Origin of the sequence: Photorhabdus akhurstii, assembly GCF_018448925.1 — a bacterium.
GTDB lineage: Bacteria > Pseudomonadota > Gammaproteobacteria > Enterobacterales > Enterobacteriaceae > Photorhabdus > Photorhabdus akhurstii.
This window is the reverse complement of record NZ_RCWE01000002.1, coordinates 346,029-461,371: the sequence shown is the minus strand read 5'-3', so window position 1 is coordinate 461,371 and position 115,343 is coordinate 346,029. Positions and strand designations below refer to the sequence as shown.

At 40.6% G+C, this 115,343-nt stretch carries 94 protein-coding genes, 1 tRNA gene, 3 other RNA genes, 1 pseudogene and 1 other annotated feature (1 of these 100 only partly in view); of the genes and pseudogenes, 60 read left to right on the top strand and 39 right to left on the bottom strand.

What is annotated here, in order from left to right; genetic code table 11:
* The 16 genes from EAE93_RS04615 to EAE93_RS04540 all read left to right on the top strand — a co-directional run.
* On the top strand, window positions 1–38 hold the 3' portion of the coding sequence (locus tag EAE93_RS04615; protein ID WP_214039176.1) for a phage tail sheath family protein. It extends 1,162 nt beyond the left edge of the window; the window shows 38 of its 1,200 coding nt (coding positions 1,163–1,200); its start codon lies off the left edge, out of view; its stop codon occupies window positions 36–38.
* A 13-nt stretch (window positions 39–51) separates the two neighbouring features.
* The gene (locus EAE93_RS04610) at window positions 52–510 is read left to right on the top strand and encodes a phage tail protein (protein ID WP_036781759.1); all 459 of its coding nucleotides are present in this window, start codon (window positions 52–54) and stop codon (window positions 508–510) included.
* On the top strand, window positions 507–686 hold the full coding sequence (locus EAE93_RS04605; RefSeq protein WP_040148756.1) for a DUF5908 family protein: 180 nt from the start codon (window positions 507–509) through the stop codon (window positions 684–686). Before EAE93_RS04610 ends, EAE93_RS04605 begins: the two co-directional genes overlap by 4 nt.
* The gene (locus EAE93_RS04600; RefSeq protein ID WP_036781763.1) at window positions 673–1,356 is read left to right on the top strand and encodes a CIS tube protein; all 684 of its coding nucleotides are present in this window, start codon (window positions 673–675) and stop codon (window positions 1,354–1,356) included. The genes EAE93_RS04605 and EAE93_RS04600 overlap by 14 nt, the downstream gene beginning before the upstream one ends.
* Window positions 1,353–2,954: a phage baseplate assembly protein V gene (locus EAE93_RS04595; RefSeq protein WP_214039175.1), complete on the top strand. Its 1,602-nt coding sequence runs from the start codon at window positions 1,353–1,355 to the stop codon at window positions 2,952–2,954. The genes EAE93_RS04600 and EAE93_RS04595 overlap by 4 nt, the downstream gene beginning before the upstream one ends.
* A 13-nt stretch (window positions 2,955–2,967) precedes the next feature.
* A complete protein-coding gene (locus tag EAE93_RS04590) occupies window positions 2,968–3,384 on the top strand; it encodes a GPW/gp25 family protein (protein ID WP_110086867.1) in 417 nt (138 codons plus the stop codon).
* Window positions 3,381–3,797 carry a hypothetical protein gene (locus tag EAE93_RS04585; RefSeq protein WP_036805599.1) on the top strand — a complete coding sequence of 139 codons (417 nt, stop codon included), beginning with the start codon at window positions 3,381–3,383 and terminating at the stop codon, window positions 3,795–3,797. The genes EAE93_RS04590 and EAE93_RS04585 overlap by 4 nt, the downstream gene beginning before the upstream one ends.
* 82 nt (window positions 3,798–3,879) lie before the next feature.
* Entirely contained in the window at window positions 3,880–6,624 is a 2,745-nt protein-coding gene (locus EAE93_RS04580; protein WP_214039174.1) for a hypothetical protein, read from the top strand.
* On the top strand, window positions 6,617–9,982 hold the full coding sequence (locus tag EAE93_RS04575) for a hypothetical protein (protein ID WP_214039173.1): 3,366 nt from the start codon (window positions 6,617–6,619) through the stop codon (window positions 9,980–9,982). The genes EAE93_RS04580 and EAE93_RS04575 overlap by 8 nt, the downstream gene beginning before the upstream one ends.
* Before the next feature lie 116 nt (window positions 9,983–10,098).
* Complete coding sequence (locus EAE93_RS04570) at window positions 10,099–11,376, top strand: tail fiber protein (RefSeq protein WP_214039172.1); 1,278 nt, start codon at window positions 10,099–10,101, stop codon at window positions 11,374–11,376.
* 32 nt (window positions 11,377–11,408) lie between these two features.
* Window positions 11,409–13,079, top strand: coding sequence for a contractile injection system tape measure protein (locus EAE93_RS04565; protein ID WP_214039171.1), 1,671 nt, complete (start codon window positions 11,409–11,411; stop codon window positions 13,077–13,079).
* A 9-nt stretch (window positions 13,080–13,088) separates the two neighbouring features.
* On the top strand, window positions 13,089–15,173 hold the full coding sequence (locus EAE93_RS04560) for an ATP-binding protein (protein WP_214039170.1): 2,085 nt from the start codon (window positions 13,089–13,091) through the stop codon (window positions 15,171–15,173).
* Between the two features lie 24 nt (window positions 15,174–15,197).
* Window positions 15,198–16,097: a Pvc16 family protein gene (locus tag EAE93_RS04555; protein WP_036805612.1), complete on the top strand. Its 900-nt coding sequence runs from the start codon at window positions 15,198–15,200 to the stop codon at window positions 16,095–16,097.
* A gap of 149 nt (window positions 16,098–16,246) precedes the next feature.
* On the top strand, window positions 16,247–17,146 hold the full coding sequence (locus EAE93_RS04550) for a cycle-inhibiting factor (RefSeq protein ID WP_214039169.1): 900 nt from the start codon (window positions 16,247–16,249) through the stop codon (window positions 17,144–17,146).
* A 171-nt stretch (window positions 17,147–17,317) separates the two neighbouring features.
* On the top strand, window positions 17,318–18,337 hold the full coding sequence (locus EAE93_RS04545; protein ID WP_036805615.1) for a cytotoxic necrotizing factor Rho-activating domain-containing protein: 1,020 nt from the start codon (window positions 17,318–17,320) through the stop codon (window positions 18,335–18,337).
* 175 nt (window positions 18,338–18,512) lie between these two features.
* The gene (locus EAE93_RS04540) at window positions 18,513–19,445 is read left to right on the top strand and encodes a YwqJ-related putative deaminase (RefSeq protein ID WP_214039168.1); all 933 of its coding nucleotides are present in this window, start codon (window positions 18,513–18,515) and stop codon (window positions 19,443–19,445) included.
* A 93-nt stretch (window positions 19,446–19,538) separates the two neighbouring features.
* Here the strand turns inward: EAE93_RS04540 and EAE93_RS04535 are convergent, their stop codons facing one another.
* Window positions 19,539–20,375 carry a S1 family peptidase gene (locus tag EAE93_RS04535; RefSeq protein ID WP_040148745.1) on the bottom strand — a complete coding sequence of 279 codons (837 nt, stop codon included), beginning with the start codon at window positions 20,373–20,375 and terminating at the stop codon, window positions 19,539–19,541.
* Window positions 20,376–21,121: 746 nt separating this feature from the next.
* On the opposite strand from EAE93_RS04535, the gene EAE93_RS04530 reads away from it, so the two are divergent.
* Entirely contained in the window at window positions 21,122–21,469 is a 348-nt protein-coding gene (locus tag EAE93_RS04530) for a type II toxin-antitoxin system HicB family antitoxin (RefSeq protein WP_214039167.1), read from the top strand.
* A 190-nt stretch (window positions 21,470–21,659) separates the two neighbouring features.
* On the opposite strand, the gene EAE93_RS04525 is transcribed toward EAE93_RS04530, so the two are convergent.
* The 11 genes from EAE93_RS04525 to EAE93_RS04475 all read right to left on the bottom strand — a co-directional run bounded on the left by EAE93_RS04525 (window position 21,660) and on the right by EAE93_RS04475 (window position 29,933).
* Complete coding sequence (locus EAE93_RS04525) at window positions 21,660–23,045, bottom strand: GntP family permease (protein ID WP_214039166.1); 1,386 nt, start codon at window positions 23,043–23,045, stop codon at window positions 21,660–21,662.
* 2 nt (window positions 23,046–23,047) lie between these two features.
* The gene (gene denD / locus EAE93_RS04520; protein ID WP_105394768.1) at window positions 23,048–24,013 is read right to left on the bottom strand and encodes a D-erythronate dehydrogenase; all 966 of its coding nucleotides are present in this window, start codon (window positions 24,011–24,013) and stop codon (window positions 23,048–23,050) included.
* A gap of 172 nt (window positions 24,014–24,185) precedes the next feature.
* Entirely contained in the window at window positions 24,186–24,953 is a 768-nt protein-coding gene (locus EAE93_RS04515; RefSeq protein WP_110090739.1) for a DeoR/GlpR family DNA-binding transcription regulator, read from the bottom strand.
* A gap of 12 nt (window positions 24,954–24,965) precedes the next feature.
* Window positions 24,966–25,742, bottom strand: coding sequence for a 2-oxo-tetronate isomerase (gene otnI / locus EAE93_RS04510; RefSeq protein WP_214039165.1), 777 nt, complete (start codon window positions 25,740–25,742; stop codon window positions 24,966–24,968).
* 22 nt (window positions 25,743–25,764) lie between these two features.
* Complete coding sequence (otnC, locus tag EAE93_RS04505) at window positions 25,765–26,403, bottom strand: 3-oxo-tetronate 4-phosphate decarboxylase (RefSeq protein ID WP_036805634.1); 639 nt, start codon at window positions 26,401–26,403, stop codon at window positions 25,765–25,767.
* Complete coding sequence (otnK, locus tag EAE93_RS04500) at window positions 26,396–27,673, bottom strand: 3-oxo-tetronate kinase (protein WP_214039164.1); 1,278 nt, start codon at window positions 27,671–27,673, stop codon at window positions 26,396–26,398. The genes otnC and otnK overlap by 8 nt, the downstream gene beginning before the upstream one ends.
* Window positions 27,673–28,578 (bottom strand): L-threonate dehydrogenase, encoded by a 906-nt coding sequence (gene ltnD / locus EAE93_RS04495; RefSeq protein WP_214039163.1) that lies wholly within the window; start codon window positions 28,576–28,578, stop codon window positions 27,673–27,675. Before ltnD ends, otnK begins: the two co-directional genes overlap by 1 nt.
* Before the next feature lie 370 nt (window positions 28,579–28,948).
* Window positions 28,949–29,033 (bottom strand) — tRNA-Tyr (locus EAE93_RS04490).
* Window positions 29,034–29,183: 150 nt separating this feature from the next.
* Window positions 29,184–29,328: non-coding RNA, RtT sRNA (locus tag EAE93_RS04485), on the bottom strand.
* A gap of 163 nt (window positions 29,329–29,491) precedes the next feature.
* A non-coding RNA gene (locus tag EAE93_RS04480) (RtT sRNA) lies at window positions 29,492–29,636 on the bottom strand.
* Between the two features lie 164 nt (window positions 29,637–29,800).
* Window positions 29,801–29,933, bottom strand: a non-coding RNA gene (locus tag EAE93_RS04475) — RtT sRNA.
* A 58-nt stretch (window positions 29,934–29,991) separates the two neighbouring features.
* Between EAE93_RS04475 and EAE93_RS04470 the strand changes: the two genes are divergently transcribed.
* A complete protein-coding gene (locus EAE93_RS04470; protein ID WP_036805646.1) occupies window positions 29,992–30,171 on the top strand; it encodes a type II toxin-antitoxin system HicA family toxin in 180 nt (59 codons plus the stop codon).
* A gap of 58 nt (window positions 30,172–30,229) precedes the next feature.
* The gene (locus tag EAE93_RS04465) at window positions 30,230–30,643 is read left to right on the top strand and encodes a type II toxin-antitoxin system HicB family antitoxin (protein ID WP_036805649.1); all 414 of its coding nucleotides are present in this window, start codon (window positions 30,230–30,232) and stop codon (window positions 30,641–30,643) included.
* Between the two features lie 177 nt (window positions 30,644–30,820).
* Here the strand turns inward: EAE93_RS04465 and purU are convergent, their stop codons facing one another.
* Complete coding sequence (gene purU / locus EAE93_RS04460) at window positions 30,821–31,669, bottom strand: formyltetrahydrofolate deformylase (RefSeq protein ID WP_046397232.1); 849 nt, start codon at window positions 31,667–31,669, stop codon at window positions 30,821–30,823.
* A gap of 45 nt (window positions 31,670–31,714) precedes the next feature.
* A complete protein-coding gene (locus EAE93_RS04455; protein ID WP_214039162.1) occupies window positions 31,715–32,266 on the bottom strand; it encodes a YchJ family protein in 552 nt (183 codons plus the stop codon).
* A gap of 157 nt (window positions 32,267–32,423) precedes the next feature.
* On the opposite strand from EAE93_RS04455, the gene rssB reads away from it, so the two are divergent.
* From rssB to EAE93_RS04435, 4 genes are all read left to right on the top strand, one after another.
* Window positions 32,424–33,449, top strand: coding sequence for a two-component system response regulator RssB (rssB, locus tag EAE93_RS04450; protein ID WP_036777158.1), 1,026 nt, complete (start codon window positions 32,424–32,426; stop codon window positions 33,447–33,449).
* A 380-nt stretch (window positions 33,450–33,829) separates the two neighbouring features.
* The gene (galU, locus tag EAE93_RS04445) at window positions 33,830–34,777 is read left to right on the top strand and encodes a UTP--glucose-1-phosphate uridylyltransferase GalU (protein WP_110090743.1); all 948 of its coding nucleotides are present in this window, start codon (window positions 33,830–33,832) and stop codon (window positions 34,775–34,777) included.
* Window positions 34,778–34,800: 23 nt separating this feature from the next.
* A complete protein-coding gene (locus tag EAE93_RS04440; RefSeq protein ID WP_036805653.1) occupies window positions 34,801–36,144 on the top strand; it encodes a UDP-glucose dehydrogenase family protein in 1,344 nt (447 codons plus the stop codon).
* A gap of 8 nt (window positions 36,145–36,152) precedes the next feature.
* On the top strand, window positions 36,153–37,166 hold the full coding sequence (locus EAE93_RS04435; protein WP_036805656.1) for an NAD-dependent epimerase: 1,014 nt from the start codon (window positions 36,153–36,155) through the stop codon (window positions 37,164–37,166).
* A 297-nt stretch (window positions 37,167–37,463) separates the two neighbouring features.
* Here the strand turns inward: EAE93_RS04435 and hns are convergent, their stop codons facing one another.
* The gene (gene hns / locus EAE93_RS04430; protein ID WP_036777152.1) at window positions 37,464–37,868 is read right to left on the bottom strand and encodes a histone-like nucleoid-structuring protein H-NS; all 405 of its coding nucleotides are present in this window, start codon (window positions 37,866–37,868) and stop codon (window positions 37,464–37,466) included.
* A 644-nt stretch (window positions 37,869–38,512) separates the two neighbouring features.
* On the opposite strand from hns, the gene EAE93_RS04425 reads away from it, so the two are divergent.
* Window positions 38,513–39,118 carry a thymidine kinase gene (locus EAE93_RS04425; protein WP_036805664.1) on the top strand — a complete coding sequence of 202 codons (606 nt, stop codon included), beginning with the start codon at window positions 38,513–38,515 and terminating at the stop codon, window positions 39,116–39,118.
* Window positions 39,119–39,246: 128 nt separating this feature from the next.
* Here EAE93_RS04425 and adhE read toward each other — a convergent pair whose 3' ends face one another.
* Entirely contained in the window at window positions 39,247–41,880 is a 2,634-nt protein-coding gene (gene adhE, locus EAE93_RS04420) for a bifunctional acetaldehyde-CoA/alcohol dehydrogenase (RefSeq protein ID WP_214039161.1), read from the bottom strand.
* A 410-nt stretch (window positions 41,881–42,290) separates the two neighbouring features.
* On the opposite strand from adhE, the gene EAE93_RS04415 reads away from it, so the two are divergent.
* The 7 genes from EAE93_RS04415 to oppF all read left to right on the top strand — a co-directional run bounded on the left by EAE93_RS04415 (window position 42,291) and on the right by oppF (window position 50,837).
* Window positions 42,291–42,935 (top strand): YchE family NAAT transporter, encoded by a 645-nt coding sequence (locus EAE93_RS04415; RefSeq protein WP_036805668.1) that lies wholly within the window; start codon window positions 42,291–42,293, stop codon window positions 42,933–42,935.
* A gap of 553 nt (window positions 42,936–43,488) precedes the next feature.
* The gene (locus tag EAE93_RS04410) at window positions 43,489–45,132 is read left to right on the top strand and encodes an ABC transporter substrate-binding protein (RefSeq protein WP_110090747.1); all 1,644 of its coding nucleotides are present in this window, start codon (window positions 43,489–43,491) and stop codon (window positions 45,130–45,132) included.
* A gap of 129 nt (window positions 45,133–45,261) precedes the next feature.
* Window positions 45,262–46,902 (top strand): oligopeptide ABC transporter substrate-binding protein OppA, encoded by a 1,641-nt coding sequence (oppA, locus tag EAE93_RS04405; protein WP_036805672.1) that lies wholly within the window; start codon window positions 45,262–45,264, stop codon window positions 46,900–46,902.
* An 85-nt stretch (window positions 46,903–46,987) separates the two neighbouring features.
* Complete coding sequence (oppB, locus tag EAE93_RS04400; RefSeq protein WP_214039160.1) at window positions 46,988–47,908, top strand: oligopeptide ABC transporter permease OppB; 921 nt, start codon at window positions 46,988–46,990, stop codon at window positions 47,906–47,908.
* A gap of 14 nt (window positions 47,909–47,922) precedes the next feature.
* Window positions 47,923–48,831, top strand: a complete 909-nt coding sequence (oppC, locus tag EAE93_RS04395) for an oligopeptide ABC transporter permease OppC (protein ID WP_036805675.1) — start codon at window positions 47,923–47,925, stop codon at window positions 48,829–48,831.
* Between the two features lie 9 nt (window positions 48,832–48,840).
* Entirely contained in the window at window positions 48,841–49,839 is a 999-nt protein-coding gene (gene oppD, locus EAE93_RS04390) for an ABC transporter ATP-binding protein (protein WP_036805677.1), read from the top strand.
* On the top strand, window positions 49,836–50,837 hold the full coding sequence (oppF, locus tag EAE93_RS04385; protein ID WP_036805680.1) for a murein tripeptide/oligopeptide ABC transporter ATP binding protein OppF: 1,002 nt from the start codon (window positions 49,836–49,838) through the stop codon (window positions 50,835–50,837). The genes oppD and oppF overlap by 4 nt, the downstream gene beginning before the upstream one ends.
* Before the next feature lie 215 nt (window positions 50,838–51,052).
* Here oppF and EAE93_RS04380 read toward each other — a convergent pair whose 3' ends face one another.
* Together EAE93_RS04380 and cls are read right to left on the bottom strand one after the other, a co-directional pair.
* Window positions 51,053–51,382 (bottom strand): HI1450 family dsDNA-mimic protein, encoded by a 330-nt coding sequence (locus EAE93_RS04380; RefSeq protein WP_036805684.1) that lies wholly within the window; start codon window positions 51,380–51,382, stop codon window positions 51,053–51,055.
* Between the two features lie 112 nt (window positions 51,383–51,494).
* Complete coding sequence (cls, locus tag EAE93_RS04375) at window positions 51,495–52,955, bottom strand: cardiolipin synthase (RefSeq protein ID WP_214039159.1); 1,461 nt, start codon at window positions 52,953–52,955, stop codon at window positions 51,495–51,497.
* 247 nt (window positions 52,956–53,202) lie between these two features.
* Between cls and EAE93_RS04370 the strand changes: the two genes are divergently transcribed.
* Window positions 53,203–53,385 carry a YciY family protein gene (locus EAE93_RS04370; protein ID WP_036777128.1) on the top strand — a complete coding sequence of 61 codons (183 nt, stop codon included), beginning with the start codon at window positions 53,203–53,205 and terminating at the stop codon, window positions 53,383–53,385.
* Window positions 53,386–53,487: 102 nt separating this feature from the next.
* Window positions 53,488–54,162 (top strand): TonB system transport protein TonB, encoded by a 675-nt coding sequence (tonB, locus tag EAE93_RS04365; protein ID WP_214039158.1) that lies wholly within the window; start codon window positions 53,488–53,490, stop codon window positions 54,160–54,162.
* Window positions 54,163–54,229: 67 nt separating this feature from the next.
* On the opposite strand, the gene yciA is transcribed toward tonB, so the two are convergent.
* Both yciA and EAE93_RS04355 read right to left on the bottom strand, forming a co-directional pair.
* Window positions 54,230–54,661, bottom strand: a complete 432-nt coding sequence (gene yciA / locus EAE93_RS04360; protein ID WP_065389885.1) for an acyl-CoA thioester hydrolase YciA — start codon at window positions 54,659–54,661, stop codon at window positions 54,230–54,232.
* 77 nt (window positions 54,662–54,738) lie between these two features.
* On the bottom strand, window positions 54,739–55,275 hold the full coding sequence (locus EAE93_RS04355; protein ID WP_036777126.1) for a septation protein A: 537 nt from the start codon (window positions 55,273–55,275) through the stop codon (window positions 54,739–54,741).
* A 213-nt stretch (window positions 55,276–55,488) separates the two neighbouring features.
* Between EAE93_RS04355 and EAE93_RS04350 the strand changes: the two genes are divergently transcribed.
* The 4 genes from EAE93_RS04350 to EAE93_RS04335 all read left to right on the top strand — a co-directional run bounded on the left by EAE93_RS04350 (window position 55,489) and on the right by EAE93_RS04335 (window position 59,856).
* Window positions 55,489–57,219 carry a SulP family inorganic anion transporter gene (locus EAE93_RS04350; protein WP_214039157.1) on the top strand — a complete coding sequence of 577 codons (1,731 nt, stop codon included), beginning with the start codon at window positions 55,489–55,491 and terminating at the stop codon, window positions 57,217–57,219.
* Window positions 57,220–57,397: 178 nt separating this feature from the next.
* The gene (locus EAE93_RS04345) at window positions 57,398–57,799 is read left to right on the top strand and encodes an HVO_A0114 family putative DNA-binding protein (protein ID WP_036777240.1); all 402 of its coding nucleotides are present in this window, start codon (window positions 57,398–57,400) and stop codon (window positions 57,797–57,799) included.
* A 400-nt stretch (window positions 57,800–58,199) separates the two neighbouring features.
* Window positions 58,200–58,757: an Ail/Lom family outer membrane beta-barrel protein gene (locus EAE93_RS04340; protein WP_036805701.1), complete on the top strand. Its 558-nt coding sequence runs from the start codon at window positions 58,200–58,202 to the stop codon at window positions 58,755–58,757.
* 571 nt (window positions 58,758–59,328) lie between these two features.
* Window positions 59,329–59,856: an Ail/Lom family outer membrane beta-barrel protein gene (locus EAE93_RS04335; RefSeq protein ID WP_036805704.1), complete on the top strand. Its 528-nt coding sequence runs from the start codon at window positions 59,329–59,331 to the stop codon at window positions 59,854–59,856.
* A 177-nt stretch (window positions 59,857–60,033) separates the two neighbouring features.
* On the opposite strand, the gene EAE93_RS04330 is transcribed toward EAE93_RS04335, so the two are convergent.
* Window positions 60,034–60,804 carry a YciC family protein gene (locus tag EAE93_RS04330; RefSeq protein ID WP_036805707.1) on the bottom strand — a complete coding sequence of 257 codons (771 nt, stop codon included), beginning with the start codon at window positions 60,802–60,804 and terminating at the stop codon, window positions 60,034–60,036.
* A 439-nt stretch (window positions 60,805–61,243) separates the two neighbouring features.
* Here EAE93_RS04330 and ompW point away from each other — a divergent pair, with 439 nt between their 5' ends.
* Window positions 61,244–61,885 carry an outer membrane protein OmpW gene (gene ompW, locus EAE93_RS04325; RefSeq protein WP_036805710.1) on the top strand — a complete coding sequence of 214 codons (642 nt, stop codon included), beginning with the start codon at window positions 61,244–61,246 and terminating at the stop codon, window positions 61,883–61,885.
* Between the two features lie 36 nt (window positions 61,886–61,921).
* On the opposite strand, the gene trpA is transcribed toward ompW, so the two are convergent.
* The 6 genes from trpA to EAE93_RS04295 are packed head-to-tail and all read right to left on the bottom strand — an operon-like array spanning window position 61,922 to window position 68,514.
* Window positions 61,922–62,728 carry a tryptophan synthase subunit alpha gene (gene trpA / locus EAE93_RS04320; protein ID WP_214039156.1) on the bottom strand — a complete coding sequence of 269 codons (807 nt, stop codon included), beginning with the start codon at window positions 62,726–62,728 and terminating at the stop codon, window positions 61,922–61,924.
* Complete coding sequence (gene trpB / locus EAE93_RS04315) at window positions 62,728–63,918, bottom strand: tryptophan synthase subunit beta (RefSeq protein WP_214039155.1); 1,191 nt, start codon at window positions 63,916–63,918, stop codon at window positions 62,728–62,730. Before trpB ends, trpA begins: the two co-directional genes overlap by 1 nt.
* A 58-nt stretch (window positions 63,919–63,976) precedes the next feature.
* A complete protein-coding gene (gene trpCF / locus EAE93_RS04310; protein ID WP_214039154.1) occupies window positions 63,977–65,341 on the bottom strand; it encodes a bifunctional indole-3-glycerol-phosphate synthase TrpC/phosphoribosylanthranilate isomerase TrpF in 1,365 nt (454 codons plus the stop codon).
* A 2-nt stretch (window positions 65,342–65,343) separates the two neighbouring features.
* Window positions 65,344–66,342: an anthranilate phosphoribosyltransferase gene (trpD, locus tag EAE93_RS04305; RefSeq protein ID WP_110087451.1), complete on the bottom strand. Its 999-nt coding sequence runs from the start codon at window positions 66,340–66,342 to the stop codon at window positions 65,344–65,346.
* A gap of 13 nt (window positions 66,343–66,355) precedes the next feature.
* A complete protein-coding gene (locus tag EAE93_RS04300) occupies window positions 66,356–66,934 on the bottom strand; it encodes a glutamine amidotransferase-related protein (protein WP_036805726.1) in 579 nt (192 codons plus the stop codon).
* Entirely contained in the window at window positions 66,934–68,514 is a 1,581-nt protein-coding gene (locus EAE93_RS04295; RefSeq protein ID WP_036805729.1) for an anthranilate synthase component 1, read from the bottom strand. Before EAE93_RS04295 ends, EAE93_RS04300 begins: the two co-directional genes overlap by 1 nt.
* A gap of 28 nt (window positions 68,515–68,542) precedes the next feature.
* Window positions 68,543–68,643, bottom strand: a sequence feature (Trp leader region).
* Between the two features lie 679 nt (window positions 68,644–69,322).
* Between EAE93_RS04295 and EAE93_RS04290 the strand changes: the two genes are divergently transcribed.
* The 8 genes from EAE93_RS04290 (at window position 69,323) to rluB (ending at window position 85,250) form a co-directional block, all read left to right on the top strand.
* On the top strand, window positions 69,323–70,954 hold the full coding sequence (locus EAE93_RS04290; protein WP_036805731.1) for a glycoside hydrolase family 18 protein: 1,632 nt from the start codon (window positions 69,323–69,325) through the stop codon (window positions 70,952–70,954).
* A gap of 97 nt (window positions 70,955–71,051) precedes the next feature.
* Entirely contained in the window at window positions 71,052–74,603 is a 3,552-nt protein-coding gene (locus EAE93_RS04285) for a Tc toxin subunit A (protein WP_214039153.1), read from the top strand.
* Window positions 74,596–78,693, top strand: a complete 4,098-nt coding sequence (locus EAE93_RS04280) for a Tc toxin subunit A-related protein (RefSeq protein WP_214039152.1) — start codon at window positions 74,596–74,598, stop codon at window positions 78,691–78,693. Before EAE93_RS04285 ends, EAE93_RS04280 begins: the two co-directional genes overlap by 8 nt.
* Window positions 78,694–78,817: 124 nt before the next feature.
* Entirely contained in the window at window positions 78,818–80,686 is a 1,869-nt protein-coding gene (locus tag EAE93_RS04275; RefSeq protein ID WP_214039151.1) for a glycoside hydrolase family 18 protein, read from the top strand.
* Between the two features lie 190 nt (window positions 80,687–80,876).
* A complete protein-coding gene (rnm, locus tag EAE93_RS04270) occupies window positions 80,877–81,737 on the top strand; it encodes an RNase RNM (protein ID WP_036805742.1) in 861 nt (286 codons plus the stop codon).
* A 27-nt stretch (window positions 81,738–81,764) separates the two neighbouring features.
* Complete coding sequence (locus EAE93_RS04265) at window positions 81,765–82,385, top strand: L-threonylcarbamoyladenylate synthase (RefSeq protein ID WP_036805745.1); 621 nt, start codon at window positions 81,765–81,767, stop codon at window positions 82,383–82,385.
* A gap of 319 nt (window positions 82,386–82,704) precedes the next feature.
* A complete protein-coding gene (locus EAE93_RS04260) occupies window positions 82,705–83,853 on the top strand; it encodes a C2 family cysteine protease (RefSeq protein ID WP_250150871.1) in 1,149 nt (382 codons plus the stop codon).
* Between the two features lie 464 nt (window positions 83,854–84,317).
* Entirely contained in the window at window positions 84,318–85,250 is a 933-nt protein-coding gene (gene rluB, locus EAE93_RS04255) for a 23S rRNA pseudouridine(2605) synthase RluB (protein ID WP_214039149.1), read from the top strand.
* Window positions 85,251–85,283: 33 nt separating this feature from the next.
* Here the strand turns inward: rluB and cobO are convergent, their stop codons facing one another.
* Together cobO and EAE93_RS04245 are read right to left on the bottom strand one after the other, a co-directional pair.
* Window positions 85,284–85,880: a cob(I)yrinic acid a,c-diamide adenosyltransferase gene (gene cobO, locus EAE93_RS04250; RefSeq protein WP_250150870.1), complete on the bottom strand. Its 597-nt coding sequence runs from the start codon at window positions 85,878–85,880 to the stop codon at window positions 85,284–85,286.
* Window positions 85,880–86,644, bottom strand: a complete 765-nt coding sequence (locus EAE93_RS04245; protein WP_110090757.1) for a YciK family oxidoreductase — start codon at window positions 86,642–86,644, stop codon at window positions 85,880–85,882. The genes cobO and EAE93_RS04245 overlap by 1 nt, the downstream gene beginning before the upstream one ends.
* A gap of 492 nt (window positions 86,645–87,136) precedes the next feature.
* Between EAE93_RS04245 and catA the strand changes: the two genes are divergently transcribed.
* Window positions 87,137–87,775 (top strand): type A chloramphenicol O-acetyltransferase, encoded by a 639-nt coding sequence (gene catA, locus EAE93_RS04240; RefSeq protein ID WP_214039148.1) that lies wholly within the window; start codon window positions 87,137–87,139, stop codon window positions 87,773–87,775.
* Window positions 87,776–87,933: 158 nt separating this feature from the next.
* On the opposite strand, the gene EAE93_RS04235 is transcribed toward catA, so the two are convergent.
* A complete protein-coding gene (locus EAE93_RS04235; protein ID WP_235319350.1) occupies window positions 87,934–88,047 on the bottom strand; it encodes an integrase in 114 nt (37 codons plus the stop codon).
* 203 nt (window positions 88,048–88,250) lie between these two features.
* Here EAE93_RS04235 and sohB point away from each other — a divergent pair, with 203 nt between their 5' ends.
* Window positions 88,251–89,297, top strand: coding sequence for a protease SohB (gene sohB, locus EAE93_RS04230; protein WP_110087114.1), 1,047 nt, complete (start codon window positions 88,251–88,253; stop codon window positions 89,295–89,297).
* A gap of 166 nt (window positions 89,298–89,463) precedes the next feature.
* Here sohB and EAE93_RS04225 read toward each other — a convergent pair whose 3' ends face one another.
* On the bottom strand, window positions 89,464–89,643 hold the full coding sequence (locus EAE93_RS04225) for a hypothetical protein (protein WP_146110568.1): 180 nt from the start codon (window positions 89,641–89,643) through the stop codon (window positions 89,464–89,466).
* A 58-nt stretch (window positions 89,644–89,701) separates the two neighbouring features.
* On the opposite strand from EAE93_RS04225, the gene EAE93_RS04220 reads away from it, so the two are divergent.
* Window positions 89,702–90,532 carry an alpha/beta fold hydrolase gene (locus EAE93_RS04220; protein WP_036805756.1) on the top strand — a complete coding sequence of 277 codons (831 nt, stop codon included), beginning with the start codon at window positions 89,702–89,704 and terminating at the stop codon, window positions 90,530–90,532.
* Between the two features lie 105 nt (window positions 90,533–90,637).
* Here the strand turns inward: EAE93_RS04220 and EAE93_RS04215 are convergent.
* A pseudogene (locus EAE93_RS04215) lies at window positions 90,638–90,837 on the bottom strand (DUF2498 family protein); the annotation flags it as partial.
* Between the two features lie 350 nt (window positions 90,838–91,187).
* Between EAE93_RS04215 and topA the strand changes: the two are divergent.
* On the top strand, window positions 91,188–93,788 hold the full coding sequence (topA, locus tag EAE93_RS04210) for a type I DNA topoisomerase (RefSeq protein ID WP_214039147.1): 2,601 nt from the start codon (window positions 91,188–91,190) through the stop codon (window positions 93,786–93,788).
* A gap of 304 nt (window positions 93,789–94,092) precedes the next feature.
* Window positions 94,093–95,067, top strand: a complete 975-nt coding sequence (gene cysB, locus EAE93_RS04205) for an HTH-type transcriptional regulator CysB (RefSeq protein ID WP_036805759.1) — start codon at window positions 94,093–94,095, stop codon at window positions 95,065–95,067.
* Between the two features lie 49 nt (window positions 95,068–95,116).
* Here the strand turns inward: cysB and EAE93_RS04200 are convergent, their stop codons facing one another.
* On the bottom strand, window positions 95,117–95,944 hold the full coding sequence (locus EAE93_RS04200) for a hypothetical protein (protein WP_110087117.1): 828 nt from the start codon (window positions 95,942–95,944) through the stop codon (window positions 95,117–95,119).
* A 253-nt stretch (window positions 95,945–96,197) separates the two neighbouring features.
* Here EAE93_RS04200 and acnA point away from each other — a divergent pair, with 253 nt between their 5' ends.
* Window positions 96,198–98,873 (top strand): aconitate hydratase AcnA, encoded by a 2,676-nt coding sequence (gene acnA / locus EAE93_RS04195; protein WP_214039146.1) that lies wholly within the window; start codon window positions 96,198–96,200, stop codon window positions 98,871–98,873.
* Between the two features lie 69 nt (window positions 98,874–98,942).
* Here the strand turns inward: acnA and ribA are convergent, their stop codons facing one another.
* The gene (gene ribA / locus EAE93_RS04190; RefSeq protein ID WP_139656611.1) at window positions 98,943–99,551 is read right to left on the bottom strand and encodes a GTP cyclohydrolase II; all 609 of its coding nucleotides are present in this window, start codon (window positions 99,549–99,551) and stop codon (window positions 98,943–98,945) included.
* A gap of 238 nt (window positions 99,552–99,789) precedes the next feature.
* Here ribA and pgpB point away from each other — a divergent pair, with 238 nt between their 5' ends.
* The 7 genes from pgpB (at window position 99,790) to EAE93_RS04155 (ending at window position 104,783) form a co-directional block, all read left to right on the top strand.
* Entirely contained in the window at window positions 99,790–100,524 is a 735-nt protein-coding gene (gene pgpB / locus EAE93_RS04185; protein WP_214039145.1) for a phosphatidylglycerophosphatase B, read from the top strand.
* Window positions 100,525–100,684: 160 nt separating this feature from the next.
* Window positions 100,685–100,996, top strand: coding sequence for a LapA family protein (locus tag EAE93_RS04180; RefSeq protein ID WP_036805770.1), 312 nt, complete (start codon window positions 100,685–100,687; stop codon window positions 100,994–100,996).
* A gap of 6 nt (window positions 100,997–101,002) precedes the next feature.
* Window positions 101,003–102,172 carry a lipopolysaccharide assembly protein LapB gene (lapB, locus tag EAE93_RS04175; RefSeq protein ID WP_036805774.1) on the top strand — a complete coding sequence of 390 codons (1,170 nt, stop codon included), beginning with the start codon at window positions 101,003–101,005 and terminating at the stop codon, window positions 102,170–102,172.
* 46 nt (window positions 102,173–102,218) lie between these two features.
* Window positions 102,219–102,965 carry an orotidine-5'-phosphate decarboxylase gene (pyrF, locus tag EAE93_RS04170; protein ID WP_214039144.1) on the top strand — a complete coding sequence of 249 codons (747 nt, stop codon included), beginning with the start codon at window positions 102,219–102,221 and terminating at the stop codon, window positions 102,963–102,965.
* Window positions 102,955–103,281 (top strand): stress response translation initiation inhibitor YciH, encoded by a 327-nt coding sequence (gene yciH / locus EAE93_RS04165; protein ID WP_214039143.1) that lies wholly within the window; start codon window positions 102,955–102,957, stop codon window positions 103,279–103,281. The genes pyrF and yciH overlap by 11 nt, the downstream gene beginning before the upstream one ends.
* Window positions 103,282–103,665: 384 nt before the next feature.
* Window positions 103,666–104,271, top strand: a complete 606-nt coding sequence (locus EAE93_RS04160) for a TetR/AcrR family transcriptional regulator (protein WP_214039142.1) — start codon at window positions 103,666–103,668, stop codon at window positions 104,269–104,271.
* Window positions 104,272–104,303: 32 nt separating this feature from the next.
* The gene (locus tag EAE93_RS04155) at window positions 104,304–104,783 is read left to right on the top strand and encodes a nuclear transport factor 2 family protein (protein WP_036805783.1); all 480 of its coding nucleotides are present in this window, start codon (window positions 104,304–104,306) and stop codon (window positions 104,781–104,783) included.
* A gap of 87 nt (window positions 104,784–104,870) precedes the next feature.
* On the opposite strand, the gene EAE93_RS04150 is transcribed toward EAE93_RS04155, so the two are convergent.
* Window positions 104,871–106,151, bottom strand: a complete 1,281-nt coding sequence (locus EAE93_RS04150) for a type II toxin-antitoxin system HipA family toxin (protein WP_214039141.1) — start codon at window positions 106,149–106,151, stop codon at window positions 104,871–104,873.
* Window positions 106,148–106,501 (bottom strand): helix-turn-helix domain-containing protein, encoded by a 354-nt coding sequence (locus EAE93_RS04145; RefSeq protein WP_044466998.1) that lies wholly within the window; start codon window positions 106,499–106,501, stop codon window positions 106,148–106,150. The genes EAE93_RS04150 and EAE93_RS04145 overlap by 4 nt, the downstream gene beginning before the upstream one ends.
* 277 nt (window positions 106,502–106,778) lie before the next feature.
* Between EAE93_RS04145 and EAE93_RS04140 the strand changes: the two genes are divergently transcribed.
* A complete protein-coding gene (locus EAE93_RS04140; RefSeq protein ID WP_214039140.1) occupies window positions 106,779–108,128 on the top strand; it encodes a Fic family protein in 1,350 nt (449 codons plus the stop codon).
* A gap of 85 nt (window positions 108,129–108,213) precedes the next feature.
* Here EAE93_RS04140 and EAE93_RS04135 read toward each other — a convergent pair whose 3' ends face one another.
* From EAE93_RS04135 to EAE93_RS04125, 3 genes are all read right to left on the bottom strand, one after another.
* Window positions 108,214–113,124, bottom strand: a complete 4,911-nt coding sequence (locus EAE93_RS04135; protein ID WP_214039139.1) for a putative adhesin — start codon at window positions 113,122–113,124, stop codon at window positions 108,214–108,216.
* A gap of 501 nt (window positions 113,125–113,625) precedes the next feature.
* Window positions 113,626–114,675, bottom strand: a complete 1,050-nt coding sequence (locus EAE93_RS04130; protein ID WP_110087485.1) for a carbon-nitrogen hydrolase family protein — start codon at window positions 114,673–114,675, stop codon at window positions 113,626–113,628.
* Between the two features lie 404 nt (window positions 114,676–115,079).
* Complete coding sequence (locus EAE93_RS04125; RefSeq protein WP_110087345.1) at window positions 115,080–115,271, bottom strand: hypothetical protein; 192 nt, start codon at window positions 115,269–115,271, stop codon at window positions 115,080–115,082.
* Window positions 115,272–115,343: the final 72 nt, after the last annotated feature.

The window sequence follows — 115,343 nt, the reverse complement described above, 5'->3', positions numbered from 1 at the left end:
CGTTTGATACACGTACCGGGATAACGAGATTAAATTAAACAGGGGCAAAATATGCACAATCTATACACCCCGTCAGTGTCACATCGTTTTATCGCCAGTTTTCTGTTTAACAACATTCCCAGTCCGCTTGATATTGCCTTTCAGCGTATATCGGGACTTAGCCGTGAACTGCAAACCACGCAACACAGCCAGGGCGGGGAAAATGCCAGAAACGTTTGGCTGGCCGAGAAGATCCAGCACGGTAGTTTGGTATTGGAGCGTGGTGTTATGACGGTTACACCGCTTACTCTGATATTTGATCGTGTCTTGCGTGGAGAAAAAGCGGTTTATGCTGATGTGGTCATCATGTTGCTGAATGAAAATTTTTTACCGGTGGCAAGTTGGACTGTGAGTAACGCGTTACCGGTTCGTTGGTCTACCGGTGACTTTGATGCTAATAGCAATGCTGTTTTGGTGAACTCCCTGGAGTTACGTTATCAGGATATGCGCTGGTTAGGAGTGAAAGCATGACTGTAGAAATTAAGGAACTGATTATTCAGGCTAAAGTCACCGATTCTGCGAGTGATTTAGCATCTCCGCGAACATTAGCCCAAGAAGCGTTAGATGACGCTCTCCTGATTGAAAGGATTAAACGGGAGGTGTTAGAGGCATTACGTGAAACAGGGGGCCAGTATGAGCTTAATTGAACGCAGCCTATCTAAACTCACGCTGACCGCTTTTAAAGATCGGGAAGGTAAAATATTGGTGGGAAGTTTACCGGTGATGTATAACCCTGATGCGATCCAGTTCAATTATCAAGCCAATTATAAAAACGATGAAAGCATTACCCATATTCACCAAAGTAACCACCATGTGTCGTCTCAGCCTGCGGGCCTGTCATTAGATCTACTGTTTGATGCATCGATGCCCGGCAACAGTACGCCGATAGAAACCCAACTGTCGACGCTGAAAACCCTCTGCGCCGTTGATGCCGGTACCAAAGTCCCGCATTTTCTTAAAATCAAATGGGGCAAAATGCGTTGGGAAAATAAAGGTTATTTTGCCTGCCGGGCCAGTGGTCTCAATATTCATTACACCTTGTTTGACCGGGACGCCATGCCATTACGGGCAATGGCTACCTTATCGCTGGTGGCGGATGAGAGCTTTGTTATTCAGTCCACTGAGCAGCAGTTAAAATCGCCACCGGCTACCGCGGTTAGCGTCACCGATATGCTCTCTCTACCATTGATTGCACTGGGCGCGGGTGCGGCTCTGGCGGGGGGTATCGATTATCTTTCGCTGGCTTGGCAAAACGATCTGGATAATCTTGATGATTTTACGCCGGGACAAACGCTGCAAGCACGGAGGGAAGCATGAAGATACCCACGCTCGCGATTAAGATAGGCGGCAAAACGCTCAATCAGTTTACGGTTATCAGTTTGTCAGTCAATTACCCTATCAATGGCATTCCTTCGGCTAACGTCACTTTGGCTATTATTGGTGATACCAGTCATATTTTTGATGCTAAAGCGCAGGCAGAGTTGGCAAATTGTCGCCCGAATCATGAAATTATTGTGCAGATGCAAACAAATGTGTTGTTTAAAGGGATCATTGTTCAGCAGACATTGAAGATTAAAGGTCAGGACAGTTTAATGATTCTGACAGCAAAGCATCCACTGCAAAAATTAACCCATAGTTTCCACTCTCAACTATTCAATAAGCAGAGTGATGAGGCGATTATCAAAAAGCTATTCAGCCAGGCCGGTGTATCTGTCACGATAAAACAAGCGCCTCAACTTAAAACGGTACATGAGCAAATGGTGCAGTTTCGTTGCAATGATTGGACATTCTTAAAGAGCCGACTGAGTGCTACCAATATCTGGCTGATCCCCGGCCATGATGCCATTACATTGGTAACACCGGAATCACTTAGTCAGTCAACCGTACACACCATTCGTCAGCGCGGCGATATTCGGGACATTGTGCTGTTTGAAGCGAATCTGCAATGGGATAATCAGCGCAGCCCCAAAGCGGTAAGTGTACAGTCTTGGGACATTAACCAGCAAAAGCTGTCTCAGGCAGTTCAGGCGAAGCATAGTGGGTTTGGCGGCGGTCAACTTGCTACCGACACGCTGAAACCGTTGACCGATCAGGAGTGGCAATGGATTTTCAGCAGTCCATTGGATAATGAACAAACTAAGCAGTTTACTCAAAGCATCATGGGCAACCGACGTAGCCGTAATATATCCGGCAGTTTTGAGGTTGCAGGCAATGATCGCTATCAGCCGGGTGATGTTTTGGCATTAACTGGCTTCGGGCAGGGAATGGATGGTCAGGCGATTATCACCGGCGTCAGCCAGACCATCAACCAGCGTCAAGGTTGGCGTACCCGGTTAACGTTAGGTATGCAATCAGATGTAGAACAGGTTGTACCTCAGGTTAAAGAGCTGCATATCGGGATCGTAGAGAAATACCAACAGGATAGCCAATCGCTAGGTCGTATTCCGGTCAAAATACCGGCTTTAAACTTAACCAATGGCACGCTATTTGCCCGCTTAGGTAAACCTTACGCCAGCCATGACAGTGGATTTTGCTTCTACCCGGAACCGGGGGATGAGGTGATTATCGGTTTCTTTGAATGTGATCCTCGTTTTCCGGTGATATTAGGCGCCATGCATAACCCTAAAAATAGATCACCGTTAGAACCGAGTGAAAAGAATTTGGTGAAAACATTAGTGATTAAACAGGGAGAGAATCAGCAAGCATTAATATTCGATAATAAAGATAATACGCTCGCATTTAATAGTGGAAAAAATACCTTATCTTTGCAACAGGATAAAGATATCACCATTAATTCCGCTAAAAATCTCATTACTCAGGCGCAGGACATTAATATTCAGGCCGAAAAATCCCTATCAGCCGCTGGAAAATCTGGGGTTGATATTAAAGGGGCGAAAATTAATTTAACACAATAATAGGTTAAATAAGATGGCAGATAAAATATTAGCCGATATTTATGGTCGGGGCTGGACATTTCCGCCACAGTTTTCTAATCAGACCGGAATCATCATGGCAGAAGGAGCAGAACATGTTCGCCAGAGTATGAAAGTTCTTTTTCTGACGGAACCTGGCGAGCGGATTATGCGTGAAGATTACGGTTGTGGCCTAAATGATTATATGTTTGAAAATATCAGTGATGAGCTGATGGCTCATATTCAAACGCGTATTGAAGAGCGAGTATTACGTTATGAACCCCGTGCAGAAATTACTGAAATTCAGGTGAATCAAAAAATAAATTTGCCTAATACCCTGCATATACAGGTGAGCTATGCCCTGAGAGGTAGCGACATTAGCCAGCAAATTGAAGGTATTCTTGAAATTGGCGAAGGAGAAGTGATTTTATGAGTAAACAACTGGTGGTTGATGGCGACACTTTGCTGTTCGAACCCTTGTTCGGTAACCGGCAGGTCACCATTCTGGGGCCGGCAATCATCCGGGGCAGCGGTCATGCCAAAATCCAAGGTAAAAAGATTGTGATGATGGGTGATGAAAAAAAGGTCCAATTTCAGGCGCAATATATTACCCCTAGCCATCCGGTACCCGGGATGGGCATGGTTACCATTGCTCAATTGGATACTAGCCAGCAGGTAAGCTTTTGTCGTAGCCCTGTCACGGTAATTGTTGTCGGGCAGCAATTTATTGCCCGTTTTACCCCATCGCAGCCGGCAAATAACCCATCGAGTGGCCCGGATATAACCGCACCCAGTATGGGAAAAGGCCGTTTTATTGCCGGTCAATACGCTGTCAGTGCCGGATAAATAATGCTTTAATTTATTTTTAAATAATAACGATCTCCTGAAAACATATTAAAGTTATATGCAAATAACGGGTGGTATAAATATGGGACAGACCGGATTAAATAATAAACTTACCGCTATTGTATCTGAGACGGATTTTAAACTTGATGAAAGAAGTACATTAGATATTTTAAACTGGCTTAAAGAATACGCCGAAAAAATCCCTTTTGGTCAAGAAAAAGAGCAGTTTTGGAGTAGCTTCTATTTTATTCAGGAAAACACGCCGCAGCAATTAGCGGATATTTACCAAGAAGCGAATAGAGCAAATGGTACTTTACCCTCTCATCAGGCTTTTTTATTGGCTTTTTTAAAACTCTTAGAAACGACGAAAATATTATTCAATACCTTGCCGGCACGTCATCGTGATCTTTATTACCGGGAATTATTGGGTTTGAAACCGAGAGATGCTCAAGCGGATCGGGTGGCGATAGGAATTACCTTGAATTCTGATCGTGTTGAATATCTTATTCCGAAAGGAACTCTCTTTGATGCCGGACATGATAGCGCTGGCAATCCATTACAATATGTATCCGAGTTGAATATATTGGCAAACCAAGGGGAATTGACTGACCTGTGTTGGTATCGAAAAGAGGGGAATGGCTGGAAATCGGCAATACCGCTGAATCTTGCAGATGACATTGAATTTCCTGAAAACGGTATTCGGCTTTTTAGCACAACGCCTGATGATGTTTCGGTTCTGTCCGGTTACTTAATTACTTCGCCTTTATTTGCGATGCCGGCAGGAGAGCGCACGATTAAAGTCACATTAGACAGCGAGTGGACGGGTAAATCTGAGCATATCACGGCTAATATCAGCGCGGAAAATCGCTGGATTTCCTTGAAGGTAAAACTTGTCAACAAAACAACGCTTGAACTTGGATTGTCTGCCAGTGATGCGCCGATCACTCCTCCTGATGTCCTGGATAATATGGCGTTTGACGTACCGGTACTAAAACTGAGCACCAAACAGGAACCGATGTTGCCGAAGATTAAAGACATCGAGATCAACATCAACATTAACGACAATCGCAATGTGTACTATGTCTCTGATGGAGGTATTGAACAGACGAATGCGACTAGTTTTCCTTTTGGTCAATCACCGTTATTAGGCTCCGGTTTTAATCTGATTGCCCCTGAATGGTATGGTACTGAAAACGCAACAGTGACGATTACTCCTCAATGGGTTGGCTTGCCTACCATAAGTTTTAAAGAGTGGTATAAAGGTTATAGTCCTGATCCCGATAATAGTGCATTTGAAGTACAGGGTTACTTAGTCACGCCTCAAAAGAGAGAAATACTTAAGGGAAAAATACTTAATAAAGAAATACTTAATAAAGCTGAATCTCAGTCATTATTCAGTGGAGATAATAATAAACCACAAGGACGAAGCTTAGAATTTACCTTGCCAACGATGAATTTTCCCCTTGCGGACAGCTTAAATCCCAATGATTGGCCTGCGTCGGTGCGTATAGAACTGGCCGGACAGGATTTTATGCATACCCAATATTGGAAAGATCCGAAAGATAAAAATTTACCTTATATCCCACAAATCAGTGCATTGCAGATTCAATTCAGCGCTAAAGTTAAATCTAAGCAATTTACTGTTTACCCCCTGACGCCTTTTGGCCGGGGCGAAGCAGCAGAAAAACCGACATTGACTCATGATGCATTCTATTTGGGCTTTACGGGGGTACTACCGGGGCAAACTTTATCTCTCTATTGGCAACTAGAAGGGGTCAAAGCACTCGATTTATCTTGGTTTTACCTCGACGAGCACAATACTTGGAGTAAATTGGATAAATTATTTGATGATCAAACCGGCAGCCTGTTTGACCGGGGTATCTGGCGCATCTTATTGCCACAGGATGCATCAAATCAGGCCGCTTTGATGCCAACGGGGCGGTACTGGTTGAAAGCTGAGATAGTTGGAAAAACTGATCCCCAAGATTACCCACGTATTAAAGGTTTGCTGTATAACGCCACCATCGCCACATTAGCCAACGCAGAAACTGTTGAACAGGAGCATTTTATTAATGGATTGGCCGCTGACAGCATAAAACAGCCGGTGGCCACGATTGCCGCAATCAACAGCGTCACGCAACCTTGGGCTTCTTGGAATGGTCGTTCTCGAGAAACGGAGCAAGCCTTCTTAAAAAGAATCCCTGTCCGATTGTCCCACCGTAATCGAGTACTGAGTTGGGGAAACATGGTTACATTACTAAAAGATCATTTTGTTAGCCTATTTGATGTCAGATACCATTCAGGCAGCCAATTAACCACCATTCCGGCGCCAGAAAAACAACAACTGATAGTTATCCCGGATAACCGTTACAAGGATAACGATGATGCATTACGCCCAACACTAAACCCGGCGCGATTGAAAGAGATGATCTCATGGCTAAGTCAGTTAAGTAGCCCTTGGACAGCTATTGAAATCAACAATCCTACTTATATTGACGTTAGTGTGAGTTATCAAGTGACCTTTATTTCAGACGTTAATTCTGACTACGGCCATCACCAATTACAGCAACAATTAAGCCGAATATATATGCCGTGGGCAGAGAATCCTGTTATCGGCGTAACAACCGGTAACTGCATTGACTACTATCAGTTATTAGCCACCATCCAACAATCCCCACTGGTAGAACGAGTCACTAATTTAAGCCTAACCACAGCTAACCAAACTAAGGGGGCCGTGGGTGAAAGTATCGAAGCTAACGATAATGAAGTACTGATTTTAGTTTGGACAGATAAGCGTCTTTCAAGCCAAGGAGTTGATAATGAATAATCAGGATGCTCTGTTTCCCATCATTAAAGACGATATTGCCTTTGATACCTTACTTGCTCAGGCTAAGGCTATTATTGAGCGATATTCGGGTCAATATTGGAGTGATATGAGTGAAAATGATCCCGGTATCACCTTATTGGAAGCCTGTTGTTATAGCGCGTCTGATTTAGCTTATCGTCACTCATTACCACTGAAAGATCTGCTGACGCCCACCTCAGAGGAACAGACCGCAGGAGAGGGTATTTTCCCGCAGGAGTTTGGTCCGCAACAGATGCTGACTTGTGGGCCTATTACTGCGGAAGATTATCGCCGGGTATTATTGGACTTGCACAGCAGCGATCCGATGAATGATACCAAGGAGGGTTACTTTTTATTTAATGATGCACGGCTGATATGCGAACCTAAAGATCAACGCTATACATACTGGTATAGCAAAAAGGAGCGTAAATACAGTTTTACTCAAATCCCCAATTCAGATAGCGAACGATTAACATTAAGAGGAAATTATTGGCTTTATTTGCTGCCTGGTCGGGAAACTCAGGCCGATAATAAGTTGGCTCAAGAGAAACTTAATGCTTTCCTGAAAGATAATCGTAATTTGGGAGAATGGGTGAGTAAAATTATCTGGCTACAACCCGTTGATTTACCATTGAAGATCGATATTCAGCTTGATGATGATGTTAAAGATATCGCTGACATATTCGCCCAAATTTATATGACAGCGGAACAAACGATAATTGAAAAACCGCTACGTTATACCACCCAAGCAATGAAAGAGATGGGTTACAGTAATGAAGAAATTTTTGATGGGCCTTATTTGCATCACGGTTGGATGCCTCAATTACCGCCCATCAGAGATTACAACGGCGCTATGGTATTAAACTTAAGCCATTTGGTTAACCAATTATTGGCGATTAAAGGTGTTCAAGGTGTAACCCGGTTGGAACTAGATAAGGAGAAATATGATGCTAGTATTATTTCTCCGCTATCGGGTGATAATTGGTCTTGGAAAATTATTAAAGAACATTATTATCCCAGATTATGGGGCGAAGATCCTTTAGCATTGATGGCTTCATCAGACAGCCCATTGACTATTATCGCCAAAGGTGGTGTGAAAGTTACAGTTTCTAGGGAAGATATAGAGAAAAAGCTCATCACAGAACCGTTGATTAATACGAAACCAGAATTATTGAACTGGGGTAAACATCGTAAAGTGCGGGATTATTACCCGGCAAGCAATAAATTACCCGCTTGTTATGGATTGCAGACTAATAAACATACCTTACAACAACTACAGTTACACCAATTTATGCTGCCTTTTGAACAACTGTTAGCTAATGGCTGTGCTGAACTTGCCTTATTGCCAAAACTATTGGCGTTTAAACAACGGGGAAATAGGGTATATGGTGTACAATGGCCTTTTAAGGCGAATACGGTCAGCCATAGAGTTCATCAACAGATCATTCCTGACTTAATCGCAAAACTAAGCCGCGATTCACAAATCGATATTGGTAATGATATTCAGAAGCCAAATTATATAAAAGAGCTGACAATCTTGGATCACCTATTAGGTTATTTTGGCGCTGAACTTGCTGCCAGACCCCTCACTCTTGATTTTCGGGATTTTCTGAACACTCAACGCGGTTATTTAGCCCAACAACCGGAACTGAACTATCAACGTAATAATATTCGGATTGATAAAGTATCAGCATTGCAAAAACGGATTGCTGCTCGATTGGGTTTGGGCGGGGAATGTTTCAGTGATATTCCCAATCTGGCTAATTTGCCTTTCTATTTAATTGAACATCGTCAATTACTGCCGGTAAAACCTGATATCCAATTCGATACTCCGCAAAAGCCCGATTCTTTGGTGGTTGAAGATGAACAGTTAAGAATTACACAAAAAGATACAACAGGCCGGTTATTGCAAGGCCAGGTGATCAATTTAATTATCATTGAAGGTGATAGGGAATTTACATTGCGAGGCCAGATGATCACAGAGGTGTCAGGGGAGATATTTTCCCTTAGCATGCGTAACAGCACGGATCTGAAACATAATTTGGCAAGAGTATTAGTCGCATTTGAACAAGATAAACTGCGCTGGCAAAACAGCCCAATATGGTTGGAAGATATGGATTATCAATTGGTTTATGCCGACGCAGCATACCAAAATAATACGGAAGATGAACGTTGGATCACTTCCAGTGCTCAAAGCCCTTTCCCTGCCATGATTGAAGAAAATGACGAAATAACTCTGAAATATGCCATTACACCTTCCAGGCCATTCAAAAAAGCGTTAATTCGTACAGTTGGTAAAAAAACGCGATCCGAATATGAACTTAAAGCGCGCGTAATTAAATTTGATCGCATCCAAGGCAAGATATTAATTAAACGGAATGAAGATTCACGGGATAATTTTCCAACTGAGGCAGAAGCCTGGCGCTATCGCTGGTATTTCTCCAGTGAAAAATATGCTTTGGCTGATCGTTTTTCATTTGTGGTCAGCGTGGTAGTGAATCATCAATTAATTGAGAATAACAGAGTTGACTCTTACAAACTGGAATCTTGGGTAAAATCGGAGATTCTCGCTGAATTTCCCGCGCATATTTCGATGGTTATTCATTGGTTATCACCAAAACATTTTGAAGATTTTGCCAATACCTATAAACGCTGGCAAAACAATGATGCTCCTTTAGGGGATGAGGCATACCATATTCTAGAAACTTTAACTCTGGGAAGATTGCCTTCCGTTGCAACAGGTATTGGCAGTATGCGAATTGCCACGGAAAAGCAACGTATTGAAGTGATTGGTGAATCAGGCGATCAATGGAGCGAAGAGGTTATAAAAAATAATCAGTTATTATATGTGCCTTATACTAAAAGGGCAGTACGGGTAGATGTTGACCTTATTAAAGAGAATGATAAAGCCATTGCTGTCTCAGAATTTTTATGTCAACCCGTGGATAATAAAGGCAAGCTGGTATTTTTAACTGATAACAACCAAATAGGGCCTGAATGTACAGTACTAGAGTCCAATAATGCATGGACAGATTACTACGTTAAAGTGAAAAAGAATAAGAATGGTGTTATTACCGATGAAATATTGCATATTAAAGGAAGAAAAAAAGTAGGAATTAACTTATCATGGAAAGCGATGAATTTATATGACCCTCCAGCAGGCAATAGCTGGTCATTTTATTATGGATTTATATTAGGTGATAATCAGGATCTTTCTGGCGCATTATTTTACACCGAAGAACCACTCATTTTATCACTAAATTACATATCTGATATTCAAGATATTAAAGGGGAAATACGTGCAAAATTTGGTTTTTATTTTACTTATGATGGAAGATAATTTTAACAACATAAAATAGATGTTTCATCTATTCATACATTATGGTGTTTTTAAAATTTCACTATTGTTTAGATATACCATTAATATAATGGTGCTCATAATATAAGGTGATAAAAATGGAAAAAGAATATAATCTGCAAAATTCAGAAGTTAATTTAGAAAATACTAAGATTGAATCAAAGGGGCCATCAACCGATGATTTGAAAAGCCGCTTTAAAGAAGGCAGTATTCCTTTACAAGCTGATTATGCAGACCTGATTAATATTGCTGATATTGGCCGTAAAGCAACTGGGCAAGCTCCTCAACAAAATGGACCAGGAGCAGGATTGAAACTGGATGATAATGGTACGCTTAATTTAAAAATGGGTACTATTCCCAGTAAAGACTTTTCTCCGCTAATACTAGAAAAAGATATTTTATCTGTAGACCTTGGTAGTGGTCTGATTAATAAAGACAATGGAATATCTGTTGGTGAAGGTAAAGGTATTGTTGTAAATACAGATGACGTGGCTGTCAAGGCTGCGGCTGATGGTGGTATTAAGGTGGATGATAAAGGTGTTTCGGTTAAATATGGTGATGGTATTTCGGTTAATGGAAATGGAGTAGAAGTTAAGGCCAAAGATAAAGGCAGTATTTCTGTTGAGCCAGATGGTATAGCTGTTAAGTGTTGGGATGGTGGAGGTATTGTAGTAACTGATAATACCGGTCTCTATTTGAAATTAGAGGGAGGAAATTCAAGTAATGCTTGGAGTGGTGTAAGTGGTTTAAGCTTGAGTACGAAAGGCGTAAAAGTTAAAGCGGGTAATGGTATTAAGGTTGATGATAAAGGTGTCAGTATTGATCCTAACAAAGTACTCCCCAGAGGAATAATTGTGATGTTTTCTGGTAGTAGTGTTCCTGAGGGATGGGCATTGTGTGATGGTAATAATGGTACGCCAAATTTGATCGATCGATTTATTTTAGGCGGGGATTTTTCTGGTGTTAAAGGGCAAAGTAATACTAAAGTTTCAGGACCTAAAGATGGTAAATCATTTAGTTTTAATTCTGATGAAGCTACATTAAATATCAATGGCAGAACAAATGAGAGATCGTTATCTATTGGTCAAATACCTAATCACAATCATCTTAGTGGAATAATAATTGACACAGAGATAATGGCCCAGCATGGTTATTATAAGATCGATTCAAACAAGAGAGCGGTAGCTTCTTCGAATAATACCAACAATAGATATCTCTATTACTCAACAGGGATGACCACATCTAAAGGTGTTGTAAATGGAAACAGTCCAGAGACACACAATCATGATATTGATGTGAAAAACACAGGCAAACATTCCCATAGTAATAAAATAACAGTTCCTTATTATATTCTTGCTTTCATTATGAAGCTTTAATTTGTTCATTAATCGTAAAGGGAGTGCTATTTATGACTTCGGAGCTAAATTTATTAAATCGAATTGCTATTACTATTGAAGCTAATAATCAACAGGCGGCTAAAAAAGTATTACATGGTTCCATATTTAATCAGAACAGTGTAAGTAAATTACTTAATCTATACTTTAATAAACATGCGACTAGTCAGGATATCTATTTAGATAAATTAACGCTGAATCTTGGTGAAATTAATTCAAACAGTTTTAATTCTCTGTTTCCTATTCGGCTTAATGCTGAACTAAATAAAGCATTGGGCCAATATCGCGAAAATAATAAGGAAAAAACCATTTCGGAAAATTCAATAATATCCCAGAATACTGGTAAATCCTCTTTATTACATAGTAATGATTTATCTGATATTGAGGGATTTATCCAGTATTTATATCAAAAAGAGGTTAAATTAAATTCTGAAAAAGTAATAGCAGATAAAAGAAATATTGACGTTAATATTAAAGTTTTAATTAATCAATTAATGCAAATAGAGAAAAATTTAGCATTATTATTGGCAAAAAGTTGCTTATCTGAGCACAGTTTGCAACGGCTTTTAGCTATCAGTCAACCAGATTTATTAACCGCGATTAATTGCAAATTATCGGAGAATATAGATAGATCTCAGCATCAAGGAAAGGTAGTTACCTCTTGGCAATTGGTATTGAATGGATTGGGATATATCTATCGATATAATACTCAGGAAATACCTAAACCAGATATGAAAGTGATATCATATATCATGGCTGAATTTGATAGCAGTATGCTTGATATTGTGCCTATTATTACGTTATTTCGCCAGAATATCGTCGCTGAAAATACCTTATTAAATGAATGGTTGAAGCCGATTTGGCAAATAGAATGGATTCCAAGACTGTGTAAGACACACCTCTCTATTCAGGAATATAGAAATTTAGTCAATCGTTTTGGTTGTGAAACACAAACTCCTAGAGAACAATCTTTACAGCAAATAGATCCGGTTAATTCAATGATTACCGAGCTATTACAGAAATTACCTACAGAGCATCGGAAAAGCTTACTACAATTAAATCAGTATCAAGCTTTTCAAGAACAACCAATGTTATCAACACCAGATAATTTTCGCCCTAAAGATAATAATTGTAATCAACCTCGGGCTATTAACAGGCCATATCCTGAATCAGATTTAACTTCTCCATATCAGGTAAATAATGCGGGAATATTAATTCTATGGCCGATGTTACCCGCTTTATTTAATCAATTAGATTTACTTGAGGAGAAAAAATTTATTCATCGTCAAGCTCAATTTATGGCGGTTGATTTCCTGGACTATCTTATTTGGGGGAATGAAGAGGGGAAGGTAGAGAGAAAAATATTGAATAAAGTTTTATGCGGATTAACGATTGATGAAGATATGCCATCAATCCCTGTTGAGTCAGAAGAAGAGTTGATAATAGAGCAATGGTTAGATGCGATTATCACTCAACTTCCGGGCTGGAAAAAACTGAGCCGTAATGATGCCCGCCAACTGTTTTTACAACGACCGGGTGAATTGCTGATAGATGAACAGGAAATCAAAATTACGCTACAACATCAGCCATTTGATCTGTTATTAGCCGACTGGCCGTGGCCGTTAAATATCGCTAAACTTTCCTGGCTAAATCGTCCTTTACAGATTGACTGGAAAAATATTTAAAAGGTTTATATGAACTCTTTACTTAAAAATAGTCACTATGTGGTGGCTGAATTACATTGGATTTATCCCCATTTGGAACGTATCGATCTGTTATTACAGCGCTACTATTATCAAAAGAGGGAAAGGTACGATTTATTACCGGAGAGTTTTTTACTTACTGAGGATAAGGTAGAGGAATATTTGGCACAACCGCAGGGTTTTCCTCATTGGCTATTTGAGGAAGGTGACATTATTATTCATCCGAAAACCGAAGAACACTTTACCTCTGATTTATTGTCTTTATTGGTTGAACGTTTTGAACTCACAGAATTTGAGCGTGATGCTTTATTACTCGGTTTATTGCCACATTTTGACAGTCGTTATCATGCATTATTTGCCGCTCTGAATGGTAACAGTAAAAAACAGTGGCCCAATTTTGCTTTAGCAATTGAATTATTTAGTCAACGCCAAAGTGACTGGCAATTCCTGCAAAACAGTTTTTTACCACACGCACCGTTAATCAATAACCAATTATTACGGCTCAATAACCACGAAGAACCTATTTGGTTACAAACGCAATTTTTAACCCACAGCGCCGTTTGGCATTTTTTATCAGGACAACAGGTAATTTTGCCTCCCCTAATAACTTGTGCTTATTGGTATTATCCTGTTTCACGCCTTTGGTATCCACCAACCCTTTGTCATTCACTTGAAAAGATATTATTGAAAGAAACTGATGAAATTCGTCCGCTGGTGATACTGAAAGGAAAACAGGGCAGTGCCAGAGAGTTAGCAGTCAGCAGTATTATGGAGTTTCACAGAATCAGCACTTTAATCTTGAATTTAGCTCGATTACCAGAGGAAGAGAACTCAACTGTAATAGTTAATTTGTTAGCAGATGCAGTGAGAGAAGCACGGTTACATAATGCTTGTTTATTAATTCGCAATTTTTCTTTGCTTGCAGAGGAAAAGAAAATATTGAATAACGCATTATCCGTTTTATTGAGTCAACCAAGGTTACGGGTGGTTTGTTTAGTGGAACCGGGAGATACATTAATATGGATTAATTATCTGCCAATAGTGCAAATTAATATGCCGGTAGCTACGCTGGTGGATAAAGAGTCTATGTTGAAAGAATATTTACCGGATAATACCTCTCAGAGAATTAATATTGCTCAATTGTGCCAGCGTTTCTCATTTACCGCAGAAACCTTGCCATTAATTCTAAAAGAAGCTTATCGATATCAAATATTACGGCAACCGGATGGTCAATTAGAGGAAATAGATTTACGTAAAGCATTAAGTTTCCGTGCTCAACAGAACTTAGGTAAACTGGCTAAACGAATAACGCCAACGCGTAATTTTAATGACTTAGTAGTTTCTGATGAATTAGCTCAACAATTGAAAGAAATTATCGCGGCAATTAATTACCGTGACCAGATTTTGAGTGCTGGCTTTCAGGAGAAAATAGGCTATGGTACCGGTATTAGCGCACTATTTTACGGTGAATCGGGAACGGGAAAAACAATGGCCGCAGAAGTGATTGCCGGGCATCTTGGTGTTGATTTGATTAAAGTCGATCTCTCTACCGTGGTGAATAAATATATTGGTGAAACGGAAAAAAATATTGCTCGTATTTTCGACCTGGCTGAGACGGATTCCGGGGTACTGTTTTTCGATGAAGCCGATGCACTATTTGGCAAACGTAGTGAAACCAAAGAGGCTCAGGACAGACATGCCAATATTGAAGTTTCTTATTTGTTACAACGGCTGGAGGATTATCCGGGATTGGTGATTTTAGCCACTAATAACCGTAGCCATTTGGATAGCGCTTTTAATCGCCGTTTTACCTTTATTACCCATTTTACTTATCCTGACGAAACATTACGTAGAAAAATGTGGCAAACCATCTGGCCTGAACAATTGAAATTATCCGACGAAATTGATTTTGCCCATTTGGCTAAACGGGCTGATTTGACTGGGGCTAATATTAGAAATATTGCTTTATTAGCATCAATATTAGCCGTAGACAATAATAGTGAAAAAATTGAGCATCAACATATAGAGCGGGCGGTTATTCTCGAATTAAATAAAACAGGTAGACTAATTTTTTAAATATTTATTAAATTTGGAGTCGATATGAAAGATATCATTGAACCTAATAATGCTATTGTGGAAGTTAATAACGCATTAAAAGATATTCTATCTCAATATTTAAATAATATTGATATTCGTTTTGATTTACCGGAGATAAATTCGATTCCATCGAAGCCGACAATAAGTGTATTTCTCTATGATGTACATGAAGATTTGCAATTACGCTCTGCTGAACCAAAGCGTTATAACCCTGTAACTAATTTATTGTTACCTGGGTGGGTCAATATTAATTATAATTATTTGATTACTTACTGGCATTCGAATAAACCCTCAGTTGATGGCAGTAACCCAGATAGCCAACCTGATAATCAAGCCGCAAAAATAATGACTTCTGTTTTGAACGCATTGATTAATCATCGTCAATTACCAAAAATTCCTGGTGCTTACACCAGAGTTATTCCGCCGCAGGAGAATTTAAATAGCTTGGGGAATTTTTGGCAAGCTCTTGGTAATCGTCCAAGACTCTCTCTATTATATTCAGTTACCGCACCGGTAGAACTTCAAGATATTAAAAATACAATAGAGCCAGTTATGGAGATTTCCCATTCTGTGAATCAAAAATTGAATCCTACTAGTTCACAAATAAGCCAAGCTTTGTTAGCAGAATTATGTACTGATTTAGGTGGTACAGAAGATGTGCGTTTGGCGCTAACTAAAGTGAATCTAATAACTAAACCAGTCTTATCGGTTGTAGACAATAATGATAAGCAAGAAAATGAAAAAATTATTCTTGAGATTTCAGGCATTACTTTTTCAATCTATTGTTCTGAAATAAAGGAGATTCTTTCAAGATGGGTAAGCAGCCGTAAAGCGGTTGTTAAGATAAATGGCATAGGTATTATTGTTGATAAAGTAGATTCTAATAAATTAATTAGCATTTAAAAATAATCACTTAATTAATTACCCATAATAAAATGGTAAGTAATAGAAGATAACAATATTTTTATTGATTGCTTTATATAAAAACATCTTGTTGCTAGGAGTGTTTTAGCCTATATATTACTTACTTATAACTCTTGGGTGATAATATTATGCCAATCAGCGACCTTGCAAAAAAAATTGAAACTCGTGCCGGAAAAGATAAAACATGTGAAAATATAGAAACCGGTAATCATCTGGAAATAGGGCTTTCTACTGGCTTATCGAGAACAAAGGATAGATCAAAGTTAAAAAAACATAATATAAATGCCGTAAAATTGATAGATGATATTATCGCATTACATAATGATCCAAAAGGAAATAAATTACTTTGGAATGATAATTGGCAGGATAAAATCACTGATCGGGATTTGGCAACTATATTTAAGGCAATTGATGAAATTGTTTCTGAATTCGGTGGTATTGAATCCTATCAAGAAATAGTTGGGGTAAATCCTTATGATCCTACTGAGCCCGTTTGTGGTTTATCTGCCCAAAATATATTTAAATTGATGATTGAGGGGGAACATGCTGTTGATCCAGTAAAAGCGGCCCAGACAGGAAAAATAGATGGCAATGAATTTGCTGAAAGAGTTGATCAATTCAGTAGTGCAAAAAATTATGTTGCATTGGTTAATGATCGTCGACTAGGGCATATGTTTTTAATTGATCTCCCATCCAATGACCAGGAAACAGTGGGATATATCTATCAATCAGATTTAGGAGAAGGGGCATTGCCTCCCCTTAAAATAGCAGATTGGTTAAATTCCAGAGGAAAAGATCCCGTTAATCTTAATAAACTAAAAATATTGTTAAGTCATGAATTTAATCTATTATCTGACGATGAAAAGAAAGCGTTAATTTCAGAGATGCTTGATATACATAAAGATGTATCTAATGTTAAGTTAGATAGAATGAAGAGAGATCAAGGCGTGGACATTTATTTAACCGAATATGATGTTAATGATTTTTATGAAAATATTGAAAAATTAAAATCTAAACTTGATAACTAAACTTGATAATTATGACAGAAAATTTAGTAAACCAGAGTGAATTGTATTATTCAGATGTTTATATTAGGATTGCGAAAATAATATTAGGTAAATCAAAATCTTAGATGTAATAAATTTAACCAATTTAACCAATTTAACCAATTTAACCAATATAGTGGAGTGGGCCTATTAATGTTAAAACATGCTAATCCTCAAACAATATCCACACAACGTACTAGAAATAGTGCCACGCAGTCGCCATTATCAAGTTCTTCTGGTGGACATCTTGAGCTTTTAAATAATGAGAGTGAGTCTGGGGAAGGTTATAAAAGCAGGCAAACCAAAGGATTGAAGCAATTTCTTGCGGATAGAAGCCTTAATAAGGGATATATTTCCCCGTTGAGGAATAAAGGGTTATTGGTGGGGAGTGAAGAGGCGCCAATTAACGTGCCTGTCGTGGCCCATCGTTATGACAGTAATCGGGAACTTGCACAGGCAATACCTTTGAGAAATAACGTTCCCCGTCAGGAAAATCCTTTTCATGATGTTGTGATGGGATTTCTTGGTGATCAAGTTACATCATCAGAATCGGGTTCAGGAGCGATAGGAGTGCATTGGGGAAAAAATACGCTGGACCCCAATATTACCGGGATTAATGTGGTGAATGGCGCATCGGGAACCGTGGGGATTAGAATTGCTTTGAAGGATATTCAAGCGGGACATCCGGTTATTGTTACGTCTGGCGCATTGAGTGGTTGTACTATGATATATGCCGTGAAGGATGGCTATTTTTTTGCTTATCATACGGGACAGAGACCCGGAGATAATGAATGGAAAACAGGTCGGCAGGGTGTTGTTGCTACTTATGAGAGCCATAAAGCCCTTTCGCCGGACAGCGAGCCGATGACGGTTGGCGAACAGAATAACGATCTGGTGAATATATTTGCAAAGTATGATCAGAGTGTCATTACCTATATGGGTAAACCGGGCGTGGTGATTGATAATGAGGCAGAGAATGTTGGCGTTTTTAACTATGACGAAATGAAGCCTGAAAAACCTGCTATTAGGGCTGGCTATAGTTATGCGCTGTTGGCTAGGGATGATAAAGGAAAGATGAATGTCAAAGTATTGTCGGAAGATGCTACTGTTTCACCCGGCAAGAAAGGTAATACTATTGAGGTCATTAATTCACTCAAAAAACGGTTGTTATAATATAGTAGATTTGTTTAACAGCTTTTTTATTTAAATTTAGCAATATTTTTTACTATCTGATTTGTCAGAAATTGATTGATTTATTTTGTAGATCGAAAAAAAACATGGCAATGTTGTTTGGCATAAAATAATAATATCAGGTATCACAAGTTCAGCTATTATAGAGAGCGTAGAAATGTTCAAGAATGATATTCGCGAAAAAGCAGTTAAATTTGGTAAAAGTAAAGCTCCAAATGAAGGATTGTTGGACGCATTACATTTGGAATTACCTAATGTAAAAGCAGTTATGTCAGCTTATAAGAAACAGACTCCTGAATTTGGTGATTTTAAGAGTAAAACGCGATTAATTCTCAATGCTTCGCAAGAGTTTGGGCAATTGAAACCTGCAAAGCAGCGTAAATTCTCTAAACCGGGTTTAAAAAAGGATGGTGTTTCTGGTGGAAATTTTATTTATTCAAAAAAATCTCTGCAAGATTTCGCTGCTCATGCAGGATATGTGCATAATGGCGATTATGACGATGAATTTGTCAATTTTAAGGATAATGATAGAAACTTAGCGTATGGAAGATTATTCCCGGGTATTAGCTTGATTAAACGTCCGAAATTATCAATAGTAAAAGATAAAGAAGAATGGAAAATGCAACAAAGTGACGAGGCCGAAGCTTATAAGATCACTGATATTGAAGCCTTTATTTCAGGGATAAGAGAGATGTATGGTAAGGAAAACCCTTTGCACCCTGTAGTAGAATCTTTGATCAGAAATCATATTATTAATAATCAATATATATTACCGACGATGGCGGGTATTGCTGGTTTGCATGCAGAGGTACAAGCACTGAATAATTTATTGACTTTAGAAGATGAAAGGGCAGGGGAAGCTGTTGGGAGTCGGAAAATAGGGGAGTATATGCGGGATATGTTGAAATCATCTATTTTTACTCAGCGATTAACAACAAAACAAGCTGGAGATGATTTTGCCGCTTGTCATAACTGTTCGGGGATATTGTCATCACCGGTCAATGTTATTACAGGAAAAGTGCAAAGTGCAGGAAGTAATTTTTCATCAACATTATCTCGATATAAAAAATCGCAAGAGTCACCAATATAAAATAAGATCTTTTTTATGCCTGAGTATTTCACTTCTCAGGCATATTACTTGCTTCTTATTGAACTTTTTATGCTAAGATTGGTTTAATAGGAATTAATTATTTTTCATGGTTTCGAGTATCCAATTATTGAAAAAACTGACCTTAGTAAACTGTTCTGCTGGTTTTAACAGTGACCGAGAGACTAATCCAGAAACTAAATAGTCGTTGTTATTTGTTTTAACCATTAATGGCCCGCCTGAATCTCCGCCGCCGACACCGCCATTTGGATTGCCAGAACAAATATTTATCTTGGGATCATAATTTGTATCAGGATATCCTGGCGGAACTTCGATACATTTCTTATCATCAAGAATATGTTCATTGGTTTTCATTAATATATCTGGAGTTAATACGCTTTCCGTCCTGCCAAAACCAATAACCGTTAATTCTGTACCAACGGGTAGTTCAATGTTTTCGTTTATTCCATTGAGTTTCGCAAATGCGTTACTATGAGTATCTCGGTTGAGCTTAATTAGCGCTATATCATATTGTCCTCGTTTTCGTGCTTCTTTTTTTGTTCCCGTTTTATGCTGAATATTCTCTGGCGATGTAAACCAGTTTGGATGAATAATTATTTTATCAATATCAACTTTATCTTTATATATTGGTGTCGGTTTATACCTTTCTAATCCTACATAGATTGTGGATTTAATATTATCATCTTCAACACAGTGAGCTGCTGTTAAAACCCAACGTTTATTGATTAATATAGAGCCACAATGATGCCCTTCAATGTTTCCATCTTTTGTATTAAGTGCCGAATAGAATGGGAATTCATTCGATGCGGCAGGCTCACCGTTTATTATCTCTATTTCTTCGGCGCTATATGCCATCGATGAGAATGAGATCGTGCTGATAAAAGCCATAATGAAAAGCAATTTTTCTTTCATAATATAATCCTTGTATAATATGATGATAGAGATAAAATTCCATCATATACTATATCAATACGGCCTGGTAGAATAACAATTATGTGCATATTTATACCTCATTTATAGTTAATGGGGTTTTATTATTTAAAATCGAATTAAATAAATGTTTGTTATTGAGTGACTTGGGGTTTTACAATATGGATAAGGTTATTTTAATATTATTAATAAGCAAGTGTGGGTAATCTTATATCTTATTGTTTAATTGGATTGTATTAAATGCATGATTTATTTTTGGTAATTAAAAATATTATTGAAATTAATAGTGTCAAGAAGAATAGAAAAATATTAAATATATAATATTATATTGCAATTTTATTGAATGATATTATGAAGATATATAATAATGGTATCATTTAATCGATCTGAAGGATATTAACGCCATTTTGTTGCACAAGAAACTTGATTTACTTGATTTATGTAACTATCATTAGTTACATCCTTGAGAGAAAGGACGAATATATAAGTAAAGCGGAGAAACTGATAAAAAAGTTTCTTAATAGCCAAAAAACTTTTGAATGGTCTAAACTTGTTGTGTTATTAAGTCTATTAAATTATGAGAAACAAGAAAAGCAAGGTTCAAAGGTACGATTCTTCAATCAATCATTGATTCACACAATTTTAATGCACCGCCCTCATCCTGAAAATTACATTAAAGGTAGCACATTAAAAGCGGTGAAACAGACTCTAAAAGAAGTGGGGTTGATATGAAATATTTAAAATATAAAGGTTATTTAGGTACAATTGAATTTGACCTGGAAAACAATACTCTTTTTGGTAAATTGGAATATATCCGCGATTTGGTGACTTATGAAGCCAAAACAATTGCAGAATTGGAAAATGAATTTAAGATCTCAATTGATTTGTATTTGCAAGACTGCAAGGAATTAAATAAAAACCCTGATGTGCCATACAAAGGGGTTTTTGATGTTAGAGTTAATCCAGAATTGCATAGAAAAATTGCAGAATTAGCACTTGAAGAAGATGTGACGGTTAATGCTTTCGTGAATCAAGCGCTAGAAAATGAAGTCAGTAAACGTCATGTGGGATCTTAATAGCCCCATTAGATTAATGACAAAGATCTAATCATCGGGCCAGGTTTTTGATCTAATAGAAGCACTGGAAAATGGATACCTCGATAATTGATAAATGAAATTTTATAATAGGTTATAGTATGATCAATGTATTAATTTAGCCTCTTATTTTTAAAGAGGCTAAATGGTAATTTAGCTAATGATTTGGTGTTTATAACACCAGATCCAGAATGATGACGCCACATAAGCCAATTGCCCATGCAATAGTGGTTGGTATTGACCAAACTATCATCTGTTGTTTGGCATCTTTGATTCCCATCATACGGTTAACGACCCAGAATAGGCTGTCATTAAAATAACCGAAGAATAACGAGCCCATTGTTGCTGCTTGTGCGGCAACCAGCATGTTGATCCCCGGAATTTGACTAATAATTGGCGCGGAAATAGAAGCAGCGGTAATCATTGCCACAGTGCCGGAACCTTGAATTAAGCGAACCAGTGTCGCAATGATAAATGGAATCAATACCGGTGTTAGGGGGAGATTGGCTATATATTGCGCTAGAATGGTGCCGGTACCACTTTCACGCAGTACCGCACCTAACGCACCGCCCGCTCCTGTCACCAACAAAATAATACCGGCAGCCTGTAAACCCTCTTCCAGACGATCAATCACTTCATGTTTATTGACTTTTGGCATCAAGGTATAAACCGCCAACAATACACTGATGGCTAAGGCAATAACCGGTGCGCCAAGGAAATCAAATGCTTGGAAATAGAAGTTGTTTTCTTGTCCAGTAAAAGTTTCAGTGTTTAATAACAGGCCATTAATGGCTTTAATGAAGATTAAAGCGATAGGAACGATAATCGGCAACAGGGAGAAAAATAGGCTCGGTAGCGGTTTGCTCGCCTTTTCTTCCATGTAGCGTTGGTGGATTGTTTGTAGATCTTGCGCTTCTTCTGCTTCATCAATGGGTTGAAATTCAGGATATTTTACTGCTAACCATTTGGCATAAAATACAATGCCAATAACGCAAGGCACTGCCAGAACCATACCGGTTAACATCATGGCGCCGACATCTACACCAAAAATGCCGGCAACCCCCAGTGGCCCCGGTGTTGGCGGAACAGTATGGTGGGTAACAACCAACCCTCCGGCCAGCGCCACGCCAAGTGTTAGAAGATGACGTTTTCCCTTTTTAGCGAGTGCCTTTGCCAGTGGGTAGAGAATAACAAAGGCAGAGTCGACAAAAATCGGAATACTGACAATATAGCCGGTGATCGCTAATGCCCACTCTTCGCGTTTTTTACCTAACCATTTGATAAAGCTGTAGGCTATCTGTTCCGCGGCGCCGGAAACTTCCAGCACTCGTCCCATCATGACTCCCAGACCGATAACAATGCCGATACTGCCCAGTGTGGAGCCAAAGCCTTTAGTCATAACATCAATGGTATTTGCTGCGGTTAAGCCACCAGATAGCCCGGCGATCGCCGCTGCGATGAGCATTGCTAATAAAGCATGAACACGGGTACGTAGCACCAGAAAGATCAACGTAAATACGGCTACACCCAGACCAATGACCGGAATGTAGAGTTCCATAATTAGCCTCCAGATAGGGACAAGTTATTGGTGATAAAAGCCCGGATTGCATCACTGAAAGTATTATCAGCATGAAAACCCAGTGATAAGCCACGACTGATATCGAAGTGACCCGGCCAACTGGCAACAATACGGTTAATGTTTTCGTCTGGTTCGAAGCGGATGAGTTCCACTGTTTTCTGCCCGGCAACTTCTGCCAATGCGTCAATCATGCCCTGAACCGTGATACTCATACCCGGTAAATTAACTGTACGGGAAAGACCAAATTTTTCCGCCGGAATTTGAACCGCATGGATAAAGTTGCGGATCACGGTTTCAGGGCTGGAAAGCCATAAAGTAAGATCGCGGGAAACCGGGCAGATGCTGCTTTCTCCGTGCAGAGGTTCACGGATGATAGCACTGGCAAAAGAGGAGGCTGCTTTATTTGGTTTCCCGGGACGGATACTGATTGTCGGTAGACGGAGAACTCGGCCATCGACATATCCTTTGCGGGAGTAGTCGTTAATCATCAATTCACACATGGCTTTCTGTGCGCCATAGGATGATTGAGGATTAACCGCACACTGTTCGGTAATGGTTGCGGGTAATTCTCCGCCGAATACAGCCAAAGAGCTGGTGAAAATAAATTTCAATTGTGGATTTTTGACCCGTGCAACGTTTAATAAGTTGCGAGTAGCATCAAAGTTAACTTGCAAACCGAGATCAAAATCGCTTTCAGCGTGGCTACTGACAATGGCAGCGAGATGGAATAGTACCGCACTGTTTTCATCGATCAGTTTTTCCGCGGCTCCTGATTGAGTTAAATCCAGTGCCAGACATTGGACGCGGGGATCGTTAACCGGTGATACAGGACATTGAATATCGGTCAATATGAGTTGGTCGAAATTTAATGTTTGATGGTTGTTTAGTAAAGCGCTGGCTAGTTGCTGACCCAGAAAACCGGCTCCACCAGTGATGATTACTTTCATTGCGACTCTCCTTGTTTAATAGCTTTGGTTATATAGGGTTCTTATACCCGTTATCCTTCAAGTTGGCTCTTTGTTGGCCGCACTCACTCACCCCGGTCACATAGTTTTCTATTCTCCCGGGGATTCGTTCCCTTGCCGTCGCGATGCATCTTGAAATCCATAGGGTATATCCTTATACGTTGACGGTATGCAATATCAGATTGTGTTCTCGTAATTGTTGCTGCACTTTCGGTGGAAGCTGGCTGTCACAGACAATATCATCCAAACTTGAAAGCGGGCAGACGCGAAACATGCCGTATTTGCCATATTTACTGCTATCAGATACCAAAACACGTCGGCGGGCGATTTCCAATACTGCTTGTTTGACTAAAACTTTTTCTTCATGCGGCGTGGAGACTCCATGCTCCAGATCCCATGAGCTGGTGCTAATAAAGGCAATATCCACATTTAAGTTGCGAAGCAACATAGCGGCGATAGGGCCAACACAGGAATGATTTCTCTTATCTACCTGTCCCCCGGTATGGAACAGATTTAATTGGGGTTTGTTCATCAGGTATTGGGTAATGGAAAAATCGTTCGTGATGATAGTGAGGTTAAAACGCTCAGCCAGAACCCTGGCAATTTCAAACGTGGTGGTGCCGGCGTCAAGATAGACCACTTGTCCATCTTCAACCATAGATACCGCATAGTGACCAATTTCCCGCTTATGACGATGATTAAGCCGGGCTTTTTCATTCCAGGGCAACTCTTGACGTAAAACATCACTAAGTTGCACGCCGCCACTGACGCTAACGACCTTTCCTTCCTCCTCCAGAGTGTGAATATCCCGCCGTACTGTCATATGTGAGACATTCATCAGTTTAACCAGCGCACTGATGGAAATTGTCTGATATTCATGTACGTAACGATAAATAAAGTCTCTACGCTCTGATGGAAGCATATTTTCTCCTGATTATTTCTGTACTTTGGTCAACCAATTCAGACCATCTTCTGTGTGACCAGCGGGGTGATATTCACAGCCAAACCACCCTTGATAGCCCATTTCATCTAGTTTGTTAAATAGCCACGGATAGTTCACCTCGCCGCTATCCGGCTCATGGCGGTCGGGCACGGAGGCAATCTGGATGTGATTGAACTTACCCCATAGACGCTCAATGGTGCGGAGCAAATCTCCTTCCATAATCTGGCAGTGATAAAGATCTAGCTGGATAAAAACATTTTGACGGTCAATGGCTTTAAGTAATGTTTCAGCCTGATGTTGAGTCGTCAGAAAGTAACCTGGCATATCACGAGTATTAATCGGTTCAATTAATACGTTGATGTTATGTTCTGCCATCACATCAGCGGCATGTTGAATGTTGCTGATATAACACTCGCGTTGTTGTATCAGAAATTGGGCATCCAGTTTTCCTGCCATCGCATGAACTTGCTTGCAGTTCAGCGCCAGTGCATATTTCAGCGCGGTTTGTACACCTTCGACAAATTCTTTTTCACGACCAGGAATAGAGGCGATCCCTCTTTCTCCCGCGGCCCAGTTTCCGGCGGGCATGTTGAACAGAACTTGGGTTAATTGATGCTGTTTTAATAGGGCAGCCAGTTCTTCCGCTGCCACTTCATAAGGAAACAGGTATTCAACGCCTTTAAATCCAGCTTTAGCTGCACGGGCAAAACGTTCTGTGAAAGGTACGTCGTTGAACATCATGCTCAAGTTTGCCGCAAATTTAGCCATGATGAATTCCTTGTTTGTTTACTCAGTTCTTGGGGTAACGAGTTTCAAGTTCTTGTACTTGCTCTTCATTTAATGTGGTGAAGCCATGTGGCAGTAACGTTAAATAGAGCCGTGCGGTATCTTCCAATTCTTCTGCATTGAAAAAAGCTTGCCGTAAAGTTTTGCCGCCGACAACAGGTCCGTGGTTGGATAGGAGGATTGCGTTGTGTTTTGCGGCCAGCTTCGCAATTTCTTCGCCGATTCTTTCATCTCCTGGTGGTAGGTATTTGACCAAGGGCAGTTTTCCAACTCGCATCACATAGTAGGGCGTAATGGGTGGCAGACAGTTACTTTTATCCAGATTGGGTAGGCAGGAAAGGGCGGTTAACCAAGGGGAATGTAGATGGACCACCGCATGGCATTCGGGACGGTTGCGATACATTGCCAAGTGCATGGAAACTTCTTTGGTGGGTTTGTCACCGGATAGCCAGTTGCCTTCCGCATCCAGCTTACTCAGGCGGTCGGCTTGCAAGTCGCCAAAACTGGAGTTGGTCGGTGTGATGATGATCGCGCCATCTTCCAGTTTGGCGCTGATGTTACCTGCGCCGCCGCTGCTATAACCCCGGTAGAACATTGAGCGAGCCCATTCGACTAATTCTATCCGTAGTGCTTGTTCACTCATGAAACATCTCCTGTACATGCAGGAAGAAATCAATATTGCCGAAGTTGCCTGATTTTAATGCCAGCCAATAGTTGTGTTGTCGATCGTGTACCCAAGGTACGCCCGGGGCGATTGGTGCCCCGATATTGAACTGTTTGATATCCAGACTTTGTACTATCTTACCGGCGGTTTCGCCGCCTGCGACAATAAAGGTATTGAATCCGAGCTGACACAGGCTTTTTACAACCTTGGCGAAGGTGTTTTCTATTGCTTCACTGGCAGTGGCGGCACCGTATTGTTGTTGGATTTTCTGTAATGTTTCCGGGGGTTGAGTGGCGTATAGCATGGGTGCCAGATGGTTTTGGGATTGCTGAATAACCCACGCGACCAGTTTTTCGGCATATTGTGGATCTTTGATGCATGAATCAATATTCAGGGCCTTAGCAGGGGCCAGTTTCTGGTACAGGGCAACTTGTTTGTTGGTCATGACGGAACAACTGCCGGAAAGGATCACAGTGCGTCTATTCTCGGCGGGTGGGGTTGCCCCTTCCAGTTGGCATGGCATCAATGGCTTACCGGTGTCGGTGCTGGCAAGGGCAGCGCCAAGGCCGGAACCCCCAGTGATTAATTTCAGTTCTGATGCCGCTCTGGCAATAGGCAGTAAGTCATTCATGGAGAGAGTGTCTGTTACCGCGTAACGTATGTTTTGTTGCTGTAAATGATTTATTCGTTCGCGGATTGCCTGTTCTCCCTGGTGTACACATGCCAAATCCACCAGATCTGCTTTCCCCTGAGCCTGTTGTTCCATTAGACGTAGCAGATTGGCATCTGTCATGGGTGTTACGGGATGGTGCTGCATGCCGCTTTCATTAAGTAGTTGACCATTAACAAATAGATGTCCATGTACAACTGTTCGCCCGTTAACCGGGAGGGCAGGAGAGATCAGCGTGATGTCTGTTTTCAGTTCATCCATCAGGGCATCGGTGACCGGTCCAATATTGCCTTTACTGGTGGAGTCAAAAGTTGAGCAGTACTTGAAGAATATTTGTTGACAACCGGCTTTCTGACGTAACCAACGGCAGGATTCCACCGCGTTATTTACCGCTTCGTCTATCGGGCAGGAACGGCTTTTCAGGCTGATAACAATAGCATCAATGTTCTGTGGAATGGCGGTATTTTCATCAGGCGTATCTAGTAGCTGGACGACTTGCCAGCCGCTTTGCACCATAAAACCAGCGATATCGGTTGCGCCGGTAAAGTCATCGGCGATAACGCCCAATTTAATGGTCATTATTTTTTCTCCGGCAAAGCGATGCCTTTAAATGTTTTGATCACCGCGCTGTCATCCCATTGGCCGAAACCTTCGTTACTGGCGGCAAGGAACATTTGATGGGCAGCGGCTGATAATGGTAATGGGAATTTCAGATCCTTACCTGTTTCTAATGCTAATCCCAGATCTTTGACAAAAATATCGACAGAGGATTTGGCAGTGTAATCTCCCGTCAGAATATGGGGAACGCGGTTTTCAAACATCCAAGAGTTACCGGCAGCGTGGGTTACAATATCGTACATCAATTCTAGGGAAATACCGGCTTTGGCTGCCAATGCCATACTTTCTGCGGCGGCTGCAATATGTATACCTGCAAGTAATTGATGGATTGTTTTAACGGTAGATCCTTGACCAATTTCATTTCCGACATGGTAGAGGCGTTCGGTGGTGGCATCAAATACGGGTTTTAGTTGTTCAAATAATGCTGGCTCACCAGAAGCCATAACAGTAAGTTGGCCTTGTTCGGCTTTCAGTGCGCCACCTGAAATAGGTGCGTCCAGCATGTTGAGGTTGTATTGGTTAAGACGATGGGCAAAATCTTTAGCTTGTCCTGCGGCAACGGTACTGTGAAGCACAATGATCGTACCGGGTTTTAGTTGGTTGGCTAGCGGTGTTTCGCCTTCGAACAGTATGCTTTCTATTTGAGCGCCATTGACGACGACGAGTAGGATAGCATCCAGCTCTGATGCCCAGTTTGCTGCGTTGTTTGTTGCTACTTTAGCGCCCGCTTGCAGAAGCTGGTCACAGGCTTTTGGATTTAAATCAAATCCATATGTGGGAATACCCGCGCGTATTAACGCGCGGGCAATTCCCATCCCCATAGCCCCCAATCCTATAATTCCTATTTTTTGTGTTGATTGGTTCATGATGGTTCCCTGGTGTTGTTGTTATAATTTGTTATTTTTTATAATTATTTCACACGAAATTTCACAAATACACGATGGTTATCACATTAGAATGCCTGCTGTTTGAAGATGGTTTTTATTTTAATTGTTTGATTTATATGGTTTATGTTGGGTGATTGTGGAATGTTAGGTTTCACATAATGGTGTGATAGAAAATAGGGTTGTGAGAGCACACTAAGGTGGGTAAGCGCGTTTAGTTGAGTTCTTTTAGAGGTGTTAGTTAGTCTGGGGCTGTGGATGACGATTTGAACCTTGACGAAGGTTCTCGACTTTTCCCCAAATGAGGAATGCGTTCTTATTGGGCTTGTTTGTAAGGCTTGAAGGATGTTTGTGGTGGTGGGGGAAGGATTCGAACCTTCGAAGTCTGTGACGGCAGATTTACAGTCTGCTCCCTTTGGCCGCTCGGGAACCCCACCAGATTTTGAAATGTATCACTGTTGTTGACAGCGGACGGAATCATATCAGATGAAACGCTACTGTAAAGCATATATTGAAAAATAAGTGACTATATGCTGATTTTCCAGCCTTATTGATCTTGTTGTGAGCAAATTAAGTGGTTTGTTTGCTGGTGGTGAGGGAAGGATTACTCGTCACTGCGTTCCTCGCCCTGCGGGCCAACGCGTCGCAAGCGCCGCATTGTTGTTTCGCTGCGCTCAACTCGAACCTTCAAAGTCTGTGACGGAAGATTTACCGTCTGTTCTCTTTGGCCGCTCGGGAACCCCACCTGATTTTGAGAAGTATCGCTGTTGTTAACAGCGGCCGGAATCACGTCAGATGAACCGCTACTGTAAAGCATATATTGAAAAATAAGTGACTATATGCTGATTTTCCAGCCTTATTGATCTTGTTGTGAGCAAATAAGTGGTTTGTTTGCTGGTGGCGGGGGAAGGATGACTCGTCACTGCGTTCCTCGCCCTGCGGGCCAATGCGTCGCAAGCGCCGCATTGTTGTTTCGCTGCGCTCAACTCGAACCTTCAAAGTCTGTGACGGAAGATTTACCGTCTGTTCTCTTTGGCTGTTCGGGAACCCCACCCGATTTTGAGAAGTATCACTGTTGTTAACAGCGGCCGGAATCACATCAGATGAACCGCTACTGTAAAGCATATATTGAAAAATAAGTGACTATATGCTGATTTTCCAGCCTTATTGATCTTGTTGTGAGCAAATTAAGTAGTCTGTTTGCTGGTGGTGAGGGAAGGATTACTCGTCACTGCGTTCCTCGCCCTGCGGGCCAACGCGTCGCAAGCGCCGCATTGTTGTTTCGCTGCGCTCAACTCGAACCTAATTTAAATAGGGTTATCGAGGTTATTTTTTATTGATATTTGGAGTTATTGGAGTTATTGTTATTGCCAGGTTAAACGGATAGGAGTTGATTTGAGAAGTGCAGATTTAATCAAAGAAGTTGAGAAAAAAGGGTGGGTACTGGTAAGAATCAACGGGAGTCATCATCATTTTAAACACCCTGAACGTAATGACTTGTTGACAATTCCACATCCCAAACAGGAAATCAAAGTGGGATTGCTTAGGAAAATACAGAAGCAAGTGGGGCTGTAAGCCCCCTTATCTGCATCTGCACTAATCAAATTTCTTAAAATTATTAAAGGAGTATAACGTGTTATATCCTATTGCGATTGAAATTGGTGATGAGAACCACGCTTACGGCGTGGTTGTGCCCGATATATCAGGTTGTTTCTCGGCAGGTGATTCAATGGAGGATGTAATAAAAAATGCCAAGGAAGCTATCTCTGGGCATTTAGAGTTATTGGCCGAAATGAACCAATTACCCCCTGAAGCAAAGCCATTGGATTACTGGATCAAAGATGAAGAATACTCAGGGTGGGCATGGGCTGTAATTGACATTGATGTTGAACCATATTTAGGTAAATCGACAAAATTCAACGTCACTCTGCCTGATTTGTTATCAAAGAAAATCGATGATCAAGTTAAAGCAAGTCCAAACCTGTATAAGAATCGTAGCCACTTTTTGCAAGTGGCTGCTTTGCATGAATTGCAAAACGGTATTTAGTGTTGTGAATAAATAAGCGGTCTGTTTGTGGTGGCGGGGGAAGGATGACTTGCCACTTTTGAAAAGTCACTGCTATTGCTTACAGCGGCTAGGATCACATTAAATCAATCGCCGCTGTAAAGCATGTGCTTGAAAAGTAGCTACTGTGTGCTGCTTTTGGGCCTAATTAATTCAGTTTTAAAGAATTACAGTACGGTTGCCGTAAACAAAAACCCGCTGAGCAAGAACCCAATATAGAGCATGGCTCAGAGCATTTTTTTCAACATCCCGGCCCGCTCTCATCATATCTTCAGCAGTGTATGTATGGTCTATGTTAATGACCTTCTGAGTAATAATTGGACCTTCATCCAGGTTATTATTCACATAATGCGCGGTTGCTCCGATGATTTTTACCCCTCTCTCGTAAGCCTGATGATAAGGACGCGCCCCGATAAATGCAGGTAAAAAGGAGTGGTGAATGTTAATAATCTGATTTGGATAATGCTGGACAAATTCTGGCGTCAGTACTCGCATGTATTTAGCTAATACCACGTAGTCAGGTTTGTATTGGTCAATCTGGGCAATCAGTTTTTCATCATGTTGTTCACGGGTTAAACCTTCATGACTAATCAAGTGGAAAGGAATGCCAAATTGCTCAACCAACGATTGTAATGTTGCGTGGTTGCCGATAACAGCGGCAATTTCAACGTCAAGCCCATCATAAGCGCTTTTCATGAGCAAATCCCCAAGACAATGCGCTTCTTTTGTCACCATAATGACAATACGCCGACGCCCCGCACTATTTAATTCCCGTTGAGAACCCACCGGAAGCGCATCATCTAAATCAGCAAGAAATGTCTCATCATTGAAAATTCCTTCAAGCTCAGTACGCATAAAAAAGCGGCCGGTGCGATGATCGACGAATTCATTATTCTGAACTATATTCAGTTGGTGTTTGTAGCAAATATTCGTAATTTTGGCGATCAGTCCTTTGGCGTCAGGGCAAATAGTGCGTAGAATTTTCTTTTGTATATGTTGATGTTGCATGAATGGGATTGTCCTTAAATATTTTGCGTTTTCTGTTTGTGGATCTTAACCACAACATTTTTTATACTTTTTACCTGAACCACATGGGCAGAGGCTATTACGGCCAATTTGAGGTTTTACGCCATCAATAGGTTTTATACCATCAATGGGTTTTACACCATCAATGGGTTTTACACCATCAATGGGTTTTACACCATCAATAGGTTTTACACCATCAATATAGTACCAACGCTGGTCTATACGAAGAAAACGTGAACGCTCATGAATAAGTTGCTTATCTTGGGATTTCTGATCAAGAAAGCAAGCTGAAAATTCAACATAGGCTTCGTTATCATTTTTGCCTTTTTCAGTTGTAATAACATTTAGTCCGAGCCATTGGGTAACAATAAAACTCTGTTCTAGATCTAAACGCCACTTTTCAGCCTGGCAGTCAGGATGCCAACTGGTAATAAGATAATCGGCGTTGTGCTTTACATAGGCACTGTATCGAGAACGCATCAGTGATTCGGCTGTCGGGGCAAATTTTATGTTTTGGAGATAAGGGGAACAGCAATCCGCAAAATCTATTCCACTACCACAAGGACATAGCTCTGTCAAAATAACTCCAATTGTAAAAGGTGAAATATCATTTTTATGGGTTTTCTATTGCAAAGAAACGTAAGAGAACAAATGATAGTCACTTAATTGAACTAATATGAGTGATAGTACCTAAGAAAAGGTGAAGGTCGCAATATTAAGGTAAGGGAGCGCATTTATGGAAAAGGCATTGGCAGGCAAAAAAATTCTGATTGTGGAGGACGAACCCGTTTTTTGTTCTTTGCTGGCAGGGTATTTGCAAACGTTGGGCGCTAAGGTATTAGTCGCATCTAATGGGGCTGTTGCACTACAGGTGCTAGGACGCGAAGCTCATATTGAACTTATTTTATGTGATTTGGATATGCCGGTTATGAATGGCATTGAATTTATTGCGAAATTGACGAGTGAGGGTATTAGTATTCCGGTTATTATTATTTCAGCAACTAACAAGATGGCCGAAATTGATGAGGTGCTTCGTTTGGGAGCAAAAGATGTTTTATTAAAACCTGTTTCAGATCTTAATGAGATAAAAAAATCGGTGTTGGCCTATTTACATCCTACGGTCTTTATGTCTGGCGCGATTGAGCAGAATAACTTGAATAAGGATTGGTTAACGCTAAAGCATAATTCAGATGAAGCATTAAATATGCTTAAGCAGTTACAACCTCCAGTGTCTCAAGTTATCGCTCACTGTAAAGTGAATTACCGAAAATTGAATATGATTGATAAACCAGGATTGATTCTCGATATGGCGGCGTTATCTGACAATGAATTGGCTTTTTATTGTCTAGATATTAGCCGCTCAAAAGAGTATGGTGTGATTTCGGCATTATTACTTAGAGTCGTATTTAACAGTTTGTTGCAAGAGCATATCGTTCACCATTCCCGGCGTTTACCCAGTATGGCAGGTATTCTAAATAGAATTAATAATTTGTTGGCAGGTGCGGGGTTACAAGGGCAATTTCCATTGCTGCTTGGGTATTATCATACAATCAATAAAACGGTTTTGCTCACTTCCGCAGGGTTACATGCCAGTATTAAATCGGGTAATCGTCAAATCCAATTAGATAGTGGTGTTCCTCTTGGGACGTTGAGAACGATTTGTTCGAATCAGGTTTGTTCGCATAGTGCTGAATGGCAATGTCGGATTTGGAATACAAATAGTCAAATAAATCTGATGCTTTCTTCAATGTATTCTGGGTGAATATTACCAAGGTGGAATTTTGTTTAAAATGGATTTTAAACATTAGGTCACGGTAATGTAATTAAACAGAATGGTGCTGTTTATCGGAGGGAATTAGCTGGTATACTTGGCCTATTATGCTTGGAATCTATCTAATCAGGCTATTTTATTTGCCGCTCTTTGGTACAAAGAGCGGATTTAGCGTTGCTCAGGTAAAAGTGATAACTTTTTGCGTGGTCAGAGGGGTAAACAAAGCAGTGAACTCTGTGTATGCACCGGTTTCTGCGCTCGGTTTATTGACATAAAATAATCAGTAATAATGATGCCTTATTAAAGAATCGGCACTGATTTTGAGTTGAAAACGGATTTGTTTCAGCCAAAAAACATCGGGAGAAAGATTAATGCCATCGGTAAACGAACTATCGGTAAACAAACCATCAGTAGAAAAAATAGTAAAGAAAGCCGTTATTCCAGTAGCGGGTTTGGGAACGAGGATGTTGCCTGCTACGAAAGCAATTCCTAAAGAGATGTTGCCTTTAGTGGATAAACCGCTTATTCAGTATGTCGTTAATGAATGTATTGCCGCTGGCATTAATGAAATTATCTTGGTGACCCATTCATCAAAAAATTCAATTGAAAACCATTTTGATACCAGTTTTGAGTTAGAGGCTATCCTTGAGAAAAGGGTGAAGCGTCAGTTGTTGGATGAAGTTCAATCTATTTGTCCAAGTCATGTCACCATTATGCAAACTCGTCAGGGAATTGCTAAAGGATTAGGGCATGCGGTGTTATGCGCCAAGCCTTTAATTGGTGATGAACCTTTTGCTGTGATACTCCCTGATGTTATTCTTGATGAGTTTAGTACGGATCTGACTAAATATAATCTGAGCGAAATGTTGGTCCGGTATAATGAAACGGGCGCTAGCCAAATATTAGTAGAACCTGTACCTCATGAAGAGGTCTCTAGTTATGGTATTGTCGATTGCCAGGGAGAAAATCTGCAACCCGGTGATAGCAAACCAATTAAGCGTGTAGTTGAAAAACCTGAACCGAAAGAAGCGCCATCAAATCTTTCTATTGTTGGCCGTTATGTGTTGTCCGAGAAAATTTGGCCATTATTAGCAAAAACAGCACCAGGTGCCGGTGATGAAATTCAACTTACTGATGCAATTGCGATGTTAATAGAAAAGGAGTCTGTGGAAGCCTATCACTTGCAGGGTGTAAGCCATGATTGCGGCAATAAACTTGGTTATATGCAAGCATTTGTCCGGTATGGTATGAAACATCATACTTTGGGCAAAGAGTTTACTGATTGGTTAATGGCTTTGCAGGATCGGGTTAAAGAATAATTTTACGGAAATTTAGGTATTATATGAAAGTTACGGTATTTGGTATCGGTTATGTTGGCTTAGTTCAGGCGGCGGTTTTAGCAGAAGTCGGTCATGATGTTCTTTGTATTGATATAGATGCGAATAAAGTTGAAAATTTGAAAAATGGTCAAATTCCCATTTTTGAACCTGGTTTAGCTCCACTGGTTAAAAAAAACTATGAAGAAGGCCGCCTGAATTTTAGTACGGATGCAAAGGCCGGTGTTGCGCACGGTAAATTACAATTTATTGCTGTCGGCACGCCTCCTGATGAAGATGGTTCAGCAGATTTAAAGTATGTGACAGCGGTAGCTCGTACTATTGCGGAATATATGGAGAGCTATAAGGTCATTATTGATAAGTCTACGGTTCCTGTTGGTACCGCGGATAAAGTTAATGTTGTTGTTAATGAGACTTTGCGTCAACGTAATATTGATATTCCATTTGATGTGGTTTCTAACCCTGAGTTCCTTAAAGAAGGAGCGGCCGTTGCAGATTGTATGCGCCCTGAGCGGATTATTATTGGGTGTGACAATGAAAGAGTTGTTGACCTGATGCATGAATTGTACGAACCGTTTAATCGTAATCATGATCGTATGATTGTGATGGATATCCGTAGCGCAGAACTGACGAAGTATGCTGCTAATTGTATGTTGGCAACGAAAATCAGTTTTATGAATGAGATATCTAATTTAGCAGAAATGCTTGGCGCTGATATTGAGCATGTTCGTCAAGGAATTGGTTCTGATTCCCGTATTGGCTATCATTTTATCTATCCGGGCTGTGGTTATGGTGGCTCCTGTTTCCCAAAAGATGTGCAGGCGTTGATTCGTACCGCAGAGCAAATTGGTTATCAGCCTAGAATTCTTCGTGCCGTAGAGCAAGTGAACGAACTGCAAAAGCATAAATTGCCCTCTTTTGTCACGCGCCATTTCGGTGAAGATTTATCCGGTAAGACATTTTCTGTCTGGGGATTGTCGTTCAAACCGAATACTGATGATATGCGTGAAGCGTCAAGCCGTGTTTTGATGGAAGCATTATGGCAGGCGGGAGCCAAAATACAGGCTTACGATCCGGAGGCGATGCAGGAAGCTCAGCGTATTTATGGTCAGCGCGATGATTTATTCTTGATGGGGACTAAAGAAGCGGCGCTGAAAGGGGCCGATGCCTTGATCATTTGTACTGAATGGCAAAGTTTTCGTGCGCCAGATTTTGATGTCATAAAAGAGTCTCTCAAGACGCCGGTTATCTTTGATGGCCGAAATCTCTATGATCCTGAGCGCCTGCAATCCCGGGGTTTTACTTATTATGGGATTGGTCGTGGCGCATCCATTAATCCGGTTATCTGAGTAATACAATGAAATTCTTAGTTACAGGCGCTGCTGGTTTTATTGGCTTTCATGTGAGCCAGAGATTATTGCAAATGGGGCATGAGGTTGTAGGTATCGACAACCTTAATGACTATTATGATGTGAGTCTCAAACAAGCACGGTTAGATCTATTATTTGATAAGCCAGGTTTTAAATTTGAAAAGCTGGATTTGGCTGACAGAATAGCCATTCCTGATCTTTTTTCTCGGCACCAATTCCAGCGGGTTATCCATCTAGGAGCTCAGGCGGGTGTTCGCTATTCGTTGCAAAACCCAATGGCTTACATTGATTCGAATATAATAGGGCATATCAATATTTTGGAAGGTTGCCGTCACAATAATGTTGAGCATTTATTATATTCTTCTTCTAGTTCTGTTTATGGATTAAATAGAAAGCAACCGTTTTCTACAAACGATTCAGTTGATCATCCAGTTTCACTATATGCGGCAACGAAAAAGTCAGATGAATTAATGTCTCACAGTTACTCTCATCTTTATCAGTTGCCAACGACAGGCTTGCGTTTTTTTACCGTATATGGCCCGTGGGGACGTCCTGATATGGCTTTATTTAAGTTCACCAAGGCTATGTTATCAGGACAGCCTATTGATGTTTATAACCACGGTAAGATGGTTAGAGATTTTACTTATATAGATGATATTGTTGAATCGATAATCAGATTGCAAGACATCATTCCCGTACCAAATGAGAGCTGGACGGTTGAAGATGGGCAAATATCTGCCAGCTCTGCCCCTTACTGTATTTATAATATTGGTAATGGTCAACCAACTAGACTAGGTGATTTTATTGAAGCCATAGAAGAATCATTAGGCATTCAGGCTAAGAAAAATTTTATGCCCATGCAAGATGGTGATGTTCTGTCGACCTGTGCTGATTCAAGTGACATTTTTCAAAAAATAGGGTTTGCACCGAATACACCTGTGAAGCAGGGTGTGAAGCAGTTTGTAGAGTGGTATTTGAGTTTCTATCATAAGTCTAAATAAGATAAGGAGCCATTGGCTCCTTATCTATTGAATCAACGACAGTGACCAGAGGGAAGTAAATAGTTGCGCCTGTTTGACTATTAATTTACCTAGGCATTGGCTAAACGAGTAACTAGCCTGCTTTATCGTAAAGAAATGATAGAAAAACGTGCAATCCGACTAAATCCTTCCCAAGGATACTTATACACGCTCATTCGAGAGACATTAATTCTTTTGTTATCTAAGCTGTTTAATAATAAAAACACCCTTCTATTTTAAAAGGGTGTTTTTAATTAAATTAACTTTAAAAACAATGAATTAGAGTAAGAAACTTTCCAGAGTTCTTCCTTCTTCTTCAATTGCTTTTTTGATAACAGCAGGTGTACGTCCTTGGCCAGTCCAAGTTTTAGTTTCACCGTTTGTATCAACATATTGGTATTTAGCTGGACGAGCAGGACGTTTCGTTTTACCAGCAGATTTGCCGGCGCTCATTGTCTGAAGTAATTCGCTTGGATCAATTCCTTGGTCAAGAATCATTTTACGAACTTCTTCCAATTTACGTGTACGTTCTTCTAATTCAGCTTGTACCTGACTTTCTTCTTCACGACGCTCTTCAACAACGACGGTCAGTTTTTCAAGTATTTCATCCAAGAACTCAAGTTGGCATTCTCTTGCTTGAGCTCGTAAAGTACGGATGTTATTTAGGGTTTTTAAATCGCTCATTGTCCTGGTCTCAAATTATTAATGATGATGGCTGATGTGGATATAATAATAGAATGCTATTTTATTTTCTGCAATAGTCAATTTATCATATTCGGATAAAATGGCTCTTTTTTTTAAACGTAATTTCTTTACAAAAGTTATATAGCGCTTTTTATACAGCTATTTCGATTGTCATTCCCCAATAACATGTTCAGGGTACCTTTAACAAAGGGGGGACATGATAATCTCTCTAATTTATAAACCAGGTATATACTAAATCGGTAAGTAATTTTAACTGTTTCTTATCATACCTGCTAAAGCAGAATAATACTAAGTTAAAAAAAACTTATGACTAATCCATGAGTTATCGCTGATTTACTGTTACCGTTTTCTGGAAGTCAATCACGCACATTATTAATTTGCATACGATATGCAACAAATCAGTCTGGCTTTCGTTTCTTAATTTAAACATGAACATTTGTCATTCAAATGCGCTTTATTACTTGGCTGGTGTGATGGTGGTCATGAATCATTAAGACATCACTAAGCTAAATATTTCGCTATATCAACCGGTGTAGCTTACTGGGATGGATAATCACGACGAAAGTTTATGGTAAACTCATCTGACTATATGGCTTTATAAATTTTGTTAAGGGGTAGGGCTGATGGCTCAACTTTATTTTTATTACTCCGCAATGAATGCTGGGAAATCGACATCCCTGTTGCAATCCTCTTATAACTATAATGAAAGAGGGATGAGAACGCTGGTGTTTACCGCAGAAATTGACACCCGGTTTGAAAAGGGCAAAGTTAATTCTCGGATTGGATTATCTTCTGATGCACTTCTGTTTAGTCAACAGACGGATATTGGCGTGTTGATCAGAAATGAAAATAAGCAGGCAAAAGTGCATTGTGTGCTGATTGATGAGTGCCATTTTCTCACGAAAGCACAGATTGAACAGCTATGTAAGGTGACTGACTATGATGATATTCCGGTTCTTTGTTATGGGCTGAGAACTGATTTTAGAGGCGAGCTTTTTAGCGGTAGCCAGTATCTTTTGGCGTGGGCTGATAAGTTAGTTGAGTTGAAAACTATTTGTCACTGTGGACGCAAGGCAAACCGTACATTACGTTTGGATAGCGAAGGTGTGGTCATTTATGATGGCGAACAAGTTGATATCGGCGGCAATGAAAAATATGTTTCTGTTTGCCGTAAGCACTATATGGATGCTGTCAGTGAGGCGAGGAAAAGCGAAAGAAGCAACATGTAATGGCGCTTTTCTGTGAAGCGGTCAGATGTTCTGTTTGAGAGTTTGTATTAACAATAGGGCAGAGGTAAGTTAAAGGGCGCTGATATCAGCACCCTTAAGTGATATTCAATCAGTTAATAAATTTGTTCTTATCGGCTTTCTTCTGCTGCGATGGTTTCAGTGAATTCTCGTCCATAGTATGAATCCAACAGCAATTGTTTCAGCTCAGAAATCAGTGGGTAGCGTGGGTTAGCGCCGGTACATTGGTCGTCGAAGGCATCCTCAGATAATTTATCAATTTTTGCCAGGAAGTCAGCCTCTTGAACGCCCGCTTCGCGGATAGATGTTGGAATACCTAGCTCAGATTTGAGTTTTTCTAGCCAAGCTAATAATTTTTCAATTTTTGTGACAGTCCGGTCACCAGTAGCGGATAAACCGAGATGATCGGCAATTTCAGCATAACGGCGGCGGGCCTGTGGACGGTCATATTGGCTGAATGCAGTCTGTTTGGTTGGGTTATCGTTAGCGTTATAGCGAATAACGTTACAAATTAGCAGTGCGTTAGCCAGGCCATGAGGAATATGGAACTCAGAACCTAGTTTATGCGCCATTGAGTGACATACGCCCAAGAAAGCATTAGCAAATGCAATCCCTGCGATAGTTGCTGCATTATGAACTCGTTCACGGGCAACCGGGTTAGTGGCGCCTTCGTGATAGCTGGCAGGCAGGAACTCTTTTAGTAGTTTTAGTGCTTGTAGTGCTTGTCCGTCAGAGTATTCGTTTGCTAAGACCGATACGTAAGCTTCCAGAGCATGGGTGACGGAATCCAGTCCACCAAAAGCACAGAGTGATTTCGGCATATCCATTACTAGATTGGCATCAACGATAGCTATATTGGGAGTCAATTCATAATCAGCCAGTGGATATTTCTGACCGGTTGCATCGTCAGTGACAACTGCAAATGGTGTCACTTCAGAACCGGTGCCGGAAGTTGTGGTAATAGCGACCATTTTCGCTTTAACCCCCATTTTGGGGAATCTATAGATGCGCTTACGGATATCCATAAATCGTAGAGCTAACTCCTCGAAATGAGTTTCAGGGTGTTCATACATCACCCACATGATTTTGGCCGCATCCATTGGGGAGCCTCCCCCCAAGGCGATAATAATGTCCGGTTTGAATGAGTGCATTTGTCCCGCACCTTTACGAACAGTGCTTAGAGTCGGATCTGCTTCAACTTCAAAGAAAACTTCTGTTTCTATCCCGTGGGATTTCAGCACATCAGTGACTTGATCAGCATAGCCATGATTGAATAAGAAACGGTCCGTTACGATAAAGGCGCGTTTTGCACCGTCGGTGGCAACTTCTTCTAATGCCACAGGCAGGGAACCGCGACGGAAGTAAATTGATTTCGGAAGTTTATGCCACAACATATTTTCTGCTCTTTTCGCCACGGTTTTGGTGTTGATGAGGTGTTTTGGCCCGACATTTTCAGAGATGGAATTTCCTCCCCAGGAGCCACAACCTAGTGTCAGAGATGGAGCAAGCTTGAAATTGTAGAGATCGCCGATACCTCCCTGAGAAGCAGGTGTATTCACTAGAATACGAGCCGTTTTCATTTTATCGCCGAAATACTTGATTCGTGCCGCCTGATTGTCCTGATCGGTATACAAGCAGGAAGTGTGACCAATTCCACCCATTTCAACCAATTTTTCTGCCTTTTCTACGGCATCTTCAAAACTATTACCACGATACATAGCGAGCAACGGGGATAGTTTTTCGTGAGCAAAGGGTTCTGTTTCATCAATCAAACTCACTTCGCCAATCAAGATTTTGGTCCTTTCCGGAACATGGATGCCTGCCATTTCGGCAATTTTTGTTGCAGGTTGGCCAACAATCTCCGCATTTAGAGAACCGTTTTTTAGAATGATATCTTGAACAGCTTTCAGTTCCTCGCCTTGTAACAGATAACCGCCATGTGTAAAAAATCGTTTACGGACCTGTTCATAAACAGCATCCACCACGATAACGGATTGTTCTGAAGCACAGATGACGCCGTTGTCAAAGGTTTTGGACATCAGAATAGACGCAATAGCACGTTTAATATCAGCCGATTCATCAATGACAACTGGGGTGTTGCCGGCACCGACGCCGATTGCGGGCTTGCCAGAGCTGTATGCCGCTGTGACCATCCCTGGACCACCGGTTGCCAGGATCAGATTGATATCCTGGTGATGCATCAATGCATTGGAAAGTTCAACAGAGGGTTCATCAATCCAGCCAATAATATCTTTTGGCGCCCCTGCCGCAACCGCAGCGGACAGAACCAATTCTGCTGCTTTGGTTGTTGCTTTTTTGGCACGTGGGTGTGGGGAAAAAATAATACCGTTACGGGTTTTTAGGCTGATAAGAGCCTTAAAAATAGCGGTAGATGTTGGGTTTGTGGTTGGCACAATACCGCAAATTAAGCCAATAGGTTCAGCGATAGTGATGGTGCCGAATGTTTTGTTTTCAGACAAAATGCCGCAGGTTTTTTCATCTTTATAAGCGTTATAGATATATTCGGAAGCAAAGTGGTTTTTGATCACTTTGTCTTCGACAATGCCCATACCAGATTCTGCTACAGCTAATTTTGCTAAAGGGATACGTGCGTCTGCTGCTGCAAGAGCCGCAGCGCGGAAGATTTTGTCAACTTGCTCCTGAGAAAAGTTAGCAAATTCACGTTGTGCTTTTTTTACCCTAGCAACCAGTTCGCCCAGTTCAGTAACATGAGTTACAGTCATAAAGAAGTACTCCTGAAAATATTAAAAATCTTTTAATATCAATGAATAAGTATTTTTTAGACTATTTAGCCTGGTGATTTTTTGGTAGCTACAGGTTACCATTTGGTATTAAATATATATTGATCTTAATCACATAAACCCCAAGCTGACTCCTTTCAGCTTAGGTCGGTGATAGTTATTATTGGATGGGTGTAAATTAGAGTTAATAAGGTTAAATTTCTAATCTGATGAAAATATTGGGTTAACAACTTGTTATATAAGATATTTTAAATTGTAAAATACGTTTCGGTCGATGGAAAATGGAACTTTACCAGTATAAAGTGAAGAAAAAATTAAGTTTTCTATGATTTTTGGGTGAACAATCATGAGAGTGTTTTTAATAACACAGCGTAACTTTGTAGAGGTTATTTGTGGGTGACTTACTGCTGGATCTTTCTGGTTACATTAAGTTTTTTGTTGGGTTGTTTGCACTGGTCAATCCTGTTGGTATTTTGCCGGTTTTTATCAGTATGACTCACTACCAAGCCCAGTCGGCTCGTAATAGAACTAACTTGATTGCCAATACTTCTGTTGCCATCATTTTATGGACAGCTTTACTGTTAGGTGACTCAATACTACGTATGTTCGGCATTTCCATTGACTCTTTTCGTATTGCAGGCGGAATTTTGGTGGTGACCATCGCGATGTCGATGATTAACGGCAAGCTTGGAGAGGACAAACAGAATAAGCAGGAAAAGTCGGAAACCGCCATTAGAGAAAGTGTTGGTGTTGTGCCGCTGGCATTGCCGCTAATGGCAGGCCCCGGTGCAATCAGTTCTTGTATTGTCTGGAGTTCTCGTTATCAGGGATGGCAGAATTTTCTTGGGTTGGTGCTTACCAGTGCATTGTTTGCTTTTTGCTGCTGGTTATTATTTCGGTCTGCACCTTTAGTCGTCAAATATCTGGGGCAAACAGGTATTAACGTTATCACTCGAATTATGGGGCTGCTGTTGATGTCTTTGGGAATTGAACTGATTGTGACAGGGATCAGAGCGCTATTCCCAGGGTTGCTTTGATATGATTTACGATAAAAGGTGTTAGTTTCTTTCTTGTGAAATTACAAATTATAATATTCTTATCATTTTTATTATAAAGCTTATATCATAGGCTTTTCTCACTTCTTTTACCGGTACTCCCTGAATTTTATACAAATAACCCAATATTTTTCTAAATTATTCTTTCCTGCTAGTTCAATGTGTAACTGGTTGCTTCCACCACTGTTTTGTGATGAATGTAGGTTTTTAATTTGCATTGATTGCAATTTGTTAAAATTATGTTTATTTTCATCTTTGGTCTAGCTTTGTTTACTATTTTAGTTAAGTTTAAAGTTGGTAATTTTATAAATATCAGTTAGTTATAGTGGTTATTGGCGTGTTTTATCAATTAATGTAATAGGTCGCACTAAGTTGTTTGTAAGGATGATTTTTGCAATATGGGCGCGATATTTTAACAGTTGATATGATAAGTCCGCTTTAATATTTAATCCGTTACTTTGGGCTAAATAATGTGAAGATACCGGCCTTGATGGGATATGTGGAATGAACAAGTCCATCAAATTGGAGGTAAAAAATGAAGATCAAACAATTAAAATTATATAAGTTTATTTGCTGTATATTTTTATCATCAGCATTTTCTGTTACAGCCGTGTCTGCCGCTGAACTTCCAGATGGTGTGAAACTTGCGGATAAGCAGAAAATTATTATTAATAATGGCACAGAGGTTGCTTCGCTTGATCCGCATAAAGTCGAAGGCGTACCAGAAACCAACATTATTCTTAATCTCCTGGAAGGGTTAGTAAGTACCGGCTCCGAGGGAGTAGTTGTGCCAGGCGTTGCCACCCATTGGGAAAATCAGGATTACAAGGTATGGACTTTTTATCTGCGTGATAATGCTAAATGGAGTGATGGAACGCCTGTCACTGCCCACGATTTTGTCTATAGCTGGCAGCGATTAGCTGATCCCAAAGTGGGTTCACCTTATGCCAGCTATCTTCAATATGCTTACGTTGAAAATGTTGGTGATGTTCTGAGGGGCAAAAAATCGCCTGATCAGTTGGGCGTAAAAGCGCTGGATGATCATCGTTTACAGGTGACTCTGACGCATCCCGTGCCTTATTTCGTCAGTATGCTCAGTCATACGGCAATGAAACCGGTGAAAAAGGATGTAGTTGAAAAGTTGGGTAATAAATGGACGTTGCCAGAAAATTATGTCGGTAATGGGGCGTATTCGTTGAAAGAGTGGGTGGTCAATGAGCGGATAGTGATCGAACGCAACCCTCGATATTGGAACAATGCAAAAACAGTTATTGATCAAGCGACTCTTTTACCCCTTCAATCTGAAACCAGTGATATTAACCGCTATCGCAGTGGAGAGATAAATATCACCAACAGCGCTATTCCCCCGACGCTGTATCAGAAAATGAAGAAAGAGATTCCTGATCAGGTTCGCGTCAGTCCTTACCTTTGTACGTTTTATTACGAAATTAACAATAAAAAACCGCCGTTTACTGATGTCAGAGTCCGCGAAGCCGTCAAGTTAAGTCTCGATAGGGATATTATTGCCGGAAAAATTATGGGGCAGGGGCAAATACCGGCTTATGGTTTTACGCCAACATTTATCGGTGGCGGCGATTTTGTTAAGCCAGAATGGGCTAATTGGACACAGGAACAGCGCAATAAACGCGCCAGAGAATTGTTAGCTCAGGCCGGTTTCAATCAGGCGAATCCATTGAAGTTCACATTGCTATACAACACCTCTGAGCAAAATAAACAGCAGGCTATCGCCGCCGCATCCATGTGGAAAAAGAATTTGGGAGCGGATGTGATTTTACAGAATCAGGAATGGAAAACCTCTCTTGAAAGCCGCCATCAAGGGAATTATGAGGTGACCAGAGCAACCTGGTGTGCTGATTACAATGAACCTACAGCATTTTTAAACATGTTGCTGTCAGACAGCAGTAATAACACGGCTTTCTATCAGAATAAAAATTTTGATAGCTATCTGGAACAGGCATTAATCGCTAAGGACGCTATTGAGCGTAAGAAATTATACCAACAAGCTGAGTTTCAACTGGATAAAGACTCGGTGCTGATTCCCGTTTATTACCGGGTGAGTGTACGGCTTGTTAGCCCATCAGTGGGAGGGTTTTCAGGGAAAGACCCATTGGATTATATGGATATTAAGCGACTGTATATGAAAAAAATTAAACAGTAGCTTTATTCAAAAGAGTTACTGAGATCCTGCAAACAAAATCGTTCCTTTTGGATGCGGGTAGTAATCCACCCCTTATTTCTGGGCCGTCGGCCGAACAAGTCTGACGGTATAAAATTGGAGTAGAAAAAGATGATAAACACAACGAAAAAGAGACTACTTACTGCCAGCATCAGCGCTGCACTGAGTATGGTAATGGCAAGTCAGGTCTTTGCTGCAAAAGTGCCTGATGGCGTTCAATTGGCTGATAAACAGGTTTTAGTCCGTAATAACGGCTCTGAACCGCAATCGTTAGATCCACATAAGATTGAAGGAGTGCCAGAATCACATTTGGCCCGTGATCTGTTTGAAGGTGTTGTCATCGTTGGCCCGAATGGCGAAATTTTGCCAGGTTCTGCGACCAGTTGGGAAAATAAAGACTTTACCGTCTGGACATTCCATATGCGTAAAGATTCTAAGTGGTCTAATGGTGATCCTGTCACGGCCCATGATTTTGTTTACAGTTGGCAACGTCTGGCCGATCCTAATACTGCTTCTCCCTATGAAAGTTATCTCCAGTATGCCCATATCACCAATATTGATGACATTATCGGTGGCAAAAAGAAACCAGATGCTCTGGGAGTAAAGGCGCTGGATGACTATACATTGCAGCTTACATTGAGCGAAGCGGTTCCTTATTTACCAAGGCTTTTGGCTCACTCTTCCATGTCACCGGTGCATAAAGCTACGGTAGAAAAATATGGCGAAAAATGGACTCAGCCACAGAATTTTGTCGGTAATGGGGCTTATAAACTGAAAAATTGGATAGTCAACGAACGTATTGTGATGGAGCGTAGCCCGACATACTGGGATAACAAAAATACTGTTATTGATCAGGTAACTTTCCTGCCAATTTCGTCAGAGGTTACGGATGTGAACCGTTATCGCAGTGGCGAAATTGATATGACTTATACTAATTTGCCAATTGAGCTATTCCAGAAACTGAAAAAAGAGATCCCGAACGAGTTGCATATTAACCCACATTTATGTACGTATTACTACGAAATTAATAACGAAAAACCCCCATTTAATGATCCCCGCGTCCGTACCGCACTGAAATTGGCTATGGACCGAGACATTGTGACCAATAAAGTAAAAGCACAAGGTGATATCCCGGCTTCCGGTTATACACCGCCGGTTACTGATGGTATGAAAGAGATGAAACCGGTGTGGTTTACTGGTTGGAGTCAGGAACAGCGCAACCAGGAGGCCAAAAAATTACTGGCGGAAGCAGGTTATAATAGAGATAACCCACTGAAATTTAACTTGCTTTATAACACTTCCGATCTGCATAAGAAAATTGCAATCGCGGTAGCTTCTATTTGGAAGAAAAATTTAGGTGCTGATGTTCGTTTAGAAAACCAAGAGTGGAAAACTTTCCTTGATACTCGACATCAGGGGAATTATGACGTAGCTCGTGCGGGGTGGTGTGCGGATTATAACGAACCATCTTCATTCCTGAATTCAATGCTTTCTTATAGTAGTAATAACACATCTCATTATAAGAGTGATGAGTTTGATAAACTGATGAAAGAATCTCTGAAAGTGGCAACAGATGATGAACGTGCTGCTGTTTACCAGAGAGCAGAAGCGCAGTTAGACAAAGATTCGGCTATTGTCCCGCTTTATTACTATGTGAATACCCGGTTAGTGAAGCCCTATGTTGGTGGCTATACAGGGAAAGATCCTTTGGATAATTTACACACCAAAGATTTTTATATTATCAAACACTAATCGTTGTAAAGCAGCCCGGAAAGGGCTGCTTTAGTGCCAAATTATTTTAAGGCCAGGGTTAAGGGCCAACACATAGGAACGGGCGATGCTTAAGTTTATTTTACGCCGTTGTTTAGAGGCGATCCCGACACTTTTTATTCTTATCACTATTTCGTTTTTCATGATGCGGCTGGCGCCAGGCAGCCCATTTACCGGCGAGCGGAAATTGCCGCCAGAAGTGATGGCAAACATTGAAGCGAAATATCATTTGAATGACCCAATTTATAAACAATATTTTGATTACTTAATTCAACTCACTAAAGGAGATTTCGGGCCTTCTTTTAAATATAAGGACTACTCGGTTAACGATCTCGTCGCAACAGCGTTTCCTGTATCGGCTAAATTAGGGGCTTCGGCATTTATCATGGCGGTTGTCTTGGGGGTCAGCGCCGGAGTTATTGCTGCACTTAACCAAAATACTAAGTGGGATTATACGGTGATGGGATTCGCCATGACGGGGGTTGTTATCCCAGGTTTTGTTGTAGCACCGTTGCTAGTACTGGGGTTTGCTATTCATCTTAAATGGTTGCCGGGAGGAGGTTGGAATGGCGGTGCGCCAAAATATATAATTTTACCGATGGTAGCACTCTCTTTGGCCTATATCGCCAGTATCTCCCGTATTACCCGTAGTTCGATGATAGAAGTGTTGCACTCTAACTTTATCCGTACTGCGCGTGCCAAGGGGTTGCCATTACGTGTCATCATTTTCCGCCATGCTTTAAAGCCCGCATTGTTACCGGTTATCTCTTATATGGGGCCTGCTTTTGTCGGCATTATTACCGGTTCGATGGTGATTGAAACGATCTTCGGGTTGCCGGGAATAGGGCAATTGTTTGTTAATGGCGCATTAAACCGTGACTATTCGTTAGTGTTAAGTCTGACTATTTTAGTTGGTAGCTTGACTATTTTTTTCAATGCGATTGTTGATGTGTTGTACGCTGTTATCGATCCGAAAATTCGTTATTAAGACTGGAGCACGCAATGATAGTTAACAAACAAAACAGCGAAGCTCTGGAAAATTTCTCTGAGCAATTAGAAATCGAAGGGCGGAGTTTGTGGCAGGATGCACGACGCCGTTTTATTCACAACCGGGCAGCGATTGCCAGTTTGTGTCTGTTATCTTTGATTACCTTGTTTGTGATCCTGGCGCCGATGTTGGCTCAATTCACATATGACGATACTGACTGGGCCATGATGTCGATGCCGCCTGATTTTGAATCAGGCCACTATTTTGGTACAGATTCTTCTGGACGTGATTTGCTGGTGCGTGTTGCCATTGGAGGACGCATTTCGTTGATGGTTGGGATTGCAGCCGCTTTGGTGGCGGTAGTCGTCGGAACCTTATATGGATCATTATCTGGCTATTTGGGTGGAAAAATAGACTCAGTAATGATGCGTCTGCTGGAAATCCTGAATTCATTTCCATTCATGTTCTTTGTAATTCTGTTGGTGACCTTCTTCGGACAGAATATTTTTCTGATATTTGTCGCCATCGGTATGGTGTCATGGCTGGATATGGCGCGTATTGTCCGTGGTCAGACATTGAGCCTAAAACGTAAGGAGTTTATTGAAGCGGCGCTGGTGTGTGGTGTGTCAACCCGTCATATTGTGCTGCGCCATATTGTCCCTAATGTATTGGGAGTGGTGGTGGTTTATGCATCTTTATTAGTGCCGAGTATGATTCTGTTTGAATCGTTTCTTAGCTTTCTGGGATTGGGGACTCAAGAACCATTAAGCAGTTGGGGAGCACTGTTAAGCGATGGTGCGAATTCGATGGAAGTTTCCCCGTGGTTACTGTTGTTTCCTGCCGGTTTTCTGGTGGTGACACTGTTTTGTTTTAACTTTATCGGCGATGGCTTGCGTGATGCCCTCGATCCGAAAGATCGTTAAGGAGGTAACATGGACAGCGTTAAAAACCAGAAAAGTTCTGAACCGTTGTTAATTGTTAAAGAGTTGGACGTAACTTTTAGTACCCCGGACGGGGATGTTACGGCGGTGAACAAGCTGAATTTTGATTTACGAGCAGGGGAAACACTAGGTATTGTGGGTGAATCTGGTTCTGGAAAATCACAAACTGCTTTTGCTTTGATGGGGCTGCTTGCCAGAAACGGCAAAATTGGCGGTTCCGCTATTTTTAATGGTAGGGAAATTCTTAACCTTGAAGAAAAAGCGCTTAACCGCATGAGAGCGGAAGAGATATCAATGATATTTCAAGACCCAATGACATCTCTCAATCCCTATATGCGTATCGGCGATCAACTGACAGAAGTATTGATGTTGCATAAGCATATGAGTAAAAGCGAGGCATACCTTGAATCGATTCGGATGCTGGATGCTGTCAAAATGCCGGAAGCGCTTAAACGAATGCGAATGTATCCGCATGAATTTTCTGGTGGAATGCGTCAGCGTGTGATGATCGCAATGGCGTTGTTATGTCGACCAAAATTGTTGATTGCTGACGAACCGACAACCGCACTTGATGTCACAGTTCAGGCTCAGATTATGACCCTACTGAATGAGCTGAAACGGGAATTTAATACCGCGATTATTATGATTACTCACGATTTGGGGGTAGTTGCCGGTATTTGTGACAAAGTGTTGGTGATGTATGCGGGGAGAACGATGGAATATGGCTCGGCTCGTGAAGTGTTTTATCAACCAACTCATCCTTATTCTATTGGCCTGCTTAATGCTGTTCCACGTCTTGATGGTGATGAAGCAGCATTGACGACCATTCCCGGAAATCCGCCTAACTTATTACGATTGCCGAAAGGGTGTCCGTTCCAGCCACGCTGTCAGTTTTCAGTAGGCCGTTGTGTAGATTGTGAACCGGGGTTAGAGACATTTGGCAACGGGCGTTTGCGAGCTTGCTTTAAAGCGCCGGAGGAATTGGTATGAGCCCGATTGAAGAAAGACGAGTGCTGCTGGAAGTAGCAGATCTAAAAGTTCACTTTGATATCAAAGATGGCAAACAGTGGTTCTGGCAACCAACAAAAACCTTGAAAGCGGTTGATGGCGTTACATTAAGGTTATACGAAGGGGAAACTCTTGGTGTGGTTGGTGAATCCGGTTGCGGTAAATCGACTTTTGCTCGTGCAATTATCGGATTGGTCAAGTCTTCTGGTGGTTCAGTAACTTGGTTGGGAAAAAGCCTGCTGGATATGGATGATAAACAGTGGCGGGATATTCGCAGTGATATCCAGATGATATTCCAGGATCCATTAGCATCCTTAAACCCACGAATGACGATTGGTGATATTATCGCTGAGCCACTGCGCACTTATCATCCAAAGATGAAAGAGCCGGAAATTAAAGAGCGGGTAAAAACAATGATGATGAAAGTTGGATTACTGCCGAATCTGATTAACCGTTATCCGCATGAATTCTCTGGTGGTCAGTGTCAACGTATCGGGATTGCTCGTGCGCTTATTCTTGAACCTAAGTTGGTGATTTGTGATGAGCCGGTATCCGCACTTGATGTATCTATTCAAGCTCAAGTAGTGAACCTATTGCAGGAATTACAACGGGAAATGGGACTGTCACTGATTTTTATCGCCCATGATCTGGCGGTGGTTAAGCATATCTCTGATCGCGTGTTGGTGATGTACCTTGGACATGCGGTGGAATTGGGCACTTATGATGAGGTTTATCATAATCCACAACATCCCTATACCAAAGCGTTGATGTCGGCGGTACCGGTGCCTGATCCAGATAAAGAACGAAATAAACACATTGAATTGTTGGAAGGTGAATTGCCGTCACCCATCAATCCGCCATCAGGATGTGTTTTCCGTACTCGTTGTCCAATGGCAGATCCTGAATGTGCTAAAACACGGCCATTGATGGAAGGAAGTTTCCGCCACGCAGTGTCTTGTTTAAAGGTTGACCCATTGTAGTTAAGGTTAATCGATTGTAGTTACTGAGGAATATTGTAGTTACTGAGGAATATTGTAGTTACTGAGGAATATTGTAGTTATTGAGGAATATTGTAAGGCATTAAATGTGAGAGTTACTTTTTGGGTTTTGTGTTGGGATTCAGACCTGCATCAAAACGGGTAGCTCTCACTCTTTGAATAAAAAAATAGCAGATAAAATCACTGACCTTAATTTTTCAATCTTTCCACAAAATATGGTAAATCGGGTGAGATTTTTCCCGGCAAATAAGGATGCGAGCGAAAACATCGTTGATCTCGGCATCTTCAGATTCTGCCAGCCCGATAATGACCTCGGCAAAAAAATCAGGGTTCGGATCAAAATCCACGTGCTTAACCCACTCCTCAGAAGGGATCAGTAATTCTGCGCCGCCACGTATTTCGAATTGTAAACTAAACAGTAGAATATCAGCGGGGTCGAGGTTGGATGAAGCCAGTTCAAGAAAGATGTCATAGGCTTTCTCAAGGGTTTCATCTTCTGTCATTCGATTATTGATGTCTAAATCCATAGCTTGTGAGGATCTGTTGTCCATGTTGATTTATTCGTGGGTCATGATGAAGGAATTAAAGCATGTTGAAGCGTTGATTGGTACCCCCGTCTTTACAAGACGAGGGTGTTGGTCACAGTAGTGGGCTAAAAAAGTAACAAATACGTTCAATTATACGATGCCACAAAGGGCGTTGTTCCCACTCCTTGGTTTCCAGCAATGTAGAATGGGCGATATAATCATATTGTACCAGTGTCAAATCATTACCAAAGTTTTCATCATCAATAACCACGGTAATTTCGAAATTTAGCCACAGGCTACGCATATCGAGATTCACTGAACCCACCATGCTGAGTTGACCATCAACTAAAACGCTTTTGGTATGTAGCAAGCCATCTTCAAACTGGTAAATCTTAACACCGGCATTTAACAATTCAGCAAAAAATGCACGGCTTGCCCAACGCACTAAGAAGAAATTATTTCTGCGTGGAACGATAATAATAACTTCAACCCCTCGTAAGGCTGCGGTGCAAATAGCATTTATCAGGTCATCACTGGGAACAAAATAAGGGGTAGTTAAAATCAGTTGCTTACGGGCAGAGAAAATAGCCGTCATTAAAGATTGTTGAATCAATTCCTCGGGGAATCCAGGGCCGGATGCAATAACCTGAGTTGTGTGCCCACTGGCCTGTTCAAATGGCATAATATTGCTATCCGGTGATGGCGGAAAGATACGTTGACCTGTTTCCATTTCCCAGTCACAAGCGTAAATAACCCCCATAGTCGTGGTAACTGGTCCTTCCATGCGCACCATGATATCGATCCATTGCCCAACGCCGGCATCTTGTTTAAAGAAGCGCGGATCGACCATATTCATACTACCGGCATAAGAAATATAATTATCTATCAAGATAATTTTACGATGCTGGCGCAAATCCATTCGGCGTAGAAATAGGCGGAATATGTTGACCGGCAAAGCTTCAACAAATTCAATTCCCGCCTGGCGCATGATATCCGGGTATTGGCTACGGCAATATAACCAGCTACCGGCTGAATCCACCATAATACGGCATCTGACGCCTCGGTGTGCTGCGGCCATAAGAGCATCAGTCACTTGCTCAACCAAGCCGCCGGATTGCCAGATGTAAAACACCATATCAATACTGTGTTTGGCATTCTCAATATCTTTGATAATGGTTTTCAGTGAATGGTCATAGGTTGTCAGCAATTGGATCTTATTGCCTTTAACGCCTTCAAGCCCTTGCCGTCGTTCGCAAAGCTGGAATAAAGGCGTCGCGACTTCGCTATTTTCCGTGGCGAAGATATGACGAGATTTACGTAGTTCTTCAAGCCATACGGTTGTTGAAGGCCACATGGCTTTTGCTTGTTCAACTCTGCGTTTTCCTAAATGCAGCTCACCGAACGACAGGTAAGCGATGATTCCAACTAAGGGAAGGATATAAATAATCAACAGCCAGGTCATAGCGGAGGTGACCGGCCGACGCTTTATCAGAATGCGTAGGGTGATACTGGCAACAATCAGCCAATAAAAGAAAATAGCAAGCCAACTTAGGACGGAATAAAAGGTTGTCATATTCGGCAATCAATCCTGTTTTGTTCAGATATCTTTGGTGGCGTTTGACACGGTTTCCTCAAGACACGGGATATAAACGATCTAATTAACCCGATGAATTTACCAAAAAATCGGCAAATATACTGCAAGCATCATACTTGATATTGGTCATTTCGCATTATTGATATAAAAAGTACTATCCAGATACGCCTTGGATATCTTTTTTAAAGGCTTATAATGAGCGTGATATTTTTATAGGTATGACTTTATGAAACGTAGTCGGAATGAAGTAGGGCGGTGGCGGATGTTACGCCAGAATTCTAACCGTCGGCGCCGTTGGCTGGAAGGGCAATCAAGACGTAATTTACGCATTTATTCACTACGTAAATTAAATGGTTATAAACAGCGTCGAGCTTTATTGTTTGTTCAGCATGGCGAATGGATACATTGAAAAAATAATATTTTTGGCCTTATATTCACGCTCACCTACAATCTTTATTGAATATGATTGCTATTTGCATTTAAACTAGCAGTCATTCGAGGATTGACTATTATGCTGCTAATCAAGAATTCCCTTATGCGCTGGATACGTTGGCCAATATTGCTATCAGTTTGTTTGCACATTTCTATTGCTGCCGCCCTTTTTTGTTCTGCAATGCCGGAAAAACAGTCTGATATTGCACTTATGTCTGTCGCTATGATTCAATTAGCGGCTGAAGAAGCCCCTGTTTCAGAGCCGGCAGCGCCTGAACCTGAATCAGAGCCAGAGGAGCCGGAACCTGTTCCGGAGCCGGTAATTCCAAAACCAGAGGTGAAGAAACCGGAAGTGAAGAAGAAGGTTGTTAAAAAGCAATCTGAACCCGTTGAAAAGAGAGCTGAACAACCGGAAAAACCGCAGTTTAATCAGAATGCGCTGGCTAACCGTACTGATAATAATCAGAATAAACCGGTGGTTAAACCGCAGAATGGGCCAAGGGCATTAAGTAAAGCGTTACCTATCTACCCATCCAGGGCTTCAGCATTGGGTACCGAAGGCTATGTGAAAGTCAAATATGATATTGATGAAGATGGACGGGTAAAAAATATAGAAGTGATTGGCGCTAATCCACCCAATGTTTTTGAAAGGGAGGTGAAAAAAGCGATGAGAAAATGGCGCTTTGAAAAAATACCAGCGGTTGGTTATATCACAACCGTCGAATTCAAAATTACGGGTATATCTCAATCCTGATTGTCGGGGAAATGGAAATAAAAAAGGAGCATTATTAACACGCTCCTTTTTCCATTAATAATTTGCCTTATTCGTTAGTGCTGCTAGTGAGTTGAAAGTGGGTTTTGCCTTCTGGCAATCGACGGGAGGTATTATCTTCATTAACCGCAACATAAGTGAATACCGCTTCGGTTGCACGATAGCGTTGACCAACGGGTTCAGAGGCGACTTTCTTCACCCAGACTTCGATGTTGATGGTAATCGAACTGTTACCGGTTTTGAGACAGTGTGCATAGCAGCAGACGACATCACCAACGGCGACAGGTTTCAGGAAAGTAATACCATCTACTCTGACAGTGACAACACGGCCTTCTGCAATTTCTTTTGCCAGAATTGCACCACCAATATCCATTTGTGACATTAACCATCCACCAAAAATATCTCCATTGGCGTTGGTATCAGCGGGCATAGCCAGTGTGCGGAGGACTAACTCTCCGTTAGGTAATTGTTGTTGTGTCATTGAAAACTTTACTTTATTTGATGAAAAAACAATACCTGCCTACTGACGATGGCAGGCAGGTATCCATTGGAATGGGGTTACTTCTGTTCGCGTGGCAGGTGACGGTAAATATATACTACACTGAGCACGGTGAAAACCAGAGTCAGGGCAGTCAGACCAAATACTTTAAAATTAACCCAGACATCTTGCGGTAACCAGAATGCGACATAAATATTAGCCAGCGCACAGGCAGTAAAAAACAGCGCCCATGCCATATTGAGTTTGTTCCAGACAAAATCGGGCAAAACTAACTCTTTTCCTAGCATTTTCTGAATCAGCGGTTTTTTCATAAACCATTGGCTGCCTAGCAAGGCTAATGCGAATAATGCATAGATGACTGTAACTTTCCATTTGATAAAGAGATCACTGTGGAAAGCTAAAGTTAAAGTACCGAAGACAGCCACCATGATAAAAGTGATCAGGGAAGATTTCTCTACTTTCCGGTAGATGAAATAAGTAATAGCGACAGCTAAACCGGTGGCGGCGATCAACGCTCCAGAAGCGTAAAAAATGTCATACATTTTGTATACGACAAAAAAGACGACTAAAGGTAGAAAGTCTAAAAGTTGTTTCATATTTGAACCTATCGTAATTTCGGCATCTGATTATCATCCGATTTTAGTCATTTTGAAATCCATAGGGTATATCTCTCAATAAAAAAGATTTTTATCGATCGGTTTCGCAGAATTCTATCATAAAGAGCGACGTAATTAACTTCCGGTTGTCAGTGAGCATATAACGCCGCATTATAACGAAAACCCGTTGAAAAATGAGAGGGCATAAACCAGATGCAGTGGAAAAAACTACAGCGTTGGATGCCAGGGTTGGGCAATTTTTCTCATTATCGCAAGGAATGGTTTAGTCATGATTTAAGAGCCGGGCTTTCTGTTGCCGCAGTTGCTCTGCCGGTTGCTATTGCTTACGCCGAATTGATGGGAATAAGTGCAATTATCGGTCTTTATGCATGCATTTTACCCATGTTTGCTTATGCATTATTTGGTACCTCAAGACAGTTGATTGTCGGGCCAGATGCAGCAACGTGTGCCGTTATTGCGGCGGCTGTCGCGCCATTGGTTTTTGATAATGAAGATGTACGCTGGCAGCTGACAATCGTAATGACCTTAATGACCGGAATATGGTGTGTTCTCGCCAGCCACTTCCGATTAGGCGCGTTTGCTGATTTTCTTTCCAAACCGATCCTGAAAGGATTAATGAACGGTGTTGCATTGACAATCATTGTGGATCAGTTAGCTAAAGTGTTTGGTTTTGCTGGCGTTCCGGCGGGATTGATTGAACGGGTGATCGCATTACCTGCCAAACTGATGGGTACGCATTTACCGACGCTAGCAATGTCTGTTGCTACGGTGTTGATTTTGCTCGCTGTGCGTTTCTTGCGTCCGACTTGGCCGGGGCCTTTGTTGGCAATGGTATTAGCGACTTATTTAAGCTGGCAATTTGGTCTGGAAAAATATGGCATCCAGATTGTTGGTAGTGTCAGCGGTGGGGGATTACCAGTTGTACCAGTGCCCGATTTCCAGCCAGGCATTATGCGTGAGCTAGTTATCCCATCTTTGAACCTTGCTGTTATCAGTTTTGTCAGTTTTATGATGACGGCCCGCAGCTTTGCCAGTAAAAATGGTTATCAGATTGATGCAGATTGTGAACTTAGGGCCTTAGGCATTGCGAATATCGCTTCTGCTTTATCACAAGGATTTGCTGTCAGTGCTGCCAGCAGTCGTACTGCGGTTAATGATGCGATTGGTGGGAAAACGCAATTGGTCTCGGTTATCGCAGCGACCATTATTCTGCTGATTTTGTTATTTATGACAAGTTTCCTGGCTTATATCCCGTTGTCATCGCTTGGTGTGGTGTTGATTTATTCGGCATCGTCACTGTTGGACTTACGGCGGATCTGGTCACTGAGGAAAAGAAATCATCAGGCATTTACTTTATCACTATTTACATTAATTTCCGTGCTGGTGGTTGGCTTGATTAACGGTGTTGGTTTCGCCGTTTTGCTTGGTTTATTACAGTTTTTGCGAACTATATTCCGCCCGACAGATCAGCTCTTAGGGGTGAATGACCAAGGAATGATTCATTCAATTAATCATGGCAATGATATTAAACCAATAGATGGCGTAATGATGTATCGATTTAATTCACCATTGACTTATTTCAATGTCAGCTATTTTAAAAAGCGGGTGTTGCAGCATGTTGACAGGATTCAAAAACTTAACAAAACGCAAAAACGTCCGGGTTGGCTGGTTGTCGACGCGGCTGTGAGTTTTACCCATGATGATGTCAGTGTATTTGCCGCCATTGATGAGTTGATTAATGAATTGAAAGTCAGAGATATCACATTGGTGCTCGCTGGTCGCCGGACAGAACTTACCCGTTGGATAAAACAGAATAAGCTGCAAAGTAGTGATGACGATCTGATTGTGGCGCCCGATCTCTATTTTGCGGTACGAATGATCCAAAGTAAGCCTGAATGGTACTCGAATTACATTAAAAGATAATAACTTACAGTTGGTTGTTCACTTGAAGTTCGTTGAATAAAAACATATGATTAGATCATAACAAATAAAGAGGTTTTCGTAATGCAATCTGATTCAGGTTTGGACGTCTTGCTTGGGTTGCATGGTCAGAGAGTCATTGATGAAATTATCGCTGAACGCGAAAAAAGAGGGTAATACGATGAAAGCACTCATTGGCGTGATGAATGAAGAGCTTATACGCAAGCGTACATTGGCTATTATTAAGGGTGAATATATTGTTCAACCTGATGAGCCTAAAATCTGGTTTACTTCCATGATTGCTCTTGCTCAAGTACTTAGCAGTGACAATATTGCGCTTCTGCGTCTTATCGATGAGCACAAACCAGAGACAATCGCAGAGCTGGCTAATCTGTCAGGAAGGAAACCAAGCAACTTGTCAGTCACATTAAAGACGCTTAGCCGACATGGTTTTGTCACGCTTGAAAAAAGTAATAAAAGTGTAAAACCAAAGGCACTGTTTACTGATTTTGAAATAAAAATTGAGCAGGAAATCAGTGAAAGGGTGATGTCATCTTGTGGGGCTAAAAATATAGCGGCTTGAAATAGTAAATTTAACACCATGTAAATGAATACAACGTAAACTTGTTTATAACTTTCAGCCTCATGGTTTTATCACTATGGGGTTTGATTGAATAATAATTCAACTGTAATAGCGTTATTGAGATCAGCAAGTGAATACGAGAAATAAAATAATCACATTTGATAATTATAATTGAAAAAAATAGTTATTAATTCCTGAACGTATGATTATTGAGCGTTATTCTTCTATTATCTGAGATGTCAGATCCTGAATACCTACCTTATTTTAAAATTTCTTTTTAAAAAACAATATGATTGAAGCATTAAGTATTTAATACCACGTTACATTTTGTTTTTCGATAAGTATATTTTAACAAAGCAAAATCATTATTACTTGTAAAATAACTATTTAGGACGTTCCAATGAAAAAGGCATTGATAGCCTCAGCAGTGGCAGTTGGTTTATCTGTATTCTCATTTGCAGCAAATGCTGGTGAACACACGATTTCGGGTGGTTATGCTCAGAGTCATGTGAAAGTTGATGGTGAAAAACTTGATGAAAACCCAAAAGGTTTTAACCTGAAATATCGCTACGAGTTGGATAATAATTGGGGTGTTATTAGTTCATTCACGCTGACACATCAGGGCTATGATTTCTACGATTATGGTGGCAAAGTGGGTACGGCTGATTTAGATTATTATTCTTTGATGGTTGGCCCTACATACCGTTTTAATGAGTACGTGAGTGTGTACGGTCTGGTTGGTGCAGCACACCGGAAAGTAAAGGGTGAAACTTCTGCGTTGGGTGTTGCTAATGACTATGACTTTGACTATAAAGAGAGTAAGACATCTGCTGCTTATGGTTTAGGATTGCAGTTTAACCCTATGCCAAATTGGGTTATTGATGCATCTTATGAATATTCAAAACTGGATGATTTCAAAGTAGGCACTTGGGTAATTGGTGCGGGTTATCGATTTTAAATAGTGTTTCCAGTGTAGTCGTTCCTTTAAAGGGAATTCAGTCCAACTTTTGCGCTCTGGGCAATTTTATTAAGTGACTGAAGATAATAAAGTAATGTTAGAACCGACTCTCTGTTAGTTTGTTAGATAGTTTATTTAAAGGCTATCGAAATAATGAGGATAGAGAGTACGGATTTTCATCAGGGATTATTGAAACCGGATATATGTTTTTGACTATTGGTTTAATGTCCATATATCTATTTAGTTGAAATTGTTAGTCCATGTTTAGCCATATAATCTGAAGATTATTCCTTTATTAGTTATCACTATTATTCTAGACAAAATTCCCTGTTGTAAAACAGGGAATTTTTTTGCTTTTATCTCAATAGTGATGAAACGCTATAAGTGTGAAAAATAGCCGATTGATATGGAGAGATTCCTCTGATCAAGGCGGGAAACAGTTATTATTTGATCTTGTTAAACGGAAACTTAACAACAAACAGTATTGAGTTGTTTTATATTGGTTGCTGATAAATAATTGCGGTCCGTAATTAATCTTTTCTATATTTTTATATAACATTAGGGATTTTCAATGAAAAGAACATTGGTAGCGTCAGTGGTGACAGCAAGTTTATCTGTATTTGCATTTGCGGCAAATGCCGGTGAACACACGATTTCGGGTGGTTATGCTCAGAGTCATGTAAAGTTTAATGGTGAAAAGATTGATGGTAATCCAAAGGGAAAGGGCTTCAACCTGAAGTACCGCTACGAGTTGGATAATAATTTTGGTGTTATTAGTTCATTAACATATACCCACAAGGGTTTCGATAAATTTGATGTGAATTATTATTCCCTGATGGCGGGTCCTACATATCGCTTTAATGAATATGTTAGTATATATGGTATGGTTGGTGCTGCGCGTGGAGAGTTTGAAGTTCCTGTTTTGAATGGGTCATATACCGAGGATAAGTCATCTGTCAGCTACGGACTGGGATTACAGTTTAACCCTATGCCAAATTGGACTATTGATACATCCTATGAATACGCAAAATTTAATGATGCCAGATTGGGTGACCTTAAAGTAGGCACTTGGGTAGTTGGCGTAGGTTATCGGTTCTAATAGAAATTTGCTAATTTTTACTTAATTTAGCTAACTCTTCTATAGAAATTCCCTGTTATATGACAGGGAATTTTTTGTGTTTATATCAATAGCAACGATGTGCTCATCCAGCTATAACTAGCTTATTCTGTTTACCCCATAGTTTTATCACTATGGGGTTTTGTTTGAATAGCTACTTTATATTGATTTTGGTTGTGGAGAGGCAATCAGCATATACAACCGGAACAGATAAATCAGCAAAATAGCTGAAATGAGGTTATTGAATACACCAAGAATAATCCCTGCCATCTCGCTGTGAATGAATGTTAGGCGGTCAATAATAAATACCAACAAGAGCCTTGCGGTCAGCCATAAAAGAATTGCCGGAACCAACAGACGAATATTAGCAAATGCTAGTTTCCAGCTTATTTTCATAGAAGCAAAAATGCCGCGACGTTCAGCAGTCATAATAACGGGTGATAAAGCCAGTGCGATCGACAAAATAATGCCTGGTACTAGCATCAGCATCAAGCCCAGTTGAATTAACAGGGTGCAGATAAGCAGTAATAAGAACAGTTTCGGTAACTGGCTTGCTGATAAACCAATTGCCTGTAATGAAGAAATACGGTTTCCTGCTGAAACTGCCGCGACCAGCGTCAGTACGCCACCGACCAGTAGCACGCTGCCAATCATACTTGAGAAAATGGTCCCGATTCCCGCTCGCATGATCATTGACTGTTGCTCTGGGGTCATTTGAGACACCAGCTCCTGAATACCAGCCTTGCCTGAAGTGGCAAACGTAAATTCTGCTTCTGTCAGCAACTTCATCTGTTCGCTGTCAGGAATAAACAGGTGCCCCAATAAGGTGGTAACCAGAGCCGCCAGAACGGCCAGGGTCAGGGTACTTAACAGTTGATTTTTGAAAAAGTTAAAACTGTCACGGTACAGGGTATTCGCCGTGATTGGCATGAAGACAGCTCCTATCAGGTTAAACAACAATGCATAAGGGGTGATTGTACCTTGTTATGGGGAAATGTGGATAGTAGAAACGAGATGATACGGATAAATTAATGGTTAACTGTGATTGTTGATAGTAGAAAAAAGTTCTTCACTTTATATTCTTAAGATAAAAATAAACATAAAATTAACCTTATTAAAACATAATGGAAATATAATGATAAGGAAAGATAAAACTTCGGAATGAGTATATAAATAAAGGATTTGTAACTGATTAATAATAAATGAATTTTGATCTGGATCAATTTAAAATAATTCCCAATTGAAATAATAATATTATAAATATGCGGTTTTACTGAAATTCTTTGAAAGATGTGATCTGTCTTGGATCATGATTTCTAATATATGAGTATATTTTAATTGACTTTAAATCACAGAAATGGGATGAATAATGAAAAAAATTTCTGCATTTGTATTAGCAGCGGCAACTTTAGCACCATCATTCGCTTTTGCTCATGAAGCGGGTGATTTTATTTTCCGCACAGGTACTGCGACGGTAAGACCTAATACGGGGTCTGACAATGTATTAGGGGTGGGTTCTTTGAGTGCGGATAATAATACCCAGATGGGTTTAACCTTCAGTTATATGATTACCGATAATATTGGTTTTGAATTACTGGCAGGGACACCCTTCCAGCATCGGGTAAGTTTACCGGGTGTTGGTGATATTGCTAAAGTAAAACATCTCCCGCCGACATTAATGGCGCAATACTATTTCGGTTCTAAAGAAAGTAGTTTCCGTCCTTATGTTGGTGTTGGTCTTAACTACACCACTTTCTTTAACGAAAAATTCAACGGCAATTCGGCTGTTAAAGATAATAACTTACATAGTCTGGATTTGAAGGATTCCTGGGGTGTTGCGGGGCAGGTTGGTCTGGATTATGAGTTAGATCAGAATTGGATGTTGAACGCTTCTGTGTGGTGGGTAAACATTGAAACAGATGTGAAATTTAAAGCAGGTGACCAGCAATATAAAATTGATACCCGGCTTGATCCGTGGGTATTTATGTTTGGGGTTGGTTATCACTTTTAATAAAAAAATGGGGCAGATTTTGCCCCATTTTTTGTATTAAAGTTGAGTGGCAGACTTCATTTTTGATACAAATTCAGCCAGTTTTTCCAGCATTATTTTTGGCTGGAGAAGATTTTCTTCGATAATTTTAACAACGGCAGATCCTGAAATGGCTCCTGCTGCGCCGCTTGCTAATGTTTCTTTTACCTGCTTAGGTTCTGAAATCCCAAATCCCTGTAACGGTGGCGCAGCATGATATTCCCGTAGTTTATTGACTAAATGATTTAACGGTTTTTCACCTCGCCTTTCTATACCGGTCACTCCTGATCTTGATAATAAGTAGGTATATCCGCGGCCATAAGATGCAATTTCACGTAATAGTTCATCTTCCGCGTTGGGAGGGCAGATAAAAATAGGAGCGATACCATGTTTCATCGCTGCGGTACGGAATGGTCGTGATTCTGATATGGGAACATCTGCAACTAATACTGAATCGACCTCTGCATCTTTGCAACGGCGGTAGAACTCGTCTATTCCATGATGAAAAACCAGGTTGGCATACATTAATAAACCAATAGGAATATCAGGATATTTTGCCCGAATTTTTGTTAATAGCTCAAAACAGAGTGTGGGGGTTACATTTGAGGAGAAGGCTCTAAGATTAGCGTTCTGAATAGTTGGGCCGTCAGCTAGCGGATCAGAAAAAGGAATACTTAACTCAAGAGCGTCAGCGCCACTTGCAATCAGAGTATCAATAATTTCCAGTGATAATTCCGGGTTTGGATCGCCTAGTGTGACAAAGGGGACAAAAGCACCTTGTTTACGACTTTCCAGTTGTTTAAATAGCTGCTCGTAACGTTCCATTAGATTTCCCCTCTGGATTTTAAAATATCATGGACAGTAAATATGTCTTTATCACCGCGACCGGATAGATTAACGATCAGTAATTGCTCTTTATCAGGAGCTTGATGGATCATTTTTAAAGCATAAGCCAGCGCATGAGAGGATTCGAGGGCTGGAATAATGCCTTCTTCACGGGAAAGCGTTTTGAACGCTTCTAATGCTTCATCATCGGTGATAGAAACATAGTCAGCCCGCCCAATACTGTTCAGATAGGCATGTTGAGGGCCAACGGAAGGGAAATCCAGACCAGCGGAAATAGAATAAGATTCTTCAATCTGGCCTTCATCTGTCTGCATCATTGGCGATTTCATACCAAAATAGATACCCAATTTGCCATGTTTCAGTGGAGCGCCATGTTTACCGGTTTCAATACCTAGCCCGGCAGGTTCAATACCAATGAGGCGGACTGATGTTTCGGGAATAAATTCGGCAAACATGCCAATGGCATTGGAACCTCCACCAACACAGGCCAACACGGCATCGGGCAGGCGTCCCTCTTTTGCCAGAATCTGGGATTTGGCTTCTTCGCCGATCATACGCTGGAACTCTCGAACCATCGTCGGATAGGGATGGGGTCCAGCGGCAGTCCCTAATAAGTAGTGGGCTTTATCGTAGCTGCCAGACCAATCACGTAATGCTTCATTGCAGGCATCTTTTAAGGTAGCAGAGCCGCTGTGGACCGGAATGACTTCGGCTCCCATCAGACGCATGCGGAAAACATTAGGGGATTGGCGCTCCACATCTTTAGCGCCCATATAAATGCGGCATTTCATATTTAAAAGAGCACAGGTGAGGGCGGTTGCCACACCATGTTGACCAGCGCCGGTTTCCGCAATAATTTCGTTTTTGCCCATGCGTTTCGCCAATAATGCCTGACCAAGTACCTGATTGGTTTTATGAGCGCCGCCGTGTAATAGATCTTCACGTTTCAGATAAAGACGGGTTTTAGTGCCTTTCGTCAGATTACGGCATAACGTTAATGCCGTTGGCCTGCCGACATAATTTTTCAATAGATCTTGAAATTCTTGCTGGAATTCGGGATCTTGCTGAGCCGCAATAAATGCGGCTTCTAATTGTTCAAGGGCTGGAATAAGGATCTGTGGTACAAATTGTCCACCGAAATCACCAAAATAGGGGTTAAGCTTACTCATTATTCTATTTGTCCATTGTAATTAATCGGAAGATTGTAATTAACTGGGAAATTGTTGCTTATTGGTAACAGCGTAGAAGCTGAAACACTTTATTTAATTTATGACTGCTTTTAATGCCGGGTGCGCTTTCGACGCCAGAGTTAAAATCAAGTCCGCAACAGCCATATTTTGCTGCTTGTTGGCAATTTTCTTCATTTAACCCACCGGCTAGCATGACATTGGCGAGTAATTGTTTTTCAAGTAATTGCCAATCGAAACTTTGGCCGGTTCCACCTTTGCCGTTATCAAGTAAATAACGGTCAACATTTTCGGCTTGGACGTGAAATGCCTCTTTCGACATATCAATTGCTTTCCAGATTTGACAATTTTCAGGCAGGGTTTTTCGCAGCTGCGCAATATAAACTTCGCCTTCTGCGCCATGTAATTGCACCGCAGCCAGAGAAAGAGTACGGGCGGTATGACTGATGAATGCAGATGATTGATTTTGAAATACCCCTACATATTTGAGATTTGCTGCATTGATAATTTGTTGGGCTTGTTGAATATTAATATTACGTGGTGAATGTTCAGCAAATATCAAACCACCATAAACAGCACCTGCCTGTAATGCGGCTTTAGCATCTTGTGGACGCGTTAACCCACAGACTTTATTTTCACCCAAAATCAATTGACGTAATGCTAAGTCCAGATTGGATTGGGCCATTAAAGCACTGCCAATGAGAAAGCCATTAGCATAATGACTAAGATCACGAATTTGTTGATGTTGGTGAATGCCAGATTCGCTGATAACAATTGTTTCTTTTGGTAACTGCGGCGCAAGTTGCTTGGTACGGTTTAAATCGATAGAAAGATCTCTCAGATCACGGTTATTGATACCTATCGCTTTAGCTTTTAGCGCCACTGCTCTGGCTCGCTCTTCCTCTGAACTGACTTCCGTCAGTACGCCCATATTCAGGCTATGCGCAAGTTCAGACAGCGCAATATATTGCTGATCATCAAGAACAGACAGCATCAGTAAAATTGCATCGGCTTGATAATAACGGGCAAGATAAATTTGATAAGGATCGATAATAAAATCTTTGCACAATACCGGCTGGTGAACAGCATCACTGACTAAGCGAAGAAATTCATAGCTACCCTGAAAATATTTTTCATCAGTTAATACAGAGATGGCGGCCGCATAAGGCTGATAAATTTTCGCTATTTGAATGGGATCAAAATCCTGACGAATAACGCCTTTAGAAGGAGATGCCTTTTTACATTCCAGAATGAAAACCGTCTGTTCACTACTTAACGCCTGATAAAAATGACGATTGCTGGCAACAACGGCATCAATAAAACCTTCCAATGGTTGCTGTTGTTTGCGATCAATAAGATATTCGGCTTTATCATTAACAATTTTCTGTAAAATTGTGGCTTGCATGATTAACTCCTTGTTGCAAGTGCTATGACTCGTTCATAAGCTCGGCCACTGTGAATGGCTTCGAGAGCTTGTTGGGTGTTATGACGTAAATTTTCCTGTCCATGAATTTTCATTAACAGGGCAACGTTAGCCGCAACGGCATCAGCATGCGCTTTCTTGCCTCGCCCTTGTAACAATAAACTGAGCATTTCACGATTATCCTCTGGTGAACCTCCTTTTAATGCGGATATTGGATGATGTTGTAAACCAAAATCTTCAGCGTTTAATTGATAATGGATAATTTCTCCATCATTAAGTTCTGCAACTTTCGTTGGTGCATGTAGTGCGACTTCATCCATGCCGCCGCTGTGAACAACCGCCGCCCGTTGATAGCCGAGAACCTGTAAAGTGCGGGCAATAGGTTCAACGAGTTCAGGGCTGTAGACGCCAATTAAAGCCAGTGGTGGACGAGCCGGGTTAATCAGAGGACCTAATATATTGAATAGCGTCCGGGTTTTCAGTTGTTGACGTACCGGCATCGCATGACGGAATCCAAGATGATACTGCGGTGCAAATAGGAAACAGATGCCGATTTCATCTAGTGCGCTACGGGCACATTCCGCGCTGACATCAAGAGTGATACCAAACGCTGCCAGCAAATCAGAAGAACCTGATCGACTGGAAACACTGCGATTACCATGTTTGGCGACTTTAATCTGACAAGTCGCGGCGACAAAGGCACTGGCGGTTGAAATATTGATGCTGTTCGTGCCATCACCGCCTGTTCCGACGATATCGCAGAAAGTGTAATCCGGCCGTGGAAATGGCAGGGCATTTGCCAGTAATGCTTGGGCTGCGCCGGCGATCTCCTGAGGTTGTTCACCGCGTAATTTCATGCTGATAAGTACAGCAGCGAGTTGTGATTCACTTAATTCTCCTTGAATAATGGCTGCAAATAGTTGCTGGCTTTCTTGCTGTGTCAGTGTCTGCGCATTAAACAATTTATTGAAAATAGTCTGCATTTTCATCTCCCCTTTAATTTAGTGCCCAGACCAGAGTTTGTTCAAGTAATTTAGCGCCCTGAGTTGTGAGAATTGATTCTGGGTGGAATTGAAATCCACAAACCTTATGTTCGTTATGGCGAACCGCCATAACAGTATCACCACAACGGGCAGAAATAGTCAGTTCGGATGGAATTTTGTTACCCGCGAGAGAGTGATAACGGGCAACCGGTAGAGGATTTGTCAAATTAGCGAACATAGCCTGATTATCGTGTTCTGCCAGAGAAGCTTTGCCATGTAGGATTTCATCAGCAGCGGAAATTTCTCCACCATAGGCTTCAATAATGGCTTGATGCCCAAGGCAGATGCCGATCACTGGAATTTTGCCGATGATTTTTTGAAGTAATTGAGGCATACAACCGGCGTCAGATGGTTTCCCCGGCCCCGGTGAAAGCATTAATAATGGAGAAGAGAGCATGCTTAATTGCTGCATAATCATTTCAGTTGCAACGGTATTGCGATAGATAACCACCTGATGACCATGATTGCGTAATTGATCGACGAGGTTATAGGTGAATGAATCCACGTTGTCGAGTAGCAGAATATTTGCCATTAGAAAATCTCCTCTGCCTGATGAGCCTCAATAATTGCGCGAATGACTGCTTTTGCTTTGTTACGAGTCTCTTCGGATTCTGCTAAAGGTTCGGAATCCAGCACGATACCGGCGCCAACTTGAACAGTCGCTATGCCATCTTCCACGTAGGCGGAGCGAATAACGATGCAATTATCCATATCTCCTTTGCCGGTGAAATAACCGACAGCACCACCATAGCTGCCCCGGCGTTCATTTTCATAGTGAGCGATAAGCTGCATTGCGCGTACTTTCGGCGCACCAGTAAGGGTGCCCATATTCATACAAGCTTGATAAGCATGAAAGATATCCAAATCATGGCGTAATGTTCCCACTACGCGGGAAACCAGATGCATAACAAAGGAGTAGCGATCGACTTTTGTCAGGTCAGCGACATAGCGGCTGCCCGGTTCACAAATGCGAGCCAGGTCATTACGGGCCAAATCAACCAACATCAAGTGCTCGGCTAATTCTTTATGATCCGTTCGCATCTCCAGTTCGGTCCGGCTGTCCAGATCGGCATCCAGCTCGCCGGCCGCATTGCGCCCACGGGGGCGGGTACCGGCGATCGGGTAAATTTCAATCTGGCGATTGGATGCATCATATTTAAGCGCGCTTTCAGGAGAAGCGCCAAACAGACAGAAATCTTTGTCCTGCATGAAAAACATGTAGGGACTTGGATTGCGGTATTTAAGCTTTTGATAAGCATGAAGCGGTGCCGGGCAGGGCAGAAAGAAGCGTCTTGATGGCACCACCTGAAAAATATCTCCCTGACGGATGTATTGCTGCAACTGCGTCACCATTTCTGCATAGGCTTTATCATCCCGATTGTATGAAATTTTCATGGCTGGCAGAGGGATCTGTTTTACCGGCTCAATAGGTTCGGTAATGAGCGCCGCTAATGTTTTTAATCGTTGCTTAAGGCGTTGCTCTTCTGTTTGAGAATCGCTGAAAAGGGAGATTTGCAAACGTGCGTTCTTATTCTGATGGTCGATCACTAATAACGTTTCTGCGAGATAAAAACAGAAATCAGGACAGCGTTGAACGGTTTTTACGGTTGGTAATGGCTCAAATCCGGCCACCAGATCGTAGGAAAAAAGGCCGCCGACAAATATTGCGTCTGTATTGTATGGAAATGAATTGTGTGGTGATGGCTCTTCCGCCAGAGAAAGCAGGGCACGCAATGCATCAAATACGGATACCGCTTTCAGACGATTATCTTCATCTATATTGTGATTGATTGGCGGGAAGGTAACTTGAAGAGCATCATGTGTCGTTTTAGATTGGACATTGCTGGCCAATTTTTTGGCCAAAATGGGTAATAAATTTCGGCCATTTTCGGTCAACGCGTCGAAAGTAACCTGATTGCCGTTGGCGCTGATACGTAAGGCACTATCGATAATCAGCAGACTTTTTAAATTTTTTTTGCTGTTAATTTCCGCAGATTCCAGCAATAAAGTTGCTGGTCGCTCACCGCAGAGTTGGTTGAATAGTAGAGTAGGATCGGGTTGATAAGCGGTTTCCTGCTCGATTACTGTGATTTTTGGTTGTTTATCCGTCATTTTCTCGTCCTGTTAATAAGTTACGCATATAAAAAAACCCGCTGTTTAGGCGGGTTTTGGTAATTTGGCACTGTTAATTTATGTGCGTGACCATACCGCCCTTACTGGGAAGTTATGCCACCAACGGATAGACGTCATACATGCAGCCATTTTCAGTGCCTCTTTAGTATTAATAAATAGATGGTATACAAGACAATATCTTTCTCACTCTTGTACTAGTAAACTGGAACGAGATTGGTGTGTCAAGTATTTTTTGCAAAGGTTAATTGGTGCGCACATTCATTACGGTGTAACAAAAAATAGTTAGAAACCGGATAATGATAGGATTCTTAATTTTAATAAAACTATTATTTTATTGTCACAAATAACGCATATTATCATTTTATAATATAGTCATAATATATATTTAGTAATTTAGTAATGTTAAATATATAAATCATGTTTTATGAAAAAAGAATATTAGCGAAAGTAGATTTTGGTTAAGAGGCAGAATTGACTGGATTTTATTTGAGTCAATAGGCCGGAGGAAAAAAGAGATTGTTAATTTTTATATCTGTATATGAAAAAAAGAGGTTTAGCTAATATTACTGTGAGAAGTAGTATTCAGGTCTCTAACATATCGTGTTATTTAGAATTTAGATCTTTATAAGTTAAAGCTATGTAATTCTTTGTATTCAATACGTTATAGGTATTCTTGGTGAATGGTTTCTAACTCTGAATACTTATAGGACTCTACTTAATTCTGGCGTAGGTTGCCATGATTTAACTCTCTGATGTTTAAACAATTGTATCGCTAGTGGAGTGAGATATGAGTGAAAATGAACCAAAAGCAGATAGCCAATTGGTGTATGAAACTGATCCACATAAGGTTAAGGATTCAGAAGAGGGTGCGGCGCAAAAGACTTATCGGTTAAATGGTTTTGATCCTAAAACAACCGATGGCGTATTATCGTATACACCAACAAGACTTGCTAAAACAGTCTTTAATATTTACGAAGAGAAGGATGATTTTGGTGTTTTCTGTTATTTAACTGATTGGTCAATCTATGATGAACGTTTAGCACCGATAAATGACGATTCTTTTAAAATAAGAGGGGGAAGGGGGACTGATTTAATGCGCCTTAAGGGCGATAAAGAAAAAGGAAAGCCATTTAAAAGAATTATCTTTAGTTTTGCAGGTATTATTGGAGATACCGGGGATAAGAGAGCAACTATCATTGCTGCTGCGGGTAAAGATGGATGGCAAATGGGGAATGCCGAACAAGATATTTTAGAGAATCACGAAGGCAAACCTATTCCAATTGATCCTTGGGCTGATGTTGCAGCCTATCTTAATTGTGGTTTTACTAAGTGGTTGGGCAATCCTGTAGACCTATATCAGCAAGATAAAGCCCAGGGAGTATTAGGCGGTTTACGTTTACTCAAGGAGGAAAATCCAGATCTGGAAATTTCTGTCAGTGTTGGCGGTTGGTCAATGAGTGGTGCTTTTTATAAAGTTTGTCGTGATGAGAAACTGCGCCAACGGTTTGTTGAGGGGGTTAAAGATTTATACACCAGATTTCCCATGCTAACCCACATTGATCTTGACTGGGAATATCCTGGTTCTGCGGGGGAAAGTAATCAATTTGATGAAGATGATTATAAGTATTTTGCTGAGCTTATTAAGGATTTAAAAAATGCAAATATCAGTAATTTGCAAGGAATTAGTATTGCCGCTTCTGCTGATGTAGAAAAAATTAAAGCAGCACATATTCCAGAATTGATCGCCGCTGGTGTTAATGAAATTAACTTAATGACTTATGATTTCTTTACATTGGGTGACGGAAAACTTTCTCATCATACCAACCTTTATCGCAATAAAGATGATCAATATTCTAAATATTCAGTCGATGATGCAGTTAACTATCTTATCTCTTTAGGTATTAATAAGAAGTTTATCTATATCGGTTATTCTGGTTATACTCGTAATACCAGAACTGCGGAGTTAGAGAGTCAGGATAATGAACAGCTAGTTGGGAAATATACTGACGGAACATCCACAGTAGGGAGTTTCGAATACAGCGTAATTGAATGGACAGATATTATCTATAACTATGTTGATTATGAAAATCAAATAGGTCGTAATGGCTATACGGTTTTCCATGATCCAGTGGCGAAAGCTGATTATCTTTATAATAAAGAACTCAAAGTATTTATGTCATTAGATACGCCACGCTCAGTCAGAGAAAAAGGTCGTTATGTTAAAGAAAAAGGGCTAGGTGGCTTATTTATTTGGAGCGGCGATCAAGATAATGGATTATTAACAAATGCTGCTCATGAAGGATTGGGTCGTAAAGCAATTAAAGAAGTTATCAAAATGGACCCGTTCTATTTTGAAGGTGATCTTCCTTCCTACGATAAACCGAAAGAGAAACAGTGTGAAGCCTGTAAATTAAATTGAATTTATGCGTTAAAAAAATCTCATTATTTAAAGTGGTTATAGTCTCTATAACTGTGCTATTCAGGTGTTTCCGATTAATTAGGTTGGGAATAATACAATGGATAAATATAAAAGCATTTCTCGTGAAAAACAGGATATAACAAAAGTATCGCCATTATTATCTGCGGTGGCAGAGATAAAATCATCAGCAGCGCCAATATTGCCGACACGTTATATGTTGGCAAACTCAGAACAGAAGGAAGATAATTCTACTGTCACGCTACTCAATACACTCCAACGGCTGGGATATCACTCAATTTTTGATATTATTGAAGTATCAAAACAACGATTTATTAAACGCCATAACGAATCTTTATCAGGTCATGCCGAGGTAATTTTTGATAAAGCAGTGAGTGCGGCTAATCAATTGGTACAAAGTTATCGGCAAAGACAATTGAGAGATTACGATGGCGCATCATTAACAAAAGCGAGTCGTCAGGCAAGATATTCTACTTATAATAGTGACAATACTGATGAGGAAGAAAAGTTGCCTGATTATAGCAACTTATTTCCTGAACCTTGGGATGATTTCTGTCAGCCAGGCGCTATTGAGGCTCTTGATAGTCCGGTAAATTACCTGCTTGATCTTTATAAGTTTGTACAACAAATAGAGTTGGATGGTTCCAATAGTGCTGTGGGATTAGAGCAAAGGCGTGCTGATATTCCTGACTTATTACTTAATAGTGATAATCTTTACAAAGAGATTACAGCAATCTCTATTGTGAATGATGTTTTGTCGAAAAGTGCCAGGGAATATATTGATCAGACGGGCCATGCGGATAAACCGGTTAATCAGGTTTTGGGAGAGACTCGTTTTCCATTTACACTACCTTATAGTTTACCTTCCCAACAGATCAATAAAGGTTTGGCCGAAGAAGGGACAGAATTAGGCACGATTATTCAGCAAGTGGATCAGCAATTTCCCTGGCATATCTTAACTGAAAAGCGTGATCAGGCTTTGCTCGCTTATACTCAATTGAGTAAGGAGCAAATGACTTTACTGACAGAGAAAAGCCCATTTGCGCAAAATTTTTTATCACGTGAACAACTTATTAAGAGTTATTTCAGCACCAGCACAACCGAAATCTTGCCTGAACGTGATATTTCAAAACATGCTTATATTATTCTTGCTGATGGTAATGTTACTGGTCCGACATCGTTAAATGATAATGTGGATAAAGCTTATGACGAGATTATTATTACTTGCGAAAATAAAGCGAAAGAGACGATCAAAGTTAAACTTCGTGGTGAAAATATTCTGACCTATAATCGTGTAAAAGCGAGGATGGAACCATTTAATAATTCATCTCCATTTAGTCGGCAATTAAAGTTAACCTATGTAGAAGGCGATAATAGTGAAATTGGTAATTTAGATAATGGTCCTTTCTTTGGTGCAATGACAGTTTATGCTGCGGTACCCAAAGAAAGCACAAATAATACCGCTGTAAATATCGAAGGTATTAACTTCCTGACCATGACTTATCGCTTCGCGATTGCTAAACAAGGCACTACGCAAGCAGAATTATTGCCGGAAGCTGAACAATTCTTCCAGGATAATTATGGCCTTTCCGCGGATGACAGTGTGAAATTAAAAGAGGTTCTATCTTTTGGTCAACAAACAGGATCGAAAGTGACAGATCTCGAACATTTATTTAGTAGTGGTGATTTCCGGCCTTTAGTTTCGCCAAATGTGCTATTCTCTAACCCTATTTTTGATAGTGGACAAACACCGGAACACTTTCCTGCACCTTATCACTATGGTGGTGTTTATATAAATGCGGGGCAATTAGATGCATTAAGCATTGTGAGAACGGACTCTGGACGAGAAATAGACGCGGTTTCTGATTTTCGTTATGATCGAATGAATCGTTTTATTCGTTTACAGCGTTGGTTAGAGCTACCTTATCATCAGCTTGATTTATTAATAATTTCAGCAATAAAAGCTGAACCCAATAATAGCGATCTGACTATTTCCAATAATACATTAAGAGCATTAGGTTTATTCCGTCATTTATCAACACAATATAAAGTATTACCGGAAGCATTTGCTGGATGGATATATCAAATTACGCCATTTGCTATCAGCAATAATATTCCATTTTTTGATCAACTGTTTAATCAGTCTAAACTTTTTGACCAACCTTTAATTTTGGATGGGAAAGAATTTAGCTATGCAGAAAATCAAGGAGAGGGCGCGAAAACAGTTAAACAATTGTGTGCAGGGTTAGCTATTTCTTTATCCACGTTTCAAGTGATTGCACCTATCGTTGAGAAGGCATTGAAGCTCTCTTCTGGCAAATTGGTGCGTAATCTTGATGTCGTGTCCAGACTTTATTGCTTGGTAACTATTCCGCGATTATTTGGTTTTTCTGCGGAGGATGGATTAATTCTAGCCGGTATTTTGACAGGTGAAGAGGGATATTTGGCGAATATTCCGGTCTTTAAAGAAAAAGATGAGCAGAAAGATGACATTCTCAGTGTTATTGCTCAAATGGAGGTTTTGACTGCTTGGTTGGCTAAAACAAAGCTGACACCAATCAAACTTTCCTTATTATTAGGTAAAACTCAGCTTCCCGTGGTGCCAACAAGTGGCATGTTAACCTTTTATAAGGGAATTTCCGATGGTTTGACTGATAATGTGCGTTTACAACAGTCTGATTTTAATCGGCAAGAAATCAATGATATTGATTGGTGGACTATTCTATCAGATGAAAATGGTGTTTTTGATAAGAATAACGGTTTAATCAAAGATATCCCATTAGTATGGGGAAAAACAGATGAAGAATCTTTGCGGAGAAAGATTGAAGATATTTTAAATGAGAAGAAGATAAATCCAGATAATAATCAAATTAATATCGTCGTGCAGATCATATTGCAAGCTAAAACCGCGCAAGAAAGTCTATTATCTAGCGCTATTGCGGGAGAATATGGAGTATCAAGGGATATTGTTCCACTACAACTGTGCTGGTTAGGAAGTAGTGTCTATTCAGTACTGAAACTGGTATTAGATAATACGCCAGAAAAAGTTGAAGATATTAAGAAAGAGTTTCTGGACCTGACCTATAGTCTGTTAGTTTATACTCAATTAATTAATGCATTGAGCATAAGTAATAATCTGTTGTTATTGCGTCTGACGAATCCTAAATGGTTGGGTTTAAACGTGGATGAAACAACGGAAATATCATTATCATTAGATGAAATTTTCCTGCTGAATCGCTATCAGGATTTACTGGAAAATGCGAAACAGAATGAGGATAAAATTCAAGAATATTTTACCTTTGCTAACAGTGAAACTTTACCGAAGACAAGAGAAGAGGATGATGACAATTATAAATGTGCGCAATTATTGGCTGAAATTCTAGATTGGGACCCTGATGAAATTTCTCTTGCTTGTAAGAAAGGAGGATTAGATAAAGAACGTGCAATGACCTTATCCCAAATAGATTGGATACGACGATTGCAACAATTTTCTGTGAAAACTAATTTGTCCGTTGAGCCTTTATTAGGTGCTGGCGCACTTGATGTTAATTCAGATTTTGAAGCTTTCCAAAGTATCGGGGAAGCGGTAATGGCTGCATTAAAAGCGCAAGGAGATGATGAGAATGTCTAATTTAATTGAAGCAAAATTACAGGAAAATTTGCGTGATGCGTTAGTTGATTATTATCTTGGTCAGATTGTGCCGCATGATACCGCTTTTCAATCCTTGCGTGAAAGAATTCAAAATGTGGATGATTTATATGATTTTCTATTATTAGATACTCAGGTTTCTTCTAAAGTAAAAACAGCCCGTGTCGCACATGTTACTCAATCTATACAACAATATATTAATCGTATTGTTTTGAATTTAGAGTCAGGTTTATCGATGACTCAGGAAGAGGCGGATAATTGGCAGGAGTTTGCTAATCGTTATGGTTATTGGGCGGCAAATCAACAACTGGCTATTTATCCAGAAGTCTATGTTGATCCCACATTACGTTTAACCAAAACAGAATTCTTCTTTCAACTTGAAAGTGCGCTTAATCAAGGCAAGCTCACTGATGATGTTGCTCAGAAAGCGATATTGGGATATTTGAATAACTTTGAAGAGGTTAGTAATTTAGAGGTTATTGCCGGCTACGAAGATGGTATTGATATTGCCGATGATAAGGTCTATTTCATTGCTAAAACACGAACTCAACCTTACCGTTATTTTTGGCGAACTTTAGATGCCAAACAGCGTAATAATCAGACTGATGAACTTTATCCTACCGCCTGGAGTGAGTGGAAGCTGATTAATGTTCCATTAGAAAATGCATATAACGGTATTGTTCGTCCAATTATCTTAAATAACCGGTTATATATTAGTTGGTTTGAAGTTTCTGAAGAAAAACAAGGTAAAGATGAGATTATTAAATATCGTACCAAACTTAATTTGGCTCATTTAGCGTTTGATGGTACCTGGAGTACCGGCACTACCGTTCGTGAAGATTTACTTGACCACGCCATGAAAGAGTTGATTGCGGTTCTCGATCGTACCGGAGATGTTGAACGCTTGGCTTTGGTGGCATTTGTGCGCTTAAAAGGTACAGATGAGAAGACCGGGCCTTATGATTATGATGAAGTTTTCACTTATGTATGTGACAATCTATTAATGGCAGCAACGGATTTGCCTAAATCCACTTCAACGCTGTCTGATCTGGATGCATATGGAGCTGCTTTAGTTTGGTTCTATTTCCGGGAACCTGCGAATGGCGGGCCGGACGAATATAAGCAATTGGTGCTTTATCCCGTTAATAATAATATGAAATGGCCGATAGCCGAACCACCAACATTTGAAGGACAACTGGGTAAAAAAGAAGATTTCAAGCTGGATGCGACTTATGTTGACGGGACATTGAATATGTATCTTACGTCCACTTCAACGTATAAATATGATTTTAGCAGAAGTAAAAATATCCTTTATTGTATTTGGTTGGAAGATAGCAAGGGTGAACGCTGTTGGCTGAATTATAAGATACTTACTCCAGAAGATTATGATCCAAAGTTGAGTGTGACATTGAACCGTTGTGATAGAAATGATGTAACAGTTGTTACGGGTTTTAGTTTGCCGTCGGAAACTGGAGGTGATATTGCCGGTAGAATTAAAACTAAACTCAGTGTGGGAAAATTGCTCCGTGACAAGGTTCAAATTAAGCAGACTAAACAAACTCAGTATTTACAATTTCCAAAAGAAGAGCAACCAGAGGAACCATTAGAAAGTTGGTATTCTGACAAGGCAATTCGTTTAAATACCCTGTTTGCAAAAGAATTAATTAGTAAGGCGAGTCAAAAACTGGACAAAGTTCTCAGTTGGGAAACGCAAAATATTCATGAAGAGCCGATTACCGGCAATGTTTCAAAACCTATCGACCTTAAAGGGGCAAATGGTATTTATTTTTGGGAATTATTCTTCCATATGCCATTTATGGTGGCCTGGCGGTTTAATGTGGAACAGCGTTATGAGGAAGCCAGTCGCTGGATTAAGTTTATTTTTAATCCTTTTGAAAGTAATGACGAACCGGCGCTGGGACAAGATAAGCCACGTTATTGGAATAGTCGTCCGATAATTGATGAGCCAAAGAGATTACGTAGTCTGGTAGAACCGGCTGATCCTGATGCAATTTCTGCCAGTGAACCTATTCATTATCGTAAAGCGATTTTTAACTTCTACGTTAAGAATGTTATTGATCAAGGTGATATGGAATATCGCAAGCTACAGCCAACGGCCAGAACGCTGGCGCGTCTGAGCTATGCAACGGCAAGTTCATTATTAGGAGCGCGTCCTGATCTCCAATTAGCCAGTTCCTGGCAGCCAATAACTCTTGAGGATGCATCATATAAGAAGAACAGCGCGGTACGTGCATTGGAGATGATAAGTTATCCTTTGCCTTATGCCCCGGTGGTTCATGATAGAACTATTCGTGCGCTGGATAATGATCTCTTTATGAAACCAATTAATGAAGAGTTAACGGCTCTGTGGGATAAAATAGAAAACCGGATTTACAATTTACGGCATAATTTAACGCTGGATGGTAAAGAAATTTCGATGGATCTTTATGATTCGAAAATTTCGCCTCGTGGATTAATGAATCAGCGTTATCAGCGAGTGGTTGCTGCCAGAAATGCCAGCAGAATGAATTTCAGAGTACCAAATTATCGTTTTGAACCGATGTTGGCGCGGGCGAAATCGGGTGTCGATACGTTGATACAATTTGGTAGCACATTATTAAGCTTGTTGGAACGGAAAGATAATTTGAGTTTTGAATCATTCCAGATGGTTCAGAATAATGATCTCTACCGTTTTGCGGTTGACCTTCAGCAACAAGATATCAATATTAATCAGGCCAGTCTTGATGCGTTGCAGGTGAGCAAACAATCTGCTCAGGATCGGTACGAACATTATAAAAGTCTTTATGATGAAAATATTTCGTCAACGGAACAGCAGGTTATTGAATTACAGGCTCAGGCATCTTCTGCTCTGTTAGCGTCACAAGTATCAAGAACGGCTGCGGCGGCACTGGATTTAGTTCCCAATATTTATGGATTGGCAGTTGGGGGATCACATTGGGGGGCTGCTTTAAATGCGGTTGCTGAAATAGCAACGTTGAAACATCAGTCTGATAGTACTAAAGCTGATAGTCTCAGTGTTTCTGAATCTTATCGTCGTCGCCGACAGGAGTGGGAACTGCAATATAAACAAGCTGAATGGGAAGTAAAGTCTATTGATCAGCAAATTAATATTCAGCAGTTGCAGGTCGGTGCCGCGCGTAAGCGTTTGGCGCAAGTTGAAGCGCAACAACAACAATCTCAGGCACTGTTGGCTTATTTCTCCAGCCGTTTTACTAATGAAAGTTTATATACCTGGATGATTAGCCAGATCTCAAGCCTCTATTTGCAGGCTTATGATGCTGTTTCTTCATTGTGTTTATCCGCACAATCCTCTTTACAATATGAGCTTGGGCTAGGCGAGCAGAATTTTATTGATGGTGCGAGTTGGAATGATCTCTATCAAGGGCTGTTGGTCGGTGAAAATCTAAAATTGGCGTTGCAACGCATGGAACGCACTTATGTTGAGCAAAATTCACGTCAATTGGAAATTATCAAAACGATTTCGCTTAAATCTTTATTGAATGAGGAGTGGGATACAAAACTTCAAGCCTTGAAATCGCATAACCAAATTACGTTTAATTTGGATGAAACCAAACATTTTGTTCCAGATTATACTGGTTTATTTAATCGGCGGATTAAATCTGTTTCAGTGACGCTGCCTATGTTAATTGGTCCTTATGAAGATATCTGCGCCAAATTAAGTTTGTCAGGTGTGAGCAGTTATACGACCAAAGCGGATCTTAAAACCGTTGAAAAAATGTTGAAAGAGGGAACCCGTGCGGAAACACCTTATACGGCCCGCAGCATCCAGCCAAATCAACAAATCGCTTTATCTACAGGTATTAATGACAGCGGAATGTTTACGCTTAATTTCGATGATGAACGTTTCTTACCCTTTGAGGGCGTGGGGGTAGGCTCAAGTTGGAATTTCCAATTTACCAATACATCGCAGGATTTAGACAGTTTGACCGATGTGATCCTTCATATTCGATATACCGCGCAAGAAGGGTCTGCATCATTTGGCTCGGCTGTTAAAGCATTATTGAAAAAGGAATACCCAGATTTGGCGTGACGGGAATTAAGAATTAGATGAATCAGTCATCTGAATTTAAAATTCTTACTCGTTATCATTAACATTCAAATTAGCCTCTTCTATCCATGTGGAGGCTAAATATAAATTTCATTGGAGTTTATAAATGGTAAACAAATATACTTATACCTCATCGAAATCCATGTCCGACATAAGTGATATTATTGGTGAGCCATTAACCGCATGGAAAAATCAGGCAGGCGGCCAAGTTTATAATGTTATTTTTAATGGTGGTGTTTATACCAATACCTATTGGGTTGAGCGCTGGCATATTCCCGATCCTACGGCTAAAGAGGGAACACCGCATAATGCCTGGAAATATATTCGTCAAGCGACGGAAGAAGAGATAAAAGAGCACGGAAATCCTACCGATGGGCGCGTTGATCCGACAGAAGATATTCCTTCACCGGTTTTACAACCGGATGATATTACAGAAAAAACCTATCAACGGCCGGATGTTAATTTTAAACCGGATGGTTCAGCGGGCAACCTTTCTTATACTGCGACGCGTGTTTGTCGCCCGATGTTTAATGAATATGAAAGCGATAAATCCAGACCGAAACTTTCTGCTTATATTACTGATTGGTGCCAATATGATGCGCGTTTAGATGGTAAGGATGATGAAGCGGATGATCGGGGAAGAGGATTTGATTTAAGCACTATCAATGTGACTGCTTATGATAAATTAATATTCAGCTTCTTGGGTATTTACGGTGATACTGGTGTAAAAGGGAAGACGATTAAAGAAGTTGCGGATGGCTGGAATAGCCAGAGTGAAATAAAAATTACCGAAGGCCATATTGTTCCTCTTGATCCTTATGGTGATTTAGGTACTGCCCGTAATGTGGGATTACCTAAGGAAAGTGCGAATACTGATATTAATGCAGGAACATTTTTGCCTTTTTATCAACAAAAGAAAGCGTCTGGTTTATTAGGTGGATTACGCGAATTACAAAAAACGGCGCGTTTAGCGGGTCATAAACTTGAACTGGCTTTTAGTATTGGTGGCTGGAGTATGTCCGGTTATTTCTCCGTAATGGCGGCTGATGAAACAAAACGTGGCGTTTTTGTTGACAGTATTGTTGATTTTTTTGAACGCTTTCCTATGTTCAGTTGTGTCGATATTGACTGGGAATATCCCGGAAGCCCAGGTGAAGATGGCAATGTTTACGATCCGAAAGATGGGGAATATTACGCTCTGTTAATTAAAGAATTACGTGAGTCTTTGGATAGCCGATTTGGGCGAGAGGACAGAAAAGAGATCTCCATTGCTTGTAGTGGTGTAAAAACGAAATTAGAGACCTCCAATATTGCCGAATTAGTCAAGAATGGTTTGGATAATATTTATTTAATGAGTTACGACTATTTTGGTACCGGATGGGCGCCTTATATCGGCCATCATACTAATCTCTATTCGCCAAAAGATCCTGATCCATCAGGGGCGTCTGATTTATCCGCGGAAGTTGCTATCAATTACTTACATCAGGATCTTGGCATACCTTTGGAGAAAATTCATTTAGGTTATGCTAACTATGGTCGTGCAGGCAAAGGGGCAAAGCTTGAAACCCGTGAATATAATAAAACTGGCGATGCGTTAGGAACAATGGAAAAAGGCTCACCTGAATTCTTTGATATTGTTAATAATTATCTGGATAGCGAACATACCCTCGCGACCGGGAAAAATGGCTTTGTGCTAATGACGGATACCAATGCTGACGCCGATTTCTTGTTTAGTGAAACAGCAGGACACTTTATCTCATTAGATACACCACGCACGGTGAAACAGAAAGCGGAGTATGTCGCTAAGAATAAACTGGGCGGTATATTTTCTTGGTCAGGCGATCAGGATTGTGGTTTATTGGCGAACGCGGCCAGAGAAGGAATGGGTTATGTTGCTAAATCTAATGATGAGACTATCGACATGGGGCCACTCTATAATCCGGGTAAGCCCTATTATTTGAAATCTATTGGCTAGGTGAAGAAAAACGCTGATTAATTCTTCTCTGTCAATAACAAGGGATATTGCATTTCTCATCCGTGAATTTCTTCATTCTTAAAATTACTCTATTCAGCCCGATATTTTAGGGCTGAATAGGGTTCTATTCTGTAAAATGTCACCGTTTATCGCTAAGCTATACCTAGCTATTTAATCAGAGAACGGAATAATGACAAATTCAACGACTGAATGGGTGACAATTTATGATCTGCATAGCCATACGACTGCATCGGATGGTTTACTTTCACCATCAGAATTGGTTGAACGGGCAGTGGCAATGGGCGTTAATGTATTGGCTGTGACGGATCATGATACAACGGATGCTATTTTGCCCGCTAATGAACATATCAGTCGGCACAACTTGCCATTAAAACTGATATCAGGCGTTGAGATATCTACTCTGTGGCAAAATATGGAGATTCATATTGTTGGTTTAAACATTGATATTCAATCAAACGCAATGGTTACATTACTCGGTAAACAAGCTGAACTCAGAAAAGAACGAGGCATTGAAATAGGCCATAGATTGGCAAAGGTAGGTATTCCCGATGCTTGGGCAGGGGCGAATCGGTTAGCGAAGGGTGGACAAGTGACGCGAGGCCATTTCGCCCGTTATTTAATTGAAATAGGCAAAGAACCAACAATGGCGAAAGTATTTAAAAAGTATCTGGCAAAGGGAAAAATCGGATACGTTCCACCTCAATGGTGTACAATTGAACAAGCTATTGATGCCATTCATCAATCAGGTGGTCAAGCAGTCATTGCTCATCCGGGACGATATGATTTATCGACTAAATGGTTGAAGCGTCTGATTGTCTGGTTTAAACAACATGGTGGTGATGCAATGGAAGTTGCACAGTGCCAGCAGGCGCCTAACGAGCGGCAATCTCTCGGTCAATTATCGCGGGAATATGATTTGATGGCTTCGTTAGGTTCTGATTTTCACCAGCCTTGTTCATGGATAGAGTTAGGGCGTAAATTGTGGTTGCCCGGTGATGTGGTACCAATATGGCGTAACTGGTCACTGTAGGGGCTGCATAAAATTAAGAGGTAATTTATGAGCCAGTTTTTTTATATTCATCCTGATAATCCGCAGCCGCGTTTAATAGGGCAAAGTGTGGATGTGCTTAAAAAGGGTGGAGTGGTTGTTTATCCAACAGATTCCGGTTATGCGATTGGTTGCCATCTGGAAGATAAAGATTCGATGACTCGGATATGTCGTATCCGTCAGTTAGATAGTCATCATAATTTCACCTTAATGTGCCGGGATTTGTCAGAAATATCGACCTATGCTTATGTCGATAATTCAGCTTTTCGTCTGATTAAGAATAATACGCCGGGTAATTACACGTTTATTTTGCGTGCGACGAAAGAAGTTCCTCGTCGTTTGATGAATGATAAGCGGAAAACCATCGGGTTACGTGTTCCATCTAATCCAATTGCTTTGGCGCTGCTTGAACAAGTGGGTGAACCATTGATGTCCACTAGCCTAATTTTGCCGGGCAATGATTTTGCTGAATCTGATCCTGAAGAAATTAAAGATAATTTGGGAAAGTTGGTTGATCTGATTATTCATGGGGGTTATTTAGGGCAACAGCCTACAACCGTAATTGATTTAACTGAGGATACACCGGTTGTAATACGGGAAGGGGCTGGCAATATCACGCCATTCTTATAAGCTACGCAGTAATTATTTTCAGAATCTATATAGAGCCTGTGTATTATACGCAGGCTTTATATTTTTGATTTTTTAATGGAATCGAAATGGTTATTGTTATTTCGAATTATTGATACTGATTCAATAAAATAAAATTATCATCTATTTAATAATTAAGTTGATTTTAATAACGTGATAAGGAAATATTTACCGCACCTAAGGTAAGTATATTTGCTAATTATTTAATCATATTATTAGGTATAAAACCTTTTGGCTGGTTATTTAATATAAATAACAGCGTAAGGTTATCCATCCATTATAAAATCAAGGGATATTGAAAATGTCAGTTGTTAATTTCTCCGATCAACCAGTTGATGTCAATAATGTTCACTCCTGGCCAAAATCACCAGATAGGGATTTAAGCGCATGTGGGCGTGACGCATATGCTGAAAAATCAGTGCAAGAAGCATTGATCGGAGATCCTGATAAAGCGATAAAATTAAGCGAATTAAATGATATTCTGGCGACCTGTGAACCTTTTGACTTTAATGGAATCACTTTATATGCAAAAGATCCGGTATTAGCCTTAATTAAAGCATTATCAGAGAAGAATGGTTATTTATTGGATGATTCATATTCTCCTGAACAATGGCAAAGTGGAGGAGTTGATAAGCATAGTCGTATTAAAGATTTTATTGAATCCCCTAGCATGTTTATTAAAGGGGTAGAGATGATCGATATGGGGCAGCTTTATCTTGGCAATTGCGGCTTTGTTAGCACCATTGGAGCAATTGCGTCCCATCCAGAAGGGCATAATGTGTTATTCTCTTCCATTTATCCGCCAGTTTATAATTCAACGGGCGTTTATTCCGTTAGAATCATCAATCAATCGAAAATTGGTTATTTACTGATTGACGATGATCTGCCTCGCGTTAGTTTCTCTGCTATGGAAGATAAGAATGAATTTTGGTATTACCTAATTGAAAAAGCATTTGCGAAATTGCATGGAAGCTATGAGAATTTAGGCGGCGGTAATGAAATCTATTTTGGTATAGAATCGACAGCAAATACCGGTATTAATCAGGATAATCAGGATCGTATTTGGGATGAGAAATTTATCGATATCTTCAAAGTAAAACATCATGTGACTTATCAAGGAACGGGTTCGTCTACGGATTTGGTATCAGGTCATGCTTATTTAATATTAGATGCTCAACAATGGAATGATATTAAGTTAGTACGACTGCATAATCCGTGGAATGTCGTTAAATACAAAGGTCCATATTCTCCTGACTCTGCTGAATGGAAAAATATTCCAGAAGACGTGCAAAATGAGATATTCCAGAATAGCCGATTTGAAGGGAAATCATTCTGGATGCCATATGATCTTTATGTTAAGAATTTACCAAAAATCAGCGATATGTATCTCAGTGAAACCATCCCTGATTCACTGAAAAGTATTGCAAATCCATCTCCAATTCAAGAGTGAATAAGATATTGGTTCTGCCAAGGTTGACTTGTAATTCACTAATTTAATATTAGTACTTGGTATTAATGGCAATTTAAATAAAGCTTAATGAAATGGTGGTCTTAAATTTATAATTTATGGCCACTTTTATGTTATTAGAAAATTATATTTTATCAATTATTTGATAATTGAAACAGTGAGTGGATTCTATGATTGTAGTTATGTTTTGGTCCGGTTGGTACAGTAATATTTCTGTGTTTTTCTGACCAAATTCGGTGTTGAGTGATAAATAGGTACATTTATTAGCATCATTGACTTTAAAATTCGTGTAGAATGCGCCACCACGGAGTTAGGATTATGATGTATTTTTTGACATCCTATGCTATCAAATGTATTAAAATCAGTTTGTTATGATTGAATTCCACCATAACGTATTGATTGATATATAACACGACGCCTGTGAAGGCGACAATAGAGGTTGCTCAATGAGCGGTAAAACACAGAAATCTGAAAAGTTACAGAAAATTCTCGCGCGTTCCGGTCACGGTTCCCGCCGCGAAATAGAAGGTTATATTCAACAAGGGCGCGTCAGTGTTGACGGTAAGATTGCGACTTTAGGTGATCGCCTTGAAGTTCAGCCCGCCACAAAAATTCGCCTTGATGGCCGGATATTAAGTATCAAAGAATCTCAAAAAGCGGTTTGCCGTGTTCTGGCTTATTACAAACCAGAAGGTGAACTTTGTACTCGTCATGATCCAGAAGGGCGGCCAACGGTTTTTGATCGTCTGCCTAAATTGCTAGGTTCCCGCTGGATAGCGGTTGGGCGTCTGGATGTGAATACCTGTGGTTTGTTGCTATTTACCACGGATGGTGAACTGGCTAATCGTTTGATGCATCCAAGCCGTGAAGTTGAACGCGAATATGCAGTCCGTGTCTTTGGTGAAGTTGATGATGCTAAATTGAAGCAATTGGCTAAGGGGATTCAACTGGAAGATGGTCCCGCTTCATTCCGCACTATCGCGTTTAAAGGCGGTGAGGGGATGAATCAGTGGTATAACGTCACGTTGACAGAAGGGCGTAACCGTGAAGTTCGTCGTCTTTGGGAAGCAGTTGGCGTACAGGTGAGCCGTCTTATTCGTGTGCGTTATGGGGATATTGGCTTGCCAAAAGGCTTACCACGCGGGGGATGGACAGAACTGGGTCTGGAGCAGACTAACTATTTACGCCAATTAGTGGATTTGAATGCTGAGACGATTTCCAAAGTAGCAGTAGGGCCTGATCAACGCCGGCTTAAAGCTAACCAAATCCGCCGGGCAGTTAAACGCCATGCTCAGGTAACATCACGTCCATCGGCAGGAAAACGTCAGGGCAGTTCGCGCCAGAATGCGGGGCGAACAACCGTACCAAAAGGCCGTTAAGTTTTCTGGGTCTCGTGTCATAGCGGGACCTTTTTACCAGTCGATCCCTTTTTGTGCCTTAATACCGGCGTCAAAGGCATGTTTTACCGGACGCATCTCTGTGACGGTATCTGCCATTTCCAATAATTCACGATGACAACCGCGGCCGGTGATAATAACAGATTGGTGCTCCGGTCGGTGGTTAAGCGCAGTAATAACTTCTTCCAGAGGAAGATAGCCATAACTCACCATATAAGTCAGTTCATCCAATACGACCAGATCCAAATCGGGATCAGATAACATCTCTAACGCATGGCGCCATACTTGATGGCAGGCTACAGTATCGGTTTCCCGGCTTTGAGTTTCCCAGGTAAAACCTGTCGCCATAACATGGAAATTCACCCCATGTTGTTCTAGCAGATTTTTCTCGCCATTCTCCCATTTGCCCTTGATAAACTGGATCACACCGGCGCGAAATCCATGACCTATCGCACGGGTCACTGTGCCAAATGCAGCGGTGGTTTTGCCTTTGCCATTGCCGGTAAAAACGATGAGGATACCCCGTTCTAATTGGGCGGCTTCAATACGGGAATCCACTTTTTCTTTTAGACGTTGTTGCCTTTTCTGATGTTGGTTGTCATTGATTGTCATTATTCGGCTGGTCCTGCTTTGCGTCCGGGTTGTGCATCAAAACTGATGCCTGTTTTATGCAGACTATCTCTGCCCATAAGATAAAGATACAGTGGCATAATATCTGCCGGTGTTTTCAGTTTAGCAGAATTTTCGTTAGGGAATGCGCGGGCACGCATATTTGTGCGAGTGCCGCCGGGATTAATACAGTTAACGCGTAGAGAAGCGTGTTTATATTCTTCGGCTAAAACTTGCATCATGCCTTCGGTTGCAAATTTAGAGGCAGAATAAGCACCCCAGCCACTGCGACCTTCGCGGCCAACGCTCGAACTGGTAAAGATGAGTGATCCGTCAGGCGACGTCAATAATAGCGGCAGCAAAGCTTGAGTTAACATAAAGGTCGCATTGACGTTGACTTGCATAACGTCATGCCATAATTGGACGGGTTGCTCCGCCATCGGCGCGACAGCTCCCAGTAAACCGGCATTATGCAATACGCCATCCAGACGCGGATAATGTTGCGCTAAATTGTCAGCGAATGTCTGGCACTCTTCGGCTGTGACGGTAAGCAGATCCATTGTGTAAACAGTTGCAGGTGCGCCACCTGCTTGTTCAATCTCTTTTTGGACAGCTTCCAGTTTGTGTGTTGTTCTGCCAAGTAAGATCACTTGTGCGCCATAACGGGCGTAAGTCAAAGCCGCTTCACGGCCAATACCCTCTCCAGCGCCTGTCACCAGAATAATACGTTGTTGTAGGAGGTCATGTTTTGGTTGGTAATGTAACATTTGAAGATTTCCTATTGTTGACGGCGCGATTTGTTACCGTCGGAGGCCGTTCGGGCTATCAAAACAGAAAGTTATATATTGAGTCAAATTTGCCAAGGTTGATTGCTCAGGAGATATACCCGTCATCTTTCAAGCTGCCTCTTTGTTGGCTGCACTCGCTCACCCCGGTCACATAGTTTGCTATGCTCCCGGGGATTCACTCCCTGGCCGCCGCGATGCAACTTGAAATCCATAGGGTATAAACGGAAAATATGGCGGGTTGATAGAGGTTTGTGTAAGTTTTTATGGCGTGGAGTCTTTTGTTGTCTGATTTATTAAAGATAATGCTGTGTTGGTAGTTATTTGCTTCTGGCTAATATATAATTTTTCTTCGTCAGAGAGTGAGTATTTAATCCAATTTCATACCGGAGTGATTATGAGTCCAATACAAACGGAAAAAGCAGCCCTTCTAATTTAATCAATTTGTTAAATTTTACATTAGAAGGGGAAAATATGAATTACTCAAAGATTGAGATAGATCGCTGGGATAGGAAAGAGCATTTCTTGCATTATCGTAATGTCGTGCAATGCGGATTTAGTCTGACAACAAAGATTGATATTACCCATTTGTTATCTTCGTTGGTAGAAAAACGATATAAATTCTATCCAACCATGATTTATTTAATATCAAAAGTTGTGAACTCTTACTCTGAGTTTAGAATGGCTATAAAAGATGAAGAATTAATTGTATGGGATGATGTAAACCCTGCGTATACAATCTTTCACAAGGAAACCGAAACATTCTCAGCGATTTGGACTGAATTCAATTCCGATCTGGAAGAATTTATGAAAAACTATTCTGCTGATTATGAAACCTATAAAGATGATCTTTGCTTTTTTTCTAAACCAGAACTACCTGAAAATCACTTTCACATATCGTCAGTGCCGTGGGTAAGTTTTGATGAATTTAACTTGAACGTCGCGAATTTTACGGATTATTTTCCACCCATATTTACAATGGGAAAATTTTACCAAGATGGAAATCAAACTCGGTTGCCTTTGGCAATTCAGGTGCATCATGCTGCTTGTGACGGTTTCCATGTGGGGCGTGTTATTAATAAATTACAAGAACTATGTAATGATTTTGTTTAGTTAAATACAACCTGAATTATTTATGACCTCAATATAAAGTTGTATTGAAATACACTAATAGCCATCAGTTAATACTGGTGGTTTTTATGTCCATAATATTTATACCCTATGGATTTCAAGATGCATCGCGGCGGCAAGGGAGCGAACCATTGCATCATTTATAGCGATAACGGTCTCTTTTCCTGCTGTTCGATAATTTCCTGTTTCTCTTTCAGGTAGTCGTAGCGATCATAGTGCTTGGTTGAAACTCCGGGTTTTTTGTGATTCTGCAATTTAATCCCTCATTTTTGAATTGGTTCCCCATTTCTCGATCTAATGGTGTAGAATTGGCTACAGAGACCGATATACTGGGCGTTTTTATTTGTACATATTCGTGTTTATTGAATGCGAGTTAATTATAATATATTGTTTTTAAATGAAAAAATTAAATACATTTATTGTAAATTCATAATCTAAGAAACAAAAGGTGGATTTTGTGGAGTACTTATCTCTTTACGGGTTGTTTTTAGCCAAAGTAGTTACGCTGGTGTTGGCGGTTATTGCTCTGGCAATATTCGGTATCGGAATAGGAATGCGGAAATCCTCGCTAAAAGGAGAATTGAAACTCACCGATCTCGGTGAATCATATCGGGATAAGCAGCGTCAAATGCAGCGGGCGCGCATGACAGAGGCGGAGGGGAAAATCTGGCAGAAAGAGTTTAATAAACAACAAAAACTCGAATCCAAACAGAAGAAGAGTGACGCTAAAGCCGGTCATAAAGGATTACAGAAACCTTGCCTTTATGTGCTGGATTTTAAAGGGAGTATGGATGCTCATGAAGTTGATTCATTACGTGAAGAGATTAGCGCAATTCTGGCCGTGGCAGATGCAAAAGATGAAGTGTTGTTACGCTTGGAAAGCCCTGGAGGAATGGTGCATGGCTATGGGCTGGCAGCCTCTCAGCTTGTCCGTTTGCGTCAGAAAGGCATTCGCTTGACTATTGTCGTAGATAAAGTTGCTGCCAGTGGGGGCTATATGATGGCCTGTGTTGCTGATCGTGTGGTTGCCGCACCTTTTGCCATTATTGGTTCTATTGGCGTGGTCGCTCAGATTCCGAACATTCATAAGCTATTGAAGAAAAATGATATCGATGTGGAACTTCATACGGCTGGTGAATATAAACGTACACTGACTGTGTTGGGAGAAAATACAGAACAGGGCCGGAAAAAATTTCAGGAAGATCTGAATCAGACTCACGAACTATTCAAAGCATTTATTCATACACATCGCCCATCACTTGACGTGGAAAGTGTGGCGACAGGTGAATACTGGTACGGCTCACAAGCGAAAGAGAAGGGATTGATTGACGAAATTGGCGTCAGCGATGATCTGTTGATTGCTCAAATAGATAATTGTGAAGTTATTAGCGTGAGTTATACACGTCGTAAACGCATGGTAGAGCGTTTCACCGGCAGTGCAATGGAAAGTATTGATAAACTGTTATTGCGTTGGTGGCAAAGAGGGGAGAAGCCTCTGCTTTAATTAAAATTCCGCTATTTTAAATCAATTATCTTGGCGTATCCCAAGGCGTTCTGTTTCGACATTCAGGGGCGCCTTGATATATTGCTTAATTGTAATGTGCAATTGTACAGCGTGACGCTTATTATCATGATGTTATTCCCCTGAAAAACCCGCTATTTTGGCCCTGTTAAAATATTACAGGTATTACATAATTTGCTTTACATCCCCCTTCCTGCTTGTGAGGAGCCGCAGGCTTTTCTACACCAATAGTTGATACTCTGGCTTTGCGTTTATCTGTTCTGCCGGGCTGATCTTCAAACAAGTACAAGTCACTTTTGCACAGCGCTATTGGCGTCTTTAAACGCACTATGCAAATCCCCGAAGAATGGCAACTTACAATAATATTCATAAGGAAATAAAGTATTATGGCTATTTCACAATACGATATTCATACCAGTCATGCTGTCATCTCTGTTGCTGATACGGGAGGTGATGGATTACCGGTCCTCCTTATACACGGTAATTCAAGTTGTAAAGAAGTTTTTCGCCACCAAATTAACTGTTTTGGCGACGAATACCGGATTTTAGCGATTGATTTACCAGGACATGGTGCTTCATCAAACGCAGAGGACCCTCGCCGGACCTATTCGATATCCGGCTATGCTCTTTGCATCATCGAAGTACTGGAAAAATTAGGCATCGATAAAGTTGCTGTTTTCGGATGGTCACTGGGGGGGCATATCGGTTTGGAGCTGATCTCGCGATTCTCTGGGATTGTTGGGCTAATGATTTGTGGTACGCCGCCAGTTAGCCCAGGTGCTGAGAATGTCAGGCTTGGATTTAAACCAAGCCGGTTTATGGCAATATCTGGTAAGGCTTTGCTGACAGAAGAAGAGATTACAGATTATACCCTGGCGTTGTATGGAAAAGACGCACTTTGTGAGCCATTTCTAAGAGCCGCAGTAGCGCGGACCGATGGTTTGGCTCGGCAATATATGTCTGAAGCGTCGGTTTCACCGGACGTTATGGATCAACGGTTATTGGTTGAAACAAACCCAACACCACTTGCTATCGTTAATGGTGCAGAAGATTTATTTGTTAATATTGATTATATTAACGGAATAACCTACAAAAATCTCTGGACTGATCAAGTGTATAACTTGCTCCACTTGGGACATGGGCCATTCTGGGAATCTCCAGAGCTGTTTAATCGTTTGATGGCGGGTTTTTTCTCTGATCTCACCTTAGAAATGTAATTAATACCTGTAGTTTGTCATCAGCGGTATTTTATATACCCGGCAGATATATTTTTATATCGTTTTCATATATCTGCCTATTCATTGCTCAATAAGTTTTTGTTATTAATTTTCGAGATAATATTGTTTCGGTAGGATATGCTTCAGATGTTTGAACATATTGAAAATAGTAGTACTTTTACCTATAGGTAAACCATTTCCGCTTAGAAAAGATTCACCATCAATACTAATACATTTCCTTTTTGTTCTACGCTACTTATATACATGCCATGAATAAAATCTTCATGTTGACGGATGATATGGCTGGTTTTTTTTAATCATTGTTCACCTTTAATCGGTGTTGTTCGGTTTTATCTTTTCCTGTTCTTATCAAAAATAATTTGTTGCGCATCATTTTTTATCAGGTAGAGTGTGAACTTTTCATCATGCAGATGGAAGATTTTGTTTACGGTGATTACTTCATTCATTTGCATAGCTCATGGGCGGTATCTAAAATACCTTAGATAATTCAATATGTTTCGAGTTTGGGGAAATCAACTGAATAAAAATAAGTTGATATATTGAGAATCTATCGCAATATAAAAAGAGGTTTTAAATACCGTGATATGGCGCAGTGAATTCCACCATCTGAAAAGATAATTAGGTAAAGATAACTATGGGTAAAGCTCTTGTAATAGTGGAGTCCCCGGCAAAGGCCAAAACAATCAACAAATATTTGGGGAGTGACTACGTGGTGAAATCCAGCGTTGGTCATATCCGTGATTTGCCGACCAGTGGCTCAGCCAGCCAAAAGAGTTCGAGCTCATCTACCGATAAGTCTAAGAAGAAGGTTAAAAAAGATGAGAAAGCTGCATTAGTCAACCGTATGGGGGTTGATCCATACCGTGGTTGGGAAGCGAATTATCAGATTTTGCCGGGCAAAGAGAAGGTCGTGGCAGAGCTAAAATCGCTGGCTGAAAAAGTTGATCATGTTTATCTCGCAACGGATCTTGACCGCGAGGGAGAAGCCATTGCATGGCACTTGCGGGAAGTGATTGGTGGTGATGGCGATCGTTTTAGCCGGGTTGTTTTTAATGAAATCACTAAAAATGCCATTAAACAGGCATTTGATAATCCGGGTGAATTAAATATTCACCGGATAAATGCGCAACAAGCTCGCCGTTTTATGGATCGAGTTGTGGGTTATATGGTTTCTCCGCTACTGTGGAAAAAGGTCGCCAGAGGGCTATCTGCCGGTCGGGTGCAATCGGTGGCGGTACGCCTTGTGGTAGAGAGAGAACGTGAAATTAAAGCGTTTGTACCGGTGGAATATTGGCAATTACATGCTGATTTGCTGGCGAAAGGCGAAATTTCACTGCATATGGAAGTGACCCATCAGCAGGGTAAACCGTTTAAGCCGGTTAACAGTGAGCAAACTCAAGCTGCCGTCTCTTTACTGGAAAAAGCCCGTTACAAAGTGATTGATCGTGAAGATCGTCCGACATCCAGTAAACCAGGCGCGCCGTTTATCACCTCTACGTTGCAACAAGCTGCCAGCACGCGTTTAGGGTTTGGCGTTAAAAAGACCATGATGATGGCTCAGCGTTTGTATGAGGCCGGCTATATTACTTATATGCGTACTGATTCAACTAACCTGAGTCAGGATGCGTTGGATATGGTTCGTGGTTATATCGGTGATAATTTTGGCGATAAATACCTGCCAAAAACCGCCAATACTTACAGCAGTAAAGAGAATTCACAGGAAGCGCATGAAGCGATTCGTCCTTCCAGTGTTGATATCATGGCAGAACAACTGAAAGATATGGATGCGGACGCACAGAAGCTGTATCAGTTGATCTGGCGTCAGTTTGTGGCTTGTCAGATGACACCGGCGAAATACGATTCCACAACACTGACTGTACAAGCGGGTGATTTTGAGTTGCGGGCCAAAGGTCGTACATTGCGTTTTGATGGCTGGACAAAAGTGATGCCTGTATTGCGCAAAGGTGACGAAGACCGCACGTTGCCAGTTGTTGAAATTGGTACAGAACTTGATTTGCAACAACTGCTCCCAAGCCAACACTTCACTAAGCCACCGGCGCGTTATAGTGAGGCATCTCTGGTTAAAGAGCTGGAGAAACGCAGTATTGGTCGCCCATCTACTTATGCTTCCATTATCTCCACAATTCAGGAGCGTGGTTATGTTCGCGTAGAGAGTCGCCGTTTCTACTCAGAGAAAATGGGAGAGATTGTGACTGATCGTCTGGAAGAGAATTTCAACGAGCTGATGAGTTATGATTTTACTGCGCGAATGGAAGATCAGCTTGATCAGGTTGCAAGTAATAAAGCCGAATGGAAAGGGGTTCTGGATGAGTTTTTCACTGATTTTAGTGAACAGCTAGACGTCGCCAATAAAGAGCCGGAAGAGGGTGGCATGCGGCCCAATCCGATGGTTATTACCTCTATTGAGTGCCCGACATGTCAGCGCTCTATGGGCATTCGAACGGCAACTACTGGCGTTTTCCTGGGTTGTTCTGGCTATGCGTTGTCACCTAAAGAGCGTTGTAAGCAGACGATAAACCTTATCCCTGAGAATGAAATTCTTAATATCTTGGAAGGGGATGAGGCGGAAACAAACGCGTTGCGAGCTCGTCGTCGCTGTAAAAAATGTGGTACGGCGATGGACAGCTACCTCATTGATAACCAACGTAAATTACATGTTTGCGGTAATAACCCTGCTTGTGATAGTTATGAAGTGGAAGAGGGCGAATTTCGCATTAAGGGATATGACGGTCCTGTTATCGAATGTGATAAATGCGGCGCTGAAATGCACCTGAAAATGGGTCGTTTCGGTAAGTACATGGGCTGTACTGATGAAACTTGTAAAAATACGCGTAAGATCTTGCGTAGTGGGGAAGTAGCGCCGCCAAAAGAGGACCCGGTTCCGTTACCAGAGCTTCCTTGTGAAAAATCTGATGCCTATTTTGTATTACGCGATGGCGCTGCTGGCGTATTTTTAGCAGCGAATACCTTCCCTAAATCTAGAGAAACCAGAGCGCCGTTGGTAGAAGAGCTAGCGCGTTTTAAAGAGCGTCTGCCGGAGAAATTACGTTACTTGGCTGATGCTCCTGTGGCAGATGCCGAAGGCAATAAAACAGTTATCCGTTTTAGCCGTAAAACTAAACAGCAATATGCTTCTTCGGAGAAAAATGGCAAGGCGACAGGTTGGAGCGTGTTTTATGTTGATGGAAAATGGGTTGAGAAAGATAAAAAGTAACAATTTCTGACAGAATCAACACTCTCTTTTTCTTAGTAAAGGGATTATTTTCTTCTATTAAGCCAACCTTATAGGTTGGCTTTTTTCACCTATAGGCAGTATCTTAAAATATATGAATTAGAATCGCGCTAAACATTCATTATGAATTTTCAATTATTCGTTATATAAATATATAATCGTGTTATAGTGGTTATATGCGACAACAATATTATTTCTATTCGTTATAATAAATAGCAAACAGCAATATCAGTCCAGGTTTCTAAGTCATAATTGTTCACAGCGTTTATTTTGGGATGGTGTTTATATGAAATTGCAACAGCTTCGTTACATCGTGGAGGTGGTAAACCACAACCTTAATGTTTCATCTACGGCAGAAGGATTGTATACATCTCAACCCGGGATCAGTAAGCAAGTCAGGATGCTTGAAGATGAATTAGGTATTCAGATTTTTTCCCGTAGTGGTAAACACCTGACGCATGTTACTCCCGCAGGTGAAGAGGTTGTCCGAATTTCTCGTGAAGTATTATCTAAGATTGATGCAATACGGTCAGTTGCTAGTGAACATACTTATCCGAATCGTGGTTCGCTATATATTGCTACTACCCACACACAGGCCCGTTATGCATTACCTCCTGTGATTAAAGGTTTTATTGAACGTTATCCGCAGGTTTCTTTACACATGCATCAGGGGTCGCCGACGCAAATTGCTGAAGCTGTTAGTAAAGGTAATGCTGATTTTGCTATTGCAACTGAAGCGCTCCATTTATATGAAGATTTGGTAATGTTGCCTTGTTACCATTGGAACAGGACGCTGGTGGTGACGTCGGATCACCCGCTGGCAGGTAAAGAGAGTGTTTCAATTGAAGAATTGGCTGAATATCAACTGGTCACTTATACGTTTGGCTTTACTGGTCGTTCTGAGTTAGATGTTGCATTCGATAAAGTAGGTTTAAAACCTAAAATTGTTTTCACTGCGACGGATGCTGATGTGATTAAAACTTATGTCCGGTTAGGGTTAGGCGTGGGGGTTATTGCCAACATGGCGGTTGATCCGGTACAGGATAAAGATCTTGTTTGCATTGATATGCGTGATAAATTCGGCTATAGCACAACTAAGATTGGTTTTCGTCGTAGTAGTTTCTTACGCAGCTACATGTATGACTTTATGTGGCGCTTTGCGCCTCACTTGACGCGTGATGTGATTGATCAGGCGGTTGCTCTACGTTCAAATGAAGATATCGAAATGATGTTTAAAGATATCAAATTACCAATCGTATAATGAAATAATTAGGGAGCTAATATTGCTATTAGTTCCCTAATTTTGCTTATCAGATGGATTCAAACTCACCACTGAAGAAATCATCAGACTCTTCTATTGATGTTTTTCTTTGTTTGTTAATGAAACTATCAAAACTGGCTTTAATCTCAGGATTTTCGAGTGCTTCATAGTCTAGGACCGATATTAAGGATGAATACTCAAAATCAACGTTGACATTTTCATTAGAAGCACAACTTGATAAAAAGTTTGAATTAGTGCTATCAAAATTAACTCGATAGAGTTTTAGTTTCGGAATATATACGGTCTTGTCTCCTACAATTAAGGTATCGATAGCAATCGTCAGTGTCACAGTAGAATAGAAGCCTTTATTCTTCCGTATACCTAAGCGGATCGTTTCCCCTTGTTTAGTAAGGAACTTAGCGAAATCCGGCAGCATATCTGTATTTTCGAATACAACCACGTTCATAATAAAATTAAGGAAACTTTTTGAGATGCTTAAACCATTTAATGAATCGGTGTAATTTTTAGATTCAACTTTGCTGGTGCCCATTAGAGGTAACTTGTTAACCACTTTACTCCAAAAGTCCATATCTGTTTTATATTGCTCTCCATACTTTTCCGCGTATTTATTGACATAATTGGTTGCGATGGAGGAAAGTGCAATTAATGTTTTACTTAAACTATTGGTTTTCTCTATAACTTCTGGTTTATCAGATAATTGTTTGGCTATAATGAACTGAACTAAACCATCTTTTTCGTTATATTTATTGGTATTTTCTATACTGAAATAAGCGTCATCGATGTGAAAGAAGGTATTAGCTTCATTGATTTTTGCGATATGTTCCTGGTTATGCGTAATTGCGTTTTTTATATCCATTATTTTGTCCTTGTTTTTTTAATTGATAATTTTAATCCAATTGAATTGTTAGCGAGCTAATTCTATCTGATTATCATTCGATTGTTTACCCGACTAAATTATCAAAATTTATTACTGAAATTCTGATGGATACACTGAATTGACACATTGTGCGGTAATAAAAAACAAATATTTGCTTATATGTTATGTTTAATGTGTGCCATTATCGTTAAGGTAGTTTTGAGTTATGCCAGTATAAGAAGAAGGAGGAGTTATGTCGTTTGATTTGAAAAAGGTTTGTGTTTCAACACTTTCCGCCGCAAGTAAACAATATGATTATTATAGCTTACCACTGGTTGCTAAACATTTGGGGGATATTTCCCGTTTACCCAAGTCTATGAAAGTTCTTCTGGAAAATCTTCTTCGCAATATTGATGGCAATTCTGTTGTTGATGATGATTTGAAAGCCATTGTTGATTGGCAAAATACCGGCCATGCAGACAGAGAAATTGCTTACCGGCCAGCACGTGTATTGATGCAGGATTTCACCGGTGTTCCTGCCGTTGTTGATTTAGCGGCCATGAGAGAAGCTGTCCAGCGTCTTGGTGGTGATGTTGAACAAGTTAATCCATTATCACCCGTTGATTTGGTTATTGACCATTCAGTTATGGTGGATAAATTCGGCACGGAAAAAGCCTTTGAGCAAAATGTTCAATTAGAAATGGAACGGAACCATGAACGTTATCTCTTTCTGCGCTGGGGGCAAAAAGCATTTAACCGTTTTCGTGTTGTTCCGCCAGGAACCGGGATTTGCCATCAGGTAAATCTGGAATACCTGGGAAAAACGGTTTGGCATGAAATGCAGAACGGACGGGCGCTGGCTTATCCTGATACTTTAGTTGGTACCGATTCTCATACCACCATGATTAATGGCCTTGGTGTTTTAGGATGGGGTGTAGGTGGTATTGAAGCTGAAGCGGCTATGTTAGGGCAACCTGTTTCCATGCTTATTCCTGATGTGGTGGGTTTTAAACTTACCGGCAAGTTACGTGAAGGGATTACCGCAACAGATCTGGTACTGACAGTGACTCAGATGCTGCGTAAACATGGCGTGGTCGGGAAATTTGTAGAATTTTATGGGGATGGGTTAGCTGATTTGCCGCTGGCAGACAGGGCAACCATTGCCAATATGTCGCCGGAATATGGTGCAACTTGCGGTTTCTTCCCGGTAGATGATATTACCCTGAGCTACATGCGGTTGACAGGGCGTACAGAACAGCAGATCGCGTTGGTGGAAGCCTATTGTAAGATTCAGGGATTATGGCGAAATCCCGGTGATGAACCGGTATTTACCAGCACTCTTGAGCTGGATATGTCGACAGTGGAAGCGAGCCTCGCTGGACCGAAACGTCCACAAGATAGAGTGGCTTTGGCGCAAGTACCCCAAGTATTTCAATCAGCCGTTGATTTGGAAATGAATAAATCCCAGGGGAAAGCTGTCTCAGCGCCAGTTAATCAGGATAACCAGAAGTATGAGTTAGCAGAGGGGGCGGTCGTCATTGCCGCGATAACTTCTTGTACCAACACATCTAATCCCAGTGTACTGATGGCCGCGGGTTTATTGGCGAAGAAAGCGGTTGAGAAGGGGCTTAAACGCCAACCGTGGGTGAAAACTTCACTGGCGCCCGGCTCGAAAGTGGTAACGGATTACCTTGAACTGGCGGGTTTGATGCCATATCTGGAAAAACTGGGCTTCAATCTGGTTGGTTACGGTTGCACAACTTGCATTGGTAATTCCGGGCCACTGCCTGAATCTATTGAAACTGCGATTAAGCAGGCAGATCTTACCGTCGGTGCCGTCCTTTCTGGCAACCGAAACTTTGAAGGTCGTATCCATCCTCTGATAAAAACTAACTGGCTAGCGTCGCCGCCGTTAGTCGTGGCATATGCTTTATCCGGCAGTATGAAAAAGGATTTGACTAAAGATCCCCTTGGTCAGGATCAACAAGGCAATGATATCTATTTGAAGGATATATGGCCTGATAGCAAAGAAATTGCTAAAGCTGTTGATCAAATTAAGGCTGATATGTTTCACAAAGAGTATGCGGAAGTCTTTGATGGTGATGAAACATGGCAATCGCTGGACGTTGCTAGCTCGGCAACTTATCACTTCCAGCCTGATTCTACTTATATTCGCCACCCGCCATTCTTTAGTGAAATGACAGCCGAGCCAGAAGCGATAACAGATATTCACGGTGCGAATATATTGGCTATTCTTGGGGATTCTGTCACCACAGACCATATTTCTCCGGCGGGGAATATCAAAGCTGACAGCCCGGCAGGGCGTTATCTTCAAGAACATGGCGTTGAGCCTAAAGATTTTAACTCCTACGGCTCAAGGCGCGGTAATCATGAAGTCATGATGCGGGGAACGTTTGCCAATATCCGTATCCGTAATGAGATGATTTCTGGTGTAGAAGGAGGATATACCCGCCATATTCCGTCACAGACACAATTAGCAATTTATGATGCGGCTATGCGTTATCAGGAAGAAAAAACACCATTGGCTATTATTGCGGGCAAAGAATATGGCTCCGGTTCAAGCCGCGACTGGGCAGCGAAAGGTACCCGATTATTAGGAGTTAGAGTGGTGATTGCCGAATCATTTGAGCGTATTCACCGTTCGAACCTGATTGGTATGGGGGTATTACCATTGGAATTCCCTCAGGGCGTAAATCGTAAGACGCTAAATCTGCAAGGTGGTGAGACAATTGATATTGAAGGGATGAATAACCTCAAGCCAGGACAGATTGTACCGGTGAAAGTGACTTATGCGGATGGGCGTAAGGAAATCATTAATGCTCAGAGTCGTATTGATACCAGAACTGAATTAGATTATTTCCACCACGGTGGTATCTTGCATTATGTTATTCGCCACATGTTGAAATAATTTTTACATTATACTAAAGACGGCACTGATTATTTAAGCGCCGTCTTTTCCGGCTAGTTTACTGAAAAATTAATTTTGCTCAGGTAACAAATGCCCCATTTTTCTGGCTTTGGTATCCAAATAATAAGCATTTTTAGGATTCCGGCCGGTAATTAATGGCACACGTTCTACGATATTAATACCTGCTTCGGCCATAATTTCCACTTTTTTGGGGTTATTTGTCAGCAGACGAATAGCTTGAACGCCGAGTAATTTATACATATCTGCGCATAGGGTGAAATCACGCTCGTCGGCGGCAAAACCTAACTGATGGTTAGCTTCTACAGTATCGATACCGTTATCCTGTAATGCGTAAGCCCGAATTTTGTTGATTAAGCCGATATTACGACCTTCTTGCCGATGGTAAAGTAATACACCTCGCCCTTCTTTAGCAATCTGAGCAAGGGCGGCTTCAAGTTGAAATCCGCAATCACAACGTAGACTAAATAGGGCGTCACCGGTCAGGCATTCTGAATGGATTCTGGAAAGGACAGGCTCATTGCCAGAAATAGTACCGTATACTAATGCGACATGATCTTGACCTGTGGCGACTTCTTCAAAGCCGACCATTAAAAAATCGCCCCAGGGAGTGGGTAACTTGGCCTCAGCGACGCGTTTTAATTGCATTTTATTGTTCATATGTTGATTCAGACTCGTTACAAGACATAGATGTGAAAAACAATACCGGTCTGGGAAATCAGGGGACACTGCATAAAAGATTTTCTCTGATTATAATGCGGCGATATTTTGCCATATTTACCGCAAATTATCTGTCAAAAACTTTCAGATAATCATATATAAATGGCAGTTATAACACTAACATGTTAACGCTGAACAAGTTTTTAAAATTATGTATAAAAATAATCCGGTGCCAGATATGAATCAATTTACCAAACCTATTATTATCTCAACCCTGATTTTATTGTTACCACCTATAGCTGTATTGATGGCAGGTTGGCAATGGCAACCTATGGGAGAGTGTTTATGGCTTAAAGTACTGTATTGGATTACTAATACTTCCGGTAAGCCGTGGTGTTATCTGGTTTTTCTGTTTTTTATTTTAGGGCTGCTACGGTTGTTCGCGACTTCGGCCAGACAGGGGGTAATATTGCTCGCTATTGTTATGATGCTCCTTTTAACGGGGCAAGGCATAAAGGTTTTGGTAAAAAATACCACTAAAGAGTCTCGCCCCTATGTTGTTTGGTTAGAAAAAAACTATCAAGCGCCGGCAGATGAATTTTATCAACATTCGCGAAAACAGCGGGCCGAGTTGTTGCAACGCAATTTAAAAGCTGATGACCGTATTCCACAATGGCAACTCAGTCATTGGAAAAGAGAGACCGGATATGCTTTTCCTTCTGGGCATACCTTGTTTGCTGCAAGTTTGTCACTACTTTTAGTAGGTTTTTTATGGCCGCGTCGTCGCTATATTTTGTCTATAATTGTGACGATATGGGCAATGAGTGTTTTGATTAGCAGGATGGCATTAGGTATGCATTGGCCGCAGGATATTATCACATCAACGCTAATTAGTGCGGTATTAGTGATGGCTATTTGTTATCTCACAGAAAAATGGCGGTTGATTAACGACAAAAAGGATTTGGCGGTGTAATTGCTTCTTATTTACACTTAATTGATGAGAAGATATCGTAAAAAAGCTGAAAGACGCATTTATCATGATAAATTGCTTCCTTTATCCAGACTGGAAATGCTAATTTAATGGGCCGTTATCCAGCATAATGTCCAAGCAACAATAGATAACAGGAAAAAATGTGAAATATTTTCTGATTTTATTACTGGTATTGGTGATCTTTGTCATCTCGGTGACTCTCGGATCAAATAATGATCAGGTGGTTACATTTAACTATCTGATCGCTAAAGGGAATTACTCTGTATCTACACTTTTAGCTGTATTGTTTGCTAGCGGTTTCGTGTTAGGTTGGGTTATTTGTGGATTATTTTATCTTCGTGCTCGTTTGTCATTAGGAAGAGCTGAACGAAAGATTAAGCGACTCGAAGCGCAACTGGAGCAACCTGCTGAACCTTCGGTTACTCATTCATCGCTTGCACTTAGCAAGGAATAAACTCCTATGTTAGAGCTGCTGTTTCTGTTGCTTCCTGTGGCCGCTGCTTATGGCTGGTATATGGGGCGCAGAAGTGCTCAACAGGATAAGCAACAAAATGCTGATCGCTTATCACGAGAATATGTTGCTGGGGTTAACTTTCTCCTTTCAAACCAGCAAGATAAAGCTGTGGATCTGTTTCTTGAAATGCTTAAAGAGGACAGTTCCGCTTTTGAAGCTCATTTGACTTTGGGGAATCTATTCCGTTCCAGGGGGGAAGTAGAGCGGGCTATCCGTATTCATCAATCTCTTATGGAAAGCGCTTCTCTGACATTTGATCAGCGTCTGCTTGCGACGCAACAATTGGGCCGTGATTATATGTCGGCGGGTTTGTATGATCGTGCTGAAAATATGTTCGCTCAGTTGGTGAATGAAAAAGATTTTCGGGAAAATGCGTTTCAATCGCTGCTGACTATTTATCAATCAACCAGTGATTGGAAAAAGGCCATTGATATCGCCGAGAAATTAGTCAAGTCCGGTAAACATGATTTACGGGAAAAAATTGCCCATTTTTATTGTGAACTCGCTTTACAGGAGATGAGCGGTGATGATCTTGATGAGGCAATCAGTTATCTCAATAAAGCGGTTCAGGCAGATAAAAACTGCGCCAGAGTTTCTATCATGTTGGGGCGCTTGTTTATGGCCCGACAAGAGTACATCAAAGCGGCGGATGCTTTAAAATCTGTTCTTGAGCAAGATAAAAAGTTGGTTAGTGAGGTGTTGCCTATTCTCCAGGAGTGTTACCAGCATCTGAATCAGACTGATGAATGGGAAGATTTCCTGAGACGTTGTGTAGAGGAAGATTGTGGGGCCACGGCCGAACTTTTGCTGGCTGATATTATCGAGCAGCAAAAAGGGCATGAAGTCGCGCAAATTTATATCAACCATCGATTAGAGCGTCATCCGACCATGCGCCTGTTTTATCGCCTGATGGATTACCATTTGGCTGAGGCAGAAGAGGGGCGAGCGAAAGAAAGTATTATCTTGTTGAGGGACATGGTTGGTGAGCAAATTCGTACTAAACCTAATTATCGCTGCCATAAATGCGGCTTTACTTCTCATTCACTTTATTGGCACTGTCCATCATGCCGTTCGTGGGATTCAATTAAACCGATCCGTGGATTAGATGGTCAGTGACACCGTGTCATCATAATGTTGCTTTGTTAGTCAAAAAGGTTAAAAAATGACATCTCATACCTTAACGTCGTTCGGTAAACAGATTAGCTCGCCTGTCATTGTTGCTTTAGATTACGATAATCAGGATGCGGCGCTGGCTTTTGCCGATAAAATTGATCCGCAAGATTGTCGTCTGAAAGTGGGTAAAGAGATGTTTACCCTGCATGGTCCGCAGTTTGTTAAGTTGTTGCATCAACGTGGTTTTGAACTATTTTTGGATTTGAAATTCCATGATATTCCTAATACCACCGCCAGAGCGGTAGCCGCTGCTGCTGAAATGGGCGTTTGGATGGTAAACGTACATGCGAGTGGTGGCGCCAGAATGATGACAGCGGCGAAAGAGGCGCTGCTGCCTTATGGTCATGACGCTCCGTTGTTAATTGCTGTCACGGTATTAACCAGCATGGAACAATCGGATCTACAAGGTATTGGCATTGATATGACGCCAGCGCAACAGGCTGAAAGGTTGGCAAAACTGACTCAGGCATGTGGGCTAGATGGCGTGGTTTGTTCTGCGCATGAAGCTCAACAACTGAAAAAGGTTTGTGGTCAGAATTTTCAATTAGTGACTCCGGGGATTCGGCCGATGGGCAGCGATGCGGGCGATCAACGCCGTATCATGACGCCGGAACAGGCGGTATTGGCTGGGGTTGATTATATGGTTATTGGCCGTCCGATTACCCGTTCCGCTGATCCTGCGGCAGCATTGCGTCAGATTAATCAATCTATTGTGGGAGTGATTAATGCAAGATAATAATTCGCGTCTAGTCTATTCCACAGACAGAGGCCGTATTCAGGAAGAAGCGGTTAAACCTCAGCGCCCAAAAGGAGATGGTATTGTTCGTATTCAACGTCAAACCAGTGGTCGTAAAGGAAAAGGGGTTTGTGTAATTACCGGAATTGATGCTGATGATCAGGCACTGATTAAACTGGCGGCTGAATTGAAGAAAAAATGTGGCTGTGGTGGTTCAGTAAAGGACGGTGAAATAGAAATTCAGGGTGATAAAAGGGATTTATTGAAACAGTTACTTGAAGCTAAAGGTATGATAGTTAAATTAGCTGGTGGTTAACAGAAGGGCGGATATTCGCCCTTCATCCATTTTATTTCTTGGTCTAATTATTGGTAGTGTTTTTATTATTTATTTAATAATTCTTAAGTTTTTAATTAAAGATAATTCACAATAAATAGATTATTTTAAATATTCTGAAAAATAATATTTTGATATTATCTTTCCTTTTAAAAATAAATTTATATTTTTAAATTGATATAATAATCAATAAACGGCAGTAGGACATTTAATATTATTTCTTCGTTTCTTTGATAATATTTTTATTTAAAAGAGCTATTATGTGGAAATGAGCAGTTTTGATGAAAAAGGCGATGAGTATTATAATTGCTTTTTAAATCATAGAGATAACAATTTAAATTCATTTTTTTAGTAAAGAGGTTGACTATGGAGAATGATCGTTCTACCATGAAAAACATGGAAGGTGAGTCGGCACCCAACATCAGGGAAAACATGTTGGATGTTGTAGAGGAATTGATTTACACAAGGGGGATTGCGGCTACAGGTATCGATCTGATAACGCGCACGACAGGTTCCTCACGTAAAACAATTTATCGTTATTTTGGTACGAAAGAGGGATTGATTGAAGAAGTTCTTCGTCGGCGAGATGAACGCTGGATGCGGTGGTTTACTTCATCAATAGCCGAATATAAAACACCTAAAGAAAAATTGCTGAATATTTTTCTGGTATTACAACGATGGTTCGAAAGTGATGATTTTAGGGGATGTGCATTTATCAATACATCCGGTGAACGCCCTAATCCAGATGATCCTGTAAGAATAATTGCGAAAGAACATAAAGAGAAAGTTTTTACTTACGTGCTTTCTATTTGTGAAGAAATATCGCCAGATTCATCAGTGGATTTAGCGAGGAAACTCCTACTCTTAATAGAAGGCGCTATTACAACTGCGCATGTGATGAATGATACACACTATGCTTTAGAGGCGATGAATATTGCCAGGGCATTGCTGAATAAATGTGATGTGAGTTAATGAAATTTAATTATAATTAATTAGGAGACAATATGTCTAATACAAAAGAAATTCGCCAGCCGGTACCGCCATTTACTCGGGAAACCGCTATTCAAAAAGTCCGCTTGGCGGAAGATGGGTGGAATAGCCGTGATCCTGAAAAGGTTGCATTGGCCTATTCATTGGATACCCATTGGCGTAATCGCGCTGAATTTGTGCATAGCCGTAAAGAAGCTCAGGACTTATTAGCCAGAAAATGGGCGAAAGAGCATGAATATCGATTAATTAAAGAACTTTGGGCGTTTACTGATAATAGAATAGCGGTTCGTTATGCTTATGAATGGCATGACGATTCCGGTAACTGGTTTCGCTCATATGGTAATGAGAATTGGGAATTTAACGAAGATGGCTTGATGTACAACCGTTATGCCTGCATTAATGATCTTCCGATAAAAGAATCTGAACGTAAATTTCATTGGCCTTTAGGTCGTCGTCCTGATGATCATCCTGGATTATCTGAGTTAGGGTTGTAATCCTTTTTTAGGAGATGGCCGAAACGCGGCTGATTGCATGCTTGGCCTTCTGATAACGGAAGAATTCAGAAGGCCCGTATGTTGAATTTATCGTTTGAGATAAGACAGATTTCGGTTAATGCAGTCCGTGACCTGATGGAGTTCGTCAGCGGGAATATCATCAGTTACATTCCGTGCCGTATGGGCGAAGTCAGCGGCGACATCTGCCACTTCATCAATAATGTTATTCATTTTGGCCGATGCGATGCCTGCATCTTTGGCAATCTTAAGCAACATGGTGCGGGTGATATCTGTTCCGTGGCCGGTTACTGAGGTTTGATGTTGTCCGCCGGGTCCGTCCGCAAAGGTCAGATCATAGGCGGGGGACACCACCCACTCATTGCTTTCATTCAGAATAAAGGAGAAGTTCTTCACATGATCATCACGGTTATGCATCAACACGTTGAACACCATACGACGGGCTTGGATTTTTCGTTCAGCAACAGAGCGCGTGATGGAGCCAGTTGCCCGTAAGATATCTATGTAATCCATACAGGGTAATCGGAAGTCGGCATGTAGGGCGCCGGCCATACTCAGTACCGGCACTCGCATTCCATTCTCACGATCGAAACGCTGGACACCGAAAGCAGCAAGCTCCCCTTCAAGGCGAAAGTAGCGACTTGTGGGAAAATCAATGCCTGCCATTCTGGCCGTACAGGCGTAAGCTTCTTCAAGGGCGCAGACCCAAGGATTTTCCTCTGCTGCGGGAAATTTAACCAGCCAAGGCTCACTCTCAGGGAATGCAGTTGTTTTCATCTGGCCGGTGGATGGATTATATTCTACCTGTGCCTTTGGTCTGGCGCCGTGGGGCGAGCCGCCAAGTAGAAAAAGTTCGCGCAGTGCCTCTGAGTCCTGACCAGTTACTTCCTGACGAATCTGTTGAGCCAGCCCGGTCAAGTTCAGAATACTGTATTTGTCTTCCTGATCGTCCGGTAAAGGCAGAGCAGGTTGGTAGGTCATAGCCCCCATCGTGTTATCGCTCAGTAATGCCAGGCGTTCCAGGACGGAAATCCGGCCAGGATCGACATTATTACGGCGAAGGAACCGGTCCATAAGCAGTCGCCCCCAGCCATCCGGCAGGGAATCTGCGATGAAGCCCGGGAGCCAGTCCTGAAAGTGCTCAAAATTCGCGTAAGTCTCTGTGGTAAGTGGTAGTTGTAGGGGAGAGAATTCGATGCCATTATCAAGAGCTTCTTGGGTGTACTCAAATAAATAGCGGCCACGCACAGTACTTTCGGCCAGATGACCCAACACCCACTGTTCCCCTCGACCGCGGTAGACCACTTGTAGTCGGTTTAATGACCGGTACTGAAAGTTTCGCGTTGTCATTTTTTTGAGTCTCCTGATTGATGAGCGCGGCCATTGCCGGAGGGTTTCCGAGATGAACGTTGGGTTCGCCGGGCGCGTTGGCGAGCTGGTGCCTTCATGGCTTCAAGTTGTGCAATGCTGATCTGTTGTGGCGCAAACAGGGACTTCATTTCGTTCTCCAGTCGTAGAGCAAAGGCGACCTTCATAAAATTCTCAAGCGTGCCTTGTCCGCTGGCCTCAAGTTTTTTGAGCGCAGAGACGGAAATACCGCTTCTGAGCGCCAGCTCTGTCTGGAGCATGTTGCGCCGCAGTCGGTGCTCTCGCAGGCGGTTTCCAAGTTCTGCCAGCAACTCTGATTCGGTATAAAGCATTAGAGCCACAAATGCACCTCTTAAGTTTAAATTTTATAGTTAAGAGACTCTATTATACCTCTTATTTTGCAAGAATTTGAATATAAAAAGAGAGAGATTTAAGAGTTCTAAATGAAGCTTATAAATGTGTTTTATGTACTTTAAAGCTTTATATGAGTCCTTTATAAAGGAAATCCTCCGTTTCAAACAGTTTATGAATCTGGTTTATTCGTGTTGATCTCCTTAAGGATTTACTATCATACTTACCTATACATCAAATTTTAAAATATGAGGTAATATGGTAAAACATCCTGTAGAACAATCACCTAAACTTAATTTCTCAAATTTAGATTTTGTTAAATTCGGGGAATACCTCAGTGAATATAGCATTGTTGATAAACAGGGAAGATACCTTCATTGGAGTCAGCTTAAGTGGCGAGTTCCTAGTAAAGAAGCTGAACACATCTGGTATGCGGTAAAGTTCTGTAGAGATCAGGTAAAAAAAAGTACGGGCTTATTTGATAAAAGCGGGAATGAGTTTAGTTTTTGTATACATGATGCACTAGAACCAAAGTTGCACAAAATTGTACAACTTGGTGCAGGTAAAGTAGCCGTAATTGCAGGATCTCAAGCATCAGATAATATTCAACAGAATTACTTAGTATCATCTTTACTGATGGAAGAAGCCATCACCAGCGCTCAATTGGAAGGTGCGGCAACTACCCGAGCTGACGCAAAAAAAATGCTAGAGGAAGAATTAGCGCCCAGCACTCCTGATGAAAGAATGATTCTGAATAATTATATGCTATTAAAGCTAGCGGATAAAAGAAAACAAGAACCCCTTACAAGGGATTTGATGCTTGAATTTCACAGAATAGCGACTAATGGTGTATCTGAAAGCGAAAATATACCGGGGGAATTTAGATGCAGTAATGATATTTACATTGGCAATGATGACAATCCATTATTTTACCCGCCAAACTATGAGGAGTTAGAAAATAGGTTAGAAGAATTATGTGCTTTTGCTAACGAAAATCATAATGGAGAGGATGGCCGGAAATTTATACCACCAGTAATAAAAGCGATTATTCTTCACTTTATGATGGGGTATGAACACGCATTTAGAGACGGGAATGGCAGAACTGCAAGGGCAATATTTTATTGGTACATGTTAAAGAATGGATATGATATTTTTGAATATATTTCAATAAGCAAGGTTATCAAGGAGCACGCTAAAGACTATGGTATGTCATATCTTTATGTTCAAAAGGATTATGGGGATTTAACTTATTTTATCGATTTTAATGTTAATGCTATTCTAAACGCATTTGATGAATTACAAGAGTATTTAAGAGTAAAAACAAAAGAATTTTATGAAATTGTCGATGTGTTGGAAAATTCAAAGTATAAAAGTAAGCTAACCTTCATTCAGAAAGATTTAATTAAAAAAGGTGTAAAAGAACCCGGAAGATTGTTTAAAGTGAAATCGGTTCAAAATGTATATGATGTTAGCGAAAATACAGCCAGAAAGTTACTTAGAGAGCTTGAGGCAATTAATATATTTTTTCCTATAAAAATAAAACGAACAACTTATTATATTGCCCCCGCGGATCTACGTAGTAGGCTAAATAAGATGTCAAAATCGTAGGCAGAATTAGTACAGTTTAAAATAAATAAGGCGAGAAAACATTTCCCGCCTCAATTTAGTATTTCAAGTAATACAAAAAGACCTTTTAATTATCGATAAACAGGAAAGGCGCTATACCGACGATTTTTTCTGTTATGAGATTATAATGCAGATTTACTGCAATAATGGAATAAATAATTGCTCCATCAGGCGTGAGTGTCGCCGATCGTTTTGAACGTGAAAGAACCACTGTCGGTTGGAATTTGGGTTCATAACCACCGCCAAGGCCAGTATCATGTACTGATTTCATGTTGATTCTATTCAATTCTTCACGACAGGCGACAAAGGTGATTTCATCATATTTTGCCATCCTTTCGTCGGTTCTTAGTAGCGTAAAAATATCGGACAATTTTTTACGATTTCCAGCTTCCGGGCTGACTAATAGCGCGTCATATTTATTGATATTCGAACTGTCTGCTCTATTTTTCCATATTGCCGCCTTTACTTCCTCATCAGGCATTTTCTCATAATATTTGATACCATAATTTCTTACCCTGCCATGATTGGTTGTATTGGCTTCTACTCCGGTGGCTAGTAGATAATTTTCAATATCATCGGCAGTCATATTCTGAATATCATTCACAGTAAACGTTTTATCACCTATTTTCACACTAGCCGAACCAGCTTTATTACCTGATTCTATCGTTGCATAAGGTTGTATCGTCAAGCCACTATTACCCAATGTGACATCAAAAGGGGAGTTTAATGCATTTTCCGGTGCTTCCAATAATGTCTGCCCGTGAGGACCGAGAAACTGGATTGTTTTTCCAGCGGGGACTTGCGTCGCTGCACTATCAGAGAAGAAATATCCATGAGAACTCAGCATTAATCTATTCGCCGGTTCATTAGGTACTGTCCATAATTCGAATGCACCACCAAGCTCAATTTTCTGCGGTTCAAGTTGAGGATATTCTTTTTGTAAAATCCCCATTCTGGATTGTGCTTTTGTTTTTCTAATATCACCTGATCCAATGCCTTCTTCCGGTTTTTTATTAGCTTTTCTCCATTCCCTCACTCTATTACGGTAATCAGTAGCTGATTCACCGGGCATTTTTTCAGGTTTTTCATTGCCCACACCCATGACATTGCGGTGTGATTCATTGATATTTATTTTAATATTTTTCAATGGAATTTGACTATCGCCTTTACCATAATAAGGTTGAATAATATACTCACTTTCACCTTTGAATATGGCATATTCTGCTCTGAATCTATTTTCAGTCAATAAGGCCGAATTGTTTTCCAATAAATAATCGGGATCACTGAAATCAAATAACGTATTTTTATCGTTGGAATAATATTTTGTTCCCACAATTCGTGATTCTTCCAGCAAAGAAGATCCCCCACTGACTTTTTGATCAATCATTTTATTATCAATAGAAGTAAACCATGTTGGGTAACGATTATAATAGACATGTAACATCTCATGATATAAAGCGATAGCAGGTTCACGAGAACGCCAAGGCTCTTCGGTCAGTTTCTCTTCTGTACCAATCAGATGATTCTCTGGATCAAAGGTAATACTGCTACCGGCGCTATTACGGGCATAAAATTGACCATCTTTTTCTCGTACAATGGCATCCATCATCGGTGGTTCGATATTTAAGCCCTGTTTTTCAAGCTCCTGAATAACAATATTTCCGGAAGGGATCTCACTTATTTCATCGAGTACGTGAGTGACTCGATTAATAAATAGATCATTACCTGTTATTGTGATCCCCACAGGAGGAATATCTACACGGTTACTCTCTACTGATGTGTATTGTATTGTTTTTTGGATATTACCAGAAGAATATTTCGGCATCGGTGTGCCAGGTATCTCTTCAATAGCAAGGGCGATTTTATTGATTGCTGATGCATTAGGTAATTGATTTTCAATGGGATAGATTTCCCTTAATAAATAAGGCAGTTCAGTTTTGATAGCATTAATTTTTTCAGCCGAAATACTTAGGTTTTTTGGTAATGGATTGTTTTGTAATGGTAAAGTGACTTCACGTATCCAGGCTTGTTGAATATTCACTATCTCTGTGTTGAATAGGGCTTCTTTATCTCCAAGTTTGAGGGATTTTTCCAGGAAATGGTTTAATGTATCAGTAATGTTTGATAGTTTATCGATATCATATTTTTTATAATTTTTGAATGCGGTATTGATATGAATAAATGCATCCAATATTTTATCATTATTAATATTACTGCGTGCTGCTTCAAGCTCCTGATCTATTTTTTTACTTTGCTCCAGGATAAGAAATTTATTAGATACATCGGTATGAGTAACCCAATGTCCATTTTTATCTAATTTCACCGCAGGCCAGTAACTAAATTGTTCGGGATAAGCCGGGTTGGCTACGCGCCAAGTGTGGTTTGCTTCATCCCATTTGACTTGATAATTAGCGCCAGATTCCTTTATATAGTAGTTCTGTTTAACGGCTGTTTCCACACTAGTAGGGCGTATTGAATAAATCCCTTTATATATTCCTTCATTTGCATGAGGTATCATTCTATCAAGTGAAATATTGCTGACTTTCCATTCATTTTTAAGTTTGCCAAGCCCTATGGTACTTTTGCTAAAAATATCAGCGAAACTTTTCTCAAGTTTAATACTATTTTTTATCGCACCTACTGCGCTGACAACTCCTCGGTAAGTTAAGGTGAGTGTCGATCTGATCGGTAAAGGTTCGATTAAATCAATTAATCCGCCGAGTAGAATGCGAGAAGATTGGCGTAAAGTTGTGATGCCATGTTCAGGTAATGTCCTGATAACTGCTGTAATTAAAGCTCGTCCGGTCAGACCGGCTTGTCTGAGGCGCAATGTGGTTTGTGTGACTTTTGCAGCCATTGATTCAGTCAATGACATACCTAGAGTAGCAACAACTAATAGCACATTTGCTGTATCAAAAACAATTGAGCCAATATCTTCTCCAGTTAATTTATATTCACTATCGGTTGTTGCTTTGTAGATAACATTATAGAAAGGAATAAGAATAGTTGCCGCTATATGCCAACCAGAGGTAATATCCAGCGCTTGTTTACTTTTTATTGCGATGTCATTTAGACCTTGCTGTACTATATTCGTAGTAACAGAAAGTAAGTTCTCTTCTTTATAAAAATTAAATTTAGGTGAACCTGTGAAGCTAATCCCCACATTCATTCCTGAAGTTATACCGTAATAATCATTCCAGAATGCGTCGTAAGAATATTTATATCTGCTTGTTTCTGAGAAGCCACTCAAGGTTTTGGCCCGCTGATAGCCAATCGGAAACAGCCTTTTCCCTGTAGTGACTATTTGATTTTCCATAAATATTCCAATGCCTATCATAATCTTTTGCTCAATTAAAAATAAAGCATTGGGTCTAGACATAGCACGTAAAGTGGGCTGGCTGTCAACCTGCTGTTGGGTATATTTTTTTGCTTTCACTCCTCCTTGTATTGTTGAGACAACCAACCAATTACCTTGATACATTTTTATCATGGCAACATTTCCCATACCCTGTTCGACTGAATAGAGAAAGGCTTCTTCTGGTGGGTTAATAATTTCTTCAACAGTTAATTGCGCAGCCGGAGATGAAAGTATTAACTTACTGAGTAAAATGGATTCATAATGACTATATTTGTTTTTATAAACATTAAATTGTTCATTAAAGTTATATTGTGAATCAAATTTATCTCTCTTTTTGAAATCGATAAAAGAAAAGTATCCTGCTGGTTTTTCGTTACTTTTATTGAAAGGATTAAATTTTTTCTTGTCATTTTCAAATAATTTTATTGTTTCTAATGTAGAATACTTAAATGCTTGCTCAACATTAGCATTTTCTTTTCTCATTCGATAAATGATTGCTGCTGTTAAAATAATACAGCCTTCCATTTCAATATGTTTTGATTCTTGAGAAAGAATATGATCAGTATCATAGTGAATATTATATTTTTTAAATAATAATTCAGCCTGATCTTGAGCAAAAATAATATCGCGATAATCACCATGACCTTGAGTCATTTTTCCGACTTTAGGGGCAATCTGATATAATAGGGAGCCTAATGAAGATAAGACTAATAGATGATACTTAGCAGCTTGTAGAGTTTGCAGTTTAAGAATATCTTTTTGGCTGTACTCAGTACGATGTTGTTTTTTTAATGCGATCTCTTCTTTGGCTAGTAGAGATAATAGTATGTCATCTCCAATACTAATACTTTGGTTTGTTTCTGAGTGAATAATCGGAATTCCTGGATGAATATTATTAGCGGAAATTAAACTATTTACCTTTTCAATGCCTTTTTTATAGGATTTGAAAAGATCCTCTTTATCTTTGATTCGTTGGTTATAATCTGATTTTTCTTTGTCATTTAATGTTAAATTTCCATCTGACATAAAAGTTAGCAATGCATCTGAATATAGCTCATCATCGATATCTACGGTAGAGAATGCCTGACGATATATTTTCAGTAAAGGTTCTTCGGCATTAATACCTAGTTCCTGCCATATATCAACTTTATTTTGTTCTAAATCGGCTTTATCCTTACTTATGTTTCTTATTTTTTCATGAATTTCTATTTTTGATATTAAGATATTGATTGCTGTATCAATATCAGCGCTATTATAATTTTTTATAAAGAAGAGATTAAATATATTATTAATGTTATTCAGTAAATCAGAATATTTTATCTCAGAATATTCATTGAAAACAGCGTTCACAGCTTGTTTCAAAGTCTGTTGTAATTTAGCTGAGTATTTATTATAAGAAAGTAAATTTTCTATGGTATATAGAGCCATTTCCTTAATATCAGAAGTTATCAAAATTGGATAGTTTTGATTGCCTTTCAGCAGGGAAATAAATGGCTTATCTTCATCTTTATTATTATCTCGCTTATATTCCCAATATTTTCCATTGACTACGGTATATTCCGTTTCTGTTGACTGATAGATCTCTTTTTTATTTTCGATATCGTATTCGGAATGTGGCATATAATCCTCCAGGTTGATTAAATTTATTATTTATCTATATAGCTACCGTATTCATCTGATTTACGGAGATGATTGTCCATATAAAAATATTATTTTGTGATTTTAAAGTCACAATCGTAAGGCAGGGTGATTATAGTTGATATTGGTTAATATCAAATATCAATTAATAACATCATAAAATTATTAATTAGTATAACTATATATAAATATTTATTTATAGTTTTTTATAATATGGTTAAATATAAACCAATATATCCATTGATAGGTGGGCTGAAAGGCTTTTGTAGCTAATACGGGATGTTTATTAAAGTTACTCTGTGGTGAATAGTAAACAGTAGGAATAGTACATATTTGTAAAGAAATGGAAAGAGAAATGTTATTACTGTGAGGAGATGATGCTAATTAAACGTTTTTTATTGATTGGAATACAGCCGTGTAATTGGGGAATAACGTAGTTAAATCACGGCTGCAAAATTTAAAATAAACTGATTTTATCCGTTATTATTTGGCATCGATATTAATCGCTGTAGATGCTTTCTCTAATGGATCACAGATACTCTCTTTTTCAATACAGACTTCGCTATCACAGCAATAGTCTTGCTTCATGATAACTGGTTGACGTCGGGTTTTATCTAAGAGAAGGCAGGTGACATCAGGTCGTGAATAGTGTCCAACGGGGTCTGCAACCGCTTTTGCTAAGGTAATCGCACTCAGATCGATATCTGCATACAGTAATCCTTCTTCATTTTGGGGTAATGGCTTGGCAAGCTGCTTGCCGTCCGGACCGTATATACAGGCATAACCTCCGCCTATTTCAAGCAGAGATTTGTGTTTTTCAGTTTGGCACATCATATCAATCATTTCTTGGGAAACCAGAGCGCAAGCACCAATGAAGAAACATTGACCTTCTAATGCATATACGCTGCTTACTGCCGTATTCATTTCACCGGATAGGCCATGAACATGCCCTTTATAGACAGAAAAACTTGGCCAGGCAGCGATATGGACTTGTTCATCTTGGGCAAACATCGCGTATTTTGATAGAGGTTGGATATGTTCCCAGCAGTTTAGGGCGCCAACTTTACCAAGAGGCGTCTCGACAACGCTCAGGCTACTGCCATCACTTTCACCAAAAAGCGTTCTTTCTACATGAGTAGGTTTTAATTTTCTCCTTGCTAATAATGTCTTGCCGGTCTGATCAATGATGGATTGGGACATATAAAGAGTGCCTTTATCTTTCTCACTGAAACCAAGCACCACCATAATATTATTATCGGCGGCGGCCTGTTCAATACGTTGGTATTGATGACTACCGATAATTAATGAATTGTTGTGATACTGCTTGATGAATTGCATGCCCCAGAGAGGGGAATCCAGCCAGATAAACCACGGATAGCCCGGAATCCAAGTTTCAGGGAAAGCAATCAACTTAGCACCATTATTAGCTGCTAATTCAATTAACGTGATAGTTTTTGTAACGGTAGCTTCAAGATCAAGGAAAACGGGAGCCGCCTGAACGGCGGCAACACGATATATTGTATTTGTTGACATAGTTAGTTATCTCTTTGGTGTAGGGGTATCCATCATAATGTGGATTTTAAGTCCAATGGTATAGAATTTACGCTTTATTTTAGAATATATAACTGTGTCCACATTTTTTTAGTAAAAAATACCATTGTTTTATATTGTGTTATTTTTGTATGCAATAATTGCTATTTTTTTATAGAAAAAACTTATTGGTACGTAAAACCAATATATCGATCTAGAATTATTCATCTGATGTCGGTCATAAATCAAACTACTTAGGGGCTGTAATGTTATTTTTTGATCATTGAAATTAAAAAAATCCCTGACAATATTTGCCAGAGATTTTTTTATAAAATACTATTTTTATGCTTAATTAATGGATGTTTATTCTTCCTACTGCTTTTTAGTCCATTCAGAGGGCTTGATAATCAGTCGATCAATTTTTTGCTATTGAAATCCTTGTATTCCTTGCGAAGGGACAATAAGAAATCTAGATCTTGTGCGGTATAGTACAAATACCGTGCTGATAGAGTAAATGAATCTGCATTTTCCAGCGCTTTTCTGGCGCCGGCGGCCCGACGTTGTTTCTCCGTTCGGTCCTGCTCATTTGCCGGTGGCATAAGGATATTGAGTAAATCAGTTAAATCGTGTGAGCCAGAGGAGGAGAGAACGCCAATATATTGAGTGTAGGC

Bases quoted from the DNA above. Each gene is read 5' to 3' on its own strand.
- EAE93_RS04610 (WP_036781759.1), top strand. From the start codon at position 52: ATGCACAATCTATACACCCCGTCAGTGTCACATCGTTTTATCGCCAGT.
- EAE93_RS04605 (WP_040148756.1), top strand. From the start codon at position 507: ATGACTGTAGAAATTAAGGAACTGATTATTCAGGCTAAAGTCACCGAT.
- EAE93_RS04600 (WP_036781763.1), top strand. From the start codon at position 673: ATGAGCTTAATTGAACGCAGCCTATCTAAACTCACGCTGACCGCTTTT.
- EAE93_RS04595 (WP_214039175.1), top strand. From the start codon at position 1,353: ATGAAGATACCCACGCTCGCGATTAAGATAGGCGGCAAAACGCTCAAT.
- EAE93_RS04590 (WP_110086867.1), top strand. From the start codon at position 2,968: ATGGCAGATAAAATATTAGCCGATATTTATGGTCGGGGCTGGACATTT.
- EAE93_RS04585 (WP_036805599.1), top strand. From the start codon at position 3,381: ATGAGTAAACAACTGGTGGTTGATGGCGACACTTTGCTGTTCGAACCC.
- EAE93_RS04580 (WP_214039174.1), top strand. From the start codon at position 3,880: ATGGGACAGACCGGATTAAATAATAAACTTACCGCTATTGTATCTGAG.
- EAE93_RS04575 (WP_214039173.1), top strand. From the start codon at position 6,617: ATGAATAATCAGGATGCTCTGTTTCCCATCATTAAAGACGATATTGCC.
- EAE93_RS04570 (WP_214039172.1), top strand. From the start codon at position 10,099: ATGGAAAAAGAATATAATCTGCAAAATTCAGAAGTTAATTTAGAAAAT.
- EAE93_RS04565 (WP_214039171.1), top strand. From the start codon at position 11,409: ATGACTTCGGAGCTAAATTTATTAAATCGAATTGCTATTACTATTGAA.
- EAE93_RS04560 (WP_214039170.1), top strand. From the start codon at position 13,089: ATGAACTCTTTACTTAAAAATAGTCACTATGTGGTGGCTGAATTACAT.
- EAE93_RS04555 (WP_036805612.1), top strand. From the start codon at position 15,198: ATGAAAGATATCATTGAACCTAATAATGCTATTGTGGAAGTTAATAAC.
- EAE93_RS04550 (WP_214039169.1), top strand. From the start codon at position 16,247: ATGCCAATCAGCGACCTTGCAAAAAAAATTGAAACTCGTGCCGGAAAA.
- EAE93_RS04545 (WP_036805615.1), top strand. From the start codon at position 17,318: ATGTTAAAACATGCTAATCCTCAAACAATATCCACACAACGTACTAGA.
- EAE93_RS04540 (WP_214039168.1), top strand. From the start codon at position 18,513: ATGTTCAAGAATGATATTCGCGAAAAAGCAGTTAAATTTGGTAAAAGT.
- EAE93_RS04535 (WP_040148745.1), bottom strand. From the start codon at position 20,375: ATGAAAGAAAAATTGCTTTTCATTATGGCTTTTATCAGCACGATCTCA.
- EAE93_RS04530 (WP_214039167.1), top strand. From the start codon at position 21,122: ATGAAATATTTAAAATATAAAGGTTATTTAGGTACAATTGAATTTGAC.
- EAE93_RS04525 (WP_214039166.1), bottom strand. From the start codon at position 23,045: ATGGAACTCTACATTCCGGTCATTGGTCTGGGTGTAGCCGTATTTACG.
- denD (WP_105394768.1), bottom strand. From the start codon at position 24,013: ATGAAAGTAATCATCACTGGTGGAGCCGGTTTTCTGGGTCAGCAACTA.
- EAE93_RS04515 (WP_110090739.1), bottom strand. From the start codon at position 24,953: ATGCTTCCATCAGAGCGTAGAGACTTTATTTATCGTTACGTACATGAA.
- otnI (WP_214039165.1), bottom strand. From the start codon at position 25,742: ATGGCTAAATTTGCGGCAAACTTGAGCATGATGTTCAACGACGTACCT.
- otnC (WP_036805634.1), bottom strand. From the start codon at position 26,403: ATGAGTGAACAAGCACTACGGATAGAATTAGTCGAATGGGCTCGCTCA.
- otnK (WP_214039164.1), bottom strand. From the start codon at position 27,673: ATGACCATTAAATTGGGCGTTATCGCCGATGACTTTACCGGCGCAACC.
- ltnD (WP_214039163.1), bottom strand. From the start codon at position 28,578: ATGAACCAATCAACACAAAAAATAGGAATTATAGGATTGGGGGCTATG.
- purU (WP_046397232.1), bottom strand. From the start codon at position 31,669: ATGCAACATCAACATATACAAAAGAAAATTCTACGCACTATTTGCCCT.
- rssB (WP_036777158.1), top strand. From the start codon at position 32,424: ATGGAAAAGGCATTGGCAGGCAAAAAAATTCTGATTGTGGAGGACGAA.
- galU (WP_110090743.1), top strand. From the start codon at position 33,830: ATGCCATCGGTAAACGAACTATCGGTAAACAAACCATCAGTAGAAAAA.
- EAE93_RS04440 (WP_036805653.1), top strand. From the start codon at position 34,801: ATGAAAGTTACGGTATTTGGTATCGGTTATGTTGGCTTAGTTCAGGCG.
- EAE93_RS04435 (WP_036805656.1), top strand. From the start codon at position 36,153: ATGAAATTCTTAGTTACAGGCGCTGCTGGTTTTATTGGCTTTCATGTG.
- hns (WP_036777152.1), bottom strand. From the start codon at position 37,868: ATGAGCGATTTAAAAACCCTAAATAACATCCGTACTTTACGAGCTCAA.
- EAE93_RS04425 (WP_036805664.1), top strand. From the start codon at position 38,513: ATGGCTCAACTTTATTTTTATTACTCCGCAATGAATGCTGGGAAATCG.
- adhE (WP_214039161.1), bottom strand. From the start codon at position 41,880: ATGACTGTAACTCATGTTACTGAACTGGGCGAACTGGTTGCTAGGGTA.
- EAE93_RS04410 (WP_110090747.1), top strand. From the start codon at position 43,489: ATGAAGATCAAACAATTAAAATTATATAAGTTTATTTGCTGTATATTT.
- oppA (WP_036805672.1), top strand. From the start codon at position 45,262: ATGATAAACACAACGAAAAAGAGACTACTTACTGCCAGCATCAGCGCT.
- oppB (WP_214039160.1), top strand. From the start codon at position 46,988: ATGCTTAAGTTTATTTTACGCCGTTGTTTAGAGGCGATCCCGACACTT.
- oppC (WP_036805675.1), top strand. From the start codon at position 47,923: ATGATAGTTAACAAACAAAACAGCGAAGCTCTGGAAAATTTCTCTGAG.
- oppD (WP_036805677.1), top strand. From the start codon at position 48,841: ATGGACAGCGTTAAAAACCAGAAAAGTTCTGAACCGTTGTTAATTGTT.
- oppF (WP_036805680.1), top strand. From the start codon at position 49,836: ATGAGCCCGATTGAAGAAAGACGAGTGCTGCTGGAAGTAGCAGATCTA.
- EAE93_RS04380 (WP_036805684.1), bottom strand. From the start codon at position 51,382: ATGGATTTAGACATCAATAATCGAATGACAGAAGATGAAACCCTTGAG.
- cls (WP_214039159.1), bottom strand. From the start codon at position 52,955: ATGACAACCTTTTATTCCGTCCTAAGTTGGCTTGCTATTTTCTTTTAT.
- EAE93_RS04370 (WP_036777128.1), top strand. From the start codon at position 53,203: ATGAAACGTAGTCGGAATGAAGTAGGGCGGTGGCGGATGTTACGCCAG.
- tonB (WP_214039158.1), top strand. From the start codon at position 53,488: ATGCTGCTAATCAAGAATTCCCTTATGCGCTGGATACGTTGGCCAATA.
- yciA (WP_065389885.1), bottom strand. From the start codon at position 54,661: ATGACACAACAACAATTACCTAACGGAGAGTTAGTCCTCCGCACACTG.
- EAE93_RS04355 (WP_036777126.1), bottom strand. From the start codon at position 55,275: ATGAAACAACTTTTAGACTTTCTACCTTTAGTCGTCTTTTTTGTCGTA.
- EAE93_RS04350 (WP_214039157.1), top strand. From the start codon at position 55,489: ATGCAGTGGAAAAAACTACAGCGTTGGATGCCAGGGTTGGGCAATTTT.
- EAE93_RS04345 (WP_036777240.1), top strand. From the start codon at position 57,398: ATGAAAGCACTCATTGGCGTGATGAATGAAGAGCTTATACGCAAGCGT.
- EAE93_RS04340 (WP_036805701.1), top strand. From the start codon at position 58,200: ATGAAAAAGGCATTGATAGCCTCAGCAGTGGCAGTTGGTTTATCTGTA.
- EAE93_RS04335 (WP_036805704.1), top strand. From the start codon at position 59,329: ATGAAAAGAACATTGGTAGCGTCAGTGGTGACAGCAAGTTTATCTGTA.
- EAE93_RS04330 (WP_036805707.1), bottom strand. From the start codon at position 60,804: ATGCCAATCACGGCGAATACCCTGTACCGTGACAGTTTTAACTTTTTC.
- ompW (WP_036805710.1), top strand. From the start codon at position 61,244: ATGAAAAAAATTTCTGCATTTGTATTAGCAGCGGCAACTTTAGCACCA.
- trpA (WP_214039156.1), bottom strand. From the start codon at position 62,728: ATGGAACGTTACGAGCAGCTATTTAAACAACTGGAAAGTCGTAAACAA.
- trpB (WP_214039155.1), bottom strand. From the start codon at position 63,918: ATGAGTAAGCTTAACCCCTATTTTGGTGATTTCGGTGGACAATTTGTA.
- trpCF (WP_214039154.1), bottom strand. From the start codon at position 65,341: ATGCAAGCCACAATTTTACAGAAAATTGTTAATGATAAAGCCGAATAT.
- trpD (WP_110087451.1), bottom strand. From the start codon at position 66,342: ATGCAGACTATTTTCAATAAATTGTTTAATGCGCAGACACTGACACAG.
- EAE93_RS04300 (WP_036805726.1), bottom strand. From the start codon at position 66,934: ATGGCAAATATTCTGCTACTCGACAACGTGGATTCATTCACCTATAAC.
- EAE93_RS04295 (WP_036805729.1), bottom strand. From the start codon at position 68,514: ATGACGGATAAACAACCAAAAATCACAGTAATCGAGCAGGAAACCGCT.
- EAE93_RS04290 (WP_036805731.1), top strand. From the start codon at position 69,323: ATGAGTGAAAATGAACCAAAAGCAGATAGCCAATTGGTGTATGAAACT.
- EAE93_RS04285 (WP_214039153.1), top strand. From the start codon at position 71,052: ATGGATAAATATAAAAGCATTTCTCGTGAAAAACAGGATATAACAAAA.
- EAE93_RS04280 (WP_214039152.1), top strand. From the start codon at position 74,596: ATGTCTAATTTAATTGAAGCAAAATTACAGGAAAATTTGCGTGATGCG.
- EAE93_RS04275 (WP_214039151.1), top strand. From the start codon at position 78,818: ATGGTAAACAAATATACTTATACCTCATCGAAATCCATGTCCGACATA.
- rnm (WP_036805742.1), top strand. From the start codon at position 80,877: ATGACAAATTCAACGACTGAATGGGTGACAATTTATGATCTGCATAGC.
- EAE93_RS04265 (WP_036805745.1), top strand. From the start codon at position 81,765: ATGAGCCAGTTTTTTTATATTCATCCTGATAATCCGCAGCCGCGTTTA.
- EAE93_RS04260 (WP_250150871.1), top strand. From the start codon at position 82,705: ATGTCAGTTGTTAATTTCTCCGATCAACCAGTTGATGTCAATAATGTT.
- rluB (WP_214039149.1), top strand. From the start codon at position 84,318: ATGAGCGGTAAAACACAGAAATCTGAAAAGTTACAGAAAATTCTCGCG.
- cobO (WP_250150870.1), bottom strand. From the start codon at position 85,880: ATGACAATCAATGACAACCAACATCAGAAAAGGCAACAACGTCTAAAA.
- EAE93_RS04245 (WP_110090757.1), bottom strand. From the start codon at position 86,644: ATGTTACATTACCAACCAAAACATGACCTCCTACAACAACGTATTATT.
- catA (WP_214039148.1), top strand. From the start codon at position 87,137: ATGAATTACTCAAAGATTGAGATAGATCGCTGGGATAGGAAAGAGCAT.
- EAE93_RS04220 (WP_036805756.1), top strand. From the start codon at position 89,702: ATGGCTATTTCACAATACGATATTCATACCAGTCATGCTGTCATCTCT.
- topA (WP_214039147.1), top strand. From the start codon at position 91,188: ATGGGTAAAGCTCTTGTAATAGTGGAGTCCCCGGCAAAGGCCAAAACA.
- cysB (WP_036805759.1), top strand. From the start codon at position 94,093: ATGAAATTGCAACAGCTTCGTTACATCGTGGAGGTGGTAAACCACAAC.
- EAE93_RS04200 (WP_110087117.1), bottom strand. From the start codon at position 95,944: ATGGATATAAAAAACGCAATTACGCATAACCAGGAACATATCGCAAAA.
- acnA (WP_214039146.1), top strand. From the start codon at position 96,198: ATGTCGTTTGATTTGAAAAAGGTTTGTGTTTCAACACTTTCCGCCGCA.
- ribA (WP_139656611.1), bottom strand. From the start codon at position 99,551: ATGAACAATAAAATGCAATTAAAACGCGTCGCTGAGGCCAAGTTACCC.
- pgpB (WP_214039145.1), top strand. From the start codon at position 99,790: ATGAATCAATTTACCAAACCTATTATTATCTCAACCCTGATTTTATTG.
- lapB (WP_036805774.1), top strand. From the start codon at position 101,003: ATGTTAGAGCTGCTGTTTCTGTTGCTTCCTGTGGCCGCTGCTTATGGC.
- pyrF (WP_214039144.1), top strand. From the start codon at position 102,219: ATGACATCTCATACCTTAACGTCGTTCGGTAAACAGATTAGCTCGCCT.
- yciH (WP_214039143.1), top strand. From the start codon at position 102,955: ATGCAAGATAATAATTCGCGTCTAGTCTATTCCACAGACAGAGGCCGT.
- EAE93_RS04160 (WP_214039142.1), top strand. From the start codon at position 103,666: ATGGAGAATGATCGTTCTACCATGAAAAACATGGAAGGTGAGTCGGCA.
- EAE93_RS04155 (WP_036805783.1), top strand. From the start codon at position 104,304: ATGTCTAATACAAAAGAAATTCGCCAGCCGGTACCGCCATTTACTCGG.
- EAE93_RS04150 (WP_214039141.1), bottom strand. From the start codon at position 106,151: ATGACAACGCGAAACTTTCAGTACCGGTCATTAAACCGACTACAAGTG.
- EAE93_RS04145 (WP_044466998.1), bottom strand. From the start codon at position 106,501: ATGCTTTATACCGAATCAGAGTTGCTGGCAGAACTTGGAAACCGCCTG.
- EAE93_RS04140 (WP_214039140.1), top strand. From the start codon at position 106,779: ATGGTAAAACATCCTGTAGAACAATCACCTAAACTTAATTTCTCAAAT.
- EAE93_RS04135 (WP_214039139.1), bottom strand. From the start codon at position 113,124: ATGCCACATTCCGAATACGATATCGAAAATAAAAAAGAGATCTATCAG.
- EAE93_RS04130 (WP_110087485.1), bottom strand. From the start codon at position 114,675: ATGTCAACAAATACAATATATCGTGTTGCCGCCGTTCAGGCGGCTCCC.
- EAE93_RS04125 (WP_110087345.1), bottom strand. From the start codon at position 115,271: ATGCCACCGGCAAATGAGCAGGACCGAACGGAGAAACAACGTCGGGCC.